Annotated in this window: 109 protein-coding genes (2 of these 109 running past the window's edge); 43 read left to right on the plus strand and 66 right to left on the minus strand. The window is 66.5% G+C overall.

Annotated elements, in window-relative coordinates:
- The 5 genes from ACJJVR_RS09975 to gltX form a co-directional block, all read right to left on the minus strand.
- A protein-coding gene (locus tag ACJJVR_RS09975) for a ferritin-like protein (RefSeq protein WP_405404187.1) crosses the window boundary here: on the minus strand, positions 1-76 show its 5' end (the start). Its footprint begins 1001 nt before the window's first position; 76 of the gene's 1077 nt are visible here — the first part of the coding sequence; its start codon is at positions 74-76; its stop codon lies off the left edge, out of view.
- Positions 73-1962 carry a GMC family oxidoreductase gene (locus ACJJVR_RS09980; RefSeq protein WP_405404189.1) on the minus strand — a complete coding sequence of 630 codons (1890 nt, stop codon included), beginning with the start codon at positions 1960-1962 and terminating at the stop codon, positions 73-75. The genes ACJJVR_RS09975 and ACJJVR_RS09980 overlap by 4 nt, the downstream gene beginning before the upstream one ends.
- An 82-nt stretch (positions 1963-2044) precedes the next feature.
- A complete protein-coding gene (locus ACJJVR_RS09985; RefSeq protein WP_405404191.1) occupies positions 2045-4747 on the minus strand; it encodes an MGH1-like glycoside hydrolase domain-containing protein in 2703 nt (900 codons plus the stop codon).
- Positions 4744-6774: an amylo-alpha-1,6-glucosidase gene (locus tag ACJJVR_RS09990; protein WP_405404193.1), complete on the minus strand. Its 2031-nt coding sequence runs from the start codon at positions 6772-6774 to the stop codon at positions 4744-4746. The genes ACJJVR_RS09985 and ACJJVR_RS09990 overlap by 4 nt, the downstream gene beginning before the upstream one ends.
- A 1385-nt stretch (positions 6775-8159) precedes the next feature.
- Entirely contained in the window at positions 8160-9482 is a 1323-nt protein-coding gene (gene gltX, locus ACJJVR_RS09995) for a glutamate--tRNA ligase (RefSeq protein WP_405404194.1), read from the minus strand.
- Between the two features lie 80 nt (positions 9483-9562).
- Between gltX and ACJJVR_RS10000 the strand changes: the two genes are divergently transcribed.
- Positions 9563-9970 (plus strand): metallopeptidase family protein, encoded by a 408-nt coding sequence (locus ACJJVR_RS10000; protein ID WP_405404196.1) that lies wholly within the window; start codon positions 9563-9565, stop codon positions 9968-9970.
- A 1-nt stretch (position 9971) separates the two neighbouring features.
- Complete coding sequence (locus ACJJVR_RS10005) at positions 9972-10925, plus strand: 1-phosphofructokinase family hexose kinase (RefSeq protein ID WP_405404197.1); 954 nt, start codon at positions 9972-9974, stop codon at positions 10923-10925.
- Between the two features lie 52 nt (positions 10926-10977).
- On the opposite strand, the gene ACJJVR_RS10010 is transcribed toward ACJJVR_RS10005, so the two are convergent.
- Positions 10978-11304 carry a DUF6280 family protein gene (locus ACJJVR_RS10010; RefSeq protein ID WP_042251710.1) on the minus strand — a complete coding sequence of 109 codons (327 nt, stop codon included), beginning with the start codon at positions 11302-11304 and terminating at the stop codon, positions 10978-10980.
- 374 nt (positions 11305-11678) lie between these two features.
- On the opposite strand from ACJJVR_RS10010, the gene efp reads away from it, so the two are divergent.
- The gene (efp, locus tag ACJJVR_RS10015) at positions 11679-12242 is read left to right on the plus strand and encodes an elongation factor P (RefSeq protein ID WP_405404200.1); all 564 of its coding nucleotides are present in this window, start codon (positions 11679-11681) and stop codon (positions 12240-12242) included.
- Positions 12243-12272: 30 nt separating this feature from the next.
- Here efp and ACJJVR_RS10020 read toward each other — a convergent pair whose 3' ends face one another.
- Positions 12273-13283: a hypothetical protein gene (locus tag ACJJVR_RS10020; RefSeq protein WP_405404201.1), complete on the minus strand. Its 1011-nt coding sequence runs from the start codon at positions 13281-13283 to the stop codon at positions 12273-12275.
- A 201-nt stretch (positions 13284-13484) separates the two neighbouring features.
- On the opposite strand from ACJJVR_RS10020, the gene ACJJVR_RS10025 reads away from it, so the two are divergent.
- Complete coding sequence (locus ACJJVR_RS10025; protein ID WP_405404203.1) at positions 13485-13850, plus strand: DoxX family protein; 366 nt, start codon at positions 13485-13487, stop codon at positions 13848-13850.
- On the opposite strand, the gene dinB is transcribed toward ACJJVR_RS10025, so the two are convergent.
- Genes dinB through ACJJVR_RS10040 form a run of 3 tightly spaced genes read right to left on the minus strand, consistent with a single transcriptional unit; the run spans position 13847 to position 17303 of the window.
- Entirely contained in the window at positions 13847-14926 is a 1080-nt protein-coding gene (dinB, locus tag ACJJVR_RS10030; RefSeq protein ID WP_405404205.1) for a DNA polymerase IV, read from the minus strand. The genes ACJJVR_RS10025 and dinB overlap by 4 nt on opposite strands.
- The gene (locus tag ACJJVR_RS10035) at positions 14923-15642 is read right to left on the minus strand and encodes a YgfZ/GcvT domain-containing protein (protein WP_405404207.1); all 720 of its coding nucleotides are present in this window, start codon (positions 15640-15642) and stop codon (positions 14923-14925) included. The genes dinB and ACJJVR_RS10035 overlap by 4 nt, the downstream gene beginning before the upstream one ends.
- On the minus strand, positions 15639-17303 hold the full coding sequence (locus tag ACJJVR_RS10040) for an ABC transporter ATP-binding protein (protein WP_405404450.1): 1665 nt from the start codon (positions 17301-17303) through the stop codon (positions 15639-15641). The genes ACJJVR_RS10035 and ACJJVR_RS10040 overlap by 4 nt, the downstream gene beginning before the upstream one ends.
- A gap of 297 nt (positions 17304-17600) precedes the next feature.
- Here ACJJVR_RS10040 and ACJJVR_RS10045 point away from each other — a divergent pair, with 297 nt between their 5' ends.
- Positions 17601-18770 (plus strand): pyridoxal-phosphate-dependent aminotransferase family protein, encoded by a 1170-nt coding sequence (locus ACJJVR_RS10045; RefSeq protein WP_405404208.1) that lies wholly within the window; start codon positions 17601-17603, stop codon positions 18768-18770.
- Between the two features lie 249 nt (positions 18771-19019).
- Here the strand turns inward: ACJJVR_RS10045 and rsmD are convergent, their stop codons facing one another.
- Both rsmD and ACJJVR_RS10055 read right to left on the minus strand, forming a co-directional pair.
- On the minus strand, positions 19020-19586 hold the full coding sequence (gene rsmD, locus ACJJVR_RS10050; protein WP_405404210.1) for a 16S rRNA (guanine(966)-N(2))-methyltransferase RsmD: 567 nt from the start codon (positions 19584-19586) through the stop codon (positions 19020-19022).
- Between the two features lie 76 nt (positions 19587-19662).
- Positions 19663-20865: an NAD(P)/FAD-dependent oxidoreductase gene (locus ACJJVR_RS10055; RefSeq protein WP_405404453.1), complete on the minus strand. Its 1203-nt coding sequence runs from the start codon at positions 20863-20865 to the stop codon at positions 19663-19665.
- A gap of 74 nt (positions 20866-20939) precedes the next feature.
- Between ACJJVR_RS10055 and ACJJVR_RS10060 the strand changes: the two genes are divergently transcribed.
- Positions 20940-21425 (plus strand): peroxiredoxin, encoded by a 486-nt coding sequence (locus ACJJVR_RS10060; protein ID WP_405404211.1) that lies wholly within the window; start codon positions 20940-20942, stop codon positions 21423-21425.
- A 75-nt stretch (positions 21426-21500) separates the two neighbouring features.
- On the opposite strand, the gene ACJJVR_RS10065 is transcribed toward ACJJVR_RS10060, so the two are convergent.
- The 4 genes from ACJJVR_RS10065 to ACJJVR_RS10080 all read right to left on the minus strand — a co-directional run bounded on the left by ACJJVR_RS10065 (position 21501) and on the right by ACJJVR_RS10080 (position 27441).
- Positions 21501-22643: a GNAT family N-acetyltransferase gene (locus ACJJVR_RS10065; protein WP_405404212.1), complete on the minus strand. Its 1143-nt coding sequence runs from the start codon at positions 22641-22643 to the stop codon at positions 21501-21503.
- Between the two features lie 100 nt (positions 22644-22743).
- Positions 22744-23493: a glycerophosphodiester phosphodiesterase family protein gene (locus ACJJVR_RS10070; RefSeq protein WP_405404213.1), complete on the minus strand. Its 750-nt coding sequence runs from the start codon at positions 23491-23493 to the stop codon at positions 22744-22746.
- The gene (locus ACJJVR_RS10075; RefSeq protein ID WP_405404215.1) at positions 23493-23948 is read right to left on the minus strand and encodes a RidA family protein; all 456 of its coding nucleotides are present in this window, start codon (positions 23946-23948) and stop codon (positions 23493-23495) included. Before ACJJVR_RS10075 ends, ACJJVR_RS10070 begins: the two co-directional genes overlap by 1 nt.
- 43 nt (positions 23949-23991) lie before the next feature.
- Positions 23992-27441, minus strand: coding sequence for a chromosome segregation SMC family protein (locus ACJJVR_RS10080; RefSeq protein ID WP_405404217.1), 3450 nt, complete (start codon positions 27439-27441; stop codon positions 23992-23994).
- Between the two features lie 156 nt (positions 27442-27597).
- Between ACJJVR_RS10080 and ACJJVR_RS10085 the strand changes: the two genes are divergently transcribed.
- Positions 27598-27978 (plus strand): CidA/LrgA family protein, encoded by a 381-nt coding sequence (locus tag ACJJVR_RS10085; RefSeq protein WP_405404219.1) that lies wholly within the window; start codon positions 27598-27600, stop codon positions 27976-27978.
- Positions 27971-28690, plus strand: a complete 720-nt coding sequence (locus tag ACJJVR_RS10090; RefSeq protein WP_405404221.1) for an LrgB family protein — start codon at positions 27971-27973, stop codon at positions 28688-28690. The genes ACJJVR_RS10085 and ACJJVR_RS10090 overlap by 8 nt, the downstream gene beginning before the upstream one ends.
- 55 nt (positions 28691-28745) lie before the next feature.
- On the opposite strand, the gene mog is transcribed toward ACJJVR_RS10090, so the two are convergent.
- Together mog and ACJJVR_RS10100 are read right to left on the minus strand one after the other, a co-directional pair.
- On the minus strand, positions 28746-29282 hold the full coding sequence (mog, locus tag ACJJVR_RS10095; RefSeq protein ID WP_405404223.1) for a molybdopterin adenylyltransferase: 537 nt from the start codon (positions 29280-29282) through the stop codon (positions 28746-28748).
- Positions 29279-30508 (minus strand): argininosuccinate synthase, encoded by a 1230-nt coding sequence (locus ACJJVR_RS10100; RefSeq protein WP_405404224.1) that lies wholly within the window; start codon positions 30506-30508, stop codon positions 29279-29281. Before ACJJVR_RS10100 ends, mog begins: the two co-directional genes overlap by 4 nt.
- 21 nt (positions 30509-30529) lie before the next feature.
- Here ACJJVR_RS10100 and ACJJVR_RS10105 point away from each other — a divergent pair, with 21 nt between their 5' ends.
- Both ACJJVR_RS10105 and ilvA read left to right on the plus strand, forming a co-directional pair.
- Positions 30530-31396, plus strand: coding sequence for a hypothetical protein (locus ACJJVR_RS10105; protein WP_405404226.1), 867 nt, complete (start codon positions 30530-30532; stop codon positions 31394-31396).
- A gap of 64 nt (positions 31397-31460) precedes the next feature.
- Complete coding sequence (gene ilvA, locus ACJJVR_RS10110; RefSeq protein WP_405404229.1) at positions 31461-32702, plus strand: threonine ammonia-lyase IlvA; 1242 nt, start codon at positions 31461-31463, stop codon at positions 32700-32702.
- Here ilvA and ACJJVR_RS10115 read toward each other — a convergent pair whose 3' ends face one another.
- Entirely contained in the window at positions 32703-33062 is a 360-nt protein-coding gene (locus ACJJVR_RS10115) for an Hpt domain-containing protein (protein WP_405404230.1), read from the minus strand. It lies immediately after the preceding gene.
- 122 nt (positions 33063-33184) lie between these two features.
- Between ACJJVR_RS10115 and ACJJVR_RS10120 the strand changes: the two genes are divergently transcribed.
- Positions 33185-34471, plus strand: coding sequence for a PP2C family protein-serine/threonine phosphatase (locus ACJJVR_RS10120; RefSeq protein WP_405404231.1), 1287 nt, complete (start codon positions 33185-33187; stop codon positions 34469-34471).
- Here the strand turns inward: ACJJVR_RS10120 and ACJJVR_RS10125 are convergent.
- Positions 34468-34911, minus strand: a complete 444-nt coding sequence (locus tag ACJJVR_RS10125) for an NUDIX domain-containing protein (protein WP_405404233.1) — start codon at positions 34909-34911, stop codon at positions 34468-34470. The two genes, ACJJVR_RS10120 and ACJJVR_RS10125, sit on opposite strands and share 4 nt — an antisense overlap.
- A gap of 153 nt (positions 34912-35064) precedes the next feature.
- Here ACJJVR_RS10125 and ACJJVR_RS10130 point away from each other — a divergent pair, with 153 nt between their 5' ends.
- From ACJJVR_RS10130 to ACJJVR_RS10155, 6 genes are all read left to right on the plus strand, one after another.
- On the plus strand, positions 35065-36093 hold the full coding sequence (locus tag ACJJVR_RS10130) for an Hsp33 family molecular chaperone HslO (RefSeq protein ID WP_405404235.1): 1029 nt from the start codon (positions 35065-35067) through the stop codon (positions 36091-36093).
- The gene (locus ACJJVR_RS10135; RefSeq protein WP_405404236.1) at positions 36090-36674 is read left to right on the plus strand and encodes an NUDIX hydrolase; all 585 of its coding nucleotides are present in this window, start codon (positions 36090-36092) and stop codon (positions 36672-36674) included. The genes ACJJVR_RS10130 and ACJJVR_RS10135 overlap by 4 nt, the downstream gene beginning before the upstream one ends.
- Entirely contained in the window at positions 36671-37816 is a 1146-nt protein-coding gene (locus tag ACJJVR_RS10140) for a CCA tRNA nucleotidyltransferase (protein WP_405404238.1), read from the plus strand. The genes ACJJVR_RS10135 and ACJJVR_RS10140 overlap by 4 nt, the downstream gene beginning before the upstream one ends.
- On the plus strand, positions 37813-39657 hold the full coding sequence (locus ACJJVR_RS10145) for an ABC transporter ATP-binding protein (protein ID WP_405404240.1): 1845 nt from the start codon (positions 37813-37815) through the stop codon (positions 39655-39657). The genes ACJJVR_RS10140 and ACJJVR_RS10145 overlap by 4 nt, the downstream gene beginning before the upstream one ends.
- Complete coding sequence (locus tag ACJJVR_RS10150; protein ID WP_405404242.1) at positions 39654-40877, plus strand: class I SAM-dependent RNA methyltransferase; 1224 nt, start codon at positions 39654-39656, stop codon at positions 40875-40877. Before ACJJVR_RS10145 ends, ACJJVR_RS10150 begins: the two co-directional genes overlap by 4 nt.
- Positions 40878-40941: 64 nt before the next feature.
- Positions 40942-41463, plus strand: coding sequence for a murein L,D-transpeptidase family protein (locus tag ACJJVR_RS10155; protein WP_405404244.1), 522 nt, complete (start codon positions 40942-40944; stop codon positions 41461-41463).
- A 42-nt stretch (positions 41464-41505) separates the two neighbouring features.
- Here the strand turns inward: ACJJVR_RS10155 and ACJJVR_RS10160 are convergent, their stop codons facing one another.
- The 3 genes from ACJJVR_RS10160 to ACJJVR_RS10170 all read right to left on the minus strand — a co-directional run bounded on the left by ACJJVR_RS10160 (position 41506) and on the right by ACJJVR_RS10170 (position 43972).
- Complete coding sequence (locus ACJJVR_RS10160) at positions 41506-42021, minus strand: CAP domain-containing protein (protein ID WP_405404246.1); 516 nt, start codon at positions 42019-42021, stop codon at positions 41506-41508.
- Positions 42022-42110: 89 nt separating this feature from the next.
- A complete protein-coding gene (hemH, locus tag ACJJVR_RS10165; RefSeq protein WP_405404248.1) occupies positions 42111-43151 on the minus strand; it encodes a ferrochelatase in 1041 nt (346 codons plus the stop codon).
- Positions 43148-43972, minus strand: coding sequence for an SAM-dependent methyltransferase (locus ACJJVR_RS10170; protein ID WP_405404250.1), 825 nt, complete (start codon positions 43970-43972; stop codon positions 43148-43150). Before ACJJVR_RS10170 ends, hemH begins: the two co-directional genes overlap by 4 nt.
- A 31-nt stretch (positions 43973-44003) precedes the next feature.
- Here ACJJVR_RS10170 and ACJJVR_RS10175 point away from each other — a divergent pair, with 31 nt between their 5' ends.
- The 4 genes from ACJJVR_RS10175 to ACJJVR_RS10190 are packed head-to-tail and all read left to right on the plus strand — an operon-like array spanning position 44004 to position 46366.
- A complete protein-coding gene (locus ACJJVR_RS10175) occupies positions 44004-44738 on the plus strand; it encodes a ComF family protein (protein WP_405404251.1) in 735 nt (244 codons plus the stop codon).
- A gap of 29 nt (positions 44739-44767) precedes the next feature.
- Positions 44768-45025, plus strand: a complete 258-nt coding sequence (gene grxC, locus ACJJVR_RS10180) for a glutaredoxin 3 (RefSeq protein WP_405404252.1) — start codon at positions 44768-44770, stop codon at positions 45023-45025.
- Between the two features lie 8 nt (positions 45026-45033).
- Positions 45034-45903, plus strand: coding sequence for a carbon-nitrogen hydrolase family protein (locus ACJJVR_RS10185; RefSeq protein WP_405404454.1), 870 nt, complete (start codon positions 45034-45036; stop codon positions 45901-45903).
- A complete protein-coding gene (locus ACJJVR_RS10190; protein ID WP_405404255.1) occupies positions 45878-46366 on the plus strand; it encodes a MarR family winged helix-turn-helix transcriptional regulator in 489 nt (162 codons plus the stop codon). Before ACJJVR_RS10185 ends, ACJJVR_RS10190 begins: the two co-directional genes overlap by 26 nt.
- On the opposite strand, the gene ubiG is transcribed toward ACJJVR_RS10190, so the two are convergent.
- The gene (gene ubiG, locus ACJJVR_RS10195) at positions 46363-47103 is read right to left on the minus strand and encodes a bifunctional 2-polyprenyl-6-hydroxyphenol methylase/3-demethylubiquinol 3-O-methyltransferase UbiG (protein WP_405404257.1); all 741 of its coding nucleotides are present in this window, start codon (positions 47101-47103) and stop codon (positions 46363-46365) included. The genes ACJJVR_RS10190 and ubiG overlap by 4 nt on opposite strands.
- 50 nt (positions 47104-47153) lie before the next feature.
- Here ubiG and pip point away from each other — a divergent pair, with 50 nt between their 5' ends.
- From pip to infB, 6 genes are all read left to right on the plus strand, one after another.
- Positions 47154-48146 (plus strand): prolyl aminopeptidase, encoded by a 993-nt coding sequence (gene pip / locus ACJJVR_RS10200; RefSeq protein ID WP_405404259.1) that lies wholly within the window; start codon positions 47154-47156, stop codon positions 48144-48146.
- Positions 48143-48598: a TspO/MBR family protein gene (locus ACJJVR_RS10205; protein ID WP_405404261.1), complete on the plus strand. Its 456-nt coding sequence runs from the start codon at positions 48143-48145 to the stop codon at positions 48596-48598. The genes pip and ACJJVR_RS10205 overlap by 4 nt, the downstream gene beginning before the upstream one ends.
- 130 nt (positions 48599-48728) lie before the next feature.
- Positions 48729-49361 (plus strand): ribosome maturation factor RimP, encoded by a 633-nt coding sequence (gene rimP / locus ACJJVR_RS10210; RefSeq protein WP_405404263.1) that lies wholly within the window; start codon positions 48729-48731, stop codon positions 49359-49361.
- Positions 49362-49364: 3 nt separating this feature from the next.
- Positions 49365-50990, plus strand: a complete 1626-nt coding sequence (gene nusA / locus ACJJVR_RS10215; protein WP_405404264.1) for a transcription termination factor NusA — start codon at positions 49365-49367, stop codon at positions 50988-50990.
- A 22-nt stretch (positions 50991-51012) separates the two neighbouring features.
- Positions 51013-51636 (plus strand): RNA-binding protein, encoded by a 624-nt coding sequence (locus ACJJVR_RS10220; RefSeq protein WP_405404265.1) that lies wholly within the window; start codon positions 51013-51015, stop codon positions 51634-51636.
- Between the two features lie 8 nt (positions 51637-51644).
- Complete coding sequence (gene infB, locus ACJJVR_RS10225) at positions 51645-54200, plus strand: translation initiation factor IF-2 (RefSeq protein ID WP_405404267.1); 2556 nt, start codon at positions 51645-51647, stop codon at positions 54198-54200.
- Positions 54201-54367: 167 nt separating this feature from the next.
- Here infB and ACJJVR_RS10230 read toward each other — a convergent pair whose 3' ends face one another.
- The 4 genes from ACJJVR_RS10230 to ACJJVR_RS10245 all read right to left on the minus strand — a co-directional run bounded on the left by ACJJVR_RS10230 (position 54368) and on the right by ACJJVR_RS10245 (position 57087).
- On the minus strand, positions 54368-54496 hold the full coding sequence (locus ACJJVR_RS10230) for a hypothetical protein (RefSeq protein ID WP_405404269.1): 129 nt from the start codon (positions 54494-54496) through the stop codon (positions 54368-54370).
- A gap of 121 nt (positions 54497-54617) precedes the next feature.
- Positions 54618-55016 carry a (deoxy)nucleoside triphosphate pyrophosphohydrolase gene (locus ACJJVR_RS10235; RefSeq protein WP_405404271.1) on the minus strand — a complete coding sequence of 133 codons (399 nt, stop codon included), beginning with the start codon at positions 55014-55016 and terminating at the stop codon, positions 54618-54620.
- Entirely contained in the window at positions 55013-56257 is a 1245-nt protein-coding gene (argJ, locus tag ACJJVR_RS10240) for a bifunctional glutamate N-acetyltransferase/amino-acid acetyltransferase ArgJ (protein WP_405404272.1), read from the minus strand. The genes ACJJVR_RS10235 and argJ overlap by 4 nt, the downstream gene beginning before the upstream one ends.
- Positions 56257-57087 carry a peptidylprolyl isomerase gene (locus tag ACJJVR_RS10245; protein ID WP_405404274.1) on the minus strand — a complete coding sequence of 277 codons (831 nt, stop codon included), beginning with the start codon at positions 57085-57087 and terminating at the stop codon, positions 56257-56259. Before ACJJVR_RS10245 ends, argJ begins: the two co-directional genes overlap by 1 nt.
- A gap of 205 nt (positions 57088-57292) precedes the next feature.
- Between ACJJVR_RS10245 and secA the strand changes: the two genes are divergently transcribed.
- Positions 57293-59989 carry a preprotein translocase subunit SecA gene (gene secA / locus ACJJVR_RS10250; protein ID WP_405404275.1) on the plus strand — a complete coding sequence of 899 codons (2697 nt, stop codon included), beginning with the start codon at positions 57293-57295 and terminating at the stop codon, positions 59987-59989.
- 99 nt (positions 59990-60088) lie between these two features.
- Here the strand turns inward: secA and fmt are convergent, their stop codons facing one another.
- Genes fmt through ACJJVR_RS10290 form a run of 8 tightly spaced genes read right to left on the minus strand, consistent with a single transcriptional unit; the run spans position 60089 to position 69334 of the window.
- Positions 60089-60982 (minus strand): methionyl-tRNA formyltransferase, encoded by an 894-nt coding sequence (gene fmt, locus ACJJVR_RS10255; RefSeq protein WP_405404276.1) that lies wholly within the window; start codon positions 60980-60982, stop codon positions 60089-60091.
- Positions 60983-61035: 53 nt separating this feature from the next.
- The gene (locus tag ACJJVR_RS10260) at positions 61036-62436 is read right to left on the minus strand and encodes an NAD(P)H-dependent oxidoreductase (protein WP_405404278.1); all 1401 of its coding nucleotides are present in this window, start codon (positions 62434-62436) and stop codon (positions 61036-61038) included.
- Positions 62433-63941 (minus strand): tripartite tricarboxylate transporter permease, encoded by a 1509-nt coding sequence (locus ACJJVR_RS10265; protein WP_405404279.1) that lies wholly within the window; start codon positions 63939-63941, stop codon positions 62433-62435. The genes ACJJVR_RS10260 and ACJJVR_RS10265 overlap by 4 nt, the downstream gene beginning before the upstream one ends.
- 12 nt (positions 63942-63953) lie before the next feature.
- Positions 63954-64469 carry a tripartite tricarboxylate transporter TctB family protein gene (locus tag ACJJVR_RS10270; protein ID WP_405404280.1) on the minus strand — a complete coding sequence of 172 codons (516 nt, stop codon included), beginning with the start codon at positions 64467-64469 and terminating at the stop codon, positions 63954-63956.
- A 60-nt stretch (positions 64470-64529) separates the two neighbouring features.
- Positions 64530-65528 (minus strand): Bug family tripartite tricarboxylate transporter substrate binding protein, encoded by a 999-nt coding sequence (locus ACJJVR_RS10275; RefSeq protein WP_405404281.1) that lies wholly within the window; start codon positions 65526-65528, stop codon positions 64530-64532.
- 60 nt (positions 65529-65588) lie between these two features.
- Entirely contained in the window at positions 65589-66647 is a 1059-nt protein-coding gene (locus tag ACJJVR_RS10280) for a 4-hydroxythreonine-4-phosphate dehydrogenase PdxA (RefSeq protein WP_405404283.1), read from the minus strand.
- A gap of 57 nt (positions 66648-66704) precedes the next feature.
- Positions 66705-68411, minus strand: coding sequence for a dihydroxyacetone kinase family protein (locus ACJJVR_RS10285; RefSeq protein ID WP_405404284.1), 1707 nt, complete (start codon positions 68409-68411; stop codon positions 66705-66707).
- Positions 68408-69334 (minus strand): sugar phosphate isomerase/epimerase family protein, encoded by a 927-nt coding sequence (locus tag ACJJVR_RS10290; RefSeq protein ID WP_405404285.1) that lies wholly within the window; start codon positions 69332-69334, stop codon positions 68408-68410. The genes ACJJVR_RS10285 and ACJJVR_RS10290 overlap by 4 nt, the downstream gene beginning before the upstream one ends.
- A 146-nt stretch (positions 69335-69480) precedes the next feature.
- On the opposite strand from ACJJVR_RS10290, the gene ACJJVR_RS10295 reads away from it, so the two are divergent.
- Positions 69481-70149, plus strand: a complete 669-nt coding sequence (locus ACJJVR_RS10295; protein WP_405404286.1) for a GntR family transcriptional regulator — start codon at positions 69481-69483, stop codon at positions 70147-70149.
- 48 nt (positions 70150-70197) lie between these two features.
- Here ACJJVR_RS10295 and ACJJVR_RS10300 read toward each other — a convergent pair whose 3' ends face one another.
- The 4 genes from ACJJVR_RS10300 to def (ACJJVR_RS10315) all read right to left on the minus strand — a co-directional run bounded on the left by ACJJVR_RS10300 (position 70198) and on the right by def (ACJJVR_RS10315) (position 72611).
- Positions 70198-70935: a calcium-binding protein gene (locus tag ACJJVR_RS10300; protein WP_405404288.1), complete on the minus strand. Its 738-nt coding sequence runs from the start codon at positions 70933-70935 to the stop codon at positions 70198-70200.
- 143 nt (positions 70936-71078) lie between these two features.
- Positions 71079-71579: a peptide deformylase gene (def, locus tag ACJJVR_RS10305; protein WP_405404289.1), complete on the minus strand. Its 501-nt coding sequence runs from the start codon at positions 71577-71579 to the stop codon at positions 71079-71081.
- Between the two features lie 2 nt (positions 71580-71581).
- Positions 71582-72097, minus strand: coding sequence for a peptide deformylase (gene def / locus ACJJVR_RS10310; protein ID WP_405404290.1), 516 nt, complete (start codon positions 72095-72097; stop codon positions 71582-71584).
- Positions 72090-72611: a peptide deformylase gene (gene def / locus ACJJVR_RS10315; protein ID WP_405404292.1), complete on the minus strand. Its 522-nt coding sequence runs from the start codon at positions 72609-72611 to the stop codon at positions 72090-72092. Before def (ACJJVR_RS10315) ends, def (ACJJVR_RS10310) begins: the two co-directional genes overlap by 8 nt.
- Positions 72612-72689: 78 nt before the next feature.
- On the opposite strand from def (ACJJVR_RS10315), the gene ACJJVR_RS10320 reads away from it, so the two are divergent.
- The 3 genes from ACJJVR_RS10320 to ACJJVR_RS10330 all read left to right on the plus strand — a co-directional run bounded on the left by ACJJVR_RS10320 (position 72690) and on the right by ACJJVR_RS10330 (position 75551).
- Entirely contained in the window at positions 72690-73874 is a 1185-nt protein-coding gene (locus tag ACJJVR_RS10320) for a MalY/PatB family protein (RefSeq protein ID WP_405404294.1), read from the plus strand.
- 127 nt (positions 73875-74001) lie between these two features.
- Complete coding sequence (locus tag ACJJVR_RS10325) at positions 74002-74964, plus strand: acetyl-CoA carboxylase carboxyltransferase subunit alpha (protein WP_405404456.1); 963 nt, start codon at positions 74002-74004, stop codon at positions 74962-74964.
- A gap of 326 nt (positions 74965-75290) precedes the next feature.
- Positions 75291-75551 carry a hypothetical protein gene (locus ACJJVR_RS10330; protein ID WP_405404296.1) on the plus strand — a complete coding sequence of 87 codons (261 nt, stop codon included), beginning with the start codon at positions 75291-75293 and terminating at the stop codon, positions 75549-75551.
- Here the strand turns inward: ACJJVR_RS10330 and ACJJVR_RS10335 are convergent.
- From ACJJVR_RS10335 to ACJJVR_RS10345, 3 genes are read right to left on the minus strand one after another with little or no spacing between them, the layout of a single operon-like run.
- Positions 75536-76348 carry a lysophospholipid acyltransferase family protein gene (locus ACJJVR_RS10335; RefSeq protein WP_405404297.1) on the minus strand — a complete coding sequence of 271 codons (813 nt, stop codon included), beginning with the start codon at positions 76346-76348 and terminating at the stop codon, positions 75536-75538. The genes ACJJVR_RS10330 and ACJJVR_RS10335 overlap by 16 nt on opposite strands.
- Positions 76345-77256: a cell division protein FtsX gene (locus ACJJVR_RS10340; RefSeq protein ID WP_405404299.1), complete on the minus strand. Its 912-nt coding sequence runs from the start codon at positions 77254-77256 to the stop codon at positions 76345-76347. The genes ACJJVR_RS10335 and ACJJVR_RS10340 overlap by 4 nt, the downstream gene beginning before the upstream one ends.
- A complete protein-coding gene (locus ACJJVR_RS10345; RefSeq protein ID WP_405404300.1) occupies positions 77256-77930 on the minus strand; it encodes a cell division ATP-binding protein FtsE in 675 nt (224 codons plus the stop codon). The genes ACJJVR_RS10340 and ACJJVR_RS10345 overlap by 1 nt, the downstream gene beginning before the upstream one ends.
- Positions 77931-78043: 113 nt before the next feature.
- Here ACJJVR_RS10345 and ACJJVR_RS10350 point away from each other — a divergent pair, with 113 nt between their 5' ends.
- Complete coding sequence (locus ACJJVR_RS10350; RefSeq protein ID WP_405404301.1) at positions 78044-78817, plus strand: zinc-ribbon domain-containing protein; 774 nt, start codon at positions 78044-78046, stop codon at positions 78815-78817.
- Between the two features lie 4 nt (positions 78818-78821).
- On the opposite strand, the gene ACJJVR_RS10355 is transcribed toward ACJJVR_RS10350, so the two are convergent.
- The 4 genes from ACJJVR_RS10355 to argH are packed head-to-tail and all read right to left on the minus strand — an operon-like array spanning position 78822 to position 84180.
- Positions 78822-81359 carry a DUF4175 domain-containing protein gene (locus tag ACJJVR_RS10355; protein WP_405404302.1) on the minus strand — a complete coding sequence of 846 codons (2538 nt, stop codon included), beginning with the start codon at positions 81357-81359 and terminating at the stop codon, positions 78822-78824.
- Positions 81350-82615: a diaminopimelate decarboxylase gene (gene lysA / locus ACJJVR_RS10360; protein WP_405404303.1), complete on the minus strand. Its 1266-nt coding sequence runs from the start codon at positions 82613-82615 to the stop codon at positions 81350-81352. Before lysA ends, ACJJVR_RS10355 begins: the two co-directional genes overlap by 10 nt.
- Positions 82616-82783 carry a hypothetical protein gene (locus tag ACJJVR_RS10365; protein ID WP_164871393.1) on the minus strand — a complete coding sequence of 56 codons (168 nt, stop codon included), beginning with the start codon at positions 82781-82783 and terminating at the stop codon, positions 82616-82618. It lies immediately after the preceding gene.
- A complete protein-coding gene (gene argH, locus ACJJVR_RS10370; protein WP_405404305.1) occupies positions 82780-84180 on the minus strand; it encodes an argininosuccinate lyase in 1401 nt (466 codons plus the stop codon). The genes ACJJVR_RS10365 and argH overlap by 4 nt, the downstream gene beginning before the upstream one ends.
- Before the next feature lie 23 nt (positions 84181-84203).
- Between argH and ACJJVR_RS10375 the strand changes: the two genes are divergently transcribed.
- The gene (locus ACJJVR_RS10375; RefSeq protein WP_405404307.1) at positions 84204-84752 is read left to right on the plus strand and encodes a TlpA disulfide reductase family protein; all 549 of its coding nucleotides are present in this window, start codon (positions 84204-84206) and stop codon (positions 84750-84752) included.
- Here the strand turns inward: ACJJVR_RS10375 and ACJJVR_RS10380 are convergent.
- Positions 84730-85305 (minus strand): DNA-3-methyladenine glycosylase I, encoded by a 576-nt coding sequence (locus tag ACJJVR_RS10380; RefSeq protein ID WP_405404308.1) that lies wholly within the window; start codon positions 85303-85305, stop codon positions 84730-84732. The two genes, ACJJVR_RS10375 and ACJJVR_RS10380, sit on opposite strands and share 23 nt — an antisense overlap.
- A 111-nt stretch (positions 85306-85416) precedes the next feature.
- Here ACJJVR_RS10380 and ACJJVR_RS10385 point away from each other — a divergent pair, with 111 nt between their 5' ends.
- From ACJJVR_RS10385 to phbB, 3 genes are all read left to right on the plus strand, one after another.
- Positions 85417-86217 carry an EAL domain-containing protein gene (locus ACJJVR_RS10385; RefSeq protein WP_405404458.1) on the plus strand — a complete coding sequence of 267 codons (801 nt, stop codon included), beginning with the start codon at positions 85417-85419 and terminating at the stop codon, positions 86215-86217.
- A 127-nt stretch (positions 86218-86344) separates the two neighbouring features.
- Entirely contained in the window at positions 86345-87517 is a 1173-nt protein-coding gene (locus ACJJVR_RS10390; protein WP_405404310.1) for an acetyl-CoA C-acetyltransferase, read from the plus strand.
- An 84-nt stretch (positions 87518-87601) separates the two neighbouring features.
- On the plus strand, positions 87602-88327 hold the full coding sequence (gene phbB / locus ACJJVR_RS10395) for an acetoacetyl-CoA reductase (protein ID WP_405404311.1): 726 nt from the start codon (positions 87602-87604) through the stop codon (positions 88325-88327).
- Positions 88328-88409: 82 nt separating this feature from the next.
- Here phbB and ACJJVR_RS10400 read toward each other — a convergent pair whose 3' ends face one another.
- From ACJJVR_RS10400 to ACJJVR_RS10410, 3 genes are read right to left on the minus strand one after another with little or no spacing between them, the layout of a single operon-like run.
- Positions 88410-88574, minus strand: coding sequence for a YdcH family protein (locus tag ACJJVR_RS10400; protein ID WP_405404312.1), 165 nt, complete (start codon positions 88572-88574; stop codon positions 88410-88412).
- A 59-nt stretch (positions 88575-88633) separates the two neighbouring features.
- A complete protein-coding gene (locus tag ACJJVR_RS10405; protein WP_405404313.1) occupies positions 88634-89392 on the minus strand; it encodes a tRNA1(Val) (adenine(37)-N6)-methyltransferase in 759 nt (252 codons plus the stop codon).
- A complete protein-coding gene (locus ACJJVR_RS10410) occupies positions 89385-89594 on the minus strand; it encodes a DUF2007 domain-containing protein (RefSeq protein WP_405404314.1) in 210 nt (69 codons plus the stop codon). Before ACJJVR_RS10410 ends, ACJJVR_RS10405 begins: the two co-directional genes overlap by 8 nt.
- 74 nt (positions 89595-89668) lie before the next feature.
- Between ACJJVR_RS10410 and ACJJVR_RS10415 the strand changes: the two genes are divergently transcribed.
- Positions 89669-90670, plus strand: coding sequence for a polyprenyl synthetase family protein (locus tag ACJJVR_RS10415; protein ID WP_405404316.1), 1002 nt, complete (start codon positions 89669-89671; stop codon positions 90668-90670).
- A gap of 102 nt (positions 90671-90772) precedes the next feature.
- Here ACJJVR_RS10415 and ACJJVR_RS10420 read toward each other — a convergent pair whose 3' ends face one another.
- On the minus strand, positions 90773-92104 hold the full coding sequence (locus ACJJVR_RS10420) for an ammonium transporter (protein WP_405404318.1): 1332 nt from the start codon (positions 92102-92104) through the stop codon (positions 90773-90775).
- Positions 92105-92468: 364 nt separating this feature from the next.
- Here ACJJVR_RS10420 and ACJJVR_RS10425 point away from each other — a divergent pair, with 364 nt between their 5' ends.
- Positions 92469-94748, plus strand: coding sequence for a transglycosylase domain-containing protein (locus tag ACJJVR_RS10425; RefSeq protein WP_405404320.1), 2280 nt, complete (start codon positions 92469-92471; stop codon positions 94746-94748).
- 63 nt (positions 94749-94811) lie between these two features.
- Here ACJJVR_RS10425 and ACJJVR_RS10430 read toward each other — a convergent pair whose 3' ends face one another.
- Positions 94812-95441 (minus strand): phospholipid-binding protein MlaC, encoded by a 630-nt coding sequence (locus ACJJVR_RS10430; RefSeq protein WP_405404321.1) that lies wholly within the window; start codon positions 95439-95441, stop codon positions 94812-94814.
- Positions 95404-96192: a VacJ family lipoprotein gene (locus tag ACJJVR_RS10435; protein WP_405404322.1), complete on the minus strand. Its 789-nt coding sequence runs from the start codon at positions 96190-96192 to the stop codon at positions 95404-95406. The genes ACJJVR_RS10430 and ACJJVR_RS10435 overlap by 38 nt, the downstream gene beginning before the upstream one ends.
- A 123-nt stretch (positions 96193-96315) precedes the next feature.
- Between ACJJVR_RS10435 and ACJJVR_RS10440 the strand changes: the two genes are divergently transcribed.
- Both ACJJVR_RS10440 and ACJJVR_RS10445 read left to right on the plus strand, forming a co-directional pair.
- Entirely contained in the window at positions 96316-98067 is a 1752-nt protein-coding gene (locus ACJJVR_RS10440) for a type I secretion system permease/ATPase (RefSeq protein WP_405404324.1), read from the plus strand.
- Positions 98064-99389 carry an HlyD family type I secretion periplasmic adaptor subunit gene (locus tag ACJJVR_RS10445; RefSeq protein ID WP_405404325.1) on the plus strand — a complete coding sequence of 442 codons (1326 nt, stop codon included), beginning with the start codon at positions 98064-98066 and terminating at the stop codon, positions 99387-99389. The genes ACJJVR_RS10440 and ACJJVR_RS10445 overlap by 4 nt, the downstream gene beginning before the upstream one ends.
- Here the strand turns inward: ACJJVR_RS10445 and rnr are convergent, their stop codons facing one another.
- Genes rnr through ACJJVR_RS10465 form a run of 4 tightly spaced genes read right to left on the minus strand, consistent with a single transcriptional unit; the run spans position 99390 to position 103966 of the window.
- Positions 99390-101639, minus strand: a complete 2250-nt coding sequence (gene rnr / locus ACJJVR_RS10450) for a ribonuclease R (RefSeq protein WP_405404326.1) — start codon at positions 101637-101639, stop codon at positions 99390-99392.
- 4 nt (positions 101640-101643) lie between these two features.
- The gene (locus ACJJVR_RS10455) at positions 101644-102063 is read right to left on the minus strand and encodes a GNAT family N-acetyltransferase (protein ID WP_405404328.1); all 420 of its coding nucleotides are present in this window, start codon (positions 102061-102063) and stop codon (positions 101644-101646) included.
- Entirely contained in the window at positions 102060-103199 is a 1140-nt protein-coding gene (gene dapE / locus ACJJVR_RS10460; protein WP_405404329.1) for a succinyl-diaminopimelate desuccinylase, read from the minus strand. The genes ACJJVR_RS10455 and dapE overlap by 4 nt, the downstream gene beginning before the upstream one ends.
- Positions 103199-103966, minus strand: coding sequence for a sulfite exporter TauE/SafE family protein (locus ACJJVR_RS10465; RefSeq protein ID WP_405404330.1), 768 nt, complete (start codon positions 103964-103966; stop codon positions 103199-103201). The genes dapE and ACJJVR_RS10465 overlap by 1 nt, the downstream gene beginning before the upstream one ends.
- Before the next feature lie 179 nt (positions 103967-104145).
- Here ACJJVR_RS10465 and ACJJVR_RS10470 point away from each other — a divergent pair, with 179 nt between their 5' ends.
- Both ACJJVR_RS10470 and ACJJVR_RS10475 read left to right on the plus strand, forming a co-directional pair.
- A complete protein-coding gene (locus tag ACJJVR_RS10470) occupies positions 104146-105783 on the plus strand; it encodes an acyl-CoA dehydrogenase family protein (protein WP_405404460.1) in 1638 nt (545 codons plus the stop codon).
- Between the two features lie 43 nt (positions 105784-105826).
- Positions 105827-106282 carry an META domain-containing protein gene (locus tag ACJJVR_RS10475; RefSeq protein ID WP_405404331.1) on the plus strand — a complete coding sequence of 152 codons (456 nt, stop codon included), beginning with the start codon at positions 105827-105829 and terminating at the stop codon, positions 106280-106282.
- Positions 106283-106285: 3 nt separating this feature from the next.
- On the opposite strand, the gene recO is transcribed toward ACJJVR_RS10475, so the two are convergent.
- From recO to ACJJVR_RS10515, 8 genes are all read right to left on the minus strand, one after another.
- A complete protein-coding gene (gene recO / locus ACJJVR_RS10480) occupies positions 106286-107032 on the minus strand; it encodes a DNA repair protein RecO (protein ID WP_405404333.1) in 747 nt (248 codons plus the stop codon).
- A gap of 130 nt (positions 107033-107162) precedes the next feature.
- Positions 107163-108095: an EamA family transporter RarD gene (rarD, locus tag ACJJVR_RS10485; RefSeq protein WP_405404335.1), complete on the minus strand. Its 933-nt coding sequence runs from the start codon at positions 108093-108095 to the stop codon at positions 107163-107165.
- Between the two features lie 40 nt (positions 108096-108135).
- Positions 108136-108471: a DUF1491 family protein gene (locus ACJJVR_RS10490; RefSeq protein ID WP_405404336.1), complete on the minus strand. Its 336-nt coding sequence runs from the start codon at positions 108469-108471 to the stop codon at positions 108136-108138.
- Positions 108464-109426, minus strand: a complete 963-nt coding sequence (gene era, locus ACJJVR_RS10495; protein ID WP_405404337.1) for a GTPase Era — start codon at positions 109424-109426, stop codon at positions 108464-108466. The genes ACJJVR_RS10490 and era overlap by 8 nt, the downstream gene beginning before the upstream one ends.
- Positions 109423-110112, minus strand: coding sequence for a ribonuclease III (gene rnc / locus ACJJVR_RS10500; RefSeq protein WP_405404339.1), 690 nt, complete (start codon positions 110110-110112; stop codon positions 109423-109425). The genes era and rnc overlap by 4 nt, the downstream gene beginning before the upstream one ends.
- Positions 110109-110900: a signal peptidase I gene (gene lepB / locus ACJJVR_RS10505; RefSeq protein WP_405404340.1), complete on the minus strand. Its 792-nt coding sequence runs from the start codon at positions 110898-110900 to the stop codon at positions 110109-110111. The genes rnc and lepB overlap by 4 nt, the downstream gene beginning before the upstream one ends.
- A 72-nt stretch (positions 110901-110972) precedes the next feature.
- On the minus strand, positions 110973-111383 hold the full coding sequence (gene acpS, locus ACJJVR_RS10510) for a holo-ACP synthase (RefSeq protein ID WP_405404341.1): 411 nt from the start codon (positions 111381-111383) through the stop codon (positions 110973-110975).
- 37 nt (positions 111384-111420) lie between these two features.
- A protein-coding gene (locus ACJJVR_RS10515; protein WP_405404342.1) for a pyridoxine 5'-phosphate synthase crosses the window boundary here: on the minus strand, positions 111421-111796 show its 3' portion. Its footprint extends 359 nt past the window's final position; the window shows 376 of its 735 coding nt (coding positions 360-735); its start codon lies beyond the right edge, outside the window; the stop codon is at positions 111421-111423.

The raw sequence follows: 111796 nt of genomic DNA on the forward strand, positions 1-111796 counted from the left end.
TCGCATGCTCAAGCTGCATGGCGGCGTGCAGATGGCGGTGCAGACCTTCGATATCTGTGATGCGGTGCAAACTCATGCCGGAACCTCCTGGCGGTTGTGACCTGACTTGCCAGCTTGCGGGCCAAGCTCGCTGGCGATGGCGTCGGCGGTGCGCAGACACAGCGCAGCCAGCGTCAGGGTGGTGTTCGCGGTCCCGATGCTGGGCATCGAGCCAGCGCCCGCAAGATAAAGGTTGGGGTGATCCCAGGACCGTTGCGTCCTGTCGACGACCGACGTTTTCGCATCGGTCCCCATGATATGCGTGCCGGCCCAGTGATTGCCGCCCCGCACGGTGAAACCCTCACCATCATAAGTGACCCAGCCCGGTGCCGCAGGATCATATTGCGAATGATCCTCGGCCCCCAGACGCTGATAGATCTGCCTTGTCAGCCGCCGCGAAAAGGCAACCGTTTCCAGTGTGTAATCGGGAATAGCGAATGACACGACCGGGCGCGGGTTGCCCATCTGGTCAAGGTGGCGCGGATCGACCGATATGCGGTTGCCTTCGTGGGGCAGCACTTCGATCATGCAATCCAGCAGCAACTGCCGCCCGACCCGGTCCAGCAGCCCTTGGCGCAGGGCTGCGCCTGTCAGATTGCTTTTGTCCACCAGATCATCCAAATCGGTATAGGGGGCACCGGTCGCCCAGCCCCACCCATCGTTGTGAATGCTGAACCGCACAGCCGCATGCCGACTGCGATAGGCCCCGGTTCGAATATCCTCGATTCCCGACGTGCAAAGCGGCCCGCGCCCCGTGCCGACCAGCTGCGGCATCAGGCCCCAGGTCAGCAGATAGGCGTGATCCATCAGGTTGCGCCCCATCAACTTGCTGCTGCCGTGCAGATCTGACGCCAGCATCAGCCTTGCGTTCTCGACAGCATTTGCCGCCAGGACATAGGTCTTCGCCGTAACTTGCCCGGTCAGATGACCCGGCGCATCCTTGTCGGTATACGTCTTGCAGGTCAGGCCCGTGACCCTGCCCGAAGTGCTGTCGATCTCGACCTTCGCCGCCACTGTCCGCGCAAGAAGGTGAATGTTGCCTGATCCGATCGCCGCAAGCAGCGTGCGGCGTGCGTCGTATTTCGCCTGCACCGGACAGATCGGCACGCAATTGGTGTTGCCTTGGCAACGCCCCCCCATTTCCGCCTGATCGCGGCTGACGGCCCCAGTCGGCGTGAACCCCTTGCCACCATCATAGGCCGGGTTCGGGATGCCGTTTCGGGCCTGCGGCGTGCTGCGCACGTTCAGCGTAAATGTCTCGTCGCCCACGTCGACCTTGAAGCCGTCCAGCGATTTCGCGACGGTCTGATCAAGAAATGACGGCGGCATCCGCTTCATCGGATAGACATATCCGGTGTGAAAAGTCAGCCCGCCGTAATTCTGATCCTCGACATCGGCCGACACGCCAAGCTCGCGTTCGGCACGGATGTAATCGGGGGCCAAATCGTCATAGGAAATCGGCCAATCGCGCCCCTTGCCAAAGGTACTGGCCATGCGGAAATCGTCAGGCAACATCCGCAGGGCCTTGGCCTCCCAGTGGCGGGTGGTGCCACCAAGCACGCGCGAATAGGTGCTGTCGATTTCGAACGGACCATTTTGGACCAGATAGCCACGATCATTCGGCACGCCGTTATGCAACTTGACCGCATCGTAATCGCGCGGCATCGGCGCGTTCAGGCTTTTGGCATAGGGGGCGTTGTTGTCCTTGGACACTGCCGAATAGAACCGCTGAACGCTTTTGTTGTAGTCCCTGATATCGACGTCCTCGCCGGGGCCGGCTTCGATCACCAGAACCTTCATGCCCCGTGCGCCCAGGGTCTTGGCGATCAGTGCACCGCTGACGCCCGAACCGACGATCGCGACGTCATAGGACGTCGCGTAAGCCACCTCTGCAGGGACAGAAAAAGTCGCGGGTCCACTCATCTGCAATTCTTCCTTTTCCGAACGTTCCAGCACAATTTTGGTGATCTCACGTTTCCCACCTCCGGTGCGCGCCGAGGCTGACTCAGCACGGATCCGTGGCAGCCGCCGTGGCTCTCTTTCGGGATTTCAACTTGGCTGGGGCGATTTGTAGGGCAGGCGGAGCCGAAGCCAGCATCTCGATCAGGACGGCGACTAGGCCGGTCCAGCCGGTCTGATGCGATGCCCCTATGCCCGCCCCGACGTCACCGTGAAAATACTCGTAGAACAAGATATTATCACGCCACTGCGGGTCATCCTGCATGACAGTCGTGCCACCGTAGACTGGCCTTTGCCCTTTGGCGTCCCGCTCGAATATCGCGGTCAGGCGGCGCGCAATTTCGTCGGCTACCTGGTCCAGCGTCATCATGACGTCGGATCCGGTTGGGCATTCTACTTTGAACCTGTCGCCATAGTGCGCGTGGTGCTTGCGCAAGGCGTCGATCAGAATGAAATTCATCGGCATCCAGACCGGCCCACGCCAGTTCGAATTGCCGCCGAACATGCCGGAATGTGACTCGGCAGGCTCATACCCCGCGCCAAAGACCGCACCGTCGATTGTGACATGGAAAGGGTCTTGCAGATGCCGCCGGGACAGGGATCTGACGCCGTACGGCGACAGAAACTCGGCCTCGTCGAGCATCGGGCCAAGCATGCGCTTCAACCGCTCTTCGTTCACGAAGGACAACAGCAGACTATCCTTGTCCGCTTGCGTGGCCTTGCCCAGCAGTTCCGGTTGCTGACGGCGAAACCAGTCTAGCCGCTTTGTGAAAATCGGGTCATCGTCCTCGTTCACCGACGCGGGGTCGAGAGCGGCAACGGCAATGATCGGAATCAGACTGACCAACGACCGCGCCTTGAGCGGAATGAAGCTGTCACCGACGCGCAGCACGTCGAAGTACAGGCCGTCCTCCTCGCTCCACAATGCCGCGCGGCCCTCGGATTCGCGCCCAAGATGATCAAGGCTGTCAGCGATGAAGACAAAGTGCTGAAAGTACTTCGACGCCATTTCGGCATAGCTCGGGTCCGTTTTCTGCAGCTTTTGCGCCATCTGCATCATCTGCAGGGCAAAAAACCCGACCCAGGTAGTGCCATCTGACTGATACAGCCGACCGCCGCCCGGAAGATTGCCCGATGACCGATCAAAAACCGAGATGTTGTCGAGCCCGAGAAAGCCGCCCTGAAACAGGTTGTTGCTTTCGGCATCCTTCCGGTTCACCCACCACGTGAAATACAGCAGCCCATGCTCGAACATCCGCCGCAAGAACGCACTGTCCGTGGTACCCCGCGTCTGCAGCTCGTATTCCGCAATCTTCAGCGCGGCCCAGACCTGCAACGGCGGGTTCACGTCGTCAAAGGCCCATTCATACGCAGGCACCTGGCCGTCTGGTTTCATGAACCATTCGCGGCATAACAGCATGATCTGTTCCTTGGCGAAGGTCAGGTCGGTGCGGGCAAGCGCGATGGTGTGGAAACACAGGTCCCAACTTGCAAACCAGGGATACTCCCAGGTGTCGGGCATCGAGATGATGTCTTCTGAATAGAAGTGCCGCCACTGCGCATTGCGCCCCGCGTGACGCGCGGCAGGGGGCGGAACATCGTCGCCGTCAAGCCAGTCGGCGACGACAAAGTGAAAGAACTGTTTGGACCACAGCATCCCTGCATGCGCCTGTCGTGCGATGTTTGCACGGTCCGGCGTCAGGTCGCCTGGCAGCCGGGCCGCGTAGAAAGCGTCCGCCTCGGCGATGCGCGCGTCGAACACCGCATCCGCATCCGCGCCAAGGTCCGTCGCGCCACCTTCTGCCGTCAGGCGCAGCACGATGCTGACAGCTTGCCCCGGCGCAACGTCACGACGGTAAACGGCCGATGCCTTGGTGCCGGTCAGGGCCGGGTTGACCGTCGCGGCCCCCTGCAACAGATGATCGTTGATCCCGTCCTTGGGGAACGCCTGGCCATCCGTGCCGTACAGACGTCTGCTATTGGTCTCATTTTCAACAAACAGCAGGCGGTCGGCGTCCGGGCATACCAGGCGAACGGTGCCAAGCTCGGCGTGACGGGCCTCGATCGTGCCGTCCTCGGCCGACATTTCGGGGCGCACGGACCCAGCGCGCCAGCTCCATGTGTTGCGAAAAAGCAAGGTTGGCAAAAGCCAGACGGGATGCGAATCCGGCCCATGGTTGATCACTGTGATCCGCACCAACGTGTCATCGACCGTCCGCTTGGCATATTCGACGGACACGTCGAAATACCGGTCCTCGTCGAATGCGCCGGTATCCAGCAGCTCGTATTCAAGCGCTGATCCATCCGTGGCCTTGCGATGCGCATTTTCCGCAAGCAGCTTTTCGTACGGAAACGCGCAATGAGGATATTTATACAGCATTTTCATATAGCTGTGGGTCGGCGTGCTATCTTGGTAAAAATAGTACTCCTTGACGTCCTCGCCGTGATTGCCCTGGTCGTTGGTCAACCCGAACATCCGTTCCTTCAGGATCGGGTCGTTCCCGTTCCACAGGGCAAGACTCAGGCAAAGACGCTGCCGGTCGTCGGACAGGCCGGCAATCCCGTCCTCGCCCCAGCGGTAGGCCTGGCTCCGGGCATTGTCATGGGGCAGGTGATCCCAGGCGGTGCCGCCTTCGGAATAATCCTCGCGCACCGTGCCCCACTGCCGCTCGCTCAGATACGGACCCCAGCGCAACCATCTGGCACGGTCCGGGCCGTTCAGGCGTGTCTCTTCGGCAAGATTAGTCATTGAACGCTCCGGTTCATTTCACATGTTCGATCGCTTGCACGGGCAATCAGGTGCCAAGCACGAATGCACTCGGCGACGCTCCAGGCCTGTGCGACGCAACCGCGTGGCGCATGGGGCGCATCGGCCTCGAAGATTTCGTTGATCGTGCCGATGCCTTCGATGCCCAGCTGATCGGCCATCGGTGCAAGGACTTCACGGGCGCGCACCGGGTCGTTGTAGCTGTCCAGATGCGCCTCGATGAATGGCCCGATCAGCCATGCCCAGACCGTGCCCTGGTGATAAGCGCCATCGCGTGACACCTGATCTCCACCATAGTGGGGCCGATAAGCGGGGTCAGACTGCGCAAGCGAGCGCAGCCCGACGGGCGTCAGCAGCGCCTCTTCACAGCGTCGCACGATCTGCCGGCAGCGGTCCGCGTCAAAGATACCAGTGGCCGCGCGTGCGGCAAAGATCTGGTTCGGGCGCAGCGCGACCTCGTGGCCCTGCGGCCCGTCCAGAACGTCATAACAATAACCGACATCGGGGTTCCAGAACCGCGCGAACCCTGTACTGGCCTTTGCCAGCAGCAGTTTGTAGGGCGCAGGATCGCGACCAAGAACACCCGCTGCGCGCACCATGAACCGGAGGCCCGAAACCCACAGGGCATTCACCTCGACCGGTTTGCCGATGCGCGGCGTCACCACCCAGTCGCCAACCTTGGCGTCCATCCACGTCAGTTGGACCCCCGGCTCGCCCGCAGTGATCAGCCCGTCGGCCGGGTCGACGCGAATGCCATAACGGGTGCCATGCTGCATGTGGGACACGATGTCTTCGAGCACGCCGAAAAGATCGGTCAGCACACTCAGATCGCCCGTCGCATCATGATGCGCAGCGACAGCCTCAATGAACCAGAACGTGGCATCGACTGTGTTGTATTCGGGCGCTGTTCCCGCGTCGGGAAAGCGGTTGGGGATCATTCCGCGATCGACTGTCTCGGCAAAGCCGCGCAGGATCGACGCGGCGATATCCGTACGCCCGGTCTCGATCGCCAGACCGGGCAGCGAGATCATGGTGTCGCGTCCCCAGTCGGCAAACCAGTGGTATCCAGCGATGACCGTGTGTCCGCTTGATCCGTCATTCAGTTTTCTGCGGACGATGAACTGATCGGCGGCCAGAACCAGACGCTCGATCCAAGGCGTGGAGGGGCCGGCAGGCCGCACTGCCTGCCAGGCCGCAAGCAACATTTCCTGTCGGGCCGTTTCGGCGCCAAGACTGTCGGCCATTGTTTCGGGTGCCAATGGCAGCGCGCCGACACTCGCCGCGAACTCAACGGTTTCTCCAAGCATCAGCTCTGCCTTGAACAGGCCGGCCTGAACGTGATCCTCGCGGTCCGTCAGGCCGCGCAGCCGTTCCTGTGCCAGGTCAAAGCCGCGATACCATGACACCTGACCCTCGACGCCTGCCCCCGGCATCTGCATGTGCAGCCTGTGGTCCGCGCTGCCCCAGTCGACGGAAATGCGATCAACATGCGCTGTCACCGTCGGCATCCAGTCGCTGGCCGACGAGCGGCCATGATAATCTCGACAATCGACAACCGGCCGCAGGGTCATGGTAACCGGCGCCACGGCGCGCAGCAGGGTGTATTGCAGGCGGGTGACATTTGCGCCGTGATCCATGATCACGCGTTTTTCGAGGCTGAACAACGGGGTAACATATCGCCAGATCGGCAATGTTCCTTCGAAGCGGACCTCTTCAAGATAGTTTGCGCCCTGCGGGGCCATGACTCCGCCCGCCCAGCGAACCGAACCAAGCTCGAAGCTTTGTCCGTTCACCGTCACGGCTTCCAGCACGGTCACAAGCATGAGCGTCCTGCCGACCGGAGGGTCAAGCGCCGCCACGAGAAGGCCGTGATAGGCGCGCGTCGGCAAGCCTGCCAACGTCCCCGCTGCGTAGCCGCCGATCCCATTCGTCACCAGCCATTCCGCTGCCTCTGCAGCGGCGGGATTTGCACAAGTCTGCCGACCTAGGCGAAGAACCGATAAGCTCACGTGTTTAGTTTCCCGCCCGATTTTTCCCAGTGTCCTTTGGGTACGTATGACGAACTGGCCCAAGGAATTCTGATCGTTTTAAGTCATGTCAGAGTCATGCCGAACCTGCTCCGGATCCGACCGTTGTTCCCCGAGCCTATGTTTTGAGGGTTAATAAATTATAAAAATTTGTCTTTTTTTGTCTCTCTGGGCATGTTCCAAGACGCGCAAATGCACATTAAGATGCAGCCGACATGGTCGTGAAAAAGGTGCCGGAACGCCGGATTCGCCTTGGGAAAAGACGATGACCACCAAGGCTGCATGCCATTTTCGGTCAACAGGGCGGACCACCCCACCTTTTCGTCACCGCATGGCAGGTCAGCGACGACATCGCGAAGGGGACAATTTTCAGCAGCCTGTCAGATATGCCCGATCCCACGGTTCGACACTGCGATTCCGTAGCCGGCCGGAACACGGCATTCTGCGCCAATCACATCACGGGAGGGCGGCCACCACACACGCCGCCATGGCAGCGATAACGACGTTTGGCCAGCCGTCCGTCCTCAACTGCCCGAATGATCGCAAGCTCCGTTCAGGCAGCTGAGGACGGGGCCGGGCATCGCGCCCGATAGGGTCCCGAATTGGCGCAAGCGTCCAACGGCCGAGGATTTGAAGAATGGACTGAAGGAGCCGCGCTCTACCGTCCTCAACAAAGCAGAGGACGCGGTGATCGTCGCATTTCTGGCGAACGCGCCGCCGCCGGATGCGTATCTGCGTGCCCGTCCGCCATCGCAGCGGCATCGGACGCGGTCGGCAGTAGAAACAGCACCCTTACCGGCATGGAATTTCTCGCCGTCCCATTGGAGATACGCCACAGCCGCAGCAGTTAAAGCGCAACAGCACGGAATTCTTTCGTGTCGACTGTGTTTAAGATCGGACTGCGCGGGGCGGGCCCTGTCTCTGTGTAACCCGGAGACGAACCAGAAAGTTCACACCATACAACCTGTGAACCAAGCGGATCGCGATGCCGTCCCCGGACGCAGTCATACCCCTCCCGGCTGACGGCACGGACTGTGCTGACACGTGTTGAAACCGGACGACAGTGCAGTCACACCAGACGCGTTGTGACATGATCGGTGCGGCCCATGGAACGGTGTGTCGCCTGGCCTCACAGACCAGAGACGTGCGGTATTTATCGGCCATCCACCGTCAACCAAAGACGCCGCAACCCCGGCAGGACCATTGTCACTGTCGGGGTTGCGGCCTTTTGCGATGTTGTGGCACCAACTGTGGCAGCTTTTGGGCGTCAGCCCGATCAGACGGCCCGGTACCGCTGTCGTGTTAACATAAGAGCGTGGCCGCGCTGCGGCCATTCCGGCACGCGCGACCGCCAGTGTGGCTTGGCCTCAGGCGCGTGCCTTGACCACCTGCAACAGGGGCATCACGTCGGACATGTCGGGACCGTGGGCCTGACCCGTCACCGCCTTGCGCAGCGGCATGAACAGACCTTTGCCCTTGCGGCCCGTGGCGTTCTTGACCGCCGTGGTCCATTCGCCCCAAGTCGCGTCGGTGAACGGACCCGCAGGCAGCAGGGTCATGGCCTGGGCGATGAAATCGGCGTCCTCGGGGTCGATCTGCGGCTCGGCGCCTTCGCTGAAGATGCGCCACCAGTCGTCCAGATCATCCAGGCGGGTGATGTTCTGGGACGCCACGCGCCAAAACCGTTCGGCCTGATCGTCAGGCACGCCCAGGGCCGCGATGCGGTCGGCGACGGCGGCAAGGGGCAGCGCCTGGTTGCGCTCGCGCGTCAGCGGCCACAGGTCCTCGGCATCGAACTTGGTGGGCGATGCCCCGAACTGGCCCAGGTCGAACGCCTGCGCCAGATCGTCTAGAGAGGCCAGCGAGACGGGCACGCCCGATCCCAACCGCGCCATCAGCGCGATCAGCGCCTCGGGGGCGACTCCGGCCTCGCGCAGATCCTTGAGCGACAGGGCGCCGATGCGCTTGGACAGTTCCTCGCCCTTGGCGCCGGTCAGCAGGCTGTGATGCGCGAATGCCGGGGACGTGCCGCCGATGGCCTGAATGATCTGGATCTGGGTCGCGGTGTTGGTGACGTGGTCGGACCCGCGCACGATATGGGTCACGCCCATGTCGGTGTCGTCCACGCTGCTGGCAAAGGTGTACAGCACCTGACCGTCGGCGCGGATCAGCACCGGGTCGCTGACCGATGCCGCGTCGATCGAGATGTCGCCCAAAATGCCGTCGGTCCATTCGATCCGGTTCTGGTCCAGCAGAAAGCGCCAGTATCCCTCGCGCCCCTCGGCGCGCAGGCAGTCGCGGTCGGCATCCGACAGCGACAGGCCGGTGCGGTCATAGACCGGCGGCTTGCCCATGTTCAGCAGCTTCTTGCGCTTCAGGTCCAGCTCGACCGGGGTCTCGAACACCTCGTACAGACGGCCCGACGCCTTCAGCGCCTCGGCCTCGGCACGATAGCGGTCCATGCGCAGCGACTGACGCTCCACCCGGTCCCAGTGCAGGCCCAGCCATTCCAGATCGCGCTGGATGCCGTCGACATACTCCTGCTTGCTGCGTTCCTGGTCGGTGTCGTCCAGACGCAGGATGAAGGTGCCGCCGGCCTTGCGGGCGATCAGATAGTTGAACAGCGCGGTGCGCAGGTTGCCCACATGGATGTGGCCGGTGGGCGAGGGTGCGAAACGGGTGATGGTCATGGGGCGTCTCCTGTTGCTGTTGCTCTTTCACAGCCGGGCATTTTTGTCCATATCGGGGGGACCATGCAGGAGGCGCTGGAATGAGTGACTGGAACGGCCGCACGGCCCCCGACACAGCCGAGATCGAGGCCATGGCCCGGCATGCCATGACTACCCTGCCCCCCGAATTCCGCGAAGCTGCGGCCCAGGTCGCCATTCGCGTCGCCGAATTCGCGCCCGAGGACGTGCTGGACGAATTGCAGATCGATGACCCGTTCGACCTGACCGGCATCTATGACGGTATCCCCGTGACCGAAAAATCGATCAGCGACCAGCCGGGCGGCCCGGACATCATCTGGCTGTACCGCCGTCCGATCATGGACGAATGGGTCACACGGGGCGACGTGTCGCTGGGCGATCTGGTCGTTCACATCGTCACCCACGAGATGGCGCATCATTTTGGCTGGTCCGACGACGACATCGCCACCATCGACCAGTGGTGGGAATGAGATGAGCGGTCAGGCCCCTATCCTGACCGTCACGCTGAACCCGGCGCTGGACCTGTCGACCGCCGCCGACAGTGTGGCGCCCGACCTCAAGCTGCGCTGCGACAAGCCGGTGGCCGATCCTGGCGGCGGCGGCATCAATGTCAGCCGGGCGATCAAGATCATCGGCGGCCAGTCGACCGCGATGGTGGCCCTGGGCGGCGCGACCGGACAACGCATGGCCGAGTTGCTGAAATCGGCGGGGCTCCAGGTGCTGCGCCTGACCGCACCCGGCGAGACGCGACAGTCACTGGCCGTGACAGACCGCGCGACGGGCGCGCAATACCGTTTCGTGATGCCAGGCCCCGAATGGCACATGACCCAGTTGGCAGGCACCATCGCCGCGATCGCCGAGGCGGCATTGGCCGGGGGTTGGGTGGTCATGTCAGGGTCGAACCCGCCCGGCATCGCGCCAGGGTTCGAACAGATGCTGACCGTGCGCCTCAAGGACGGGCGCGCGCGGCTGCTGGTCGACGCGTCGGGGGATGCGTTGCAGGCGCTGGCGGGGTCGTCCATTCCGGTCGACGTGCTGCGCATGGACAGCCACGAGGCCGAAGAACTGGCGGGCCGCCCCCTGCCCCTGCGCAGCGACAGCGCGGATTTCGCGGCGGGGCTGGTGCGCAACGGCGCCGCGAAATCGGTGATCGTGGCGCGGGGCGCGGACGGGTCGGTCATTGCCGGACCCGATGGCGCCTGGCACGCCGCGGCGGCACCCGTGCGCGTGGTCAGTGCCGTGGGCGCGGGCGACAGTTTTGTGGCGGGCTTTGTTCTGGCCGCCGCGCGCGGCTGGCCCATGCAGGAGGCGCTGGCCCTGGGCGCCGCTGCCGCATCGGCGGCGGTCATGACGCCCGCGACGGATCTGTGCAATGCCGCCGATGTGCGCCATTTCTATTCGCAGCGCGTGGTGACGCGACTGTAACAAAAGAGGCCGCCCGAAAAGGGGCGGCCCTGATCGTCGATGCGCGTAGGCTTCAGGCGGCTTCGGCTTCCTCGGCCTCAGCGGCCATCCGGCGCTCGCTCTCTTCGCGCGACAGCGCGACAGAGGTGCGCACACCTTTGGACACGAATTCCATCAGGCCTTTGACCACACGTTCGTTCGGGTCGATCCCGGCACAGGACAGTACCTCGCGCCCATCGCGCGACCGTGCCCACCGGGCAATCTGTTCGGGGCCGTTGCCATATTTCTTGTCGTCTGCAATGGCGTCATCCAAGGCCGCCAGCACCACCGCTGCAAACAGCTTGCGGGCACGCTGGCCTTGTTCAAAATTGAAGGCCGAGCCGTCGACAAAATCGCGCATCTTGTTTTCGTCCATTCTCTTGCGGCCCCGATCGGGAGTCAGGGCCTTATGGGGAAAACTTGACGTTTCCCCTGTTTCTTGAATCCGTTTCTCTGACGGTGCCTGCTGCCTTAGCCCTTCGGCCCGCCGATTCGGTATCCCTTCACTTGCATGCCTGCCATGTCCTTAGCGCATGCCGCCCAAATTGCGGGGAAAATTGTGCCCCCGGCGCGCCAGTGACGTGGCTTTGATCCCGTTGGCACCTTGACAACGCCGCAGTTGCGATCTGGTTGCCTGATACCGCAGCCCTCGATATAGGGGGCCAAGATTGTCGTTCAACGGCTGGCCATGCCAGGACGGCCCAAAATTTCCGCAAACGCAACGAGACCCATCCCATGCCCAAGATCAACGGCAATGAAATCCGCCCCGGCAACATTCTGGAACATGACGGGGGCCTGTGGGGCGCCGTCAAGGTGAACCACGTCAAGCCCGGCAAGGGCGGCGCCTTTGCCCAGGTCGAACTCAAGAACCTGCGCGACGGGCGCAAACTGAACGAGCGGTTCCGCTCGGAGGACAAGGTCGAGCGTGTCCGTCTGGACCAGAAGGACCAGCAATTCCTGTACGAAACCGACGGCAAGCTGGTCTTCATGGACAGCGAGACCTTTGAGCAGACCGAACTGGACGCCGACCTGCTGGGCGACCGTCGCCCGTTCCTGCAGGACGGCATGACCGCCACCATCGAATATTACGGCGAAGAGGCCCTGTCGGTGTCGATCCCGCAAAAGGTGACCTGCACCGTCGCCGAGACCGAGCCGGTCGTGAAGGGCCAGACGGCCGCCAACAGCTACAAGCCCGCGATTCTGGACAACGGCGTGCGCATCATGATCCCGCCCTTCGTCGGCGAGGGCGAGGCGATCATCGTCAACACCGAGATGTTCGAATACAGCGAACGCGCATAAACGATCACTCCGCCGCCACAGCGGCGGAGTTCAACTCTGGGTTTCGATCAGCAAACCGATGATCGCCTCAACCGGACCAAGGGTATTAGATGCATGCCATGAGAACTGATTTTGAACGATCGGCCTGACCCGCTGGTCAGTCAAGCACATCCGAACCGACCCAACCACAGCCTGTCTGTCATTGGGATTCTGCCATAATACTAAATGCTTCAACAGACGCGATGGCTGTTTTGCACCCTCCGGCGATTGCGTCGAATAGATGCCAATTTGTACGTCGTCGACCATGATCGACACAGATCGCCCAGATGTAGCAGCCATCAGAAAACATCCCAGCAGCTGCCCCGATATTTCCCAGACCAAGGGCTGATCAAGATTGAAGGTCTCCGTTCGAACAACACTGTTCTCGTATGTTCTGGACACGGCTCCATTCGGTCTCGCCATACCCAGGTCCCTTCCGGCCAGCGCCAGTGACCGTTGTGGAACGCGAGCACCTTCGAGCAACTGGACAACACGTGAGGCAATCCAGAATGGAAAGCCGGTACCCAGCCGATAATGCGCTTCATCTGCATAAAACTCCGCGACGGGCTTGCCCTCTCTCGAGCAGCGAAGCTTCAAAGGTGTCTCAAGGTCAAATGCGGTTAGTCCACGTTCGGTCAGCATTTCACCCAGCGCGTGTCGCCATTGCGTTGGCGACCCCACCGCCATTTCAGACAGGTTCCTGAACAATACAGGTAGAACACGAATACCCCGCCGCGCGCAAAGTTCAAGGAACCATTCGCAATGATAAATGAGGCTCTTGACCGATTGCCCATGACGGAAATGGTTCTGCTCGTTCAGCGAATACTCCCATATAATTGTAGCATTGCTGGGTATGTCTTCGGTCATCAATCTGTAAATACCCATCAATGACGTTGCAGCACCGACTGACTTGTTTACAACCTTGTATTTTAGCGTGACCATACTGGTAAGGTGATGGACCCAACCGCCCCGCATCAAACTGTTTGACCCCCCGATGACATACAGTTCGGGCAAATCAGACATGCCACGCCCCCGGCATTTTATACGCTGTACACAGTAACGTGATACACCGGCCACGACGCACGATAATAGCAACGTGGCAGCGATTGATCGCGGACATGCGACCATTTGGGAAACTATTTATCGATAAACTTTCAATTTACATTTCCTCATGATTAATTCAACCAATCGAAATTGAAAAGTGGACCGGGGGACGAACGCGCCGTGAACAACGCCCTGAACCTGACCGGTCGCGTTCTGATCGCATTGCTGTTCATCGGCGGCGCGGTCCAGAAGGTCGGCGACCCCACACAGGTCACCCGCATGATCGAAGGCCTGGGCTTGCCCGGCGTGCTGGTCTGGCCGGTCGCGGCCTTTAACCTGGTCGCGGGGATCTGCCTGATCCTTGGGCCGCGCGTGCGAACCTGGGCGCTGCTGCTGGCGATCTATTGCATCGGGACCAGCTGGTTTCACTGGCAGCTGCGCGCCGATCCGTGGCAGGTCACCATCGTGGTCAAGAACTGGGCCGTGGCTGGGGGTCTGCTGATCCTGGCGGCGCAAGGTCCGGGCCGATGGGTGCGCCGGCGTTAATCGAACAGCGACAGCTGGGCGGGGCCGTCACCCGCGCCCTCGAACCCTGACAGCGTGACGCCCAACAGGCGCGCGCCGCGCGGATCGGGCAGCACCCCCGCCGCAAGGTCGCGGGCGATGCACAGCAGCTCGTTTTGTGACGCAACCGCCTGCCCCAGACTGCGCGCCCGCGTGATCTGTTGGAAATCCGCGAACTTGACCTTGAGCGTCACGGTCCGCCCGCGCAGGTCGTGGCGCGCGACGGCGGCCCAGACCTTGGCGGCCAGCGGCTCCAGCGCCTCCAGCGCGGGGTCCAGCGCCATGATGTCGGCGGAGTAGGTGTTCTCGGCGCCGACCGACTTGCGGATGCGGTCGGGGCTGACGCGCCGGTGGTCGATACCGCGCGCGATGTTCCAATAGTACCGCCCGGCCTTGCCGAACCGGCGCAGCAGGAAATCCAGATCCTGCGCATGCAGGTCGGCCCCGGTGGCGATGCCCATCGCCTGCATCTTGGCGGCGGTGGCGGGGCCCACGCCGTGAAACTTGCCCACCGGCAATGACAGCACAAAATCCGGCCCCCGGTCCGGCGTGATGACGCACAAACCGTCGGGCTTGTTCTGATCGGATGCCAGCTTGGCCAGAAACTTGTTATAGCTGACGCCGGCGCTGGCGGTCAGACCTGTCGTTTCCTGAATACGGGCGCGGATCTGGGCCGCTATCTTGGTTGCGGTGCGGCCCTTCAGATGTTCGGTCACGTCCAGATAGGCCTCGTCCAGCGACAGCGGCTCGACCAGGGGGGTATGGTCCAGAAAGATGTCGCGGATCTGCTGGCTGACCTGTTTGTAGACGTCGAACCGGTGCCGCACAAAGATCAGGTCCGGGCACAGCCGCGCCGCGGTGACCGATGGCATGGCCGACCGCACCCCGAACACCCGCGCCTCATAGCTGGCGGCGGCCACGACGCCGCGCGCGGCCGACCCGCCCACCGCGACCGGCTTGCCACGCAGTTCCGGGAAATCGCGCTGCTCGACCGAGGCAAAGAAGGCATCCATGTCGATATGGATGATCTTGCGCAGGGGCGGGCCCGGATCGGTCACAGTGGCTGCAGCCGCGCCTCGCCGGCCTGCATGTCGGGGGCGACCCGGTCGTGGCGCACATGGGCGATGGCCTGCCCGCCGGATTGGGTAAAGACGGTGCCCACTTCGCGCCCGTCCGCGGTGATGGGCGTGCCCGGGGAAACCGCGCCGTCGATGCGCAGCGTGGTCAGACCCTTGCGCAGTTCGGTCTTGTGCTTCATCCGCGCGGTGACCTCCTGACCCACATAGCACCCCTTGCGGAAATCGACGCCGTGCAGACGCTCGAACCCGGCCTCCAGGATATAGGTGTCGTTGGGGATCAGCTCGACTAGGGTTTCGGGGATGCAATGCGCCACGCGGATAGCGTCCCAATCGGTGCCGTCATCGCCCGCCGCGCCATAGTGCCGCCAGCCAAGCGCGGTGTGACGCGGGTCGGCCACAGCCCCGTCCGGCGCGGGGCCGGTGCCGCGCGCCACGGGCATGTCCACGGGTTCCAGCACGACCTTGCTGCGCAGCTTGTACATCGACAGGCGGCGGATCAGGTCGTCCGACAGACGCGCATCCACATCGATCAACAGCGCGTCGCCATCGGGCACGATCAGGAAATCGGCCAGATACTTGCCCTGCGGCGTCAGCATCGCGGCCCAGATAGGGGCGCGGGCCACATCGTTGGTCACCAGCCCCTGCAGAAACGATACGCGGTCCTCGCCGGTCAGGCGGATGATCTGGCGGGTCATTCATTGTCTCCGAATTGCAGCGCGACAAGGCGGGCATAGGCGCCGCCCTTGGCCATCAACTGGTCATGACTGCCCTGTTCCACAACCCGCCCCGATTCCATCACCACGATCTTGTCGGCATTGCGGATGGTCGACAGGCGGTGCGCGATGACCAACGTGGTGCGCCCCGCCGACAGGTGGTCCAGCGCATCCTGGACCAGCCGTTCGCTGGCGGTGTCCAGTGCGCTGGTCGCCTCGTCCAAGAGCAGCACGGGCGCGTCCCGCAACAGCGCGCGGGCGATCGCCACACGCTGGCGCTGGCCGCCCGACAGGGCCGATCCGCGCGGCCCCACGCGGCTGTCCAGCGTGCGCTGATCGTCCAGAAAATTGCTGACATTCGCGGCCTTCAGCGCGGCCTGCATGTCGGCGTCCGACGCATCGGGCCGCCCCATCAGGATGTTGTCGCGCAGGCTTTCGTCGAACAGCGCCGATTCCTGCGCCACGGTCGAATACTGGTCGCGCAGCACGCCCAGGTCGTATTCCGTGACCGGCGCACCGCCCAGACTGACCAGTCCCCGGTCCGGGTCGACCATACGCGTCAGCATGTTGAACACCGTCGATTTCCCCGCCCCCGACGGGCCGACCAACGCGGTGGTGCGCCCGGCTTCGGCGGTGAAGGACAGCCCGTGCAGGACGACCTGACCGTCATAGGAGAGCCACACGTCGTCCAGCACGATCTGGGTCGTGTCGGGCGGCGTGGTGCGCGGGCCGGACACTACGGTCGGGCGCGTGTCAAAGACGTGATAGATGCGTTCCAGGCTGGCGGCGGCGGTCTGCCAGACGCCCGCGATGCCGCCAAGGCGGCGCATCGGCTGAAACGCCAGCGCCAGCGCGGTAAAGAACGCCATGAAGTCGCCCACGCTGCGGTCGCCATCCATCACCTGATTGCCGCCCAGTGCCAGCACCGCGACAAAGCCGATGCCCGTCACCACGTCGGTCAGCGCCGGGATCACGCTGGAGGTCGCGGCGACCTTGGTTTCCGACGCCCGGATGCGGGCCACGATGGCCGCAAAGCGGGCGGTCTGGTCGGCCTCGGCCCGGTTCAGCCGGATCGAGGCGATGCCGTGCAGCACCTCGTCCAGCCGGGTGGCGCGCAGGCTGGCGTTCACGCGGTTCTGGCGCACCTTGCGGCGGATGTATTTCTGCACCAACGCCGCGGGCATGATCAGGATCGGCGCCCCCACCAGCGCCCCCAGAGTCCAGACCGGATCGATGGTCAGCGCCACCCCGAACAGCATGGCCAGGCTGATTGCGTCGCGTGTGGCCCCGGTGATCAGCGTCGCCCAGACCCCCTGGACGGCCATGGTATCGCCCTGGATCCGTTCGATCATGGCGCCGGGCGAATTGTCGCGGAAAAAGCGGCTGTCCAGCGTCAGGATATGCGCCAGCAGCTGTGTCTGCATCGTCGTCGACACCGCCAGCGAGATCGTCGTCAGCAACGCCCGGCTGGCCACCAGCGTGACCGCGCGCAGCAGGAAGATCCCGAAGATCGCCGCCCCCACCCACCAGATCGCGCCCGGCTGCTTGCCGATGAAGACCAGGTCGAACAGCGGCTTCAGCATCCAGCTGATCAGGGCCAGCGTCGATCCCTCCAGCGTCATCAGGACGAACGCCAGTCCCATCCTGCCCCGGTGCGGACGCAGGTAGTCATCCCACAACCGCCGCAGCAGCCCGGGCACCTTTGCGGCATCCTGGGCCGGCGGCACGGTCGTCCCGCGCGTCGCGGCGGCAATCAGTCGGGAGGGGCTGTCCTGGCGGGGGTCCACGGGTCTGTCGGGCCTTTCGGTCGCGGGCGCGGGCGCCCTTTTCGATCACGCCCAGCCATACCCCTTTCCGGCCTTGCGCCACAAGACCACGCCCCGTTGACGCCGCGGGGGTGTGGCCCTACCGATCCTGCATGATGTGAAGGAACGCATGTGATGGACTTTGCCCCCGGACCCGACCTGATCGCAATTCCCGGCCCCTCTCCGGTGCCGGCGCGCGTGCTGAACGCGGCGCATCGGGCGTCGCCCGACATCTATGCCAATGATCTGGCGCAGGTGAACCTGCAGGTGATGGCCCAGTTGAAGCGGCTGGCGGGCACACAGGCGCATCTGGCCCCCTATATCGGCAACGGTCATGCAGGGTGGGAGGCGGCATCCGCCAACATGTTCGCCCCCGGCGATCTGGCGCTGGTGCTGACCAGCGGCCATTTCGGCCGGTCCTGGGCCGACATGACCGAGGGTCTGGGCGTTCAGGTCGAGCGGATGGATTTCGGCGCACTGGCCCCCGATCCGGGGCGTCTGGCCGCGCGTCTGGCCCAGGACCCGCAAGGACGAATCCGCGCCGTGATGGTGTGTCAGACCGACACGGCCAGCGCGACCCTGGCCGATATTCGCGCAATCCGGGCGGCGATGGGCGATCACCCGGCGCTGCTGGTGGTCGATGCCATCGCGTCACTGGGCTGTGCGCCGATGCGGATGGACGACTGGGGCGTCGACGTGCTGATCGCCGCCAGCCAAAAAGGGCTGATGTGCCCGCCCGGTACGGTCTTCGTGTGGTTTTCGGACAAGGCGGCGGCGCGGGGGCGGACGTCGCTGACCTCTCCGTGGTGGGACTGGCACCTGCGGGCCGGGTCGGACGCGCTGTGGCGCTGGTGGGGCGGCACTCCGCCCGTCCAACAGATCTTCGCCCTGTCCGAGGCGCTGACGATGATTCTCGACGAAGAGGGGCTAGAGGCCACCTGGGCGCGACACAACAGGCTGGCGCGCGCCACATGGGCCGCGGTCGACGCCTGGTCGGTCGGCAGCGGCATCCGCGTCTCGGTGGCCGATCCCAGCGCCCGCGCCTGTTCGGTAACGGCGGTGACCCTGCCCGGCGCGGACGCGCTGCGGGCATGGGTCACGCGCGCATGCGGGGTGACGCTGGGCGTTGGTCTGGGCGCGCCTGACCCTGCGGCTGCGTTGCGGATCGCCCATATGGGCCACACCAACGCCGGGGTCCTTCTGGGCACGCTGGGCGCAATCGAGGCGGGTCTGACTGCCCTGTCCATCCCGCATGGCCCCGGCGCATTGGAGGCCGCAGCGGCCAGCATCGCCCATTCGGCCTGATCCGCGGGCGGCGGCAGGCACTGACGCGCCGGGCCGCCGAAGGCAGGCCTGGCGCCACCGGACGGCTCCGCACCGTCAGGTGCACCCTGCGGGGTGTAGAACGGATCGCGTCATCGACCGGCAGCGTCAGGTGCCGATATTCCGCTGGCCGGGACCGCCTGCGCGGACGTGGTTTATCAGGCGGTGAGCGCGGTGACCGATTTCGTGTGTGTTCGACCGTGGTGACGCGCCCTGCGCCTTTACCCGCCGTCAGTTGGGTGCGACGCGCGCCAGCGTCACGACGGTATCGCCATAGCTGCGCCGATCCAGCAGCGTCATGGCAGCGGGCAGCAAGGGCGCGCGCGACTCCTCCCAGACGATCCACGCGCCCGCGCCGATCCAACCGCCCTGCAATGCAGAGGTCAGCGCGACCTCTCCGCTTCCCTGGCCATAGGGTGGATCCATGAACACGACATCAAAGGCAGCCCCCGTATTGCGTCCAAGCTTGGTCGCGTCACGGCGCAAAAGCACGGTCGTCGGCTGCACCCGAGCCTTGGCGATGTTCTGACGCATCAGGGCATGCGCGCGGGAGCCGTCATCGACCAAGGTGGCGTGTGACGCGCCGCGCGACAGCGCCTCCAGCCCCAGGGCGCCGGTCCCCGCGAACAGATCCAGCACGCGCGCACCGGGCAGCGGATTGCCATGCGTGCCGTTGATCAGCAGATTGAAGATCGCCTCGCGGACGCGGTCGGTCGTCGGACGAAGATGCGCGGCCGGATCGCCCTCGCCCAGATCGGCCAGCTTCAGGCCGCGCAGCGTGCCGCCGACGATCCTCATGATTGCGTCCCGCGGTGGCGGCGGGGGGCATCCTGCCCCCCGCACCCCCCTGGGCCGCCCTGCGAATCGAACCCGGTCATGCCAGCAGCGCCCTAAGGTCGGGCACCGTCGCAAGCGTCGCCGGATCGGGGCTGATCCCGCCCTCGATCAGGCGTTTGCCGATCATGTAGGCGCGAACGTCATTCAGCGCGTCGACGGCAATCAGCGCACCTTGTCGATAATACCAGACCGATGCGGCATGATCGCCCTGCCCCGCCCGTTCCACGACCTGATCGTGACCCGTGTTCAGACCCGCGATCTGCAGTTTTGCATCGAACTGGTCCGACCAGAACCAAGCCTTGGGTACATAGTCGCGGGCATACCCAAGCATATTGTCGGCCACGCATTCCGCCATGTCGATGGCCCCGCCCACGCTCTCCAGCCGCAACCGCCCGCCCTGCCATGGCGTGCTGGCGCAATCGCCCGCGGCCCAGATCGACGGATCGGATGTGCGCCCATGCAGATCGGTCGCGATTCCGTTGTCCAGATGCAGCCCCGCCGTGGCCGCCAGCCCCGTTTCAGGCAGCACACCGATACCCATGATTACCAGATCCGCATCAATCTGCTGTCCGTCGGTCAGCGCCACACCATCGACCCGGTCTTCCCCCGTGATGCGGCTGATCCCCGTTCCCTCCAGGATCGTGACGCCATGCGCCTGATGCAGCGCGCGGATCAGGTCCGCGGTCTGGGCCGCCGCGACCCGGCCCAGGATGCGGGGTGCCGCCTCGATCAGCGTGACCTTGAGGCCCGACTTGCGCGCAACTGCCGCCGCCTCCAGACCGATATAGCCGCCGCCGATCACGACCAGACGCCGCCCCTCGTGCAACTGCGGGGCCAGCGCATCGACATCGGCCAGATTGCGGATCACATGCGTGCCGGGCAGATCGCCGCCCATCGACGCGGGCAGGCGGCGCGGAGACGCGCCGGTGGTCAACGCCAGCGCGTCATAACCATGGGTACCCCGGTCGGTGGTCACCACCCTCCCGACTGCATCGATCGACAACGCCGTTTCGGACAGGTGCAGCGCAATTTCCTGATCACGCCACCACTCCGGCGCGCGCAGCGTCAGGCGGTCGATATCCATCCGGCCAAGCAGATAGGCCTTGGACAAGGGCGGGCGCTGATAGGGGGCGGCGGGTTCATCACCGATCACGGTCAGCGGGCCTGCGTGCCCCTTTGCCCGCAACCGCGCCGCCATCGAGGCCGCCGCCTGCCCCCCACCCACGATCACGATGCGCATCCGCCGCCTCTCTGGTCTGTTCACCGGGGGCACCCTATAGTCGCCGCGAATCCGTTGCAATTCAGGAGAATGCGATGACCATCACCGCCGGAGACACGATGCCCCAGGGCCAATTGCTGCGCGTAGGCGAGGCCGGCCCAGAGACCGTCGACCTTGCCGACCTGATGCAGGGCAAGGTCGCCCTGTTCGGCCTGCCGGGGGCCTTTACCGGCACCTGCACGAACGCGCATATGCCCAGCTTTGTGCGCCATGCGGACATGTTCCGCACCAAGGGTGTTCTGCGTATCGTCTGCATCACCGTGAACGATCCCTTCGTGGCCAAGGCCTGGGCGGACCAGACCGGCGCGACCGAAGCCGGGATCGAGGTCATGGCCGATGCAGACGGCAGCGTGACCAAGGCTCTGGGCCTCGACTTCACCGCCCCGCCCGCAGGTCTTTTCGACCGCTGCAAGCGTTTCGCCGCGCTGGTCGAGGATGGCGTGGTCAAGGCAATCGACGTCGAGGACAGCCCCGGCGCCTGTACCGTCAGTGCCGGAGAGGCCCTGCTGGAAAAGGTCTGACACCAGACCGGCAGCACGACACCGGGGGGTCCGGGGGGCTGGCCCCCCGGCGCCTCGCGGGACGCAAAAGCCCGGTCACGGCGACAGGTCACCCTTTCGGAACGGGGTGAAATCGGCCAGTGCCTCGATCTCGGCGCCCATCGCGTCACGTTCCTGACCCAGATAGTTCTCCAGCGCGCGCAGAAAACCCGGATCGCGAACCCAGTGCAACGAATGGATCGGCACCGGCTCGTATCCGCGGGCCAGCTTGTGGTCGCCCTGCGCCCCCGCCTCGACCCGTGCCAATCCATGCGCGATCGCGTGATCGATGGCCTGATGATAGCACAGCTCGAAATGCAGAAACGCGTGGTCGGCCACGCAGCCCCAGTACCGACCGTAAACCGCGTCGGGCCCCAGGAAATTCAGCGCCCCCGCGATTGGCTGGCCGTCGGTTTCCGCCAGCACCAGCAGGATATCGTCGCGCATCGTGTCCTGAATGCGGTCAAAGAACGCACGCGTCAGATAGGGCTGGCCCCATTTCCGCGCGCCGGTGTCCTGATAGAACTCCCAGAATGCGTCCCAATGGTGGGGCTTCAGATCGTCTCCGGTCAGGTGGCGTATCGTGCCTCCGAACCCTTGGGCGCGAGCGCGTTCCTTGCGCAGGTCCTTGCGCTTGCGCGAGGACAGCGCGGCCAGAAAATCGTCATAGCTGCCATAGCCGCGGTTCAGCCAGTGATACTGCTGCGTCACGCGCGGCAGAAAACCCGCAGCCTCGCCCAGGTCGGCCTCGGGTTCGGTGCAAAAGGTGACATGCGCGCCCGATACGTCCAACCGCTCGGCCACCTGCATCAGACCCGCCAACAGACCCGCCCGCGCCTCGTCGTCGCGGGCCAACAGGCGTGCACCGGTGGCGGGGGTAAACGGCACCGCGCATTGCAGCTTGGGGTAATAGCGTCCGCCCGCCCGCGTATAGGCCTGTGCCCAGGCATGGTCGAAGATGTATTCGCCCTGACTGTGCGATTTCGCATAAAGGGGGGCGCAGGCCACCACCTGACCGTCGCGTTCCAGCGTCAGGTGCAGCGGCTGCCAACCCGATCCGGTTCCGACGGATCGGGACTGTTCCAGCGCGGACAAAAAGCGGTGCGTGGTAAAGGGATTGCCGTCGCCCAGACCGTCCCACACCTGCGGGTCGATGGCGGCGATCGAGGGATGGGTGGTCAGGGTCATCATGTCGGTCATGCGCCGTAAGATAGGGTGCGGGACGCCGCTTGTCAGGCCCCGCCGGTGTCGCGGGGCGCCGCAGGCCGGCGCCCCGTGGTATTTGCGCAAAGAAAAAGCGTCAGGTCGCCGCCCGATAGCCTTCGAACGTGATGTTCGTGGCGGCGCGACGGGCCGTGGCCTCCTCGCTCGGGCTGCGGATCGTCCAGGTCAGGACGGGAATGCCCTGCGCGCGCAGGGCATCGACGCGCGGATTGTCCAGATCGTTCTTGTCATGCGAGATAAAGGACGCCCCCACCGCGTCGAAATCGCGGATCTGCGCCAGTTCCTCGCGGCGGTCCGGGGCGATTCGGCTCCAGTCCGCCTCGGCAAAGGCGCAGGTGGTCAGACCCACCGGCACGTCCGGGGCCTCGGCGCGAAACGCCGCGATCATGTGCGGGTTGAAGGACATCACCGCCACCGGGCCGTCATAACCCGACAGCGCCCGCGCCACGTTGACCGACAGGGTGCCGACATCGGGCCCGCAGGCGCCGTCCTGATCCTTGATCTCGATCAGCAGGGGCACCTGTCCTGCGACCAGGTCCAGGAACTGTGCCAGCGTCGGCACGGGCTCATCCGTGCCCAGCAGGCGCAGGCCCGACAGGGTCGTCGCATCGGTTGCCGCAATCAAACCCTGTGCCCCGGTCAGTCGGTCCAGCCGGTCGTCATGAAACACCAGCGGCACCCCGTCCGGGCCGGGCTGGATGTCGCATTCGATGCCATAGCCCGCGTCGATCGCCGCCTGCGCGGCGGCGATGCTGTTTTCCGGCACTCCTGTCCCGTGCAACCCGCGATGGGTGATGGGCACCGTCAGGAAACGCGGGTCCAGCATCAACGGACCTCGAAGACGGCTTCGATCTCGACCGCGACGCCAAAGGGCAGAGAGGGCGCGGAAACGGCGGCACGGGAATGGCGGCCCGCATCGCCAAAGACCTCGACCATCAGGTCGGAACAGCCGTTGATGACCTTGGGCTGATCGGTGAAATCGGGGGTCGAATTGACGAAACCGGTCAGCTTGACGACCCGCGTCACGCGATCCAGGTCGCCCACCGCGGCCTTGAGCTGCGCGATCAGGGCCAGACCACAGCGGCGGGCGGCGGCGGCGCCGTCCTCCAGGCTGGTCGTATCGCCCAGCTTGCCGGTGATCAGACCGTTATCATCCGCGCTGATCTGGCCAGAGATGAAGACCAGGTTGCCGGTCTGCACGAAGGGGACATAATTCGCCGCCGGCGTGGGTGCTGCGGGAAGGGTGATGCCTTTGTCGGCCAGGGTCTGTTCAACAGTCATTGGATCCTCGCTTGGTTCGACCCGGACCCTAACGCGGGTCGCGTCACGCGACCAGAGCCTCGGCGCGTTTCAGGTCCACACTGACCAGTTGGCTGACGCCCTGTTCGACCATCGTGACGCCGAACAGCCGGTCCATCCGGGCCATCGTCACCGCGTGGTGGGTGATGATCAGAAACCGCGTGTCGGTGCGGCGCGTCATCTCGTCCAACAGGTCGCAAAACCGGCTGACATTGGCATCGTCCAGCGGCGCGTCCACCTCGTCCAGCACGCAGATGGGTGCGGGATTGGCCAGAAACACCGCAAAGATCAGCGCCATCGCCGTCAGCGTTTGTTCGCCCCCCGACAACAGCGACAGCGTCGACAGACGCTTGCCCGGCGGCTGGCACATGATTTCCAGACCCGCGTCCAGCGGATCGTCCGATTCGACCAGAACCAGCCGCGCCTCCCCTCCGCCGAACAGCGTGGTGAACAGGGTCGCGAAATTGGCGTTGACCGTCTCGAACGCCGCCAGCAGGCGTTCGCGCCCCTCGCGGTTCAGGCTGCCGATACCGGCGCGCAGCTTGCGGATTGCCTCCTCCAGGTCGGTCTTTTCCGCGGCCAGCGCGTCGCGCTCTTCCTCCAGCGCGCGTTTGTCCTCGTCGGCGCGCAGGTTGACGGCGCCAAGCGCGTCCCGGGCGGTGCGCAGGCGGGCGATCTGATCCTCCAGCGCGTCGGCGGGGGCGGTGTCGTCGATCTGGCCTAGGGTGGCACGCAACTGTTCGGGGGTCTGGTCGGTCTCCTCCGCGATGCGGGCGCGGGCGGCGGCTTCGGCGTCGCGGGCGGCCTCGGCACGGGCCTCGCGCGCGGCACGGCCTTCGCGCGCGTCCGATGCCAGGCGTTCGGCGTCGCGTTCGGCCAAGGCGGCGGTTCGCGCGGCGTCCTCAGCGACCTGCAGGGCATCGCGGGCGGCGGACAGGCGGTCCTGAGCCTCGGTCTCGCGGACTGCCAGGACGGCGCGTTGATCGTCCAGCTGCGCAGGTTGGGCCTGGGCCTGGGCCAGATCGACCCCGGCGCCGTCGCGGCGCGCGGCCAGTTCTGCGGCGCGGGTGCCGGCCTGATCCAACCGCAGGCGCCAGCCGGATTGCTCCTTGGTGATCTCCTGCTGACGGCGAATGCGCGCGTTGGCGTCGCGCCGCAATTCGTCCAGGGCGGCCCGGCGGGTCATTGTGGCGATGCGGGCGGCCTCGACCCCGGTGCGGGCATGTTCCAGGGCGGCGGCGGCGTCGCCCCGGTTCGGCAGGGCGGCCAGCTGTGCCTCGGCATCGGTCAGGCGGGTGCGCGCGTCGGCCGCATCAGCACGGTGACGCGCCAGTTCGGCCCCGGCGCTGTCGGCACGGCTGGCGGCCATTGCCAGATCCGATTCGGCGCGTGTCGCGGCGCGTGCGGCGTCCGACAGCAGGCGCTCGGCCTCGCGCCGCGCATCGCGGGCCAATTTTTCGGCCTGGGCGGCGTCAGCAAAGGCCGCGCGGGCATCCTCATGCGCGTCGCGGGCCACTGCGGCGCGGTCGCGGGCCTCGTCGGATTGGTCGGCGATCCGCGCCAGCGCGTTCACGTTCTGCAGGTGCAGCGCGGCCGAGGACGCGGCCTGACCCGCCATGACCCGCAACCCGTCCCACCGGAACAGATCACCCGCAGGGGTGACCAGCGACTGTCCCGGCAACAGCGCGGATTGCAGCGCCGCGCCCTGCCCCGCGTCCAGCACCAGACCGGTCTGTGACAGCCGCCGCGCCAACAGGTCGGGGCCACGCACATGCGGCGTCATGGGCTGCGCGCCGTCCGGCAAATCCTGCGCCGTGTCCCAGACCGGCAGGTCGTGCCAGCCGGTCCCGTCCTGCGTCACGCCGGCGCGCAGGTCGTCGCCCAGGGCCGCACCGAACGCGGCCTCGTATCCGCGCGCGACCTGCACCCGGTCCAACAGCGTGGCGCCCCCGGCCTGCCCACGCTCGACCAGCCGCTGCAGGGCGGTGCGTTCGGCGGCAAGGGCGGCGGCCTCTCCCTCGGCCTCGGCGCGGGCGGCGCGGGCGGCGGCCTCAACCGTCTCCAGATCGGCGCGCGCGCCTTCGGCCTGTGCCAGCGCGTCTTCGGCGCCATGGGCGCGATCACGGGCCTGATCCTGCGCGGTATCGGCCCGGTCCAGTGCGGCGGTGGCCGCCTCTCCGGCAGCGTTGGCACGGGACACGGCCTCCGCCGCCTCGGTGGCGGATCGGTCGGCGCGGTCGAACATCGCGCGCAGATCGCCCGCCAGACGTTCGGCGGACTGATGGCGCGCGGCCAACCGCGCGGATTCGTCGGTCAGCTCGGCCAGCCGCGCCTCGATCTCGCGCAGCGCCTCGGCTGCGGCATCGGCGGTTTCGGTTGCGGCCTCAAGGCGGTCGTCATGGCCAAGCGCGGCGCGGTCCAGCTCGGCCTTTTCCCACGCCAGACGCTCTATGACCTCGGTTGCGTCACGGTTCAGCGCCTGTTCGCGGTCGATGTCGCGGTCCAGCTGGGCGATGCGGGCCGTCAGCGCGGCGATCGCCTCGGCGGCGCGGGCCTGCGCATTGTCCAGCGCCTCGCGGTCGACGGCCACGCGGCTGACCAGGGCTGCGGCGATCTGCTCCTCCTCGCGCAGCGTCGGCAGCGCCTCTTCGGCCTCCGCGCGGCGCGCCTGTGCGACCTCGGACGCGGCACCCGCGTCGGATGCCGCGCGGATCGCCTGTGTCAGCGACTGCGCGGCGGCCAGGCGCGCGGCCTCGGCCTCGGCCCAACGACGGTACAGCAGCACCCCCTCGGCCATGCGCAGGGCGGCGCCGATCTCGCGGTACTTGCCCGCGGCCCGCGCCTGTCGGGACAAGGTCGCGGCCTGGGCGGTCAGCTGGTCCAGCGTATCGTCGACGCGCAGCAGGTTGCTCTCTGCCCCGTTCAGCTTCAGTTCGGCCTCGTGGCGGCGCGCATAAAGCCCCGAGATGCCGGCAGCCTCCTCCAGGATGCGGCGGCGGGACTTGGGCTTGGCGCTGATCAGCTCGCTGATCTGGCCCTGACGGACCAGCGCCGGGCTGTGCGCGCCGGTCGAGGCATCGGCGAACAGCATCTGCACGTCGCGTGCGCGCACGTCCTTGCCGGCGATCTTGTAGGCGCTGCCCGCGTCGCGGGTGATGCGGCGGGTGATGTCGAACTGGTCGTCCTCGTTGAAACCCGCAGGGGCCAGGCGGTCGTGGTTGTCGACGCTCAGCGAGACCTCGGCATGGGCGCGCGCGCTGCGCCGCGTGGTGCCGGCAAAGATCACATCCTCCATCCCGTCGCCGCGCATCGCCGTCGGACGGTTTTCACCCATGACCCAACGCAGCGCCTCCAGCAAGTTGGACTTGCCACAGCCGTTGGGACCGACCACGCCCGTCAGACCCTCGCGGATGACCAGATCGGTCGGGTCCACAAAGCTCTTGAAGCCGTTCAGTCGCAGGCGGTCAAAGCGCAAGGTGTCGGATCCAGATTCGAAAAGGCTGCCGGATTGTCCATCCGCAGGGGGCACAAGTCAACCAGACCGCAAGATGTCGCCATACGCCCCCGGTTATCCACAAGATGCGCGCCGACAGCTCTGGCGCGATGGGGGGCGGCGCGGTAATCTTGCCGGATGATCCGCAGCCTTGCCATCATCCTGACGTTCCAGCTGGTCGGCGAAATCACTTCGCGCGGCCTTGGCCTGTCCTTGCCCGGTCCGGTGGTGGGGCTGATGGCGCTTGTCGCGGCCTTCATCATCCGCCCTGATCTGGCACAGGCGATCCGCCCCACGGCGACCGGTCTGCTGTCGCACCTGTCGCTGTTCTTCGTGCCCGCGGGCGTGGGCATCGTCGCGCACTGGGACCTGCTGCGTGAACAGGGGCTGGGCCTGGCTGCGGCCCTGACGGGATCGACGGTATTGGCCATCGCGGCGGGGGCCTGGGCGTTTACCGCCGTGGCCCGCCTGACCGGATCCGAGGAACGAGCCGCCCTGAGGGACCAGGGGCGTGAGTGATCCGGTCCTGATCTGGTCCTATCTGGCGCAGGAGCCGCTGTTGTGGCTGACCGCCACGCTGGTCGCGTATCTGGCGGGCGACGCGCTGTCGCGCAGGCTGGGTCGCGCCAGCTGGGCCAACCCGGTGCTGATCGCGGTGATCCTGCTGGCGGTGCTGCTGGGGATCACGGGGACCGATTACGCGACCTATTTCGACGGCGCGCAGTTCGTGCATTTCATGCTGGGTCCGGCCACGGTCGCGCTGGCGCTGCCTTTGTACGACAATCTGCCGCGCGTGCGCCGCGCCGCCTGGCCGATGCTGGCCGGGCTGCTGGCGGGGTCCGGCGTGGCGGTCGTCTCAGCCCTGCTGATCGCCCGCGCGTTTGGGATCGAGGGGTCGGTGCTGGCGTCGCTGGCGCCCAAATCCACCACCGCCCCCGTGGCGATCGGCATCGCCGAACAACTGGGCGGCCAACCTACATTGACCGCCGCGCTGGTGCTGCTGACGGGCATCTTTGGCGCGATCGTGGTGACGCCCCTGCTGAACGCGATGAAGATCCGCGACTGGCGCGCGCGCGGCTTTGCGGTTGGCGTCGCGGCGCATGGCATCGGGACCGCGCGGGCGTTTCAGGTGAATGCCACGGCGGGCGCATTTTCGGGCATCGGCATGGGGCTGAACGCCGTGCTGACGGCGATCATCGCCCCGCTGGCCCTGCGCCTGTTCGGCGGATAGCCGATCTGGGGTCCCCAAGCCACGCAGAGGCCGTTGCACCAAAGCGTCCGTGCCCTCAGCCAGATTTCGGGCGGAACGCCTTGATCCGTGCGGGGTCGGTCTCGATGCGCGCGGCACCCATCAAATCCAGGCAATAGGGTACGGCGGCAAAGACCGCATCCAGACAGGTCGCGATGGCCGAAGGCTTGCCGGGAATCGTGATGATCAGCGTCTTGCCCCGAATCGCTGCGGTCTGGCGGGACAGAATGGCGGTCGGCACCTCGCGCAATGACGCGCGGCGCATTTCCTCTCCGAAACCGGGCAGTTCCTTATCCATGATGTCGGCAACGGCTTCGGGGGTCAGGTCGCGCGGCGCCGGGCCGGTGCCGCCGGTGACCAGGATCAGGTCCGCGCCGCCATCGGCCAGGTCGCGCAGCGTGGTGGCCACGATATCCCGACCGTCCGGGATGATGTGCCGGTCAATGGTCATTGCCGAAGTCACGACCCCGCGCAACCAATCCTCGGCACCGGGGCCGCCCTTGTCCTCGTACTCGCCGCGCGACGCGCGGTCGCTGACGGTGACGATGGCGATCTGGGCGGCCCCTTCACTCATTTCGCGACGCGGGCGTTGCGGTTGGCGATCAGCTTCAGGCGCAGCGCGTTCAGGCGGATGAACCCCGCCGCGTCCTTCTGGTCATAGGCCCCGGCGTCGTCCTCGAACGTCACATGCGCCTCGCTGTACAGCGAATGGTCCGACCACCGGCCCACGCAGGTCGCCATGCCCTTGTACAGCTTCAGCCGGACGGTGCCGGTGACATGTTCCTGCGACTTGTCGATCAGCGCCTGCAGCATCTCGCGCTCGGGGCTGAACCAGAACCCGTTATAGATCAGCTCCGCATACCGCGGCATGATCGAATCCTTCAGGTGGCCCGCGCCGCTGTCCAGGGTGATCTGTTCGATGCCGCGATGCGCCTCCAGCAGGACCGTGCCGCCGGGGGTCTCATAGATGCCGCGCGACTTCATGCCGACGAAACGGTTCTCGACGAAATCCAGCCGGCCAATGCCGTGCCTGCCGCCCAGCTCGTTCAGCTTTGTCAGAATCGTGGCGGGCGACATGGCCTCGCCGTTGATCGCCACGGCGTCGCCCTTCTCAAACGTCATCTCGATGAATTCGGGGGTGTCGGGCGCGTCCTCGGGGTTCACGGTGCGCTGATAGACATAGTCGGGCGCCGCCACGGCCGGATCCTCCAGCGCCTTGCCCTCACTGGAGGTGTGCAGCAGGTTCGCGTCCACGCTGAACGGCGCCTCGCCGCGCTTGTCCTTGGCGATGGGGATCTGGTTCTTTTCCGCGAACTCGATCAGCTTGGTGCGGCTGGTCAGATCCCACTCCCGCCAGGGCGCGATCACCTTGATCGACGGGTCCAGCGCATAGGCCGACAGCTCGAACCGGACCTGGTCGTTGCCCTTGCCGGTCGCGCCATGCGCCACCGCATCTGCGCCGTTTTCCTGTGCGATCCGCACCAGATACTGCGAAATCAGGGGTCGTGCGATTGACGTGCCCAGCAGGTACAGCCCCTCGTACAGCGCATTGGCGCGGAACATCGGGAAGACGAAATCGCGCACAAATTCCTCGCGCACGTCGATGATGTGGATGTTCTCGGGGGCGATGCCCAGCATCAGCGCCTTTTCACGCGCGGGCTCCAGCTCTTCGCCCTGCCCCAGATCGGCGGTAAAGGTGATCACTTCGCAGCCATATTCGGTCTGCAGCCATTTCAGGATGATCGAGGTATCAAGCCCACCGGAATAGGCAAGAACCACTTTCTTCGGCGCGTCGGACATGCGGTAATCCCTTCGAAGTTTGTGCGGGAATACGGCGATTTGCACGTTGTCACAAGGGTTCAAGGTCGAGATAGTCCCTGTCTGATCATGATCAGAGAGATTTCGATGGCCACCCCTTCCCGTCATTGCGCCGACAACCAGAGACCGGGGGCTGTGTCCGACGGCATCATGGCACGAATCGCACGGGAGGGCGCAACCATCCTTCGGCGCGTCCGCCGCGACTGCTGGTGGTTGAGCGCAATCATCGCGGTGACCCTGTTTGCGCCGGAGATGCTGGTCGACACCATGCCCGCATGGTGGGAACCTGCTGCGCTGTTGACCCTGACAGCCGTCATGGGCGTTGCGATATCGGGGTGGGCATTGGTGATTGCCCACAGTCTTCGGCATTGGCCGGGCCTGCTGTTGGCGCTGGTCGTGACCGTGCCGCTTTTGACGACATTGGGTGCGCGCCGTGACTCCCGACTGACGCTTTCGCAGACATTTGGCGTCGATCCGGGTGTTTTTCCCGTCACGCTGGACGTCCTAACCGCATTGCATACGCTGTGGCTGATATTCGCGTTTGTCGCGCTGCTGCTTCTGGCGGTCTTCATTGCCACCTTGCTGCTGCAGATCTTCAATGGCGGTTGGCGTCATACGATGGCGACCGCACTTCCTCTGGCCTTGCCGCTTGCAGCAACCATCGCGGCACCCCTGGCCGGAGGGCTGACGCTGCACACGCATGTGGAGCGATTGGCCCGGATGGTCGATGCCTTTCCCGCATCGCGATGCACCTATCCCGATCAGACGGTGGCCCCGGACAGGATCGTCTTCCTCTCGGACGATCAGGTTCTGGCATGGCGCATTGATCGCGCACGTCCCGTCGTCCTTGAATGTCGGCTCGGCGACTGACGATAACGGGACGCGCTGCGCTGACGGCTTGCCAAATCAGGCGTTTCGCGGCATGGGGCGAGGCATGGAAAACTTTGTCGCCTCCGTCCGTCTGGCCGAGGCCGCGCTTCGCGACCTGTTCGAGCCTACGCCCCTGCAACGCAATGACCACCTGTCGGCGAAATACGGCGCCGACATCTGGCTCAAGCGCGAGGATCTGACCCCCGTGCGCAGCTACAAGCTGCGCGGGGCGTTCAACGCGATGCGCAAGCAGGTCACGCCCGGCGCGCCCGGCCATTTCGTCTGCGCCAGCGCCGGGAACCATGCCCAGGGCGTTGCCTATGCCTGTCGGCATTTCGGTGCGCGCGGCACGATCTTCATGCCGATCACCACGCCGGGGCAAAAGATCGACAAGACGCGCATGTTTGGCGGCGACGCGATCACGATCGTGCTCAAGGGCGACTATTTCGACCAGACGTTGGCCGCCGCTCAGGCGTTCTGCGCCGAACAGGGCGCACAGTTTCTGTCCCCGTTTGACGCGCCAGACGTGATCGAGGGTCAGGCGACCGTCGCGCTTGAAATGCTGGCCCAGCTGGGGCGTGCGCCCGATCTGGTCGTGCTGCCGGTGGGCGGGGGCGGACTGTCTGCGGGCGTCACCACGTTCATGCGGACCCAGGCACCGGACACCCGCTTTGCCTTTGCCGAACCCCTGGGCGGCGCCAGCCTCAAGGCCGCGCTGCAGGCGGGCGCCCCCGTGGCGCTTCCGGCGGTGGACAGCTTTGTCGATGGCGCGGCGGTCGCGCGCATCGGCGCCCTGCCCTTTGAGGCGCTGCAGCGGTTCACCCCCGAAGACGTCTATCTTGCACCCGAGGATCGGATCTGTCGTACGATGCTGGAGATGCTGAACACCGAGGGCGTGGTGCTGGAACCCGCTGGCGCGCTGGCGCTGGACGTGCTGGGCGATCTGGGCGATCTGACAGGCAAGACCGTCGTCGCAGTCTGTTCGGGCGGTAATTTCGATTTCGAACGTCTGCCCGAGGTCAAGGAGCGCGCGCAGCGGTTCCAGGGCGTGAAAAAGTATTTCGTCCTGCGCATGCCGCAGCGCCCCGGCGCGTTGCGTGATTTCCTGGACCTGCTGGGACCGAACGACGACATCGCGCGGTTCGAATACCTCAAGAAATCCGCCCGGAACTTCGGATCGGTCTTGATCGGGATCGAAACATCCGACCCTGCGAACCTGATCACGCTGATGGGGCGGTTGGACCAATCGGGATTTGCCTATCGCGACATCACGAATGACGGCATCTTGTCGGAACTGTTGGTCTGATCACGACGCCTGTGCGGTCGTACGGCCCCCATGGTCGCCGTTCATGACATGGGGCAGATCGCGCAGGAACAGCTGTTTGGTATGACCGAAACTGGCGCGCAGGGCCGCCGACCTCAACGAGCTTTGACTGCCCTGCGCCAACTGCTGTTCAGCACGAAGGCATTGGGCGCAAAACTCGGTAAAGCCGATGTTGAGGGCCAGACCGCGCAGCAAGTGCAGGTCTTCGGCAAGGTGCTGGGTGCGGGTGTCCAGCGCAAAAAGATGCGCCTGGATCTCTGCCAGGATCATGTCGATGGTCGGCAGCAGGTCATCAGGGTCCAGCGCATCACGCAGTTCGATCACTCTGTTCCAATCGATCATTTCCAACCCCTTTCGAATCGCCGCCGTGCCCCTGTCTAGCCCAGGCCGGTTGCGAAACATTTAATCGCGGAGAACAAAGCGGTTTACTCGAAATTTACGACCGGCGCCGTAAGCATGGTCGTATGAAAGCCGCGAATCGCCCCTCATCCCTACCTGACATCAGCCCGCCCTCACAAAAGCGGCTGGTGCTGCTGGTCGACGACAGCGCGGCACAGCGCAGTCTGCTGGCCTGCCTCCTGAAACGAGGCGGCTATGAGGTGATCGAGGCTGCCAGCGGGGTGGAGGCCCTGCAATTGTGTGAGCGGTTGGTCCCGGACCTGGTCCTGTCCGACTGGATGATGCCCGAAATGACCGGGCTGGAATTTTGCGCGGCCTTTCGTCGGCTGTCTCGGCCCAACTATGGTTATTTCGTGCTGTTGACGTCGAACCCCGACGCCCGTGCGATCACCGAAGGGTTGCAGGCCGGGGCTGACGATTTCCTGACCAAACCCGTGGCGCCCCAGGAATTGCTGGCGCGTCTGGCCGCCGGCGAACGCATCCTGCGCATCGAGGAAGAGCTACGGGCCAGCAACACCCAGTTGCGCCTGGCCCTGTCGCAGCTGTCGGAGACCCAAGCCGCGATGGAGCGCGACCTGCGCGAGGCACGCAAGCTGCAACAGGGTCTGGTGCGGGAACGTTCGGGGAAGTTCGGCCAGATAGAGATAAGTCTGCTGCTGCGTCCGGCGGGCCATATCGGCGGTGATCTGGTGGGCTTTTTCCCGATCGGGGACGATCGGATCGGCCTGTATGCGCTGGACGTTTCAGGTCACGGGGTGACGGCGGCGCTGCTGACGGCGCAATTGTCCGTGCACCTGTCGGGATCGTCCGACCAGAACATCGCGCTGCGCGGCGCGCTTGGCGGGGCCGATGCGGCTGGCCCGGTGGCACTGGCGCATTTTTTCAACACGATGATGCTGGAGGAGATGAATACCGACACCTACTTCACCATGATCTATGCAGAGCTGAATCATCTGACCGGACATGTCCGCATGGTTCAGGCCGGGCACCCCCACCCTGCGCTGCAACGGGTTGATGGCACGGTCACGCACCTGGGTGCGGGCGGCATGCCGATCGGCGTGTTCGAACGACCGCTCTTTGATGAGATCGACGTCACCCTGGGCCCCGGCGACCGCCTGCTGATCGCATCGGATGGCATTACCGAGGCGACGACCCCGAATGGCCGTCAGCTTGGCAATGACGGTCTCAAGGCCGTCATGCGGACCAACGCCTTTCTCAACGGACATGCCTTTCTGGAATCGATGGCCTGGTCGGTGTCGGAATACTGTCGCGGCGAACGCCAGGACGACATGTCCGCGGTGCTGGTCGAATTTCGCGCCAGCGCCACGGTCATCCCGCTGGACGACGGCTAGCGTCCAGCAAGCCACCCCGACAGGGCCGCCCGCGACCCCGGATCGACCAACGCGTTCAGCGCCTGCGCCGGGGTCATCCAATGCGCGCTGTGACCCGGTTCTGTAGGGGGGGACAGTCGGCTGATGGGGCGGGCAACCCAGATCTGGCATCGTTTCTCGGCGTGCATGTCGTAATCGGGCATGAAACAGAACCGCGTATAGCTGCCCAGGTACCGGGCGGCGCCGATGGTCCAGCCGGTTTCCTCTGCCACTTCGCGATGCAGGGCGGCCAAGGCGTGCTCTCCGGGGTCTATTCCACCGCCGGGCAGCTGGAATTCGGGTTCGGGTGCCTGCTGGTGCGTCAGCAGGATACGCCCGTCCCGCCACAGGATCGCATAGGCGCCGGGCCTGCGGCGATAGCGGGGCCCGGTCAGGGGCGGTTGTCCGAAACGCGGGATCATGGGGCACCTGTCTGGTTGCCCGCCCCTGATAGCCCGCCCCGCGCGCAACGGAAAGCGGTGTGCCGCTGCCCTCTTGGGATCGGCGGGAAATGCCTTATATTGGGCGCAACCGGGCGCACGATGTCGGCGCCGACGCCACCTCAAGGATCAATCATGAGCAAGATGAACCAGATCGCCTGGGACGACACCGTCCTGCCCTTTCAGCTGGATCGCAGTTCCATCCGGGGGCGCGTCGTGCGGCTGGACGGTGTGCTGGACCATATTCTGTCGCGTCACGACTATCCGCCCGCCGTCAGCGCCATGGTCGCGGAAATCGCCCTGCTGACCGCGCTGATCGGCCCGACCGTCAAACTGCGCTGGAAGCTGAGCCTGCAGGTCCGCGGCAATGGCGCGATCCGCACGCTGGCCGCCGACTATTTCGCCCCCGAAGGCGAGGACAAGCCCGCGCGCATTCGTGCATGGGCCAGCTTTGACGCCGACCGCCTGGACGCCCGCACCCCGTTCGAGCAGATCGGGGAGGGTTATTTCGCCATCCTGATCGACCAGGGCCCCGGCAGCACACCCTATCAGGGCATCACGCCGCTGACGGGCGGATCGTTGTCGGCCTGCGCGCAGACCTATTTCGCGCAGTCCGAACAGCTGCCGACGCGGTTCCAGCTGGCATCGGGCAATTCGCGCCTGTCGGGGCAGGACGCGCAGTGGCGCGCTGGCGGCATGATGCTGCAGACGCTGCCCGGCGACCCGTCGCAGCCCACGGATGGCGGCAGTGGCGAAGGTGGCCTGATCGAGGCGGCTGACATCCTGCAGGGTGCGGAATCCGAGAACTGGAACCGCGCCAACATTCTGCTGGACACGGTCGAGACGCTGGAGCTGATCGGCCCCACTGTCGGCCCGACGGACCTGTTGCTGCGCCTGTTCCATGAGGAAACCCCGCGGGTCTTTGATGCGCACCGGGTGGAGTTCGGCTGTTCGTGCAATGGCGACCGGGTGCGGAACACGTTGTCGATCTATTCGGCCAAGGACATCGCGCACATGACCACCCCTGAAGGGAACGTGACCGCCGATTGCCAGTTCTGCGGCGCGCATTACACCTTTGATCCGCACAGCCTGGGGTTCGAGGCGACGGTGGACGCCGACGGCAACCCCCTGCCCGACAGCGACAGCGACAAGGCGGCCGAGTGACGGACTGGTCCGAATCCCGCCTGCGCGACGCCCTGTGCCGCGCGGCGGAACCCAGTTCCGACTATGACCTGAACCCCGATGCCGCGCCGCCGGACGCGCCCCTGCGCCCGGCGGGTGTGTTGGCGGCGTTTCGCGCAGGTGACGGGCGGCTGGTTCTGACCAAGCGCGCATCGGGTCTGCGCCACCATCCCGGCCAGATCGCCCTGCCGGGCGGCAAGGTCGATCCGGGCGACGCCGACGCCACCGCCACCGCCCTGCGCGAGGCGCGCGAAGAGATCGGCCTGGACCCTGCCCAGGTGCGCGTGCTGGGCCACCTGCCGCCGCACCGCACCGTCACCGGCTTTTCCGTGACCCCTGTCCTGGCGGTGATCGACGGCCCCTTTTCCGCCATCCCCGAGGCCGGAGAGGTCCAGGAGGCATTCGACCTGCCCTTTGCCCATGTCACCGATCCCGCCCGCTATCGGATCGAACAGCGGCGCTGGCGCGGCGGGTGGCGCAGCTATCACGCGGCGCCGTTCGGACCCTATTACCTGTGGGGTGCGACCGCGCGCATCCTGCTGGGTCTGGCGCTGCGCCTATGACCCGGCTGCCGGCGCATGTGTTGAATGATGCGGCCCTGATCCGCGTGCTGGACGCGCTGCAGGCGCGGGGCGACCACGCGTATCTGGTGGGTGGCGCGGTGCGCAACGCGCTGCTGGGCCAGCCTATCGACGACATCGACATCGCCACCGACGCCCTGCCCGACCGCGTGACCCGGCTGGCGCAGGACGCGGGTCTGCGCGCGGTGCCCACGGGTATCGACCACGGCACCGTGACGCTGGTTGCCGACGGGCGCGGGTTCGAGGTGACGACCTTTCGCCGCGACGTGGATACCGACGGGCGCCATGCGGTGGTCGCGTTTTCGACCGACCTGGCACAGGACGCGGCGCGGCGCGATTTTACCATGAACGCGCTGTATGCAGGCCGCGACGGCGTGGTGATCGACCCGATAGGCGGGCTGCCCGATCTGGCCGCCCGCCGCCTGCGCTTTGTCGGCGACCCCGATGCGCGGATCACCGAGGATTACCTCCGCATCCTGCGGTTCTTTCGCTTTCTGGCCCGCTATGGGCAGCATGCCGACCCGGCCGCCGTCGCCGCCTGCGGGGCGCATCGCCTTGGCCTGTCGCGCATTGCCCGCGAACGCATCGGAACTGAGCTGAAAAAGCTGCTGGGTGCGCCCGATCCGGGCCCGGCGGTCGCGCTGATGGACCAGACCGGGGTGCTGGAACAGCTGCTGCCCGGTGCCGATCCCGCGCGTCTGCAGGCGCTGCTGGACGCGGAGCCCGCGCCCGGCGGCTGGCTGCGCCGGCTGGCGGCGCTTGGGCCCGCCCAGCCCGACCTGCGCCTGTCGCGCGCCGATCAGCGGGCGTTGACGGCCCTGCACCGGGCGCGCGGCTGGTCGCTGGACCGTGCGGCATGGCATCTGGGCGCAGATGCCGCGACCGACCACGCGGCGCTGATGGCTGCCGACGGCCACCCCCTGCCCCCCGACTGGCAGGCCCGCATCGCACGTGCGACCGCGGCCCCCTTGCCCATTGCCGCCGCCGACCTGGCCCCGCTGCAGGGGCCGGCCCTGGGTCGGGCGCTGACGGCCGCACAGGATGCGTGGATCGCGTCGGCATTCACGCTGCCCGCCCCTGCCCTGATCGATGCGGCCCACATGGCCGGGAAGGACCAAGAATGAGCCTGCACACCCGCTTTGGCCGGATGGTCGACGCCTTTCGCCCGGCCACGGGCGCTCCGCCCGCCACGCTGATGGCCTTTTTCCGCTGGTGCCTGTCAGGCGCATGGCCAGGACTGGGTTTTGCGGCGGTCACCTCGGCCTTGGGCGGGGTGGCGGATGTCGTCTCGGCGCTACTGCTGGGGATGGTGGTCGACGCGGTCACCACCAGCACGCCGGGCCTGTTCTGGGACCAGAACTGGGGGCTGGTGGCGCTGTTTGCCGGGTTCTTTCTGGTGGTGCGCCCGGCGATCTATGGCCTGTCCACGGCCAGTTCCAACGTGATCATCGGACCCAACATCCTGCCTCTGGTGCTGTCGCGGCTGCACCGCTGGACGATGGGGCATGCGGTCACGTTCTTTGACAACGACTTTGCCGGACGGCTGGCGCAGAAACAGATGCAGACCGCCCGCGCCGTCACCGATGTCGCGTCGGAAATGGTCAACGTCGTGTCATTCGCGCTGGCATCGGTGCTGGGTTCGGCGGCCTTTCTGCTGGCGGTCGATGGCTGGGGCGCGGTCGCGCTGCTGGTCTGGCTGGCGGCCTATTTCGCGCTGATCCGGTTCTTTCTGCCGCGCATCCGCGCGAAATCGGGGGCGCGCGCATCGGCGCGTGCCAATGTCACGGGCCAGGTCGTCGACACGATCACCAACATCAAGACGGTCAAGCTGTTCGCCCACAATGACCATGAAGATCAGGCCGCCCTGGGCGCGATGGCCGGCTTTCGCGAACGCGCGCTGGATTTCGGCGTCGTCTCGACCTGGTTCCGGCTGTCGCTGATGGTCGTGGCGGGGGTTCTGCCGGTGATCCTGGTCGGCGGCGCGATCCTGCTGTGGCGCGACGGTACCGCCTCCGTGGGCGATGTCGCCGCCAGCGGTGCGATCGCCATGCGGCTGTCGCAGATGACCGGATGGGTCAGCATGGCCTTGATGGGCATGTGGGGCAGCATCGGAGAGGTCGAGGACGGCATGAAGACCCTGTCGCCGCCCCATGCCCTGACCGACCGCCCCGGTGCCCGCACCCTGTCCCGCGTGCAGGGCCGGATCGAGTTCGACCATGTCGAGTTCGCCTATGGCCGCGACGCGGGGGGCATCCGCGACCTGACCCTGACCATCGCGGCGGGAGAAAAGATCGGCATCGTGGGCGCATCGGGGGCGGGCAAGACCACGCTGGTGGGCCTGCTGTTGCGGCTCTACGATGTCGAACGGGGCACCATCCGCATCGACGGCCACGACCTGCGCGACGTGACCCAGGAAAGCCTGCGCCGCCAGGTGGGGATGGTCACCCAGGACACCGCGATGTTCAACCGGTCCGCCCGCGACAACATTCTGTACGGCCGCCCCGATGCCACCCAGGACGATATCGTGGCCGCCGCAAAGGCCGCCGAGGCGCATGATTTCATTCTGACTTTGGAGGATTACGCGGGCCGCACGGGGTACGACGCCTATCTGGGCGAACGCGGCGTTAAGTTGTCGGGCGGCCAGCGCCAGCGCATCGCCCTCGCCCGCGCGTTTCTGAAGGACGCCCCGATCCTGGTGCTGGACGAGGCCACCAGTGCGCTGGACAGCGAGGTCGAGGCCCAGGTCCAGGACGCCCTGACCCGCGCGATGCACGGCAAGACCGTGCTGGCCATCGCCCACCGCCTGTCCACCATCGCCGAACTGGACCGGATTCTGGTGATCGAGGACGGGCGCATCGTCGAACAGGGCGGCCATGACGAGTTGCTGGCCCGCGACGGCCGTTACGCGCGTTACTGGAACCGCCAGTCGGGCGGGTTTCTGGGCACCGAAGAGGCCGCCGAATGATGCAATGGACGATCGAGCGGCTTGGCCGCAAAGGTGACGGCGTCGCCCTGTCCGACGGCGCCCGCGCGCTGGCCCCGTTGGTCCTGCCCGGAGAGGTGATTGAGGGAGAGGCCCATGACGGCCGCGTCGCCGCGCCCCGCATCGTCACCCCGTCCCCGGACCGCATCCGCCCCATCTGTGGCCATTACCGCGCCTGCGGCGGCTGTTCGCTGATGCACGCAACCGATGCGTTTACCACCGCGTGGAAGACCAACGTTGTGATGACCGCGTTGTCGGCCCACGCAATCGCGGCCCCGGACCCACAGGTCCACGTCTCTCCGCTTAACAGTCGCCGCCGGGCGGTGTTATCGGGGAGGCGTACGAAAAAAGGTGCGACGGTCGGGTTTCACGCCCGCGCATCGGACGTGATCGTCGATCTGGCGGAATGCCACGTGCTGCGTCCGCAGATCATGGCCGCCCTGCCCCTGCTGCGGCGGATCGTGGCCACCGGGGCGTCGCGCGCGGCGGAACTGTCGCTGGTGGTGATCCACGGGCCCGGCGGACTGGACGTTGCCGTGCGCGGCGGCAAGCCGATGGAGCCCACGCTGTTCCAGGCGCTTGCCGCGCTTGCAGATGAGGGCGATCTGGCACGGCTGGACTGGGACGGCCAGTCGATCACCCGCCGCGCCCCCGCCCTGCCCATGGGGCGCGGCCATGTCGTCCCCCCGCCCGGCGCCTTTCTGCAGGCCACCGAACAGGGAGAGGCGGCGTTGCTGAATGCCGTGCGCACCACACTGGACGGCGCATTGCGCGTGGCCGACCTGTTCGCGGGTTGCGGCACCTTTACGCTGCCCTTGGCGGAACAGGCGAGCGTCCATGCGGTCGAAGGTCTGGCGGCGCCTTTGTCTGCACTTGATTCGGCATGGCGGGCCGCGCCGGGGCTGAACCGGGTCACAACCGAGGTCCGCGATCTGGCCCGGCGCCCGTTGATGCCGGACGAACTGGTTCGATTTGACGCGATCGTGATCGACCCGCCACGGACCGGGGCCGACGCTCAGATGCGTCAGATCGCCGCGGCGCGGGTGCCTGTGCTGGCCGCCGTATCCTGCGACCCGGTCAGTTTTGCCAAGGATGCGCGGAATTTGGCCGATGCCGGATATACCATCGACCGTCTTTGGGTCGTGGACCAGTTCCGCTTCTCGCCCCATGTGGAACTGGTGGCGGCGTTAACGCTCCGCTAGGCAGAGCCGGTGTATCCGTGGTATTCCGGGCGCACAAAAAATCAAAAACGCTTCAGAGGCAGTGATGATCAGAACCACCCGTCGGACATTCACGATTTCGATGCTGGCGTTGCTGGCTGCCTGTGGCAAGCAGCAGCAACCGACCAAGTTCGAACGCTATTCCGGACCGCCGATCACCCAGGTCCAGATCAACAAGGGACAGCGGCGCATGCATCTGTTCAGCGGCAGCACGCCGGTGCGGTCCTATGACATCAGCCTGGGCAACCAACCGTTGGGGCACAAACAGTTCTCCGGCGACGGCAAGACGCCCGAAGGCGTCTATTACATCGACCGGTTCAACCCGCGCAGCGCGTTCCACCTGTCGGTCGGCATTTCGTATCCCGACCCCACGGACCGGGCGTTCGCCGAACAGTACGGCATGGATCCGGGGGGCGACATCTTCATCCACGGGCGCGGCCCACAGGGCAACAACCTGTTCCCGCTGCAGCGCGACTGGACGGCGGGCTGCATTGCCGTGACCGATGAGGAAATTCAGGAAATCTATGCGATGCTGATGCCCGGCACGCCCGTCGTCATCTATCCCTGACGTCCGACACCGATGCGGCCCCGCAATGGGGCCGCCTGACACCTATCGTCCGGTCAGCAGTGTCCACCAGACTTTTCCCGAAGGCTCGGTGAACCAGGCAAAGCCCAGCTGCGTCGCGGTCGGGTCCATGATCACATCGCGCGTGTCACGCGTGGACATCCACGCAGCCAGCGTCTCGATCTCGTTTTCATAGGTCTCCGAGATGTTCTCGCCGACGATTTCGCCGCTGAAGCCCTGGCGCTGCGCCCGGTCCGAAGGCGACGATCCGTCGGACCCCCAATGCCAGGCGCGGTTCTGGGCCGCCATGTCCCGCGAATGAACCAGTGCCGCCGCCTCCAGCGCGGGGCTGGGCTGCAGGGGGGTCTGACCGATATTGCCGCGCAGCGTGTTGATCTGCTGCGCGACGCGCCCCGCGATCGCGGCATTGTCGTCGACCGGCGGGGCCACCGCCACGGCCGGGTCCATCGGCATGGCCATGGGCGCGGGGGCCAGGTTGCGCGGCCCGCAAGCCCCCAGAACCACCATGCCCAGAATCGCAAGCGCGTTGATCTTTTTCATGTTGCGGCCACTCTCCTCGCGCGTATGGCCCAGTCCTATCCAATGCCTCGCACCGGATCAAACCCAACTTGGCGTGATCGCGCCGACGGTCAGCGCGGCTGGACCCACCCGCCGATGTTTTCGCGGACCACCTCCAGCATGACACGGATATGGGCCGGATCGTCGTTCAGGCAGGGAATGTACTGGAATTCGTGGCCGCCAGCCTCCTCAAAGGCCTCCTTGATCTCGCCGTTGATCTCTTCCAGCGTCTCGATGCAGTCCGACGAGAACGCCGGAGAGATCACCGCAATGTCGGTGTGCCCCTGCTTTGCCAGTTCGGCGACATGTTCGACCGTATAGGGCTTCAGCCACTCTTCGCGGCCAAAGACCGACTGGAACGTGGTGTCGATGATGCCCTCGGGCCAGCCCAGTTCCTCGCGCAGCAGGCGCGACGTCTTCTGGCACTGACAGTGATAGGGGTCGCCCTGCATCAGATAGCGTTTCGGCATGCCGTGATAGCTGGCGACCAGCTTGCCCGGCACCTTGTCGCCCAACGCGCGGCGCACGCTGTCGGCCAGCGCCTTGATATAGTCCGGGCGGTTGACATAGGGCTCGACCGTGCGCACGGCGGGCTGCCATGTCTCCTTCATCAGCACGCGGAACAGCTGGTCATTGGCCGTGGCCGAGGTCGGCCCCGCATATTGCGGATAGAGCGGCAGGAACACGATCCGCCGACAGCCCGCATCGACCATCCGCCGCACCACGTCGCCGGTCGACGGGTTGCCATAGCGCATGCAGAAATCGACCATCACCTGATCGCCCCATTCGTCCTGCGCCAGTTGCGCCAGCGCCTTGGTCTGGGCCTTGGTGATCGTCAGCAGCGGGCTTTCGTTCGCCTCGTGGTTCCAGATCAGCTTGTAGTTCTTGCCGGAACTGAATGGGCGCTTGGTCAGGATCACCCCCTGCAACAGCGGCTGCCAGATCAGGCGGTTCACATCGACGACGCGGCGGTCAGACAGGAATTCGTTCAGATAGCGGCGCATCGACCAGTAGTCATAGCCGTCCGGCGTGCCCAGGTTGGCGATCAGGATGCCGGTCTTGGCGGGCTTGATCGCGGGATGGTCGGCAGGCGCGTGGGTGGGTCTCATCATGACTTCCTGAGTTTTGTCAGCGCATCGGCCAGCGATGTGGTGGCGGATCCGGGGCGCAGGGGCTTTGGCTGGCTGTCCGAGGGCGCCCAGCCCGTCAGAAAGACCAGATCGAAGGTGACGGCGACACGGGACGGATCGTCGCGGTCGGGGCTGTGCTGGGACAGCAGTTCGGCGGCGCGCGTCATCACGGTGCGGGGCGTCGGACGGCGCAGGCGCGCGGCCATCGCATTACCCTCGCCCATGGCACGCAGGTCGCGGCCCAGATGGAACAGGTCGCGATAGCTGGCGCGCTGCGGCAGCAGGTCGGCCACCGGCAGGGCCAGGCCGGCGCGGCCCAGCAGCCCGCCCAGATCGCGGATCTCTCCCATAGGCAGGATGCGGGGCGACAGGCCGCCGGTGATCTCGGTCTCGGCCTGTGCCAGGGCGGCGCGGGGCTCGGACAGGGTCTGGCCGCCGAACATCACACCGATGAACAGCCCGTCCTCGCGCAGGGCGCGGCGGCATTGCACCATCTGCCCCACCGGATCGTCCGCCCAGTGCAGCGACAGCCCGTGGATCACCAGATCATGCGCCCCCGGCTCCAGGTCCAGCACCGCGTCGTCCGCCACCACCCGCGCATCGGGAAAGCGTGGCCCCCAGATCGCCGGAAATCCGGTCACCAGGGCGGGGGCCGTAAAGGTTCTGTTAACCTCGGCCAGCCTATCATGGATCTCGTCGGCGGCGATCTGGTGGAACAGGTCGACCATGCCGTGTCGCGCGGCGCGGTGGCGCTGGCGGGTCAGGGCGGTGCGGTCGGTCAGGGCGGGTCTGGGATCACTCATGGGACGGGAACATAAGGTGCTTTCGGGGGCGATGAAAGCCGCGCTGCGGCTGTTCTATCCGCCCCAATGCTTATCCTGCGGGGCAGGCGTGGCCGATGGGGGCGCGGGGGCCGTGCATCTGTGCGCCGATTGCTGGCCCGAGGCCGCCTTCATCACCGGCGCCTGCTGCGATTGCTGCGGGGCGCCGCTGCCCGATGACGGGTCGGGCGCAAACGACGTGCTGGTCTGCGACGAATGCCTGGGCGCGGTGCGGCCCTGGACGCGGGGACGCGCGGCGATGGTCTATGGCGGCACGGCACGCAGGCTGATCCTGGCGCTGAAACATGGCGATCGGCTGGACCTTGCGCCGCCAATGGCCGCCTGGCTGGCGCGGGCGGCGGCGCCGCTGGCGATGCCCGGCATGATCGTGGCCCCGGTGCCCCTGCACCTGCGCCGGCTGGCAAAGCGCAAGTACAACCAGTCCGCGCAGGTGTCGGGCCGCGTGGCGCGCGCCCTGGGGCTTGATCATCAGGCCGACCTGCTGGTGCGGGTGCGCCACACGCCCGCGCAGGATCATCGTGGCATGGTCGACCGCTTTGCCAACCAGCAGGACGCGCTGGCCGTGCATCCGCGTCGCGCGGCGGGGCTGGCGGGGCGGCCGGTGATGCTGGTCGATGACGTGATGGCGTCGGGGGCCACGATCCATGCGGCGGCGCTGGCGCTGCTGGCAGCGGGATCGGGGCCGGTTTCGGTGGCGGTGCTGGCACGCGCGGTCAAGGATCACTAGATAGGGGGCAGCCACCAAAAAGGACCACCATGAGCATCGAGATCTATACCACCCGCACCTGCCCCTTCTGCATCCGCGCCAAGCAGCTTCTGGACCAGAAGGGCGCGTCCTATCAGGAAATCGACGTCGGTGCCGACCCGGCGCTGCGCGACAAGATGACGAAACGCGCGGGCAAGCGCAGCGTGCCGCAGATCTTTGTGGGCACCACGCATGTCGGCGGCTGCGACGACCTGTATGCGCTGGAGCGTTCGGGCAAGCTGGACCCGCTGTTGAAGGGCGCCGCCTGATGGGCGCGCTGACCGTCGGGCTGATCCAGCTGACGGTCGGCGACGACCCGGCCGCAAATCTTGGCCCCACGATCGCCCTGATCCGCCAGGCGGCGGGCCGGGGCGCGCGGCTGGTCCTGACCCCCGAGGCGACGAACCTGCTGTCGCCCGACCGCGCGGGCCAAAAGGCCCTGCTGCGCCCCGAAGATCAGGACGCGACCCTTGCCGCCCTGCGGGCCGAGGCCAAAGCGTTGGACATCTGGCTGCTGGTCGGATCACTGGCGCTGGCCAGCGGCGACGCGGACGGGCGGTTCGCGAACCGCAGCCTGCTGATCGCGCCCGACGGGACGGTCGCGGCCCGGTACGACAAGCTGCACATGTTCGACGTGACCATCAGCGATACCGAATCCTATCGTGAAAGCGCCGCCTATCGTCCCGGCGACCGGGCCGTTATCGCCCCTGCGGCCGGCGCGATGCTGGGCATGACGGTCTGTTACGACCTGCGTTTTCCGCACCTGTACCGGACGCTGGCGCAGGCGGGGGCGCGCATCCTGACGGTGCCATCGGCCTTCAACCCCGTGACGGGGGCCGCCCATTGGGAACCCCTGCTGCGCGCCCGCGCGATAGAGACCGGGTGTTTCGTGCTGGCACCCGCGCAATGCGGCACCCATCCTGCACCCCACAGTCCGGATCAACCGCCACGACGCAGCCACGGTCATTCGCTAGTCGTCGACCCCTGGGGCCGGGTACTGGCCGATGGCGGGGATGATCCGGGCATTACCATTGTATCTCTTGACCTTTCGGCGGTGGATGAGGCACGGTCCCGCATTCCCTCGCTGTATCACGACAGGCCCTTTGCGGCCCCGGAAGGCCATGACGACATCTGTGCCCAGCCCTGACAAGACCACCGAAGCCCGGTCAACCGACCGGTTGGCCGCCAGCCTGTTCGCCGAGGTGCTGATCGCCGACCAGCTGTCGCGCAACCTGATCGGCAAGGCGCTGCCCAAGGGCATGCAGATCTCTCACTTTTCGGTGCTGAACCTGCTGGCCCATGTGAACGAGGAACGCACCCCTGCACAGCTGGCGGCGGCGTTCCACATCACGCGCGGTGCGATGACCAACACGCTGGCGCGGCTGGAATGGGCGGGCCACATTCACATTCGCCCCGATTGGGACGATGCGCGGCGCAAGTTCGTGTCGATCAGCACCGCGGGCCGGGCCGCACGCGATCAGGCGATTGCCGGGTTCATGCCGCTGATTGCGGGGGTGGTGCGCGACATCGGCGCCGAACGGGTGCGCGGCGCCCTGCCCGTCCTGCGCGAACTGCGCCTGCGGCTGGAGGCCGACCCGCCGAAGCCTTAGGTCCGTCGGGCCGTCATGATATAATTCACCGCCAGATCACGGTCCGACATCGACCAGCCAAAGGTGATCGGGTTGAACACCATTCCCTTGCGGTCCGCGACCATCAGCCCCGCCGCCTGCGCCTGTGCGGCCAGTTCGTCCGGCGTGATAAAGCGCGCCCAGTCATGCGTGCCGCGCGGCAGCCAGCGCATGATCCATTCCGCCCCGATGATCGCCGCGCCGAAACTGCGCGCAGTCCGGTTCAGCGTCGACAGGATCAGCAGCCCACCGGGACGCAACAGATCATGGCAGGTCGCGACGAATGCCGCCGGGTCGGCGACATGCTCCACGATCTCCAGCGCCAGCACCGCGTCGAACCGTTCACCGTCGGCCACCAGCGCCTCGGCCGTGGCCGCGCGGTAATCGATCTCCAGCCCCTGTTGATCGGCATGGGCCTGTGCCACGGCGATGTTCACCTGGGTCGCATCCGCGCCGACCACATCGGCGCCCAACCGCGCCATCGGTTCGCTGGCCAGCCCGCCGCCGCAGCCGATGTCCAGCACCCGCAGCCCCTGGAACGGTCGCAGGCTGCGCCGGTCGCGTCCGTATTCGGTCGCGATCTGGTCCGCAATATAGTCCAGCCGCAGCGGGTTCATCAGGTGCAGGGGGCGGAACTTGCCGTTGGGGTCCCACCATTCGGCGGCCATCGCCTCGAACTTAGCGATCTCGGCTTGGTCGATGCTGCTGGGGGTGGTCATCGGGGGCGGTCCTTCTGGCGGGCGGCGTCGTCTGTGCTTATAGTGGCAGGATGGACCGATTGGCAGGACAAATCATTGCGTCACATGGCCGCCTTCACCCGGCGGTCGAACCCTTTGCCCGCCACGAGATCGACGTGGGCGATGGCCACATCCTGTACGCCGAGGAATGCGGGAACCCGCAGGGACGGCCTGTCGTGGTGCTGCACGGCGGCCCGGGCGGGGGGTGCAGCCCGTACATGCGGCGCTTTTTCGACCCCGATCATTACCGCGTCGTGCTGTTCGACCAACGCGGCTGCGGGCGGTCGCGGCCCACAGCGGCGGTGCAGGCGAACACCACCGCGCATCTGATCGACGACATCGCCCTGATCCGCGATCGCCTGAACATCGACCGCTGGCTGCTGTTCGGGGGCAGCTGGGGGGCGACGCTGGCCCTGGCCTATGCGCAGGCGCATCCGGACCATGTCACCGGGCTGGTGCTGCGCGGGGTGTTTCTGGGGATGCGGTCCGAACTGGACTGGTTCTATGGCGGCGGCGCGGCGCGGTTCTTTCCCGACCTGTGGGAGCGGTTTCAGGAACCCATCCCGGAATCGGAACGCCACGACATGATCGCGGCCTATCACAGGCGGCTGTTCGACGACGACCTGGGTCGCCAGGCACGATTCGCGCAGCCCTGGCTGATGTGGGAAAACGCGCTGGCCGGGCTGCAGTCGCAGGCCGCGGGCCATGCCCCCGCCGATTACGCCCGCGCATTCGCCCGGCTGGAGAATCATTATTTCAGCAACGGCTGTTTCCTGGACGAGGGACAGTTGTTGCGCGACCGCGCGCGGATCGAACACCTGCCCGCGATCATCGTTCAGGGCCGCTATGACATGGTCTGCCCGCCCGCCAGCGCGCATCGGCTGGCCCAGGGGTGGGACCGGGCCGAATTGCGGCTGGTCCCGGCATCGGGCCACGCCCTGTCCGAACCCCGCATCACCGCCGAGCTGGCCGCCGTCATGGACGGCATCCGCGACGAGGACCGCAGCCGCAAGGGTACCCGATGATCCTGTTTCCGATCTTTCTGCTAGCCAGCGTCGCCGCCGCCGCGACAGGCGTGATCTTCAAGCCCGGCGCATGGTACGACGGGCTGGCCAAGCCGGGATTCACCCCGCCGAAATGGGCCTTTCCCGTCGCTTGGACGATCATCTATCTGCTGTCAGCCGTTGCCGCGACGCGGGTAGCCGGCCTACCGGGCGCGGGGCCAGCGTTGGCGCTGTGGGCGGCGCAGATCGCCCTGAATACCCTGTGGACGCCGGTCTTTTTCGGGGCGCGGCGGGTGGCGTTGGGCATGGCGGTCATCGCCACGCTGCTGGTCACGGTCGCGGCCATGACGGTGACGTTCTGGTCGCTGGACGGGTGGGCGGGCGCGATGCTGCTGCCCTATCTGGCGTGGCTGGGGGTTGCTGCGGGGCTGAACTGGCGCATCTGGCGCGACAACCCGCGGTCCGTTGCCTAAGATCGCTTGCGTTTGCGTCCGCACCCGGCTATAGGAACCATTAACAGCGGTGCAGGCGTCCAAACCCTGCCCACCGGAACTTCCGCATGGGGCCCGCTGACGGCCCCTTTTTCCTGTCCAAGAGGATCTGATGTCCGACGATCTGCCCGCCACGAACGACCTGATCGCCAAGACCGCGATCGACCGCCGCTTGGCCGAGATCATCACCCCGGTGATCGAGGATCTGGGATATGAGCTGGTGCGCGTCCGCCTGCAGGGCGGCAAGACCGCCACGCTGCAGATCATGGCCGACCGCCCCGAGGGCGGCATCAACGTCGACGACTGCGGACAGATCTCGACCGCGGTCAGCGCCACGCTGGATGTCGAGGACCCGATCGAGGACAACTATCACCTCGAGGTGTCCAGCCCCGGCATCGACCGCCCCCTGACCCGCCTAAAGGATTTCGTATCCTTTGAGGGTTACGAGGCGCGGCTGGACCTGAACCAGGCCATTGATGGCCGCAAGAAATTCAAGGGCGTTCTGGCCGGTGTCGAGGGCACCGAGGTGCTGATCAACATCGAGGACCAGGGCCAGACCCACACGATCGGGCTGGATTTCGACCTGTTGTCGGATGCCAAGCTGGTCCTGACGGACGAGCTGATCAAGGAAATGCTGCGTCAGAAAAAGGAAGCCGGGGTCGAGATCGACAATCTGGACGAAACCGCCTTTGACGAGATCGAAACCGACATCGACGGCCAAGACGCCGCCCAAACCAAGGAGTGAGTGATGGCCATCACCTCTGCCAACCAGCTTGAACTGCTGCAGACTGCCGAAGCCGTCGCCCGCGAAAAGATGATCGAGCCCGAGCTGGTCATCGAAGCGATGGAAGACAGCCTGGCCCGCGCCGCCAAGTCGCGTTACGGCGCCGAGATGGACATCCGCGTCAAGATCGACCGCAAGACCGGCAATGCCAGCTTTACCCGTGTGCGCACGGTCGTGGCCGACGACGCCGTCGAGAACTATCAGGCCGAAGTCACGGTCGAACAGGCCAAGCCCTATCTGGACAACCCCCAGATCGGCGACGAGATCATCGACCAGGTTCCGCCCGTCGAACTGGGCCGCATCGCCGCGCAATCGGCAAAGCAGGTGATCCTGCAGCGTGTCCGCGAGGCCGAGCGCGACCGCCAGTACGAGGAATTCAAGGACCGCGCGGGCACCATCATCAACGGTGTCGTCAAGCGCGAGGAATACGGCAACATCATCGTCGATGTCGGCCGCGGAGAGGCGATCCTGCGCCGCAACGAAAAGATCGGTCGCGAAAGCTATCGCCCGAACGACCGGATCCGCGCCTTTATCAAGGACGTGCGCCGCGAGGCCCGCGGGCCGCAAATCTTCCTGTCGCGTACTGACCCGCAGTTCATGGCCGAACTGTTCAAGATGGAAGTGCCCGAGATCTATGACGGCATCATTCAGATCAAGGCCGTGGCCCGCGACCCCGGTTCGCGCGCCAAGATCGCCGTGATCAGCCATGACAGCAGCATCGACCCGGTCGGTGCCTGTGTCGGTATGCGCGGCAGCCGCGTGCAGGCCGTCGTCGGCGAGCTGCAGGGCGAAAAGATCGACATCATCCCTTGGAACGAGGATCAGGCGACCTTCCTGGTCAACGCGTTGCAGCCTGCCGAGGTCAGCAAGGTCGTGTTCGACGAGGAAGCGGGCAAGATCGAGGTCGTCGTTCCCGACGAGCAACTGTCGCTGGCCATTGGCCGTCGCGGCCAGAACGTGCGTCTGGCCAGCCAGCTGACCGGCCTGGACATCGACATCCTGACGGATGAAGAGGAATCCAAGCGTCGTCAGGCCGAGTTCAACACCCGCACCGCGCTGTTCATGGAACAGCTGGACCTGGACGAGTTCTTTGCCCAGCTGCTGGTGGCCGAAGGGTTCACCAACCTGGAAGAGGTCGCCTATGTCGACACGGACGAGCTGCTGACGATCGACGGGGTCGACGCCGACACCGCATCCGAGCTGCAGGCGCGTGCCCGCGACGTGCTGGAAGCCAAGAACAAGGCCGCCCTGGACGCCGCACGTGCTCTGGGCGCCGAGGACAGCCTCATTGAATTCGAGGGCCTTACTCCCCAGATGGTGGAGGCGCTGGCCAAGGACGACGTCAAGACGCTGGAAGATTTCGCGACCTGCGCGGACTGGGAACTGGCCGGTGGCTGGACCACCGTCAACGGCGCCCGCGTCAAGGACGAAGGTCTGCTGGAGCCCTATGGCGTGACGTTGGAAGATGCGCAGACGATGGTCATGACCGCGCGCGTGATGCTGGGCTGGGTCGATCCGACCGAGCTGGGTGGCACGGATGCGGAAGACGACCTGCAGGACGATGACGACAACGAGGAGGCCGGGGCCTGATCGCCCCGGATCGGAACACAGATTGAGCCGTGGTGGACGTGACAAGGACCGGGACGACGACCCGGAACGCCGGTGCATCGCCACCGGCGAGGTGCAACCCAAAAGGGGGCTGATCCGTTTCGTGATCGGCCCTGACGGGCAGGTCGTGCCGGATCTGGCGGAAAAGCTGCCCGGTCGTGGCATCTGGGTCGCTGCTGACAAGGCGGCACTGAACAAGGCGGTGACCAAGGGGCTGTTTTCCCGCGCCGCCAAGGCCCCCGTTCAGGCAGCCCCCGACCTGGCCGACCTGGTCGAGGCGGGCGTGGCCCGCAGGCTGGTCGATCTGGTATCGCTGACCCGCAAATCGGGTCGTGCGGTGGCGGGGTTCGAAAAGGTCAAGGGCTGGCTGGCCGAAGGGCGCGCAAAGGTGCTGCTGCAGGCCAGCGACGGATCGGAACGCGGCAAGGGCAAACTGTGGACGCCGACCGGCGGACGCTGGTTCGGTTGCCTGACCGCATCAGAATTGGGTTTGTCCTTTGGGCGCAGTCATGTCATACACGGCGCGCTTGCGAAGGGTGGCCTGACGGACAAGGTGATCTTGGAAGCCGGCAGACTAACGGGTCTGCGCGGGCATGACGACGGCAATACGGCTGTCGGGAAGGAATGAAGACGCAGATGAGCGACAAAGACGGAAAAACCCCCCTGGGCCTTGGTGGCGGCAATCGCCCCGGCGCAGTCAAGCAAAGCTTCAGCCACGGTCGCACCAAAAGCGTCGTCGTCGAAACCAAGCGCAAGCGCGTCGTGGTGCCCAAGGCAGCCGCGCCGATGACGGATGCCCAAAAAGAAAAGAACCCGCTGACCGCCCGCATGGCAGGCGACAGTTCAAAGCGCCCCGCAGGCATTTCCGATGCCGAGATGGAGCGCCGTCTCAAGGCGCTTGCCGCCGCCAAGGCACGCGAGGCCGATGACGCCGCCAAGCGCCTTGCGGATGAAAAGGCCCGCGAGGAAGAGCGCGACCGCCGTCGTGCCGAGATCGAGGCCAAAGCCCGCGAAGAGCGCGAGCGCGAGGAAGCGCTGAAGGCCAAGGCTCTGGCCGAAGCCCTGGCGGTCCAGGACGCGGCCGACGAGGCCCGCCGCAAGGCCGAGCCGCGCCAGGAACGTCCCAAGCCCTCGGCCGGTCAGACCAAACCCGATGCCCCCGATCAGGCCGCGATTGAGGCTGCAGCCTCGCGTGCCGAGACGAAGGGCGTCACCACCGGCGTTGCCCGCAAGACCGACCGCGTCGAGCGTACGGATCGTGACAAGACTGCCAAGGCCAAGACCACCGACGACAACCGTCGCGGCGGCAAGCTGTCACTGAACCAGGCGCTGAACGGCGAAGGTGGCCGCCAGCGCAGCATGGCCGCGATGAAGCGCAAGCAGGAGCGGACCCGCCAGAAGGCGATGGGCCAGTCGGCACGTCCCGAAAAGCAGTTCCGCGAAGTTCGCCTGCCCGAGACCATCGTGGTCCAGGAACTGGCTAACCGCATGACCGAACGCGCCGCTGACGTGGTCAAGTCGCTGATGAAGATGGGCATGATGGTCACGGCCAACCAGCCGATCGACGCAGACACCGCGGAACTGGTGATCGAGGAATTCGGCCACAAGGTGCTGCGCGTCAGCGACAGCGACGTGGAACAGGTCATCGCTTCGGTCGCGGATCGCGACGAGGACATGGTCACGCGTCCGCCGATCATCACGATCATGGGGCACGTCGACCACGGCAAGACGTCGCTGCTGGACGCGCTGCGCAAGGCGAACGTCGTATCGGGTGAAGCCGGTGGCATCACCCAGCATATCGGTGCCTATCAGGTGACGACCGAAAGCGGCGCCGTGCTGTCCTTCCTGGACACGCCGGGCCACGCGGCCTTCACGTCGATGCGGGCGCGTGGCGCGCAGGTGACCGACATCGTCGTGCTGGTTGTGGCTGCGGACGACGCGGTCATGCCGCAGACAATCGAGGCGATCAACCACGCCAAGGCGGCGGGCGTCCCGATGATCGTGGCGATCAACAAGATCGACAAACATTCGGCCGATCCGCAAAAGGTCCGCACGGACCTGCTGCAGCATGAGGTGGTCGTCGAGGCCATGTCCGGTGACGTGCAGGACGTCGAGGTTTCGGCCAAGACCGGCCTGGGCCTGGACAACCTGCTGGAAGCCATTGCCCTGCAGGCCGAGTTCCTGGAGCTCAAGGCCAACCCCAAGCGCGCTGCACAGGGCGCGGTGATCGAAGCACAGCTGGATGTCGGCCGCGGCCCCGTCGCAACCGTTCTGGTTCAGCATGGCACCCTGCGTCGTGGCGACATCTTTGTCGTCGGCGAGCAGTGGGGCAAGGTTCGCGCCCTGATCAACGACAAGGGCGAGCGCGTCGACGAGGCCGGTCCGTCCGTCCCGGTCGAGGTTCTGGGCCTGAACGGCACCCCGGAGGCCGGTGACGTGCTGAACGTGGTCGAGACCGAGGCCCAGGCCCGCGAGATCGCCGAGTTCCGCGCTCAGCAAACCAAGGACAAGCGCGCCGCTGCCGGTGCCGCGACCACGCTGGAACAGATGATGGCCAAGGCCAAGGCGGACGTGAACGTGTCCGAACTGGCGGTCGTCCTCAAGGCCGACGTGCAAGGCTCGGCCGAGGCCATCGTGCAGGCGCTGGAAAAGGTCGGCAACGACGAGGTTCGTGTCCGAGTGCTGCATTACGGCGTGGGTGCAATCACCGAATCCGACATCGGCTTGGCCGAAGCGTCGGGTGCACCGGTCATCGGCTTCAACGTCCGCGCCAATGCGCCTGCCCGCAATGCCGCCAACCAGAAGGGTGTCGAGATCCGCTATTACTCGATCATCTATAACCTGGTCGACGACATCAAGGCGGCCGCATCGGGCATGCTGTCCAACGAGATCCGCGAGAACTTCATCGGTTATGCGACCATCAAGGAAGTGTTCCGGGTCACGGGCGTCGGCAACGTCGCCGGCTGTCTGGTGACAGAGGGCGTGGCCCGTCGTTCGGCCGGCGTGCGTCTGCTGCGCGACAACGTGGTGATCCACGAAGGGACGCTGAAGACGCTCAAGCGTTTCAAGGACGAGGTCAAGGAAGCCCAGTCCGGTCAGGAATGCGGTATGGCGTTCGAGAACTATGACGACATCCGCCCGGGCGATGTCATCGAGATCTTTGAACGTGAAGAGGTCGAACGCTCGCTTTAGGCGACCGAACAAAACATTTGAAAGCCGGGCGATCCGATCGCCCGGCTTTTTTCATTCCCGATACTGTCACCGCACTGACAGAATACAAAAGGGGGGCGATCCTGTCGGATCACCCCCCGGTGTTCATTCGGCGTCTCGGCGCAGCGCTCCCCCCTGCGCCGGAACTGTCAGTGACCGATCGGTTTGCCCTCAAACGTGCGGTTGCCGACGCGGACAAGGATATTCCCGTCCGGGGTCGAACCCTCGAACAGTCCCTGGATCGAAATGTAGCTACCGATGGAAATAGTGCGAATCATGTCAAGCCTCCTCTGTGTCGTAACCAAAGTTAGTCATGAAATGGTTAAAAAAGCGTTCGCAACTTGATCATCTACGACTTTTTTCAGCAACAATACAACCGTATCGCTAAAATCTGCGACACTATAGCCACATCTGCAGGGCGGGAATCAGGGGAATGTCGGCTGCAGGCATAGGGTAATTGCGCAAATCCTGTGCCTTGACCCAGGCCAGCTGCTGCCCTTCGCGCGGTTGCACGATTCCCTGCCAGCGGCGGCAGGCGAACAGCGGCATCAGCAGATGGAACGCGTCATAGGAATGGCTGGCAAAGGTCAGCGGCGCCAGGCAGCTGTTCCATGTCAGGATGCCCAGCTCCTCCTCCAGCTCCCGGATCAGGGCCGCCTCGGGGGTCTCTCCCGGTTCGACCTTGCCGCCCGGAAACTCCCACAGGCCCGCCATGGACTTGCCCGGCGGGCGCTGTGCCAGAAGCACGCGCCCGTCGGGATCGATCAGTGCCACGGCAGACACCAGGACGGTCTTCACGACCGGTAGTCCGCGTTGATGTCGATGTAGCCATGCGTCAGATCACAGGTCCACACGGTCCGCGCGCCGTCACCCAGGCCCAGATCGACACCGATCCGCAGATCCTGTCCCTGCATGTAGGCGCTGGCCGCAGCCTCGTCATAATCAGGGTCGCGCCAGCCGTCGCGGGCCACGACCATGTCGCCAAACGCGATCCACAAGCGGTCCCGGTCGGCCCGCGCGCCGGATTTGCCCACTGCGGCCACGATGCGGCCCCAGTTGGCGTCCTGTCCGGCGATGGCGGTCTTGACCAGCGGTGAATTGGCGATGGCCATGGCCACGCGATGCGCATCTGCCGTGTCCATGGCACCGGTCACGGCGACCTCGACGAACTTGGTCGCACCCTCGCCGTCGCGGACGACCTGATGGGCCAGATCGCGCATGACATCGTGCAGGGCGGTCACGAACGCGCGCCCCGCGTCGCTGTCCAGATCGGTGATGGGTGCGCCAGCGCCCTGCCCCGTCGCCGCCAGGATCAGCGCGTCCGATGTGGACGTGTCGCTGTCCACGGTAATCGCGTTGAAGGTCGCATCCAGCCCGGATGACAACGCCTGCTGCAACAGGTTCGCGGGCACGGTCGCGTCGGTGAACAGATAGACCAGCATCGTCGCCATGTCGGGCGCGATCATCCCGGACCCCTTGGCGATGCCTACCAAACGGTTGCCATCCGGCATGGTCGCGAACGCGCCTTTTGGAAACGTGTCCGTGGTCATGATAGCGCGCGCCGCATCCGCCACCCCGCCCGCGTCCAGGCCGCGCGCCAGATCGTCCACGATCGCCACGATCCGGTCATGCGGCAGCGGTTCCCCGATGACGCCGGTGGACGACGTAAAGACCCGCCCCACGGTCAGATCCAACGCGCCCGCGACAGCCGCGCAGACGGCATCGACCGACTGCTGGCCCCGCGCCCCGGTAAAGGCGTTCGCGTTGCCCGAATTGATCAGGATCGCCGCGCCGTCGGGCGAATCGCCCCCCTGTGCCAGCTTGGCCTGATTGTCCAGGATGCAGGCGGCGCGGGTCGACGACCGGGTAAAGGCCCCGGCGACCGTGCTGCCCGGCGCGATGCGGATCAGCGTGACGTCGTTGCGGCCCTGATACTTGATCCCGGCGGCGCCGCTGGCGAAATCGACGCCCGCGATCACCGGCAGGTCGGGAAACCGCGCAGGCGCCAGCGGCGAGACGGCAAGACCCGCCTTGCCCATCACTGGGCCTCCAGCAGGTCGGTGGCGTTCAACCGGGCAGGATCGACGCCTTCGGTCTTTTGCACGTCCGCGGCGGTGACGAGGCTTTGGATCTGGGCCTCGACCTTTTCGCGCAGCACCATCTGGCTGATCTGGTCGCGGACCTCTGCCAGGGGCGGTGCCTCGCGCAGGCGGGTCTCGTTCAGCTTGATGACGTGCCAGCCAAACTCGGTTTCCACCGGCTCGCTGATCTGACCCGGTTCCAGGGCCGCGACGGCCTCGGCAAAGGGCGGCACCATCTGGTCGGCAGCGAACCAGCCCAGGTCGCCCTTGTTCGGGCCCGATGGCCCGGTCGAGTTCGTCTCGGCCACGGTCCCGAAATCGGCGCCGCCATCGACCTCGGCCTTCAATTCGGTCGCCTTCTCCTGGGTTTCGACCAGAATGTGGGCGGCGTTGTATTCGGTCACGCTGCCGGCCTCGGCGAACAGCCGGTCATAGCTGGCCTGCAGCTCTGCGTCGGTGGGCTCTGCCTGGGCGATCTGGCTGACGGCGGCCGAGGCCAGGGTGTTGCGCCGCTGCAGCTCCAGCTGGGCGCGAACGCCCGCGGTATCTTCGGCGGATTCTGCCACGGCGGTCTGGCGGATCAGCTGATCCAACATCATGTCCCACAGTGCCTGGTCGGGCATTTCCGCCATGGCGGGGTCCTGGATCGACTGCTTCATCACGATCATCTGGCCCAGGGTGATTTCCTGGCCGTTCACGGTGGCGACCACCTGGTCGGCATCCTGCGCAACGGCGGGGACGGAAAAGACGGCCAGCACGGCGGCTGCCAGCAAGGTCGATCGGGTCATGGGAATGGGTCCTTTCACGGCGCGTACCCCCCGCAGGGGCCGGGCCAACATTGACAGTCAGGTGGGCTGCGCCTACATCCAAGCCAACTCCGTGGAAGGCGCCGCCGCCGCGTTCGTTCGACGCCCCTGATACGGCAATGCGACCGGCGCGGGCAAGTGGGCCGCAGGTGACGTCCCTTCCCGACAACGTGATGGCGAAGGTAACATGATCGGTAATCTGGCGAAGATGGTCTTTGGCACGCCCAACGACCGCAAGGTCAAGGGCACGCGCGCGCTGGTCGCCCGCATCACCGCCCTTGAGGACGGCTTCAAGGCGTTGTCCGATCAGGGGCTGGTCGACAAGACCGCCGAGTTCAAGACCCGCGTGGCGGCAGGCGAGGCGCTGGACGACATCCTGCCCGAAGCCTTTGCCAATTGCCGCGAGGGCGCGCGCCGCGCGCTTGGCCTGCGGGCGTTCGACGTGCAGCTGATGGGCGGGATCTTCCTGCACCAGGGCAATATCGCCGAGATGAAGACTGGCGAGGGCAAGACCCTGGTCGCCACCTTTCCCGCCTATCTGAACGCGCTGTCGGGCAAGGGCGTGCATGTCGTCACCGTCAACGACTATCTGGCGAAACGCGACGCCGAGTGGATGTCCAAGGTCTATGCCCAGTTGGGCATGTCCTGCGGCGTGGTCGTCCCGTTCCAGCCCGAGGGCGAAAAGCGCGACGCCTATGCCTGCGACGTGACCTATGCCACCAACAACGAGCTGGGCTTCGACTATCTGCGCGACAACATGAAGGGGTCCGTGGCCGAGATGGTCCAGCGCGGCCACAACTTTGCGATCGTGGACGAGGTCGACAGCATCCTGATCGACGAGGCCCGCACGCCGCTGATCATCAGCGGGCCAAGCCAGGACCGCAGCGAACTATATCGCATCCTGGACGCCTATGTGCCGCTGCTGACCGAGGAACACTACAAGCTGGACGAGAAGGCCCGCAATGCGACCTTTACCGAGGACGGCAACGAGTTTCTGGAAACCCGCCTGCAGGCCGATGGCGTCCTGCCCGAGGGGCAGACGCTGTACGATCCGGAATCGACCACCATCGTTCACCATGTCAGCCAGGCCCTGCGCGCGCACAAGCTGTTCCTGAAGGATCAGCACTATATGGTGCGCGACGGCGAGGTAATGCTGATCGACGAGTTCACTGGTCGCATGATGAAGGGCCGCCGCCTGTCGGACGGCCTGCACCAGGCGATCGAGGCCAAGGAAGGCGTCGAGATCCAGCCCGAGAACGTGACCCTGGCCTCGGTCACGTTCCAGAACTATTTCCGCCTGTACGACCGGCTGTCGGGCATGACCGGCACCGCATCGACCGAGGCCGAGGAATTTGCCGAGATCTACAAGCTGGGCGTGGTCGAGGTTCCGACCAACCGGGGCATCGCGCGGGTCGACGACCATGACCGCGTCTATCGCACCGCCGCCGAAAAGAACGCCGCCGTTGTCGAGGCCATCAAGGAGGCCCATGCAAAGGGGCAGCCGACGCTGGTCGGCACCACCAGCATCGAGAAATCGGAACTGCTGTCAGAAATGCTGAAGAGGGACGGCGTGCCCCACAACGTCCTGAACGCCCGTCAGCACGAGGCCGAGGCGCAGATCGTGGCCGACGCCGGCAAGCTGGGCGCGGTGACCATCGCCACCAACATGGCCGGTCGCGGCACCGACATCCAGCTGGGCGGCAATGTCGAGATGAAGGTGATGGAGGCCCTAACGGCCGACCCCGATGCCAACCCCGACGACATGCGCGCCCGGATCGAGGCGCAGCACACCGGCGAAAAGGAAAAGGTTCTGGCCGCCGGCGGGTTGTTCGTGCTGGGCACCGAACGCCACGAGAGCCGCCGGATCGACAACCAGCTGCGAGGCCGTTCGGGTCGTCAGGGCGATCCGGGGCGGTCGCTGTTCTTTCTGTCGCTGGACGACGATCTGATGCGGATCTTTGGCTCGGAACGTCTGGACAAGGTCCTGTCCACGCTTGGCATGAAGGAGGGCGAGGCGATCATCCACCCGTGGGTGAACAAGTCGCTGGAACGCGCCCAGGCCAAGGTCGAGGGACGCAACTTTGACATCCGCAAGCAGCTGCTGAAATTCGACGACGTGATGAACGATCAGCGCAAGGCGATCTTTGGCCAGCGCCGCGAGATCATGGACAGCGACGAGGTCGGAGAGATCACCGCCGACATGCGTCATCAGGTGATCGACGACCTGATCGACGAGCACATGCCGCCCCGCAGCTATCCCGAACAGTGGGACACCGAGGGGCTGAAGACATCGGTCCGCGAGCGTCTGAACCTGAACCTGCCGGTGGCGGATTGGGCGGCAGAGGATGGCGTGGACCATGACGCGATGCGCGAACGGATCACCGCGGCCAGCGACACCTATATGGCGGACAAGGCCACGGCCTTTGGTCCCGAGACGATGGTGCAGATCGAGAAGCAGGTCCTGTTGCAGCAGATCGACCAGAAATGGCGCGAGCATCTGATGACGCTGGACCACCTGCGGTCGGTCGTGGGGTTCCGGGGCTATGCGCAGCGCGACCCGTTGTCGGAATACAAGACCGAGGGGTTCCAGCTGTTCGAGACGCTGTTGGACGGACTGCGGTTCGACGTGACGCAGCGGCTGGCGCAGATCCGGCCCCTGACGCAGGCCGAGCGGGACGAGATGGCCGCCCAGATGACCCGCCAGCAGCAGCAGGTCCAGGAGGAAGCGGCGGAGGAGCCCGAGGCTGCCCCCGCCGTTGTCCAGGTGGCACCGCGTCCGGGATTCGACGAGGCCGATCCCTCCACCTGGGGGATGCCTGCGCGCAACGACATGTGCCCCTGCGGATCGGGCAAGAAGTTCAAGCACTGCCACGGCGCGATCTGAGCCGTCGGGGGCGCCATGTGCGTCCCGCTACAGCGGTCGCGCCCGCCGGGTGGGGACAAGCCCCACCGCGACCGGGCGCGACGGGGCGCTGATGCGCCCCTAGCCCAACCGCGGGGGCAGCGCCCACCCGCGAAGCAGGTCCGCAGGGGCCATCGGTTTCTTGCCCGCCCGCTGTGCCAGCGTGATGCGGACGGCGCCCGTGCCACAGGCGATGGTGAAGTCGGACAGCACCGTGCCCGGTTCGCCCCGCCCGGGCGCCAGCGTGCTGGACAGCAGCTTGACCCGTTCATCGCCGACCATGCACCAGGCCCCAGGAAAGGGCGACAGGCCACGGATCTGGCGGTCGACCTGTTCGGCGGGCAGGGTCCAATCGATCCGCGCCTCGGACTTGTCGATCTTGGTGGCATAGGTCACGCCGTCAGCGGGTTGCGGAACTGCGGGCAAAGGCAGGCGGTCCAGCACATCCGTGATCAGGTCGGCCCCCATCGTCGACAAGCGGTCGTGCAGGCTGGCGGTCGTGTCGTCCGCCGCGATCGGCGTACGGGTCAAGGCCAGCACCGGGCCGGTATCCAGCCCTGCCTCCATCTGCATGATCGCGACGCCTGTCTCGGCGTCGCCGGCCAGAATCGCGCGGTGGATCGGTGCCGCCCCCCGCCAGCGCGGCAGGATCGAGGCGTGGATGTTCAGGCAGCCAAGGCGCGGCGCGTCCAGCACCGGCCGTGGCAGGATCAGGCCATAGGCCACGACGACAACCACATCCGCCTGCAACGCCGCGAAATCGGCTTGGTCCTGCGCATCGCGCAGGCGGGCGGGGGTGCGGACAGGGATGCCCAATGCGTCTGCCGCCATGGCCACCGGAGAAGGGCGCGGCTTTTGCCCCCGCCCGGCCGCGCGCGCCGGTTGAGAATAGACCGCGACCACATCATGGGACGCGGCAATGGCCCGCAGGGCGGGGACCGAGAAATCGGGTGTTCCCATGAAGATCACGCGCATCGGGCAGGCCTCCGGTTGGTGCCTGCCCTAGATGCCCGCGCGGGGGGCGGGCTTCAAGCCCCGGAACCCATGCCCCAATCGGTGACGGCGTCCTGTTGGCGGCGCAGGCGCAGCAGCGTCGAACCTTCGTCCAGCGCCACATCGGCACACAGGATCGGCCGCCCCGCTGCCACGTCGCGGCACAGCGTGCGTCCGGCGGCCAGATAATAGGGCACCGGCGCATCGTCCGCGATCCGCGCCGCGGGCGTCATCCGACCCGAGACATGGGCGATGGTGTGGTGGTGCCCCTTTGCCTGCAGGACGGTGCCCGCGGGCAGGTTGGCATCGGCGAACGCGGTCAGGTCCACGACCGGACGCGGGCTGCGCGCGCCCGACGACACGCCGTTCAGGGCGGCCTCGAGCACGGTGGTCGCGGCCTCGAGGCCCAGCAGGTGGCGCGGCAGGCCGATCATCGCGGTGCGTCCGTCACGGGACACCACGTGGCCCTTGTCATGCAGCATCTGCCATGTGTCGGCATCGTCGCAGGCCACGGTGACAAAGACGCCGCCCGCGAAACTGACCTCTCCGGGCAGGCGCAGGCAGTGGAACACATCCAGCCGTCCCCGCCCCGACAACAGCCCGCCCTGATCGGTCATCAGGTCCGCAACCTCGGGGATCCGCGCGATGGGGGCATGCAGATCGGCGCGGTCGGGCACCAGCCCCAGGGCATTCGCGACCAGCGTCAGTTCGCAAAGGTCGGGCACCGCGCGCTGTGGCAGTGCGCACAATGCGTCGGCGCGGCCCGCCGCGACCGTGGCCCAGGGACGGTCCGCCGGGTCCAGCCAGGCGGCCAGATCGGGGGCGGTGATCGTATCGCCGTTGCTGGTCACGTGCCCCGTGGCGGGGTCGAATATGAAATCGTATTCGCTGGACTTGCCCGCCGCGATGATGCGCAGACCGATGACCTGCGCCCAGGTGGCCAGCCCGATCAGCAGGCTAGGCTGATCACCGTCGACCGGCGCCACCACCCGACCCCGTTCGCGGGCCATCCGCGACAGGATCGGGCCGATGACGCTGTCGGTTTCTTTGGTGACCATGACGACGTGATGCCCGGCCTCGATGGCCAGATGCGCGTGGCGGGCACCGGCCTCGGGGTCGCCGGTGGCCTCCAGCACGACGTCCAGCGGCAGGTCCGCCACCGCGGCCAGATCGCCGGTGGCGATCCAATGGCCCGCGTCCCACGCCGCCCGCGCCGCGGTCGCATCATTGCACGAGGCGATGCGCACGGGATCAACGCCGACCGATGCCAGCGCCGCGGCCGCAGTCTCCGCGTCGCGGTCCACCGCGACCCGGCAGGCCAGCCCGCGGACCAGCCGCGCCTGCGCCAGATAGCTGCGCCCGAACCCGCCGGTCCCAACGATGGCAGTCTGGACGGTGCGACCCTCGCGGCCCGCGAAATGCCCGATCAGGTTCATGCGACCACCTTGCGGTTGCGGCGCAGGCTGAGTGCCAGGCCAAGCGTCTTGGGCAGGATCAGCATGGCCAGCGCCACGATCATGATCCCAGTGACCAGCGGATTGGCAAAGAAGATGCCAAGCGATCCGTCCGACAGCAGCATCGATTGGTGAAACGCGTTCTCGGCCTTGTGGCCCAGCACCATCGCCAGGATCATCGGTGCCAGCGGATAGTCCAGTTTCGTGAACAGGAAACCCACCACGCCAAAGACCAGCACCAGCCACAGATCGAACGTCGCCCCCGACACCGTATAGGCGCCGACAAAGCAGATCGCGACGATCATCGGCCCGATGATGGTGAACGGAATGCGCAGCAGTGCCGCGAACATCGGCACGGTCGCCAGCACCAGGATCACCCCCAGCAGGTTCGACACGTACATGCTGGCGATCAGGCCCCAGACGAAATCGGGCTGGGTCGCAAACAGCATCGGTCCCGGCGTCAGCCCCCAGATCATCAGCCCGCCCATCATCACCGCAGCCGTGGCCGAGGACGGCACGCCAAGCGCCAGCATCGGCAGCATCGCGCAGGTGCCCGCGCTGTGGTCGGCCGTTTCGGGGGCCACGATCCCTTCGGGGCGGCCCGATCCGAACGCCGCGCCCTTGCGCGAGGCCTGACGGGCGACGCCATAAGACATGAAGCTGGCAGCCGTAGGCCCGCCGGGCGTGATGCCCATCCAGATGCCGATCAGGCCCGACCGCAGGGTCGTGGCCCAGTATTTCGGCAGCTCGGCCAGCGTCTTCAGCACATCGCGCAGGTCGATCTTGGACGATACGCCGCGGAACCGCAGCCCCTCCTGCACTGTGGCCAGCAGCTCTCCGATGCCGAACAGGCCGATCACCACGACCAGAAAGCTGACCCCGCCCAACAGGTCGGAAAACCCATAGGTCAGGCGGATCGAGCCGGTGACCGTGTCCATGCCCACCGACGCCAGGACCAGGCCGGTGGTCAGCGACACCAGCGTCTTCATGGGGGCGGCGCTGCCCATGCCGATGAAGGCGGCAAAGGCCAGGAAATAGACCGCGAAATATTCCGGCGCGCCAAAGCGCAGCGCGAATTGCGACGCCCAGCCCGCCAGCAGCGTGATGACCAGGATGCCCATCAGCGCGCCCACCCCCGCCGACACGAACGCCAGCGTCAGCGCCCGCGTCGATTCGCCGTTCCGCGCCATCGGATAGCCGTCAAAAGTGGTGGCGACCGATGACGGTTCTCCGGGAATGTTGAACAGGATCGACGTGGTCGACCCCCCGAACAGCGCGCCCCAGTACATCGATGTCAGCAGGATGATGGCCGATGTCGGGTCCAGCGCAAAGGTCAGCGGGATCAGCAGCGACACCCCGTTGGGCGCGCCCAGCCCCGGCAGCACCCCCACCACCAGCCCCATCAGCACGCCCGCGATCATCAGCATCAGGTGCATCGGGGTGACGGCCACGGAAAACCCGTGCATCAGCAGATCGAAATTGCCCATTGTCGCGGCCCCCTAGTAGATGCCCAGAAGCGGCTCCAACGGCCCCTTCAACAGCGGAATCTGAAAGATCGTCTCGAAGATCAGGTACAGGCTGATGGCAAAGCCCGCGCCGATGGCCAGCCCCACCCACAGGCGGAACCCGCCCTGACGCCAGGCGGTCAGCCCGATATAAAAGGTCGCGGCGACATAAAAGCCCATCGTCAGCATGCCGATGACGAACGCGGTGATCGCCCCCAGAAACACCGCGATGCGGACCGCGTTTTCGCGTGGCAGGAACGGATCCTCGGGGTCGTCCAGGGGGTCGGGGGGCGTGTGCCGGGCGCGGTTGTGCGCGACCAGCGCGCCGCCCAGGTTCCACAGGCTGGCCGTGATCAGCACGATCGCCACCCAGAATGGGAAATAGCCCGGCTGCGGGCCGTGATCGCTCCACCCTGTGCCCAGTTCGGCGGCGCCCACGATGGCCGCGACGCCCAGTGCGCCGGTGGTGATTGCCGTGCCGATTTCGGCATGAAAACGTCTGACGGTCATGACCCTCCCTTTCCCAATGGCAAAAGGGGCACCCGGACGATTCCGGATGCCCCGATGCGCTTATTGCGCGGCGGCGGTCCAGCCCTCGGCCTGGAAGACGGCCACGGTCGCAGCCTCGTTCTCGTCGATGAAGGCGGTCAGTTCGTCGCCCGTCAGCGTCGCGGCGGTCTGAGAGGTCTTGGCCAGATAGTCCTGCCATTCCTGGGTCTGGGCCACGCGGGTCAGGGCGTCCTGATAGTATGCCACCACCTCGGGGTCGGTGCCTGCGGGCAGCCAGACGGTGCGCGGCATCTGATAGCGTTCGATGTCCAGCCCCTGTTCGGCGCAGGTCGGGATGTCGTGCCAGCCCATGTCACCGCTGACCGGTTCGGATTCCGCCATCCGCTGCGGAGAGAACACGCACAGCGGACGGATCGCGCCGGCCTGCCACTGACCGATGTTCTCGTTCGGGTTGTTGACGTTCGCGGCGACATGGCCGCCCGCCAGCTGCACGCCAACCTCTCCGCCGCCGTTGAAGGGGATGTACTTGAAATCGGCCCCGGTGGTCTGTTCGATCAGCGCGACCAGCGTCTCGTCGGTGTCCTTGGACTGGCTGCCGCCAAAGACGATGCTGCCCGGTTCGGCCTTTGCGGCCTCGACCATCTCCATCGACGTCTGCCAGGGGGCGTCGGCCTTGACCCAGATCAGGAACTCGTCCAGCGCCAGCGCCGCGACCGGCTGCAGGTCCTCGGTCGAATAGGCCAGCTTGGCGACATGGGGCAGCAGATAGACGTTGTTGGTGCCAAAGATCAGCTTGTGCGGATCGGCGGCGTTCTGGCGGGCGTACAGAAACGCCTCGGCACCCGAACCGCCGCCCTTGTTCAGCACGACCATGTTCTGATCCAGGATCTCGCCCCGCGTCAGCGCGGCCTGGATGGTGCGGGCGAAATTGTCGGTCCCGCCGCCGGCACCCGATGCCACGATGAATTCGACCGGGCGCTGTGGTGCCCATTCTGCCAGTGCCGGGACGGTGGTGGCCAGCATGGCGGTGCCTGCGATCAGTGCGGTCTTGATGGTCATTGTCTCTCTCCTCCCAAAGATGATGTGACCCGCTTGGCGCGCGGGAAAAAGACTGGCCGCCTACTCGGCGACCAGCAATGTCGGTGCGACAGTGGCCTGCGCCCAACCCGCGGGCAACGCGCGCGGCGTGCGGGCAGGGTTCAGCGCGGCCAGATCGCGACCAAGGCGCGCGGCAGTCAGCGTCGCGCCCAGATCGGCCCGCCCCTGCCCGGCGATGTCAAAGGCGGTGCCATGTGCAGGCGTCACGATCGGAAAGCCATAGCCCGCAATCAGCGTCACGCCGCGGTCAAAGCCCATCAGCTTCATCGCGATCTGGCCTTGGTCGTGATACATGGTCAGCACCGCGTCGAACTCACCGCGAACCGCGCGCACAAAGACGGTGTCGGACGGGATCGGCCCCTTGGCGTCGATGCCCATGGCGACGGCCTGCGCCACGGCGGGAGCCAGGATCTCGTCGTCCTCGTGGCCGAAATTGCCGCCGTCGCCCGCATGGGGGTTCAGGGCCGCGACGCCGATCCGCGCGCCGGGCTTGCCCGCACCCGCCATCACCTCGGCCGTCAGGCGCAGGCTGTCCAGAATGCGTTCGGTGGTCAGCGCGTCGGCCACCTTGCGCAGCGGGATGTGACTGGTGACGCGGGCGTTCCAGACCTCTTCCAGGACGTTGAACTCGCGCCCGCTGCGGTCGGCATGCAGCACCGCGTCGATGAACCCGATCTCGTCGACATAGCTGGGGCGCGCGAGCCGCATCGAATGCTTGTTAAAGGGCGTGAACATCGCCGCGTCGGTAATGCCCGCCCCCGCCAGTTGCAGCACGCAACCAAAATTCTGCAGGCAGGCCGCCCCGGCATGGGCGCTGGACTGGCCCAGGGTCATGCCATCGACCGCGCAATTCGCCAGATCCAGCAGCGCGTGGCCCGGCGCCATGTCAGGGCCAACCTGATCCGCATCGATCCGGGCCAGGTCCAGCGTGACGCCCGCATGACGCGCGCCCGTCTCCAGCACCCGCGCATCGCCGACAACGATCACGTCCAGGGCCTTCATGTCGTCATGGGCCAGCAGTTTCGCCGCCAGTTCCGGGCCGACGCCCCCGGCATCCCCCAAGGCCAAAGCAATGCGCATGTCTCTCTCCGTCTGGAATGATTTTTCGTGAATGGCGCGACGCCGCGCCGTCCGGTTTCAGCGGGCCAGCGCCCCGGCGATGACCCGCGCGCACAGCGCCAGCGAGATCGCACCCGCATCCGGATGCCCGATGCTGCGTTCCGCCAGCGGGCGCGCCCGACCCAGCCGCGGCGTCAGGGCAGCGGTGGCATCGGCGGCAGCGGTCGCCGCATCGGCGGCGGCATGCCACGCATCGGCCAGTGCCGCCCCCTGCGCCACCTGCGCGGCAAGCGTGTCGGCAAAGGGGACAAAGGCATCGACCAGCGTCTTGTCGCCCGGTCGCGCGCCGCCCAGCCGGGTGACCGCGTCCAGCCCCGCCCGCGCGCCTGCCGCCACGCGGCCCGCGTCGGGTGCATCCGTGTCGCCCAGTGCCTGCCCCCAGGCACGCAGGGCCACGCCCCACAGCGCACCCGACGTGCCGCCCGCGCGATCCGCCCAGGCATCGCCCGCCAGCGACAGGACGGTGCCTGCGCCTGCACCCTGTGTCGCGGCATCCTGTGCGGCGGCGGCGGCGGCGGCCGATCCGCGTGCCATGCCTTGGCCGTGATCGCCGTCGCCTGCGATGGCGTCGATGCGGCCCAGTTCCGATTCCGCGTCGGCCAGCGCATCGGCCAGCCGCGCCACGATGTCGGCCACGCAACCCGCCTGCGCCACGCTGGCGGGTGCGCCTTGCGGGACCGCAACCGCTGTCGCCCCGGCGCGGGCCACCTGACGCGCGCCCTGTCGGGTCACCGTTCCCTTGCGAAAGGCGGGCGTGTCGGCGGGCGCGCGCCACAGATCGGCAAGCTGATCGTCCAGCCACAGGATCGACAGCGAACAGCCCTCCATGTCCAGGCTGGTCACGAACTCTCCGATCTCTGGCTCGATCACGGTCAGGCCGGCGTCGGTGATCATGCTGGACAGGTGGTGCCACAGGACGAACAGTTCCTCGTATTTCGTGCGGCCAAGGCCGTTCAGGACCACCGCCACGCGGCCGTCATGCCCGTCCGGGCGTTCGGCAAGCAGCGGGTCCAGCAGCATCCGCGCAAGATCGGCGCCAGGCACCAGACCCTGCGCCGCGATGCCCGGCTCTCCGTGGATGCCCAGGCCCAGGGCGACCTGTCCCTCCGGGACGGTGAACAGGGGCGCGGTCTGGCCCGGCAGGGTGCAGCCGTCAAAGGCCAGCCCAAAGGAGACCGTCCGGCGGTTCGCCCGTCCGGCGACATCCATGACCGCATCCAGATCCAGCCCCGCCTCGGCCGCCGCCCCGGCGATCTTGAAGACCAGCAGGTCGCCCGCCACGCCGCGACGCCGCGCGGCATCCGTCGCGGGTGCGCTGGCCACGTCGTCAGTCACCGCCAGAATGCGCGCGTCGATCCCCTCGGCCCGCAGGCGTTCGGCGGCGGCGCCGAAATTCAGCACGTCGCCCGCGTAATTCCCGAACCCCAGGATCAGGCCCCCGCCCAGATCGGCCGCCCGCGCCACCCCGGCCACGGCACTGGTCGAGGGCGAGGCAAAGACGTCCCCCGCCACCGCCCCGTCCGCCAGACCCGCACCGACATAGCCCAGAAACGCCGGGTAATGCCCCGACCCGCCACCGACGACCAGCGCCACCTTGCCCGGCGCCCCGGCATGGGCGCGCAACGCGCCATGCGGCACGGGAACGACGCGGTCGGCATGGGCGGCACAGAACCCCGACAGCGCGGTCGCGGCGAAATCTTCGGGGCGGTCCACGATCTTGGTCATAACAGGGTCCTTCTCTGAGCCAGAATGCGGCGGATATAGTCGCGGTTCTCGGCGCAGACCCCCAGGCCGTCGCCGCCGTAATGTTCGACCAGGAACGGACTGGCGAACCCATGGTCCAGCGCGGTGTTGATCGCCGCGCGCCAGTTGATCGTGCCCCCCATCATCGGCGCGGGATGGGACAGGATGACCCCCGACGGGTCGGTCATCCGGTAGTAGTTCTTGACGTGCCAGTAGCCCGCGAACGGCGCACACAGCGCGATCATGTCCGCCCATGGCTGCACCGGGCGGTGCAGGCGGATCAGGTTGCCGATGTCGATATTCAGCCGCACGGACGGGTGGTCCACGTCGGTCACGAACGCGACCGCATCAGGGGCAGTGCCCAGATAGGTGTCCTCGTACATCTCCAGCGCGACCTGGATGCCGCGATCGGCGGCGTGGCGGCCAAGGTCGCGGATGCGGGATACGGCCAGCGCGCGGGTGGCAGGATCGTCGGGGTTGGTCACGCCCGGCTCGGTCCAGAACCACAGGGCGGCGCGCTGCGCATCGCTCAGCGGGCCGAACAGGCCGAAACTGACATGCCCCGCGCCGATATCGGCGGCACAATCGATGACGCGGTGGCAATAGGCCAGATGGTCGTCGCCGTAGACCGGGTCGATGACACTGCGCCGCGCGGTCGAAATGGCCGGCACCGACAAACCCAGGTCGCGGCATATCGTCATGAACCGCGCCCGCCCGGCATCGTCCAGATCGGCCAGCCGCAGCCAGCTGTCGGTCGGATCGACAGTATCAAACCCCGCCGCCGCCACCTGTCCCAGATCGCGCGCCCAGGCCGCAGGCCCGGCATCCTGGACCGTGGCAAACGGGATCATCGCACAGGCGATGGGCCAGTCCTGCGGCGTCCAGTACAGCGTGTTCCCCGACATCGATCCCCTCCCGAATCACGTCCCGGTTTCTTGCTAGCATGGTCGCCACCCCGTATCAATAATTCTGTATACAGCACACAGAACGCAATCTTGACTTGCCTGCGCCCCCGTCATAGCCAGAGAAAGACGCGCCAACGGAGACGCCGGTGACAGACACAGACGCCCGCATCGAACGCCTGCCCCTGCTGGACGCAATCCTGTCGCGGCTGCGTGACATGATCATCGAGGGGCAACTGCCCCCGGGCACCCGCCTGAACGAAGGCCAGATCGGCCTGCAACTGGGCGTGTCCCGCACGCCGCTGCGCGAGGCGATCAAGTACCTGGCATCCGAAGGGTTGGTGGAACTGATCCCGTCACGCGGCGCGGTGGTGAAACAGTTCGGCGCCCGCGAGGTCCGCGACATGCTGGAGGTGATCCGCATCCTGGAACAGCAGGCGGGCATCATCGCCTGCGCGCAGGCAACCGATGCCGGCATCGCAGAGGTGCGTGCGTTGCATGACCGGATGCTGGACTGTTATGCCCGGCGCGACCGCATGGCGTATTACAAGCTGAACCAGGCGATCCACACCGCCATCGTGGCCCTTGCCGGGAATGGCGCCTTGTCCGAGGTGCACTCCCGGTTGCAGACGCGGCTGAAACGTGTTCGCTTCATCGGCCACGAGGGTGCGGAAAAATGGGCCGGCGCTGTCTCTGAGCACGAACAGATGATTGTGGCGCTGGAATCGCGCGACGCGGACCGATTGTCGGAAACCCTGGGCCGCCACCTGACGCAGGCATGGGAACGGGTGCGCGACGACCTACCTGCGCAGACGTAAAAACCCCCGCGCAGGACGACCCTGCGCGGGGGGAACTGGCGAAACATCCTACCAGGTAAAATCGTCGCTGCTCATCTGGTTCAGGCGGAAATCCTGGATGATCAGCTGATTGGGGCCGAAATTCAGCGCCACGTCCGACCCGTTCTGCACGGCGGCCCCGCGGATCTGGGCATAGCTGTCGACATTGGCCAGTGCGCGCAGGTCGATCTGATCGTCACCGTTCTCGAAATCGGTGATCCGGTCACGACCGCCGTTGAAGACGAACACGTCCGCCCCCTCGCCGCCGGTCATCGTGTCATTGCCCAGGCCGCCGTTCAGCGTGTCGTTGCCCTCGCCGGCGATCAGGCGGTCGGCACCAAAGCCCGCGACCATCAGGTCGTCGCCCTCGCCCGCGGTCAGCATGTCGTTGCCCGCCCCCGAGAACATGCGGTCGTTGCCCTCGCCGCCATCCATCGTGTCGCGGCCATTACCGGCGTACAGAACGTCATCGCCCTCGCCGCCCCAGACGCGGTTGTTGCCATTGCCGGCGGCAACGACGTCGTTGCCCTCGCCGGCGGCGATCACGTCGTTGCCGCTGCTTGACCAGATACGGTCGTTGCCCGACCCGCCAAAGACGCGGTTCGCGCCCTCTCCGGCCCAGATGCGGTCATTGCCCTCGCCGCCATCGACGATGTCGTTGCCGCCAAACCCGTACAGCAGGTCGTCGCCTGACCGACCATAGATCAGGTCGGCCAGATTGGTGCCGGTCAGGCGGTTGTCGTCGTCATTTCCGATGAGTCGTGCCATGGGGTCATCCCTGTGAAAATCCAGGCGTCGCGGTGATCTTGCGACGGGGTGCGACGCCAGTCCCCGCGGCACGAACAGCCGTCCGGGCCATTCGACAGCAGAACGGACCACCACGCCGTCTTATTCCATGGCAATATGAAAATTCAGCGACGGTCCAGTTTGGCCGACCGCGCGACCAGCATCTTGCGGCGCAGCGGGGTCAGGTGATCGACATACAGCCGCCCGGCCAGATGATCGATCTGGTGCTGAACGCTGGTGGCCCACAGGCCCACGAAATCGCGGTCCTCCTCGACGCCGTCCTGGTTCAGGTACCGCACCGTGACGGCGCGCGGGCGGCTGATCGGGGCGGACACGCCGGGCAGGTTGGGGCTGGCCTCCTCGTGCTCGCGCAACTTGACGCTGGCATGCAGGATCTGCGGGTTGGCCATGCGCACCGCCTGCCCCCGGGGGCCGGATGCGTCCACGACGGCCAGCGCCATCATGATGCCGATCTGGGGCGCGGCCAGGCCCACGCCGGGCATCGCCTCCATCGTGTCGACCATGTCATCCCAGATCATGCGGACGGTTTCGGTGATCTCGGCCACCGGCGCGGCGGCGCGGTGCAGGCGGGGGTCGGCATAGGGCAGGAACGCGCGCACGGCCATGGTCAGTCCTTTATGATCAACAGGCCGTCCAGGTGATCGACCTCGTGCTGGGCGATCCGGGCGGCGGGGCCCCGCATGTCGCGCAACTGATGGCGGCCGTCCAGATCGTACCAGCCGATTCCGATGGCGTGGGACCGCTGGACATCGACAGGGCGGCCGGGGATGGACAGGCACCCCTCGGTGGCGATCTCGGTCTCCTGGGACCGGACCAGGATCTCGGGGTCGATCAGGACCAGCGGCTCGGGGGTGCCGTCCTTCCAGCCCGCATCCATGACGAAAATCCGGCGCAGCACGCCGATCTGCGGGGCGGCCAGGCCGCGCCCCTGGGCGTGATACATCGTGGCCAGCATGTCGGCGGCCAGCACGCGCAGTTCCGGGCCGGTCATGTACCCGGCCGGTTCCGCGCGCAGGCGCAGGCGCGGGTCAGGCCACAGGACGATGTCGCGCAGGGTGCCAAGGCCAAGGTCCCCCGGCAGGTCGGGGCGTCTCCAGCCACTGGCACCCGTGCGCTCAGGCACGGGCCATGTCCCGCTTCAGCTTGACCATCTTGCGGGTGATCATCTGGCGCTTGATCGCGGACAGGTGGTCGATGAACAGCACCCCGTCCAGGTGATCCAGCTCGTGCTGGGCGCAGGTGGCCCACAGCTCGTCGAACTCGCGTTCGTGGGTCTTGCCGTCCAGTCCCAGCCAGCGCATGCGGATCTGGGCGGGGCGCGTGACCTCTCCGTATTGTTCGGGAATGGACAGGCAGCCCTCCTCATAGGTGTTGGGCGTGTCGGACGCCCAGCTTACCTCGGGGTTGACCAGCACCAGCGGCGCGCGCGGCGCCTCGGGGTCGCGGTTGGCATCCATCGTGAACACGCGCAGGCCCACGCCGATCTGCGGCGCGGCCAGACCGATGCCGGGCGCCTCGTACATGGTGGCCAGCATGTCGGCGGCCAGCGTCTCGATCTCGGGCGTGATGCGGGCCACGGGCTGGGCCACCTTTTTCAGGCGCGGATCAGGATGGATCAGGATGGGTCTCAGGCTCATGGCAAGGGATTTAGGGCAAGCCTTCACCATAAGCAACAACCCCGCTATGGATGGGGCACGCAGCCCGCAGGAGCCCCCATGACCCAGCCCGATTTCGACCGCATCATCGACCGCCGCGGCACGCATTGCAGCAAGTGGGACGACATGCAGGCCGCCTATGGCGTGTGCGCCGACGACGGGCTGGCCATGTGGGTGGCGGACATGGATTTCGCGCCCCCCGCGGCGGTGCAGGCGGCGGTGGACCGCGCGGCGGCGCATGGCGTCTATGGCTATCCCGGCGCGAACCCGCCCTATCTGGCGGCGATCGGCTGGTGGATGGAAAACCGCCATGGCTGGCAGATCCGACCCGAATGGGTGCTGACCTGCGCGGGGCTGGTCAATGCGGTGGCGATGGCGCTGAACGCCTATACGCAGCCCGGTGACGGGGTGATCGTGATGGCCCCGGTCTATCACGCATTTGGCCGGGTGATCCGCGCCGCCGGGCGCGATCTGGTCGAACTGCCGCTGGCGCTGACGGACGGGCAATACACCATGGACTGGCCCGCGTGGGAGGGCATGCTGACCGGGCGCGAACGCCTGATGATCCTGTGTTCGCCGCACAATCCCGGTGGCCGCGTCTGGTCGGATGCCGAACTGCGCCAGGTCGCCGATTTCTGCGAACGTCATGACCTGATCCTGATTTCGGACGACATCCATGCCGACCTGGTCCTGCCGGGCGGCCCGCGGCACCGGATGATGGCGACGGTCGCCCCCGACATCGCCGGACGGCTGGTGACGCTGACCGCAGCCACCAAGACCTTCAACATCGCGGGCGCCCATATCGGCAATGCGATCATCGCCGATGCCGATTTGCGGGCACGGTTTCAGGGCGCGCTGGCCGCGGCGGGGATCTCTCCGGCGATGCTGGGACAGGACATGGTCGCCGCCGCCTATTCGCCAGAGGGCGCGGCCTGGGTCGATGCGCTGGTCGCATATCTGGACGGCAATCGGCGCATCTTTGACGACGCGGTGAACGCGATCCCGGGCCTGCGGTCGATGCCGCTGCAGGCGACCTATCTGTCCTGGGTCGATTTCCGCGACACCGGCATGACGGACACGGAAATCACCCGCCGCATCCAGGGCGACGCCCGCATCGCCGCCAATCACGGCGTGACCTTCGGGCTGGGCGGCGAGGGGTTCATGCGCTTCAACATCGCGACGCCCCGCGCGCGGGTGATAGAGGCCGCAGACCGGCTGCGCGCGGCATTCGCCGACCTTCAGTGACGCGACAGGACCTTGCATCGCCGTGCAGGCCGGGTGGCGCGGGCCGTGCGCCCGCGTTGCAACCCGTACCGCACCGCCCTATATAGCGCCAAACCCGAACCCCGCCCGAACCGTGAAGGTACCCCGCATGGTCTATCTGGATTTCGAAAAACCGCTTGCCGATATCGAGGGCAAGGCCGAGGAACTTCGCGCCATGGCCCGCAAGGGCGAGGGGGCCGTCGACGTCGAGAAAGAGGCCGCAGCGCTGGACCGCAAGTCGTCAGACCTGCTGCGCGACCTGTACAAGACCCTTGATCCCTGGCGAAAGACCCAGGTCGCCCGCCATCCCGACCGCCCCCATTGCAGCGACTATATCGCAGCGCTTTTCAGCGAATACACGCCGCTGGCGGGTGACCGCGCCTTTGGCGACGACCATGCGGTGATGGGCGGCCTTGCACGGTTCAACGACGCCCCCTGCGTGGTGATCGGGCATGAAAAGGGCAACGACACCAAATCGCGCATCCACCACAATTTCGGCATGGCCCGCCCCGAGGGGTACCGCAAGGCGATCCGCCTGATGGACATGGCGCATCGCTTCGGCCTGCCGGTGATCACGCTGGTCGACACACCCGGCGCCTATCCCGGCAAGGGTGCCGAGGAACGCGGCCAATCCGAGGCCATCGCCCGCTGCACTATGAAATGCCTGGAGATCGGCGTGCCGCTGGTCAGCGTCATCATCGGCGAGGGCGGGTCGGGCGGGGCCGTGGCATTCGCCACCGCGAACCGCATCGCCATGCTGGAACATTCGATCTATTCGGTGATCTCTCCAGAGGGCTGCGCGTCGATCCTGTGGAAGGACGCGGAAAAGATGCGCGACGCCGCCGAGGCGCTGCGCCTGACCGCGCAGGACCTGAAAAAGCTGGCTGTGATCGACGGCATCATCCCCGAACCGTTGGGTGGCGCGCAGCGCGCGCCCACGCAGGCCATCGCCGCGGTCGGAGACGAAATCACCGCCATGCTGGCAGAGATGGCGGACCTGAAACCCGCCCAGCTGATCAAGGACCGCCGCGCCAAGTTCCTGGCCATGGGGTCCAAGGGCCTGGCGGCCTGACGCACACGCCACTGTGACCGACCTGCAACAGCCGTCCCGTCTTGGGGCGGCTGGCGCGTTTTGCCGTCTTGCGCGATCTGCAAGGCTGGGCCAGCGTGCAATTCTGCCCACACGCATGCGCGAAAGGAGGGGTCCATGACATCATATGCCAATGCCCCCGCCCTGACCCGCACCGGTCCGGCCCAGCCTTCGTCGGTCCGACAAGGCGCCTGACCGCCGCAAGGCAGACCCCGCCGACATCATGACCTGACACGACCGCAGTCCGCGGGCCTGTCCGCATGGCGTCATCCCATCCCTGAACCCCGTCGACCGCACACGGCCCTGCCATGTCCGGTCCCCATCCCTGGAGACTGATGATGATTGCCGATCTTCACCCGCAAAGCGCCCGCCTGCGTCCCGCGATGCACCGCCTGATCGCCCGGCACGGCGCGACGGCGGTGTTATGGGCCGCGATCCGCGCGGCACTGCTGCCACGGCGCAGGCGGCCCCGGCCGCCCGACCCATACCTGATGTCCCCGCACATGCGGCGCGACATCGGGCTGCCCCCACTGGGGCCGCATGTTCCGCGCTATTATGATCTGAGGTGAGTGTTGTTCCGGGCGGCGTCATCCGCGTCGCCCGGTTCAGCCAGGAGCAGCCCGGCCTCGGCCATCAGGCGGTCGGAATGGGTCTCGATCTCGGCGCGCAGGCGGGGCAGGAAACCCTCGGTCGGGATGGCGGGATCGATGGCGGGCAGGAACTCGACCACCGCGCGGCCGGGACGGATGCCCCACCCGCTGCGCGGCCAGAACATGCCGGTGTTTACGGCGACGGGCACGACCGGCAGACCGGTCCCCTCGCGGATCGTGGCCACGCCCTGCTTATAGGGCTTGCGCTGTCCCGGCAGGGTACGCGTGCCTTCGGGATAGATGATCAGCTGACCCAACCCCTCGGCGGACATACGCTGGTTGATGGTGGTGCTGATCGCGGCCATCGCATCGCGCCCGCGCGACCGGTCGATGGGGATGCAGCCGGTCTTCCATGCGTACCAGCCCATGACGGGCACGCGCATCACCTCGCGCTTCATGATGAAGGCGCGGCGGGGCACGGCATGGGCAATGATCATGATGTCCCAGAACGACTGATGCTTGGCCGCGACGATGCAGTCGTGGGTCGGCGGCGTGCCGCGGATCTCGCAGGTCAGGCCCAGATGGATACGCGCGGCCCAGACCATATACGCGATCCAGCGCGTGGCGATACGGTTCGCGCCCGCACGTCCGTGGCGCAGCGCAGGCAGGCCCAGCAGTCCGATGATCAGCGTGGCACAGCCGACATGGACATAGAACAGCACGTTCTGAACGTACTGCCATGGCGTCAGCGCGCCGGGGCGCGCGCCGTCGGTCATCGCACGGCCTCCAGCATTTTCAGCGCCGCCCACCGCGTCGCGACAAAGGCCACGCCCGCCGCGACCAGCGGGATCGCCAGCGGCATCAGCCAGTCGGCACCCTGAAAGCCCAGCCCGGTCAGGAACCCGCCCGCGGCACTGGCATCGGGCAGGATCGCGATCGCGCCGATGCCCAGCACCGTTCCCACGGCGGACCCCATCGCGGCGCGGCGGGTGAACCGGCGCACAAAGGCCGTGGCGATGGTCAGGTCGCGCGCCCCGATCAGGCGCAGCACGCGGATCACCTGCACGTTCGCGGCCAGCGCGGCCTTGGCCGCCAGCGTGATCATCGCGGCAGACGCCGCCCCGATCAGGATCAGCGACACGATGCCCAGCATCCGCAGCCGTTTGGCCGCCGAGACCAGCGGCCTGCGCCATTCGGTGTGATCGTCCAGCACCGCGCCCGGCACCTCGGCCTCAAGACGCAGGCTCAGGCCCTCGGCGTCGAACGTGTCCTCGACCGGCAGGTCGATCAACGCGGGCACGGGCAGCGCATCCACCGGCATGTCGGGGCCGAACCATGGCTCCAGCAACTGGGCCAACTCGTCCTGCGGCAGCAGGCGTGGCGTGCCCGCGCCCGGTGTGGTCTGCAGGATCGCCAGCGCGGATTGCACCAGCGCGTCCTGTTCAGCGACCGGCGCACTGACACGCACCGTCACGCTGCCGGCCAGTTCGGACGACCAGCGATCCGCCAACCGCCCCGTCGCCAGTGCCAGCGCCAGCGCGAACACCGCCAGAAACGCCATCGCGCCCGCCGAAAACAGCGTCAGCTGCGCCGTGAACCCGGTCGGCGGCACGATGCGGTCGCCCGCGCCGTCCCTGTCGCCCGTCAGACCCTGCCACAGGCTTCCGATATTCAGCCGTCCCATCAGAGATCCGCCCCCGCCAGATGCAGGCTGCCGCCGGTGATCCGCAGGACGCGCGCCGTCACCTGCGCCTTGGTGGCGCGGATCAGGTTCAGGTCATGGGTCGCCACCAGCACGGTCTTGCCCGACTTGTTCAGCTCGATCAGCAATTGCATCAGCCGCATGGACATGTCCCAGTCCAGGTTGCCCGTGGGTTCGTCCGCCAGCACCAGGTCCGGCGACAGGATCACCGCGCGGGCCAGCGCCGCGCGCTGGCGTTCGCCACCCGACAGCGATGGCGGCAAAACGCGCGCGTGCTGCGACAGCTGAACCCAGCCCAGCAGATCGCGCAGCGCGTCCATGTCCACCTCCTCTCCGGCGATGGACAAAGGCAGGGCAATGTTCTCGGCCAGCGGCAGGTGGTCCAGGAATTGCGGGTCCTGATGGACCACGCCCACGCGACGGCGCAGATCGGCGATGCCGTCACGCGACAGCGCACGCATGTCCTGGCCAAAGGCGGTCATCTGGCCCGAACTGGGCAGCAGATCCGCAAAGCACAGCCGCAGCAGCGTGGTCTTGCCCGACCCGGACGGCCCGGTCAGGAAATGGAACATGCCCGGCTGCAGGGTCAGCGTCATGCCCGACAACAGCTCGTCCTGGCCATGATAGCCAAAGCCGACATCCCGCATCTCGATCAAGCGCCACCTCTTTTCCGCTGCGACCCGTCTGGTGCGGGCCGTTGGCGCCCGGCGCGACTTGGAAGCCGGACCCGCGCTTGATAGAACAGCCGCACGATGATTGCGAGGGTGGCATGGCTGAATTCAAGTTGATCTGTCCAGGGTGCCGCGCCGAATATGCGCTGCCCTCGGATGCCATCCCGCAGGGCGGCCGCGAGGTCGAGTGTCCAGCCTGCGGTCATGTCTGGCAGGCTCATCCCCCGGCTGCCGCCGGACGGCTGGATCTGGGCAGCTTTTCGCGCCCGCTGCCCGATGACGACGAAACGCCCCGCCCCCTGCCCCCGGCCCGGGCGCGTCTGTCCCCGGATATCCTGGACATGCTGAAAAGCGAGGTCGACCACGAACGCCGCCTGCGCGACGCCGAACAGCAGGACGACGTGCGCGCCACCACCGACGAGATCGACTGGCCCGCGACCACCGTGACCCAGACTGCGCGCCCCACCGCCCCGCCGACGGTCGCCGCGCCACAGGTACAGCCTCAGCCTCAGCCTCAGCCTCAGCCTCAGCCTCAGCCTCAGCCTCAGCCTCAGCCTCAGCCTCAGCCTCAGGTCGTCGCGCCTCTTGCCGCAAAGGCAACCCCGGACAGCCGCCCCCCCGAACTGCGCCAGCAGGCCGAAACCGCGGTGCATCGACGGTCAGCCCCCACGCCCATCCGGGTGGTACGTCACGGCGCAGGATTTGGCACGGGCATGACGCTGGCGCTGCTGGTGATGGCGGCGGTGCCCGCGATCTATCTGCTGGCCCCAGTCGCAGAGGCACGCGACTGGCCACTGGTCGGCACGCTGACGGCGGCACGCGACGGGCTGGACGCCTTGCGGCAATGGTTGGCCATCCGCGTCGGGGCCTGAGCCGTCAGAACCGGTCCAGCAACCGGCCCAGATAATCGCGTTCGTCCTGCGGACGGTCCGTCTGGCCGCTGCGGCGGCGGATCTCGTCCAGCAGGTCGCGGGCACGGCGCGCAGGGTCCAGCCCCTCGGCCAGCGGATCGCCATTGGTGATGACATTGCCGCCGCCATTACTCTCGCGGCCCAACGGGTCCAGCTGCGGCTGTCCCTGATAGGGCTGCCCCTGCCCGCCCTGCGCCGACTGGCCCGGTTGCTGGCCGGGCTGCTCTCCCTCGCCGCCCGGCTGGCCATCATGACCGTCCTGACCCTCCTGGGCCATCATGTCGCCCAAGGCTCGCATGCCCTCGCGCATGGACTGGATCGCGTCGGCCTGACGCTGCATCGCACCCGCCATGTCGCCGTCGCGCAGCGCCTGCTCGGCATCCTCCATCGCACGGCCCGCATCGTCCAGTTGGCGGCGCGCGGCATCGCCTTCGGGCGACCCCTGCCCCGGCATCAACCCCTGCTGCTGGCCCAGTTCCTCGCGCAGCGCGCGCTGGCGGTCTGCCATGCTGTCGCCGTCCTGACCCTCGGGCCCGGGCTGCTGGCCTTGGCCGAACTGGCGCTGCATGTCGCGGAACGCCTCGTCCGACAGCTCCTGCTGATCGCGCAGCGTATCGGCCAGGCGGTTCATCGGCTGGCTGCCCTGTTGGCCCTCTCCGTCGCCCTGACCCTGGCTCTGTTGAACCTGCAGGTTCTCCATCATCCGGTTGAACTGTTCCAACAGCGCCTCGGCCTCGGCCATGCGACCCTCGTTCATCAGGCGCTGGATCTCGTCCATCATCTCCTGGATCTGGTCGCCGGTGATCTGCTGGCCCTGGCTGTCGCCGCGGTCGGGGCTGTCGGTCTGGTCCTGCGGCTGGCTCTGCTGGGCCAGCATGTCGGTATAGGCGTCGGTCGCCTCGCGCAGCTCGTCCATCAGCCGCTGGACCTCGTCGGGGCTGGCACCGTTGCGGATCGCCTCGGACAGGCGCTCCTGCGCCGCGCGCATCCGCTCCAACGCGTCGGACAGGCCGCCATCCTCCAGCTGAACCGCAGCCTCCCACAGCGCTTCGGCCAGACGGTCGCGGGCTTCGACGCTCAGATCGTCCCCGTCCAACAGCTGCACGGCGGCGCGCAGCTCTGCATACAGGTCGTCCTCGACGAACCCCTCGGGCTGCCAGGTGACGGCGCGCATGATTTCGGCACTGCGACCGGCATTTCTGCGCGACCACAACAGATCGCGGCGCAGTTCGATCAGCGTGGCCGCGAACGGGTCAAAGAACCGCCGCCCCGGCAGGGGCAGCGCCATCGGATCGGACTGGCCCGCCTGATCGATCCCGTCCACCGCGCGCAGCGTGACGGTCACGGGCAGGTTGGCCCAGGGGTGGCGGGACAGATCCTCGGCCAGCTGCCCCTGAACCTCGCGGCGGTCGCCACGCGGCAAAGGCAGGTCCAGCGCCACCGGGTCGCGCGGCTCGGGCGCCACGGTCAGGCCAAAGCGGCGATCGACCGCGTCCAGATCCAGCGCGATGACTGCCTGTGCGGACATGACGCCGTGATCGTCCCCGGCCTGATAGTCCTGGATCATCCGCCCGTCGGCGCGTCGCGTGGGCGCCGCCCCCGCCCGGATCACCGGCACGGCGTCGGGCAGGACGGTCACGGCGAAACGACGCCCCTGAATGTCGATGCTGCCGGACCGGTCAGCCCGGAATGCAGGCGCGGTCGGATCGTCCGATGTGACGGGCCCAATGTCCTGCACAAGGTCGGCGCCCTGGGCATACAGGCGAAAACTGACGGTGCTGCCCTTGGGCAGGTCCAGCGCCTGCCCCTCGGCCAGGGCGTTCAGATACAGCGTTGGTCGGCGGGTATAGGCGGGCGGTTCGGCCCAGCCCTCCCAGACCGGGCCCTGCGGCGGGGCGGCACCGGGCTGCGGCGGGGTCATCGTCGCGGCCAGAGCGCGCACGCCCAGCCCCATCTGGCCCACCCCGCCAAAGATCAGCGCCATGACCAGCGCCACCAGCCCCGCCAAGCGCAACGCAAAAGGGTCGCGCCGCGCCAGGTCCGCATCGGGACGCACCGCACGTGCGGCCAGCGCGGCGTCGCGCATCTGCGCCAGATGTGCCTGCCACAGCGGTCCCTCGCCGCCGATCGCGGCACGGTCCGACAGCGCGGTCAGCGGACGTCCGGGCAGGGTCCGGTCCAGCCGGGCCACCGCCTCGGCCCGGCGCACGCGACGAAAGCGCCATCCGCCCCGAACCGCCGCAACCACGACCGCCAGCAGCCACAGCCCCGCCAGCCATGGCAGCACCGCGCCCGGCACCGCAGTCACTGCGCCAAGCGCCAGCGCAGCGATGCCAAAGCACAACAGCGTCGCCAGCGGCCAAAAGACCCGCGCCGCCCGTTCCCATGCCATTCCGGCACCGGTCAGGCGCAACGCGCGGGCTACCGGCCCCATTCGGATCGTGGACATACCCTCGGGGGTCCGGGGGCTGTCGGTGTCGTTCTGTCGCCCGATCAAAGCCATGCCGGGATGCTATCCCGTGCCAGCATTTCCTCAAACGTGGGCCGTGCCCGGATGACGGCGAAGTGATCGCCCTGCACCAGAACCTCGGGGACCAGCGGGCGCGAATTGTATTCCGACGCCATCACAGCGCCATACGCCCCGGCGGAGCGGAACGCGACCAATCCCCCTGCCGCCAGTTCGGGCAGTTCGGCCCCCTTTTGAAAGGTATCCCCCGATTCGCAGACCGGACCGACCACGTCATAGGGCCGCACCATCGCGCCCACCGCCGGTTCGATCAACGGGACGATGTCGTGATGCGCACCGTACATGGCCGGGCGCAGCAGGTCGTTCATCGCCGCATCAACGATCAGGAAATCGCGATCCTCGCCGTTCTTTACATAGATCACGCGGGACAGCAGCACGCCGGCATTGCCGACGATGTTGCGGCCCGGCTCAATCTCGATCTCGCAGCCCAGATCACCGACCGTCTCGCGGATCACCTGGCCATATTCGATGGGCAGGGGCGGCGCACTGTTGTCGCGGCGATAGGGGATGCCCAGCCCGCCGCCCAGATCCAGCCGGGTGATGTCGTGACCCTCGGCGCGCAGGGCGCGGGTCAGTTCGGCCACCTTCAGATAGGCGGTGCGGAACGGCGCCAGGTCGGTCAGCTGGCTGCCGATATGCACGTCCACGCCCACGACGCGCAGCCCCGGCAGGGACGCGGCCTCGGCATAGACGGCCATGGCGCGCGAAATCGGAATGCCGAACTTGTTGTCGGACTTGCCGGTCGCGATCTTCTCATGCGTCTTGGCGTCCACGTCGGGGTTCACGCGGATGGCCACCGGCACCGTCACGCCCATGCTGACGCACAGCGCGGACAGGGCGCGCATCTCGGGCTCGCTCTCGATGTTGAACTGGCGGATGCCGCCCTCGATCGCCATGCGCATTTCCGGAACGGTCTTGCCGACGCCGGAAAACACGATCCGGTCGCCCGGCACGCCGGCGGCCTTGGCGCGGGCGTATTCACCCCCCGACACGACGTCCATGCCGGCCCCCAGATCGCCCATCAGCTTCAGCACGGCCAGATTGCTGTTCGATTTGACCGCAAAACACACCAGATGGTCGGTCCAGTCCAGCGCCTGACGGAACAGGCCGAAATGGCGCGTCAGGGTCGCCGCGGAATAGACATAGACGGGCGTACCCACCTGTTGCGCGATGCACGACAGGGGCACGTCCTCGGCAAACAATTCGCCATTGCGATAGAGAAAATGGTCCATCTACAGCTCGGCCGACACGCCGAACCGGGCATCGCCGCTGACGGTGACGCCCATCTGCTGCTGCAACGGCTTTTCCACCGGGCGCTGCGGGGCGCCGTCGACGCCGCAGCTGGCCAGGACGGCGACGACCACGACCAGAACGACGACGATGATGACCGTGTTTCTCATGCCAGTTTCTCCTTCCAGCGGGCGATCTGCGCGCGCACCTGCGCGGGGGCCGTCCCGCCATAGCTCTGTCGCGAGGCGACGGAATTGTGCACGCCCAGCACATTGAACACATCGTCGGTGATCTGACCATGCACCGATTGCATCTGCGCCAGCGTCAGGTCGGGCAGATCGACGCGCCCCTGTTCGGCCAGCGCCACCAACGACCCGGTCACGTGATGGGCGTCGCGGAACGGCAGGCCCAGTTCGCGCACCAACCAGTCTGCCAGGTCCGTCGCGGTCGAGAACCCCGTGGATGCCGCAGCCTCCAGCCGGTCGCGATTCGCGGTCAGGTCCGACAGCATGCCGGTCATCGCCGCCAGTGCCAGCATCAGCGTGTCGGCGGCGTCGAACACCTGTTCCTTGTCCTCCTGCATGTCCTTGGAATAGGCCAAGGGCAGGCCCTTCATCACGGTGAACAGCGCGACGGTCGCGCCCAGGATGCGACCGATCTTGGCGCGGATCAGCTCGGCGGCGTCAGGGTTGCGCTTTTGCGGCATGATGCTGGACCCGGTCGACCACTTGTCCGACATCGACACGAAGCGGAACTGCGCCGACGACCAGATCACCAGTTCCTCGGCCAGACGCGACAGGTGGACGGCGCAGATGCTGCTGGCCGCCAGGAACTCCAGCGCGAAATCCCGGTCGCTGACCGCGTCCAGGCTGTTGGCCATGGGACGGTCGAAATCCAGTTCCCGCGCGGTCATGTCGCGGTCGATGGGATAGCCGGTGCCCGCCAGCGCCGCGGCCCCCAGGGGCGATTCGTTCATGCGTTTGCGTGCATCCTGGAACCGCGACAGGTCGCGGCCGAACATCTCGACATAGGCCATCATGTGATGGCCCCAGGTCACCGGCTGCGCCGTCTGCAGGTGTGTGAATCCCGGCATGACCCAATCGGCCCCGGCCTCGGCCTGCGACAAAGCCGCACAGATCAGCGCGGTCAGTCCGTCGATGGCCGCGTCGCACTGGTCGCGCACCCAAAGGCGGAAATCGGTCGCAACCTGGTCATTTCTGGACCGGCCCGTGTGCAGGCGGCCCGCGGGTTCGCCGATAACCTCCTTCAGGCGGGCCTCCACATTCATGTGGATGTCCTCCAGGTCGGTCCTGAACGTGAATTGACCGCCCTCGATTTCTGACAAGACGGTGAGCAGGCCTTTCCCGATCGCCTCGGCATCGCTATCGCTGATGATGCCCGTGGCGGCCAGCATTGCCGCGTGGGCCCGGCTGCCCCGGATATCCTGGGCGTAGAGCCGCCGGTCGAACCCGATCGAGGCGTTGATCGCCTCCATGATCGCGTCGGGACCGGCGGCAAAGCGCCCGCCCCACATGCTGTTGGCGGTGGTCTGGGGCCGGTCGGTCATCAAGTACGTCCTTCGGAGGTCACATGCTGCGTTCCGCCCTGCTTTATACGGCCCTTGTTTTCGGTGCAAACACCGCCTTTGCCGCGGACCCCGACTGGCAGGCGGCCCGCGACGGGGGCCTGGTCAAGATGGTCGTCGCCGAAACCCCCGTCCCCGTGGCCACCGCCGAGTTCACCGACCGCGACGGCGGCACCCACACCCTGGCCGATTGGCAGGGCAAGGTCGTTCTGCTGAACTTCTGGGCGACCTGGTGCGCGCCCTGCCGCGAGGAGATGCCCGCCCTGGACCGGTTGCAGACCGAACTGGGCGGCGACGATTTCGAGGTGGTGACCATTGCGACGGGCCGCAACGCGGTCGAGCGCATCGACGATTTCTTTGCCGAGGTGGGCGTAGAGACGCTGCCGATCCTGCTGGACCCCCGCCAGCAGGTCGCGCGCGAGATGGGCGTGGTGGGCCTGCCCGTGACCGTCCTGATCGACCGCGACGGGAACGAGGTTGCGCGCTATCTGGGTGATGCCGAATGGGATTCGGACGCGGCCAAGACGCTGATCACCCAGCTGACAGCGCCCTGACGGGCGCATGCCTGTGGCAGGTCACGACATGGTCGTTGACCATGCCCGTGGCCTGCATGAAGGCATAGGTGGTCACCGGTCCGCAGAAGCCAAAACTGCGCGATTTCAGCGCCTTGGACATCGCGCGCGATTGGGGTGTTTCCGCAGGCACATGGGCAAGGTCGGGCCAGTCGTTCTGGATCGGGGCACCGCCCACAAAGGACCACAGCCAGTGGGCAAAGCCGTCCCCGGCCTCGGCGTCCAGAAAGGCGCGCGCACCACGCACGGTCGCCTCTATCTTGCTACGGTGGCGGATGATGCCGGGATTCGTCAGCGCGCGATCGATCCGCGCCGCGTCCCAGCACGCCACCCGTTCGGGGTCGAACCCGTCGAATTCGGCGCGAAAAGCATCGCGTTTCTTGAGGATGGTGATCCAGGACAGACCGGCCTGAAACCCCTCCAGAACCAACTGTTGCCACAGCCTGCGCGGGTCGTGTTCGGGCGCGCCCCATTCCCGGTCATGATAGGTCACATAGACCGGCAGGTCACCGCACCATCCGCAACGGTCCATCATCTGTTAACCCAAACTCGAGAAAGAGATCACGCTTCACGGCAGGTTAAGCCAATATGTGCAGACTGCAAGCAGACCCGACTCGGTAAGAGGCCGCCCGTGAGCGACAGAACAATGGACAACAGTTCGCCCCTTGAGGATGCGATCCGCCATCAGGACCGCATCACCCTGGCGGCCGTTTCAGCGGCGGTCGAAAAAGGCAGCGCAACGCTGGCTTTTCAGCCGATCGTACAGGCGCAGCGCACAAAGACGCCCGCCTTCTACGAAGGGTTGATCCGCATCATAGACGACAGCGGACGGCTGGTGCCACTGCGCGATTTCATGCCCCAGGCCGAGGTGACGGAACTGGGTCGCAAGATCGATTGCCTGTCGCTGTCATTGGGTCTGCAGACCCTGGCCGAGGATCCCGGCCTGCGCCTGTCGATCAACATGTCCGCACGCTCGATCCTGTACCCGGAATGGATCAACACGCTGCGGCGTGGTGTCTCCGACGACACGACACTGGGCGAACGCCTGATCCTGGAGATCACCGAGAGCAGCGCGATGGGCATGCCCAACGAGGTGCAGACCTTCATGGCCGAGGTGCAGGGATACGGCATCAGCCTGGCGCTGGACGATTTCGGCGCGGGCTACACGTCGTTCCGCTATCTGCGGGATTTCTGTTTCGACATGATCAAGATCGATGGCCAGTTCATCCGCGAGATCGCAACGAAACCCGACAATCAGGTCCTGACGCGCGCGCTGCAATCCATCGCGCATCATTTCGACATGTTCACGGTGGCCGAATCCGTCGAAACGGCCGATGAGGCCGCGTTCCTGATCGATATCGGCATCGATTGCCTGCAGGGCTACTATTTCGGCGCCCCAACCATCGCACCGCCGTGGAAAAAGCCCCCCTCGCTGGCCAGCCGCTAAGGGACACCACGCGGGCCGCCACATGGTTCGGCATCGAAATGCCCCAGGCTTCGACTTGACGTAGCGTCCTGAAACAGCATCCTGACAACAGGCCGGTTCGTCCGGCACTGATGCGAAGGAGTCTGTCGTGACCAAAGCCGTGATCGTTTCCGCCGCCCGCACGCCGGTCGGAAGTTTTCTGGGGGCCTTTGCGAATGTCCCCGCCCATGACTTGGGCGCCGCTGTTCTGGCCGAAGTCGTCGCCCGCGCCGGCATTGACGCAGGTGACGTCGACGAGACGATCCTGGGTCAGGTGCTGACCGCCGCACAGGGCCAGAACCCCGCCCGTCAGGCGCATATCAAGGCGGGCCTGCCACAGGAATCCTCGGCCTGGGGCATCAATCAGGTCTGTGGTTCGGGCCTTCGCGCCGTGGCACTGGCCGCCCAGCACGTGATCCTGGGCGATGCCCGGGTCGTTCTGGCGGGTGGTCAGGAAAGCATGTCCATGTCGACGCACGCCGCCTATCTGCGCGCCGGGCAGAAAATGGGCGACATGCAGTTCATCGACACGATGGTCCGCGACGGGCTGTGGGACGCGTTCAACAACTATCACATGGGCCAGACCGCTGAGAACGTCGCCGAGAAATGGCAGATCAGCCGTGACCAGCAGGACGAATTCGCGCTGGCCTCCCAGAACAAGGCAGAGGCCGCCCAGAAAGGGGGGCGCTTTGACGAAGAGATCGTCGGCTATACCGTCAAGTCACGCAAAGGCGATACGGTCGTGGACAAGGATGAATACATCCGCCACGGCGCGACGATCGAGGCGATGCAAAAGCTGCGCCCAGCCTTTGCCAAGGACGGGTCCGTGACCGCGGCCAACGCATCCGGCCTGAACGATGGCGCGGCCGCAGTGATGGTGATGTCCGAGGACGAGGCCGCGCGTCGCGGGCTGACGCCGTTGGCGCGCATCGCCAGCTATGCCACCGCTGGCCTTGACCCTGCGATCATGGGCACGGGTCCCATTCCGTCCAGTCGGCGCGCGCTGGAGAAGGCCGGTTGGACCGTCGGCGACCTGGATCTGGTCGAGGCGAACGAGGCTTTTGCCGCCCAGGCCTGTGCGGTGAACCGGGATATGGGCTGGGATCCGTCGATCGTGAACGTGAACGGCGGAGCCATTGCGATCGGCCACCCGATCGGTGCCTCGGGGGCACGGGTGCTGAACACACTGCTGTTCGAGATGCGTCGCCGTGACGCGAAAAAGGGTCTGGCAACGCTGTGTATCGGTGGCGGCATGGGCGTTGCGATGTGCCTTGAACGCTGAGTGTATTTTCCTGTGCAACTATGTTGCGCAGGAAAATAATATTGACTAATAATATTTCACGGCGAAAGAAAGGGAGGGGGCACCATGTCTAAAGTTGCACTTGTCACAGGGGGATCGCGGGGGATCGGCGCTGCTATTTCAAAGGCGTTGAAGGACGCAGGCTATAGCGTCGCGGCCAACTATGCCGGCAATGACGACGCGGCGCAGGCCTTTACCAAGGAAACCGGCATCAAGACCTACAAATGGTCGGTCGCCGACTACGACGCCTGCGCCGAGGGCATCAGGCAGGTCGAGGCAGATCTGGGCCCGGTTGCCGTGCTGGTCAACAATGCCGGGATCACCCGCGATGCGATGTTCCACAAAATGACCCCGCAACAGTGGAAAGAGGTCATCGACACCAACCTGACCGGCGTCTTCAACATGACCCACGGCGTCTGGAACGGCATGCGCAATGCCAGGTTCGGGCGCGTGATCACCATCAGTTCGATCAACGGACAAAAGGGCCAGGCAGGGCAGGCGAACTATTCCGCGGCCAAGGCAGGCGATCTGGGCTTTACCAAGGCGCTGGCACAGGAAGGCGCGCGCGCAGGCATCACCGTCAACGCCATCTGCCCCGGCTATATCGGGACCGAAATGGTGCGCGCCATCGACGAAAAGGTCCTGAACGAGCGCATCATCCCCCAGATCCCCGTCGGCCGCCTTGGCGAACCCGACGAAATCGCGCGCGCCGTGGTGTTTCTGGCGGCGGACGATGCGGGCTTTATTACAGGGTCGACGATCACCGCGAACGGCGGACAATACTCTGCCTGACGCAGGCCTCCGCGTCTGAATGATCAAGGCCCGCGCAATCTGCGCGGGCCTTTTTCCGTGAGGGTATCGTGCTATCGACGGGTCAGTGACCAAGTCGGCCGATCTGTTCCTTGAGACGCAGTTTCTCGCGCTTCATTGCGGTGATTTCGTGGTCGCTGGCACTTGGGCTCCTCTGGGCCCGTTCCACGGCAACTGAAAGGTTCTGATGCTTCTTGCGAAGCTCTTCGACATGGGAAGCAACCGTCATTACGTACTCCTCTATAGTTGTCTCGAACCCTTTCATTTCACCACAGCTTATTGATTCTGTCACGCAGCTTTCGCAATTCCCATCATGATCGGCGCCCCCTCGCGCAAGACTTGGGCAGCCATCGGGCTCAGGTCGTCGGTTCCCTGGTCATGGCGGGCCGCGGCGTGGGTGATCAACGGGGCCAACAGGCGCAGCGGGCCGCGGGCACCCTTGCGCGCCGTCACCAGAATGCGCCCTGCCGGGCTGCCGGTCCGGGCAGCGATCGGCATGATCGCGATGGACCCGGCGCGGGCGGCCAGTGCGGCCATGACCCCGTCCAGACGGTCGGCGCGCTGGATCACGGTCAGCCAGCCCCCCGGCCGCAACCGCCGCAGGCCCGTGTCGATCCACAGCGCCAGTGGCGTCTCCTCGCGCCGGGCCAGCGCACGACCCGCATCAGGCGCTGGCGTCCCGCCCAGAAAATAGGGCGGGTTCATGATCACCTGATCGAACGTCACGTCCCGCAAACCCTGCGGCGGGTCCGCCAGGTCGCCGATCAGGACCGTCAGCGTGATGCCGTTCGCGGCCGCATTGTCGCGCGCCAGATCGGCATAAGCCTGCTGGCGTTCCAACCCGGTGATCGCCAAATCCGGCACCCGCCACCCCAGGCACAGGCTGGCCACCCCCGCCCCGCAGCCCAATTCCAGCACCGCCTGCCCCGGCTGTGCCGGGCAGGCGGCCGCCAGCATCACCGCATCGGCCCCCGCGCGATAGCCGCGCACAGGCTGTGCCACGCGCAGCCGGCCGTCCAGAAACCCGTCGATGCGCGTGTCAGTCATTCAGCCCATTGTCGCGCAAGATGGCGCGGGCCATGAATTCATCGCGATCCGCGACCATCAGCCGCGCGGGCAGCACGCCGATCGATCCCTCCAGAACGCTCATGTGCTGATCCATCGGAAACGTGACAATCCCCTCTGATTCCAGCAGGCTGGTGGCGGCGGACATGCGGACGGGATCATTGCTGCGAAAAAGCTCTTTCATGGGCGCGACGTTAAGCGGCGGTTGCGCATTTGTCGATGCCGTGGCAATGCGTTGGCGCAGACACGGGGTATGGCATGACTGTGCAGGACAACGTCCGCAAACCGCTTGATCGGCTGACCGAAGCCCTCACCGCCGAGATGGAGGCGGTCAACGCGCTGATCCGCGACCGCATGGCCAGCCGCCATGCCCCCCGCATCCCCGAGGTGACGGCCCATCTGATCGATGCCGGCGGCAAACGCCTGCGCCCGATGCTGACGCTGGCTGCCGCCAAGCTGCTGGGCTATCCGGGGCCGTGGCACATCCATCTGGCCGCGACGGTCGAATTCATCCACACCGCCACGCTGCTGCATGACGACGTGGTCGACGAAAGCGGCCAGCGCCGCGGACGGCCAACGGCGAACCTGTTGTGGGACAACAAGTCCAGCGTGCTGGTCGGCGATTATCTGTTCGCCCGCAGCTTTCAGTTGATGGTCGAACCCGGCAACCTGCGCACGCTGGAGATCCTGGCCAATGCCAGCGCCACCATCGCCGAGGGCGAGGTTCTGCAACTGACGGCCGCCCAGGACCTGGCAACCGACGAATCGGTCTATCTGCAGGTGGTACGCGGCAAGACGGCGGCCCTGTTTTCGGCCGCGACCGAGGTGGGCGGCGTCATTGCCGGCGCGCCCGACAATCAGGTGCAGGCGCTGTTCGATTACGGCGATGCCCTGGGCATCAGCTTTCAGATCGTGGACGACCTGCTGGATTACGGCGGCACGACGGAAACGATCGGCAAGAACACCGGCGACGATTTCCGCGAACGCAAGCTGACCCTGCCGGTCATCAAGGCCATCGCCAAGGCCACCCCCGAGGAACGTGCCTTTTGGGCGCGCACCATCGAGGCCGGCGACCAGCGCGACGGCGATCTGGATCATGCGCAAAGCCTGCTGGCACGCCACGGCGCGATGCAGGCCGCGCGCCAGGACGCGCTGGACCATGCAGCCCGCGCGCGCACCGCGCTGCTGGTGCTGCCTCCCCATCCCATCCGCGACATGCTGGCGGACCTGGCCGATTTCGTGGTCAGTCGCGTTGCCTGATACCTGAACGGCGGGGCCAGCCCTGCCATTCTGTCGCGTCCATGCGAAAGGGGCGGGCCGCATCAGCGGCCCGCCCCTTTTTCCTGCGCCCTGCGTCGGGCCTTATTTTGCCTGGACGAAGTCGGGATAGGCCTCCATGCCCATCTCCGAGATGTCCAGCCCGCTGATCTCTGCTTCCTTGCTGACGCGGATGCCCATGGTGACCTTGAGGATCGTCCACACGACAAAGCTGATCACGAACACGAATGCACCGATCGCCAGCACGCCCATCGCCTGCGTCGCAAAGCTGGTGTCGGGGTTGGTGACCGGGACGATCATGGTGCCCCAGACGCCCGCGACCAGGTGGACGGGAATGGCGCCGACGACGTCGTCGATCTTCATCTTGTCCAGCATCGGGACGACCAGCACCGCAATCGCACCGCCTGCGCCACCGATCAGGATCGAGGCAAAGATCGACGGCATCAGCGGTTCTGCCGTGATCGACACCAGACCGGCCAGCGCGCCGTTCAGCACCATGGTCAGATCGATCTTGCCGTACAGCAGCTGCGTGACGATGATCGCCGCGACCGCGCCGCCCGATGCGGCCATGTTGGTGTTCACAAAGATCCGGCTGACATCAGCGGCGTCGTTGATCGACCCGATGGCCAGTTGCGATGCGCCGTTGAACCCGAACCAGCCCAGCCACAGGATGAACGTACCCAGCGTGGCCAACGCCAGGTTCGAACCCGGCATCGGCTGTTGGCGACCGTCGGGGCGGTATTTGCCCGTCCGTGCGCCCAGCACGATGGCACCCGCCAGCGCAGCGAAACCACCGGCAGCATGGACCAGCGTCGAGCCCGCGAAATCCGAGAACCCAGCCTCGGACAGCCAGCCGCCGCCCCACTGCCAGCTGGCCTCGATCGGATAGATCAGGCCGGTCAGCACGACGGTAAAGATCAGGAACGGCCACAGCTTGACGCGTTCGGCCAGGGTGCCCGACACGATGGACGCGGTGGTGGCGCAGAACATCAGCTGGAAAAAGAAATCCGATCCCGCCGAATAGCCGTCTTCGGCGGTCGCACCTGCGACGGGGTCGATGCCCTTGGGGCTGAAGATCTCTCCGATCCAGCCGGCCACGGTCCAGTCGCCCGGATACATCAGATTGTACCCGATCAGCCAGTACATGATGCCCGCGATGGCAAACAGCGCGATGTTCTTGAACAGCTGCGTCGTCACGTTCTTGGAGCGGACTAGGCCCGCCTCCAGCATCGCAAAGCCCGCAGCCATCCACATGACCAGAAAGCCGCCGATCAGGAACAGCAGCGTGTTGAAGATATAGGCGACATCCGCGCTGACGGCGACCGCCGCCTCCACGGGCGCCGCGGCCTCTTGCGCGGCGGCGGGGAAAGCCGCCATCACGCCAAGGCTCGCGATGAGCGGGAGGGTCTTGTTCATGTGATTAAACCTCGCTTGGTGCCACAGCCGCCGGACCGGCTGTCATCGCCCCTTTCATCTGCAATTCCACCGCCTCGGCAAAGATGCGCCGGGCCAGGGACAGGCCGGAAACCTGAACTGCCCTCCAAACGTGCGGAAAAACGCGGCATAGCCCGATTTTTATGCACATATTATCTGGTCGGACGATTGAGTTGCCCGCACGCTGTGCAACCTGCCCGTACGCCAGCCATTCGTAACGCGACGGCGTCCGCCGCGCCTGTATCACGGATTGGTCACCCCAATTCCCCTTTGCATCGTCTTGTTGTAGTCTGTCGTCCAATCCGGCCGGACCAACCGGCTTCGCAGTCACGCAGGCACCCGACGCATGAAACGACCCACCGGTACCCCGCCCCGCTCGGGCAAAAGCCCTGTTGCCGACAGGCGCAGCCAGCCCGCGCCGGCCAAAACGACGCCCCGCAAGGTCAAACGTCACCGCAAACCGCGGCGCGGCGGCATCCTGGGGTGGATCGCCGGGCTGGTGACGCTGGCTTGGCGCATCGTCTGGGGGTCGATCTGGCGGCTGGCCATGACGGTCGCGTTGATCATCGGTGCGGCCAGCGCCTATTTCTATGTCAGCCTGCCCGAGGCGCAGGATCTGTTCGACGGCCGCGCCCGCGGCAGCGTCACCATGCTGGACCGCGACGGTCGCGTCTTTGCCTGGCGCGGAGAGACCTATGGCGCGGTCACCAGCGACCAGATCCCGCCTGTGCTGCAACAGGCCGTGCTGTCGTCCGAGGACCGGCGCTTTTTCCGCCATTTCGGCGTCAGTCCGCGCGGCATCGCCAGCGCCATCCGGATCAACATGGCCGAGGGTCGCGGCCCGCTAGAGGGGAACGGCGGTTCCACCATCACCCAGCAGGTCGCCAAGCTGCTGTGCCTGGGCGACACGTTCGATCCCACGCGTTTCGCCAACGAGGCCGAGTTCGAGGCCGAATGCCGGTCCGGCGGCGTGTGGCGCAAGATCAAGGAGATCCCCTATGCCTTCGCCATGGAGGCGAAGTACAGCAAGGAAGAGATCCTCAGCATCTACATGAACCGGTCCTATCTGGGCGGCGGCGCCCGGGGCTTCGAGGCCGCAAGCCAGGTCTATTTCAACAAGCCTGCGACCGACCTGAACGTGTCCGAGGCCGCGATGCTGGCGGGCCTCTTGCCCGCGCCAAGCCGCTATGCCCCCACCGCCAGCCTGGAGCGCGCGCAGAATCGCGCCAGTGTGGTGATGGGGTTGATGCATCAGGAAGGCTATCTGGACGACCAGCAGCTGACACAGGCCCGCGCCAATCCCGCGACCCTGTCGCAGGCTGCGACCGCGCGGGCGGGCGGTTATTTTGCGGACTGGCTGATGGAATCGGGTCCCGGTTTCCTGACCAGCGAGACGACCGAGGACGTGACCATCACCACCACGCTGGACCAGCGCATCCAGCGGGCCGCCGAACGTGCCCTGCAGAAGGTGTTCGACGAAAAGGTCAAGGACGGCTCGACCGCCGAGGCGGCGGTCGTCGTGATGTCCGCGGACGGCGCGGTGCGCGCGATCATCGGCGGGCGCGACACAAAGGTGAACGGCGTGTTCAACCGTGCCACCCAGGCCAAGCGCCAGACCGGGTCCAGCTTCAAGCCGTTTGTCTACGCCGCGGCGTTGGAGGCCGGCTATTCGCCCGGCGACCGGATCGAGGACGGCCCCCTGACCATCCGCATTCCGGGCGGGCGCAACTGGTCGCCTCAGAACTATTCCCGCAACTATCGCGGCATGGTCACGCTGACCACGTCGCTGGCACAGTCGCTGAACACCTCGACCATCCGCCTGCAGGAGGTCGTGGGCCGTGATCAGGTGATCCGCGTGGCGCGCGATTTCGGCATCGTCAGCAACCTGACCACCAGCCCGTCCCTGGGTCTGGGCGCGTCCGAGGCGACGCTGCTGGAACTAACCGGGGCCTATGCGGGCATCCGCAACGGCGGCACTTCGGTGGCGCCCTATGGCGTGGTCGAGGTCGCGATGCAGGGCGACGACCGCCCGCTGATGGGGCAGACCGGCGGTTTCGGCGAACGCGTCATCAGCCAGCGCGCTGCGGGCCAGCTGATCTACATGATGCAGCAGGTCATCACGAACGGCACCGGCGGGCGCGCGCAACTGGGCAGCCGGCCCGTGGCGGGCAAGACCGGCACCACCAGCAGCTATCGCGACGCGTGGTTCGTGGGGTTCACCGAACAGTACGTGACCGGCGTCTGGATGGGCAACGACGACAACACGCCCCTGACCGGCGTCACCGGCGGCGGTCTGCCTGCGGAAATCTGGCAGGCCGTGATGCAGGAAATCCATGACGGCCTGCCCGAACTGGCCCTGTCGACCGTGTCGCCCGACGGCAGCGGGATCATCATGTCCAGCGGCGGCACCACTCCGCAGGTGGTGACCAGCGGTTCGCCCGACGATCCGCTGGCCGCAGCGCTGGCCGGGGTGATGAACGGCATCGAGGCGCAGAACAGCGGTCGTGTGATCCCGAACCCCGGCACCGTGCAGGGCGGCCCCCCCGTCACGCCGGGCAACAGCGTCGGGTCCGATTCGGACGACGCGCTGTCCCGTGCCCTGAACGGCATTCTGGGCGGGAACTGATCCCCGGATATGAAAAAGCCGCCCGGTCGCAGGACCGGGCGGCTTTTTCATGGGCTCACGATGTCAGCCTGCCTGGCGCAGATCCGCGGCCAGACCTGCCACGTCGCCCTGACGGCGGGCAAGCATGGCGCCGATCTCGGCGCGTTCGCTGGCCAGCATGTTCACACCCTCGATGATGATGTTGAAATACAGGTCCTGCCCCGACCGGTCCGATACGTGCCACTCCACCTCCAGCGGCGCGCGACCGTTCAGATAGGCCACAGACGTCACCGCATAAAAGCTTTTGAGCTGCCGCGAATCTGTCACCTCGATGCGGGACCCGATGAACTCGCGGAACCGCGCCCCGTACTTGCGCCCGATATAGCCCTGGAACGACTGCCGGTAATCGGCGAACACAACGGGGTCGGTCTGGCGCGCCGCGGGGCCCAGGGCGGACCGCGCAATGACGTCGACATCGGCATAGCGGGCAAAGATCGCCTCGAACTGCTGATACATCTGCGGGGTGGGCTGACCCGAATTGATGACCTGATAGACCTCGGCCAGCGACCGGTCGATCAGCGCCCGCGCCCCGTCCGCGTCCAGCGCATGGGCGGGACGCCAAGGCAGCACCGCCGTCAGCGACGCACATCCGATCAGGCCCAACAGGCCCCGACGATCAGTCCGAATAAGGGTCGATGACGTCCGCATCGTCATAGGGGTCATAATCGTCACCGGTTTCTCCCAAATCAAAGCGGCGGTTCATCAGCCAGATCAGCCGCGTCTGGGCATAGCTATCCGCACTGCCCTGCAGAATGCCATCCACCGTGTCGCCAAAGCGCGCCCGATCACCGGCTTTTGACGCGACGCGCAGGCCAAAGACCGCGCCCGCGTCGCGACCGTCCAGCAGATGGTACAACGGATCGATCATCAGATCGACCACCTGCCCCACCGCATCGCGCCGGGTCGACGGACCCAGCACCGGCAGTTCCAGATACGGCCCTTCGGCAACGCCCCAGACGGCCAGCGTCTGGCCGAAATCGGTGTCGCGTTCGGTCACGCCGAAACTGTCGGCGGCCGGGTCAAAGACGCCGCCCAGACCCACCGTCGAATTGACCGCGAACCGGGTCAGGTTCGCGCCCGCATCGCCCGGCCTGCCCTGCAGCAGGCCGTTCACGGCCTTGACCGGCAGCGACAGGTTGCGCCCGGCGTTGATGACCATCTGCAGCGGTCCGATCGGCGCGTCGGGGTCGCGCGGCGCGTCGTCGTCCTCGCCCTTCAGCCGGTTCGCGACGGGGCCGATCACCCGCGCGTCCAACCCCTTGTTAAAGGCGTGGACGCGGCGGTTCTGCGCCTCGTACGGGTCGTTGATGGTGATGCCGTCCTGTTGGACGGGCGCCTGCGCGCAACCGGCGGCGACAAGGGCCATCAGCAGCAGGGCCATGACGGGAGGGATGTTGTGGCGCACGGGAAATCATAACCTTTCGATACACGGGCCGCTGCAGGCTGGCATAAGCCCTGCGTGGTGATATGGTCGCCGCCGGAACGAGGCAAGCCCCGCCAGAGGCGCGGCGATTTCAAGGCGTGACGAATGGCCAAGGCTGCGAACCTGCCCGACGGGGCCCGGGAACTGCGCAAGGCGCGCGCCACGGGCTGGCCGCTGTTTCTGGCGGTGGGCGTGTTTTCGGCCGTCGTCAACCTGCTGATGTTGACCGGCCCGCTGTTCATGCTTCAGGTCTATGACCGCGTGCTGGCCTCGCGCAGCGTGGAAACCCTGACCGCACTGTTCGTGCTGGTGATCTTTCTGTTCGCGCTGATGGGCGTCATCGACCTTATCCGCAACCGCGTGATGCAGCGGATCGCCGCCCGGTTTCAGGACCGGATGGAGGGGCGCGTGTTTGACGCGGCTTTGCGCGAAGGCGCATTGCGCGGCGACGAATCGGCCGCGGCGGCAGGCGGCATGCGCGATCTGGACGCGGTGCAGCGGCTGATCGGGTCGCCCGTGATGCTGGCCTTTTTCGATCTGCCATGGGCGCCGCTGTTTCTGGCGGCGATCTTTGTCTTTCACCCGGTTCTGGGAATCGTGGCCACGGTCGGCGGCATTATTCTGGTCTGCACCACTATCCTGAACCGCGTGCTGACTCGCGCGCCCCTTCAGGGATCGGCCCAGGCCGGTGCACAGGCACAGCGCATGGCCGACCTGTACCGCGACGAGGGCGAAGTGATCGGGGCGTTGGGCATGCGCGGCGCGACATTCACCCGCTGGCGGCTGGCCCGGTCGGAATCACAAGACAACTCGGTCCGTGCGGGGGATCTGTCGGCGGGGTTCAGCGTCTTTTCACGTACCTTTCGGCTGTTTCTGCAAAGCGCGATGCTGGCTGCCGGCGCATGGCTGGTGCTGCGCCAGGAGCTGACACCAGGCGCGATGATCGCCAGTTCGATCATGATGGGCCGCGCGTTGGCGCCGGTCGACCAGTTGGTCGGGGGCTGGCCAGCCGTCCAGGCGGCCCAGGACGGATGGGGCCGCATGTCGGGTCTGCTGTCGCGCCAGCCCGCCGACCCGGCCCGCACGCCCCTGCCCCGCCCCGAGGCCCGGCTGGAGGTTCGCAACCTGTCCGTCGCCCCCCCCGGAGAGGGGCAGGCCACCCTGCGTTCGGTCAGCTTCGGCGTGGCGCCGGGCACGGCCCTGGGGGTGATCGGGCCGTCGGGTGCGGGCAAATCGACGCTGGCACGCGCGCTGATCGGTGCATGGCGTGTCGGCGGGGGCAGCATCCGGCTTGGCGGCGCGACGCTGGACCAGTACCACCCGGACGTGCTGGGCGGCCTGATCGGATACCTGCCCCAGCAGGTGACCCTTTTTGACGGCACCATCGCCGAAAATATCGCCCGCCTGTCCGACCGCCCCGACCCTGACCGGGTAGTGCGCGCTGCGCAGGCGGCTGCTGCGCACCAGATGATCCTGGACCTGCCGCAGGGCTATGACACGCGCATCAGCCAGACGGCGGGGCGTCTGTCCGGCGGACAGATCCAACGCATCGGGCTGGCGCGCGCGCTGTATCCCGACCCCGTGCTGCTGGTTCTGGACGAGCCGAACTCGAACCTGGACAATCTGGGGTCCGATGCGCTGAATGCCGCGATCCGGAGGATGAAATCGCAGGGTGGCGCGGTCATCATCATGGCCCACCGCCCCGCAGCGATCAACGAATGCGAAAACCTGCTGGTGCTGGAGGGCGGCGTGCGTCGCGCCTTTGGGCCGCGCGACAAGGTCCTGGAACAGATGGTTCAGAATTCAGCCCAGATCCGTCATGCGCAGACCATCGGCCAGGGCGGGGGCGTCGCATGAACGGCGGGGCGACACGCGCACTATCGGGCGACCGCCGCTGGCCCGTACGCGGCCCGATCATCGCCGGACTGCTGATGGTTCTGGTGCTGGTGGGTGGTTTTACGGCCTGGGCGATGTCCACGCTCATTTCCGGCGCGGTGGTCGCAGGAGGACAGGTCGAGGTCGAACAGCAACGCCAGATCGTCCAGCATCCCGATGGCGGCGTGGTTCAGGACATCACCGTCTCCGAAGGAAACACCGTCGCTGCGGGCGACCTGCTGTTGACGCTGGACGGCACGCTGCTGCGCACCGAGCACACGATCGTCGAGGGCCAGTATTTCGAGCTGATGGCACGTCGCGGCCGGTTGGAGGCCGAGCGCGCCGACGCCGACACGATCACCTTTCCCGACGAACTGGTGCAGACCGCGACCGAATCGCAGGCATTGCAGGACCTGATCGCGGGTCAGACCAGCCTGTTCCGCACCCGCGTGGACACGATGCACCAGTCGCTGGACCAGTTGGCCAAGCAATCCGACCAGATCGACTCCGAGGTTGACGGTATCGATGCCCAGATCGCTGCCCTGGACACCCAACGTCGGCTGATCGGACGAGAGCTGGCCGATCAGCAGAGCCTGCTGGACCGGGGTCTGGCGCAGGCCAGCCGCGTTCTGGCGCTGGAACGCGAGGCTGCGCGCATCGACGGCGAACTGGGCTCTTTGCAGGCCAGCCGCGCATCCGCCGCGATCCGCCAGACCGAACTGCAGATCCAGAGCCTGCGGCTGGCCGCCGAACGCCGCGAAGAGGCCGAGACCGAACTGGGCGATCTGGGGTATCGGGAACTGGAACTGGCCGAACGCCGTCGCAGCCTGACCGAACAGATGGAACGCCTGGACATCCGCGCGCCCGTGTCTGGCGTCGTCTATAACATGCAGGTCACTACACCCCGGTCGGTCATCCGGGCGGCCGATCCTCTGTTGTACATCATTCCACAGGACCGCCCCCTGGTGATCGGTGCCCGCGTGGCCACCATCAACATCGACGAAATCCAGTTGGGCCAGCCCGTGGTGCTGCGGTTTTCCGCATTCTCGTCACGCACCACGCCCGAAATCGACGGCCGGCTGGACCGCATCTCGGCCGACGCGCTGCTGGATGAGGCGACCCAGACGCCTTATTACCGGGCCGAGGTGTCGATCCCGCCTGACCAGCTGGAAAAGCTGGGCGGGCTGGCGCTGGTCCCCGGCATGCCGGTCGAGGTCTATATCCAGACCGGCGACCGTAGCCCGATGGCCTATCTGATGAAACCGCTGACCGACTATTTCAACCGGGCGTTCCGCGAAAGCTGATCAGCGCTTGCGCCGCCGTTTGGTCGCGCGCTTGATCTCGGCCAGGCGGGACTTGACCGCGGTGCGACCGGGGCCACCTCCGCGCCGGCCCTTGGACGGGCCGCGCGGCAGGGTCGCCCCCTCCAGTTCCAGCAGGTCCAGCAGCAGACCGCCCGTCAGGGGCAGCGCCTCGGCCAGGCGGACCGTCACCCGTTGCCCGATGCCGATCTCCAGCCCCGTGTCGCTGCCGATCAGCATCTGGCGGTCGGGGTCAAAGTGGAAATATTCCTGACCGATGGCGCGGATGGGCAGCAGCCCGTCGGCCCCGGTTTCGTCCAGCTTGATAAAGGCGCCGAATCTCTGGATGCCGCTGATGCGACCGGTCATTTCCGTGCCCACGCGTTCGGCCAGGAACGCCGCCAGATAGCGGTCGGTGGTGTCGCGTTCGGCTGCCATGCTGCGCCGTTCGGTCTCGCTGATATGGATGGCCGTTTCGGGCAGGCGTTCGACCTGGTCCTCGGACAACCCGTCCTTGCCCCAGCCATGCGCGCTGATCAGCGCCCGGTGCACCACCAGATCGGCATAGCGCCGGATGGGCGAGGTGAAATGCGCATAGCTTTTCAGCGACAGGCCGAAATGGCCAAGATTGTCGGGGTGGTAATAGGCCTGCGTCATGGACCGCAGCGTGCTGATGTTGATCAGCTCATCGAAATCGCTGCCCTCGGCCTGGGCCAGCAGGCGGTTCAGATGGCTGGTGTGCAGCACCTGCCCCTTGGCCAGCGTGAACCCCGATGCCTGCGCCACCTCGCGCAGGGCATCCATCTTGGCCAGGCTGGGCTCTTCGTGGACGCGGAACAGCAAAGGGCGCTTGCGGCGGGTCAGCTCCTCGGATGCGGCCACGTTGGCCAGCACCATGAACTCCTCGATCAGCTTGTGCGCGTCCAGACGTTCACGGAACGCCACGGCCTTGACGCGCCCCTCTGGCGACAGCTCGATCCGGCGCTCGGGCAGGTCCAATTCCAGCGGCTGGCGGCGTTCGCGCGCGCCCTTGAGCAGGCCGTACGCATGCCACAATGGGCGGATCACCTCGTCGATCAGCGGTTCGGTCTGTGCGTCGGGCACCCCGTCCGCCCCCGCCTGCGCCTGTTCGTAGGACAGGCTGGCGCGGCTGCTCATCATCGCGCGGTGGAACCGGTGGCCGGTCTTGTTGCCCTGTGCATCCAGACGCATTTCCACAGCAATAACCGGCCGGTCCACGCCCTCATGCAGCGAACACAGGTCTGCCGAAAGCGCCTCGGGCAGCATCGGCACCACGCGGTCGGGGAAATAGGTGGAATTGCCGCGCCCCCAGGCCTCGCGGTCCAGTGCGGATCCGGGGCGGACGTAATGGGCGACATCGGCGATGGCGACCCAGATCGTCGCGCCGCCATCCTCCTCGACGAATCCCGCGACGGCGTCGTCGTGATCGCGCGCATCCGAGGGGTCGATGGTGACCAGCGGCAGGTGACGCAGGTCGTCGCGACCCTTCAGCGGCGCAGGCTTGGCGGCCTCGGCCTCGTCGATGGCTTTTTGCGGGAATTCGTCGGGAATGCCGTGTTGATGGATCGCGATCAGGCTGACCGCACGGGGGGCCGACGGATCGCCCAGCCGTTCGATGATGCGCGCAATGGGCAGCCCCATGCGGGCGCGCGGGCCGATCTGTTCGGCCTGTACCAACTCGCCGTTCTCGGCGTCCAGCGTGGCATCGGCGCGGATCCGCCATTCCTTGTCCTGACCCTTGTCGATGGGCAGGATGCGGCCACCCTCGCTGTCCTTGCGGAAGATGCCGGTGATGCGGTTCGCGCTGGCGGTGATGCGCCGGATCAGGCGGGCCTGATACTGGTACTCCTCTCCGACCACGGGCATCAGGCGGCCCAGGAACCGGTCGCCGCGACCCAATGCCGGGTCGGCCTTCAGCGGCGCGTACAGGATGCGCGGCATCGGCCCGGTCCCCGACCATTCCAGCGGACGTGCGAACAGATCGCCCGACCCGTCCGGGGCCAGCAGTTCCAGGACCGTTACCGGTGGCAGGGTCTCGGCGTCCAGGTAATGGCGGCGGCGGCGTTCCAGATGGCCCTCGGCCTCCAGCTCCTTGAGCAGGCGCTTCAGCTCGATCCGCGCGGCGCCCTTGATGCCAAAGGCCTTGGCGATATCGCGCTTGGAGTTGGCGTCCGGATTGTCGGACACCCATTCCATGATCTGCGCCTTGCTGGGGATCTGGGTCTCGGTCATCGGCTCACTTCAGGTTCAGGGCCATGTCGCGATGCGGGATGCCCGCGTCGTCATAGACGGGCCCCTCGGCGACAAAGCCCAGCTTTTCATAGAAACCCATCGCATGGGTCTGCGATCCCAGCCGCACCTGACGCACGCCGCGCGCGGCCAGCGCGTCGATGGCGGCCCGCATCAGTGCCGCCCCCATGCCGGTGCCGCGATGATCGGCCAGCACGCAGACGCGGCCGATCTTGCCGATGTCATCCTTCAGCAGCAGGCGTGCGGTCGCGACCGGGTGGCCGGCATCGTCGCTGGCCAGCAGATGCACGGCATCGTCGTCCAGGTCGTCCATCTCGTCGGCCTCGGGGACGTTCTGCTCTTCGATGAAGACGGTGCGGCGCAGCGCATGACAGGTGGCCAAGTCGGTCGTCTCGACGATGGTCATGCAAAGAACCTTTCCAGGATGCGATGATAGATCACCTGCAGCTGGCGGACCTGCTGGGCGGGGACACGTTCGTCCACTTGGTGCATGTGGGCACCCACCAGCCCGAATTCCACCACCGGGCAGTGATCCTTGACGAAACGCGCGTCCGACGTGCCCCCTGTCGTGGACAGCACCGGCTGGCGGTTGGTCTCCTGCTGGACCACGCCGCGGACCATGTCGACAAAGGGGCCGGGCGCCGTCAGGAACGCTTCGCCCGAGATCTGGGCCTCGACGGTCAGCGTCACGCCGGTCTGGTCTTGCACCAACGCCGCGCGGTCGCGCAGGTGATCCAGCAGACCCGCCCCGGTATGGATGTCGTTAAAACGGATGTTGACCACCGCCACCGCCCTTTCGGGGATCACGTTGGACGCGGGGTTGCCGCAGTCGATCGTGGTGATCTGCAACCCCGACGGGTCGAAATGGTCCGTCCCCTGGTCCAGCGGTTCGGCCGTCAGGTCGGCCAGATAGCGGGTCAGCGCGTGCAGGGGGTTCAGCGCCTTGTGCGGATAGGCGGCGTGACCCTGACGGCCCTTGGCGGTGATGGTATAGGTGGCCGATCCGCGGCGGCCGATCTTCATCATCTCACCCATGACCTCGGGGTTGGACGGTTCGCCGACGATGCAGGCCTCCATGCGTTCGTCGTTGGCCGCCATCCAGTCCAGAATGGCGATGGTCCCGTCGCGGGACGGGCCTTCCTCGTCGCCGGTGATGGTCAGGATCACCGCCCCGTCGGGGGGCGTCTGGCGGACGAATTCGATCGCGGCGCAGACAAAGGCCGCAACGCACGATTTCATGTCGGTCGCGCCCCGGCCCCAGATCACGTCGTCGGCGTCCCAATGCCCCGAAAACGGCGGATGCATCCACGACGCAGGATCGCCCGGCGGCACCACGTCGGTATGGCCGTTGAAACCGATGGTCCGCGCGCCCTTGGCACCCCATCGCGCGAACAGGTTCGGCGTGCCGTTGCGGTCGACGCGGTGGCATTCGAAACCCGCCTCCTCCAGCATCTCCTGCAGCAGGACCAGTGCGCCGCCCTCATGTGGTGTCACGGATGGACAGCGGATCAGGCGGGCGGTCAGGTCGGCGGCGTCAGGCATCACAGGCTCCAGAGTTCAAAGGCGCGGCGGATCAGGTTCAGCCCGGTCAGGATCAGCAGCAACAGCGTCCAGCGGCGGAACTGATCCACGTCCAGCCGGTCCTGCAGCGCGAACCCCGCCATCATCCCCGCAAACGCCGGAATGCACAGGATCGCGGACAGCGGCAGGGTCGATGCGTTCAGCAGGCCCGAGAACAGGTGCGCCACGGTCAGCACGGTCGCGCCGATCAGGAACACGACGCCCTGCACCCGCACCTGTTCACGCTTTTCCGTGCCGATCGACAGCAGATAGACGATCAGCGGCGGCCCCCAGATGCCCGAAATGCCGCCATACAGTCCACCGATGACACCCGACCACCCTTCGGCACGCCTGCGGTGGCGAAGGTTCAGGACCAGCGGGCGGCCCGACAGCTGCCACAGCGCGAACAGCGTGATGGGCACCCCCAGCAGCGCGTACATCACCCATTGCGGGATCAAGACCGCGAACCCGGCGGATACGCAGATGAAGATGCCGACCATCACGATGTGCAGCCGGAACTTGACCGCGGATGCCACGGCGGCGGGCCGCCCATCGCGCACAGCCTGTTGGATGTTCGTGAACAGCGTCGGCAGGATCATCGCGGCCAGGGCCACCGGTGCCGGCATGATCGACCCAAAGGCCGAGATCATGATCATCGGCATCGCAAAACCCAACGCCCCCTTCACGAAGCCCGCGAAGGCGGTGACCCCAAAGGCCGCCACGAATTGCCAAAGTTCCAGTCCAAACATGGCCGCACGCTAGCGGCGTCGCACGAAAAGGAAAAGGCCGCTTCGACCGCTCACCGGCTCGCAAATCGCGTGCGACACATTAGGTCTTATAACGGATTATTTTCGCATATTTGTTGCGCAGAGACATCGACTGCGCTATTCATGCTGCAACGCGGCAAAGGGACGTACCGATGAAAGACATGCAGCATCAGTCGCAGGCCGCCCTGTCCGAACTGGACGATCTGCTGGCCCGGGCCAAGGACGCCCTCAGCATCCGCGTGACGGTGGACGGCCGTATCGATGCCGATGCGCTGGAGGTCCACCAGCACGCGGCACACGCGCTGTCCTGGCTGGCGACCTATGTGCTGTCCCTGCGCCAGCTGGCCGATTGGTCGGCCCGCGTGGACGGTCCCATCGAGGCGCTGATCACCCGTATCGGCATGGCCGAGTACCTGGCCCAGGTCCTGGGCGGCATCCCGATGAGCCAGACCGAATTCGCCCGCCTGTCTGATCTGGGCGTGACGTGGGACCCGTCCGATCAGGCGCGCGCGCTGATGGCGGGCAACACGCCCGAGGCGCGGGCCGAACTGGCCGCATTGATGGCACGCGACGCGGGTGCGGCCACCTTTGGCGCCAGTGGCCTGGACGAGGATCTGGAGATGATCCGCGACCAGTTCCGCCGGTGGAGCGCCGACAAGGTCGCCCCCCACGCCCACCACTGGCACCTGCAGGACCAGCTGATCCCGATGGCGATCATCGACGAGCTGGCCGAACTGGGCGTGTTCGGCCTGACCATCCCCGAGGAATTCGGCGGCCTGGGCCTGTCCAAGGCCGCGATGGTCGTCGTGTCCGAGGAACTGTCGCGCGGCTATATCGGCGTGGGGTCACTGGGCACCCGCAGCGAGATCGCGGCAGAGCTGATCCTGTGCGGCGGCACGGACGCGCAAAAGGCCCATTGGCTGCCCCGGCTGGCCAGCGGAGAGACGTTGCCGACGGCGGTCTTTACCGAACCCAACACCGGCAGCGACCTGGGGTCGCTGCGGACCCGCGCGGTGCGCGACGGCGACGACTGGCTGGTGACCGGCAACAAGACCTGGATCACCCATGCGGCCCGCACCCATGTCATGACCCTGCTGGCGCGCACCGACACTGCGACCGACGGCTATCGCGGGCTGTCGATGTTCATCGCCGAAAAGACGCCCGGCACCGATGCCGACCCCTTTCCCACCCCCGGCATGACCGGAGGAGAGATCGCGGTTCTGGGTTACCGCGGCATGAAGGAATACGAACTGGCCTTTGACGGCTTTCGCATCGACGGCGCGAACCTGTTGGGCGGAGAAACGGGCCGCGGCTTCAAGCAGCTGATGGAGACGTTCGAATCCGCCCGCATCCAGACAGCCGCGCGGGCCATCGGGGTGGCGCAGAATGCGCTGGATCTGGGGCTGCGATACGCGCTGGACCGCAAGCAATTCGGCAAACCGCTGCTCGATTTTCCCCGCGTGGCGGACAAATTGGCCATGATGGCGGTCGAAATCACGATCGCGCGGCAGCTGACTTATTTCAGCGCGTGGGAAAAAGATCACGGTCACCGCTGTGATGTCGAGGCCGGGATGGCCAAGCTGCTGGGGGCCCGCGTGGCCTGGTCGGCGGCCGACAATGCCCTGCAAATCCACGGTGGCAACGGTTTCGCGCTGGAATATCCGATCAGCCGGGTGTTGTGCGACGCCCGGATCCTGAACATCTTTGAGGGTGCTGCGGAAATTCAGGCCCAGGTGATCGCGCGCAGGTTGCTGGGCAGATGCGCGGACGGGCTGGATCGGGGCGGCAAATGGCGCTAGACCACGTCAGTTCCGCCTGTCCGCGCCCATAGGAGCCTGCCCCATGTCCCTGACGATCCGACCCGCCCTTGCATTGGCTGCCATCGCCACGCTGACCCTGTCCGCCTGTTCGGAACCGGCAGGCGATCCGATGGGCGGCATCCCGGCCAACGACTATGTGCTGGTCGGCATCGGCAACGGCACCGTGCCGCTGCGCAACATCACCCTGACGACCCGCCCCGAAGGCGTGTCGGGCCTGGGGCCGTGCAACGGTTATGCCGCAACGAACACCGTCCCGCTGCCCGCCATCGCGTTCGAGCCGCTGCAGACCACCGGCGTCACCGACTGTGCGGATCTGGCCGTCGAACAGCGCTTTTTCGAGGCTCTGCAGCAGGCCACCTCGATGGAGTTCTATGGCGGCGTGCTGCGCATCAAGGGCCCGACCTGGCTGATCTTTGAAAGCGGTCGCCCCGCTGGCCAGACGACGGACGCCCTGTCGGCCGCGCGCGGCAACCAATAGGCTTCAACCGTCCTGCGGCCCCACCCCCGGGGCGGGCCGCAGCAGACGACGGACCAGCCGCCCCCGCGCGGCGGGCAGTGGCCGCCCGACCAGATCGGGCGCCAGCCGCCGTTCCAGGAAATGCCCGGTGATCGCCAGCCCCTGGGCCAGGTCGTGACCGCGATTGTCGCCCGCCCCGCCCATAACCGCCGGCAATGGCAGCAGACGATCGGCCCAATCCCCCGCCCCCTGCCGGCTGACCGCGCGGCCCGACCGCGGGCTGACATAGGCCAACCCCTCGGTCGCGCCCGTCACCGCGCAGCTGGCAAGGTCCAGACCAAACCCCATTTCATCCAGCAGCAGCATCTCCCATGCCAGATAGGCGGGCGGCCAGTCCGCCCCGGCCTCGATCTGGTCCAGCAGCGCCTCGGTCCGTTGGACCAGCATCGGGTGCGGGTCGCGTTCCGGCAGCGCAAAGACCAACAGCGCACAGACCGCGTTCAGCCCGGCCAGTGCGGTCGCATCGGCCATCAGCCCCGCGCGCATCCGCAGCGGTTCGGCCGCAAAGCTGCCCAACTGGTCAGACTGGCGCGCGCGCCAGCGCAGGGTCAGACGCGCGCCGGGTTGCAACATTGCGGCGCGTTTCTGCGACGCGCCACCGGGCACGATACCGGCATGGCGGCCGTGTTCCAGCGTCAGCACGTCGATGATGACCGCCGTCTCTCCGTGCGGACGGCGACCGATCACCGTGCCCTCTGCCTGCCATTCCATAAAGGCCTCCGCATTCGTCGCGCCCAGCTTGCGCGATCACGCGCGCGGGGGCCAGATGCCGCACATCCTGTCGATGCACGATCGTCCCAGGACCCGCGGCCGTCGGACAGCGATCCGGGGTCGCGTCCGTCTATTGCATGCGGCGGGCGGCCAGATCGCGGCGGTCACGACGGCGCTGGCCCGCCTGGCGGACCAGGGTCACCGAATAGATCACCAGCGCCGCCCAAATCATCGGAAACGCGATCAGGCGCGCGCCGTCAAAGGGTTCGCCGAACAGCACCACTGCGCACAGAAAGATCATCGTAGGCGCGATATATTGCAGGATGCCGATGGTCGACAGGCGAATCAGCTTGGCCCCGTTGGCATAGAACAGCAGCGGGATCGCCGTGACCGGCCCGCAGCCCAGCAACAGCAACGTCTGTCCCCAGCCCGCGGCGGTGAAATGTGCCTGGCCCTGTAGGGCCTGCCAGATCAGGAAACCCACGGCAAAGGGCGTCAACAGCAGCACCTCCAGCGTGAAACCCTGGTTGGGACCAAGCGGCAGGCTTTTCTTGCAATAGGCGTAAAGGCCCCAGGACAGCGTCAGCCCGATCGCCACCAGCGGCAGGCTGCCCGCCTGGACGGTCAACACGATCACCGCCGTGGCCGCCAGCGCGATGGCCGCCACCTGCCCGCGCGTCAGTCGTTCGCCCAAAAGCGTCGCGCCCAGAAACACGCTGAACAGCGGGTTGATGTAATAGCCAAGCGCCGCGTCCAATGCGTGATCGTTCGCGATCGCCCAGACATAGATCAGCCAGTTGACCGAGATCAGCACCGCCGTCAGCGCCGCCATCGCCAGCAGGCGCGGCTGGCGCAGGGCCAGTTTCACCTCGGCGGCGCGGCCCTGCCACAGCAGGACGGCTGCCGCGATGGGCAGCGACCAGATGATGCGATGGGCGATGATCTCTGCCGCAGGCAGGTGCGACAGCGCCTTCATGTAGATCGGCAGCACCCCCCACAGCACATAGGCGGCGATGGCATAGGCAAGGCCCTTGGGCGAATCGGTCTGCGGGATGCTGGTCATGCGCGGATGCATATTCTGCAATCACCGACCCCGCCAGAGGTCAGAACAACCCGTCCTGATCCAAGAGCGTGGTCCCGTCGCGCGATTCGATCTCGATCACCCACAGGTCGCGGTCGCGGGACCGCTGGCGGGCGATGGCGGCGTCGATGTCGCGTTCGGTACCCGTGTTGGTCGCGACCCAGGGGCGGGTGTCGCTGTCCATGTCCCATTCGCGCATCCACAGTGCGGCGGTACCGTCAAGACGCGCGCATTTAACGGAGATGGACCCCGCCGTGTCGTCGCCGCGCGCCAGGACATAGGCGGGGATATTGGCCTGCGCCAGCCGCGCCAGATAGGCCGCGACCCACAGGGACGCCGCCAGCCGGATGTCAGCCATCGCCGTCGCGGAAGTTCAGGCCGATCTCGTCATAGCGTTCGGCCTCGTTCTCCCAGTTTTCGCGGACGCGGACCTGCAGGAACAGGTGGACGCGGCGGCCCATGAATTCCTCCAGCTCGACGCGCGCGGCCTGGCCCACGGCCTTGATCGTCTCTCCGCCCTTGCCCAGGACAATGCCCTTGTGGCCCTGGCGGGCGACATAGACAACCTGTTCGACGCGGGCGCTGCCGTCGTCCTTTTCTTCCCACGCCTCGGTTTCCACCGTCAGCTGATAGGGGATCTCCTCGTGCAGGCGCAGGGTCAGCTTTTCGCGGGTGATCTCGGCGGCGATCATGCGCATGGGCAGGTCGGCGATCTGATCCTCGGGGTACAGCCACGGACTTTCTGGCAGGGTGCGGGCCAGCCAGCCGCGCAACTGCTGGCATCCGTGCCCGCGCATGGCCGAGATCATGAACGTTTCGGCAAAGGGATAGGCCTCGTTCAGCTGCTGGGACAGGGCCAGCAGGGCCTCGGCCTTGACGCGGTCGATCTTGTTGATGATCAGCGCGACGGGCGTGCCCTTGCCCAGGTTGACCAACTGATCCAGGATCGCCTGCGTGCCGTCGGTCAGGCCACGATGCGCCTCGATCAGGACCAGCACGATGTCGGCATCCGACGCCCCACCCCAGGCCGCGGCGACCATGCTGCGGTCCAGACGGCGACGCGGGCGGAAAATGCCCGGCGTATCCACGAACACGATCTGCGCTGGCCCGTGCATGGCGATGCCGCGGATGCGGGCGCGCGTGGTCTGGACCTTGTGGGTCACGATGCTGACCTTGGCGCCGACCATCTGGTTCAGCAGCGTGGATTTGCCCGCGTTCGGCTCTCCGATCAGGGCGACAAAACCGGCGCGGGTGGGACCGTCGTCGGGTTGGGCCACGGCGGGCTGATCGGGGGTGATGTCGTCGTCGGTCATGTCAGTCCTTCCAGCCGGTCCAGCAGCGATTGCGCGGCGGCCTGTTCGATGCTGCGCTTGGTACCCGTGCCACGGGCCTGCGCGTCGCGGCCGTCTTCCAGCCGCACGGTGATCAGAAAGACCGGCGCATGGTCGGGGCCGCTGCGTTCGGTCTGTTCATAAACAGGGGGCGGCATGCCCTGGGCCTGCGCCCATTCCTGCAAGGCGGTCTTGGCGTCGCGGCTGTCGGCATCGACCCGCGCCAGACGCGGCGCCCAGTGGCGCAGCACGACCCGGCGCGCGGCGTCGAACCCCGCATCCAGATAGACGGCGGCCAGCACGGCCTCCATCGCGTCGGCCAGCAGGGCCTCTTTGCGGCGCCCGCCCGACAGCATTTCCGAGCGGCCCAGTTTCAGCACATCGCCCAGGGCCAGGTCGCGGGCGACGGCGGCGCAGGTTTCGCCCCGCACCAGCGCGTTGTATCGCGGCGCAAGCTGCCCCTCGCTGGCGGTGGTGTCGGCGGTGAACAGCGCCTCGGCTATGACCAGTCCCAGGACGCGGTCGCCCAGAAACTCCAGCCGCTGGTTGTCGGGCCGCGTGACGCTGGCGATCGAGCCATGCGTCAGCGCGCGGATCAGCAGTTCGGGCCGCGCAAACTCGTGTCCCAAGCGGACCATGAAGGCCCGGATGTCGGCCGAGGGCGTCAATTCACCGCCTTGAAGAAGCGGTCGGACCGCCACGTCCAGAAATACAGCAATGACCGCCCCGCGGACGAGAACATGATCCGGTCGGCACGGCCGATCAGGTATTCGGCGGGCACAAAGCCCAGGCCGCCGATTTCCGCCGGAAAGCGGCTGTCTTCGGAATTGTCGCGGTTGTCACCCATGAAGAAGTACTGGCCTTCGGGGACGGTAAACGTCGGCGTGTCGTCGGCCACCCAGCCATCGACGATGTTGAGGACATCATGGCTGTTGCCGCCGGGCAGCGTCTCGGTCATGCGCTCGCTGATGCAGTCGCCGCCCTCGGCGACCGGGTCGTTCACGCAGCGCGGGATCAGCCCCTGCGGGCCCTGCTGTTCCTTGACCTCGATGAATTCACCGGCTGGGGTGATCTGGACCGGTTCCCCGTTGAGCCACAAACGGCCGCCGCGCATCTGCACGGTGTCGCCCGGAAGGCCGATCACGCGTTTGATGAAATCGACGTTGCGGGTCGGGTGGCGGAACACGGCCACGTCGCCGCGCGCCGGTTCGCGTTCCAGGATACGGCCGCTGATGGGGCAGGCCGAGAACGGACAGCTGTGTGCGGAATAACCGTAGGCCATCTTGTTCACGAACAAGAAATCACCGATCAGCAGCGTGTCCTTCATGCTGCCCGATGGGATCCAGAAGGGCTGAAAGAACAGCGTGCGAAAGATGCCTGCGATCACCAGCGCCCAGAAGATCGTCTTGATCGTCTCCCAGATGCCGTCCTTTTTCTCGGGCGCTGCCGTTGCCATTCCGCGTGGTCCTCTTGTCCGTCGGGCCGGGGCCCTGCATCGCGCGTTCATGGGCCGGTCAGCAGGTCAAAGTCAAGCAGGCGCAGGGCCGGGGCGCGCCTCGATCACGACGAAGGCCTGTGCCCACGGGTGGTCGTCGGTCAGGGTCACATGCACGACCGCGTGATGGCCCGCAGGCGTCATCCCGTCCAGCCGGTCGGCGGCCCAGCCTGTCAACGCCATGACCGGCTGTCCCGACCGCAGGTTCGTCACCGCCATGTCGCGCCAGCTGATGCCCATGGCAAGGCCCGTGCCCAAGGCCTTGGAGCACGCCTCCTTGGCGGCCCACCGCTTGGCAAGGGTTCCCGCCTCGTCGGCGCGGCGGGCGGCCTTGGCCAGTTCGGTCGGGGTAAAGACGCGGTTGCGGAACCGGTCGCCGAACCGGTCCAGCGTGCCCTGGATACGGTCGATATTGGCCAGGTCCGCGCCGATGCCCAGGATCATGCCGCAGGTCCGGACAGGTATCTGAACAACGCGGACATCACGCCCGCGCCGCGTCCATGCGCGCGCGCATTTCCCGGATCGCGCCATCCAGCCCCAGAAACACCGATTCCGAGATCAGGAAATGTCCGATGTTCAGTTCAGCCACCTGGGGGATGGCCGCGATTGGGGCGACCGTGTCAAAGGTCAGGCCGTGGCCCGCATGAACCTCCAGCCCCAGGTCGTGGGCCAGCGCGGCCCCCTCGCACAGCGCGGCCAGTTCGGCGTCGCGTTCGGCATGGCGGCCTTCGGTGTCCAGATCGCAATAGGCGCCCGTGTGCAGTTCGACCACCGCCGCGCCGATCCGGGCGGCGGCGCGGATCTGGGTGGGTTCATGGCCGATGAACAGCGACACCCGGCAGCCCGCCTCGCGCAGC

Origin of the sequence: Paracoccus sp. Ld10 (assembly GCF_045064235.1) — a bacterium.
Taxonomy (GTDB): Bacteria; Pseudomonadota; Alphaproteobacteria; order Rhodobacterales; family Rhodobacteraceae; genus Paracoccus.

What these genes read in the sequence shown, in the direction of transcription:
- ACJJVR_RS10445 (WP_405404325.1), top strand. Translation starts at nt 98,064, where the DNA reads ATGAACGGCGGGGCGACACGCGCACTATCGGGCGACCGCCGCTGGCCC.
- ACJJVR_RS10035 (WP_405404207.1), bottom strand. Translation starts at nt 15,642, where the DNA reads ATGACCCGCCAGATCATCCGCCTGACCGGCGAGGACCGCGTATCGTTT.
- acpS (WP_405404341.1), bottom strand. Translation starts at nt 111,383, where the DNA reads ATGATCCTGGGCATCGGCGCGGACCTGGCCAATATCGACCGTATCCAG.
- dapE (WP_405404329.1), bottom strand. Translation starts at nt 103,199, where the DNA reads ATGCCTGACGCCGCCGACCTGACCGCCCGCCTGATCCGCTGTCCATCC.
- ACJJVR_RS10475 (WP_405404331.1), top strand. Translation starts at nt 105,827, where the DNA reads ATGTCCCTGACGATCCGACCCGCCCTTGCATTGGCTGCCATCGCCACG.
- efp (WP_405404200.1), top strand. Translation starts at nt 11,679, where the DNA reads ATGCCCAAGATCAACGGCAATGAAATCCGCCCCGGCAACATTCTGGAA.
- ACJJVR_RS10065 (WP_405404212.1), bottom strand. Translation starts at nt 22,643, where the DNA reads ATGACCGACATGATGACCCTGACCACCCATCCCTCGATCGCCGCCATC.
- rimP (WP_405404263.1), top strand. Translation starts at nt 48,729, where the DNA reads ATGTCCGACGATCTGCCCGCCACGAACGACCTGATCGCCAAGACCGCG.
- ACJJVR_RS10075 (WP_405404215.1), bottom strand. Translation starts at nt 23,948, where the DNA reads ATGACTGTTGAACAGACCCTGGCCGACAAAGGCATCACCCTTCCCGCA.
- ACJJVR_RS10350 (WP_405404301.1), top strand. Translation starts at nt 78,044, where the DNA reads ATGGCTGAATTCAAGTTGATCTGTCCAGGGTGCCGCGCCGAATATGCG.
- ACJJVR_RS10430 (WP_405404321.1), bottom strand. Translation starts at nt 95,441, where the DNA reads ATGACGATGCGGACGTCATCGACCCTTATTCGGACTGATCGTCGGGGC.
- infB (WP_405404267.1), top strand. Translation starts at nt 51,645, where the DNA reads ATGAGCGACAAAGACGGAAAAACCCCCCTGGGCCTTGGTGGCGGCAAT.
- ACJJVR_RS10270 (WP_405404280.1), bottom strand. Translation starts at nt 64,469, where the DNA reads ATGACCGTCAGACGTTTTCATGCCGAAATCGGCACGGCAATCACCACC.
- ACJJVR_RS10380 (WP_405404308.1), bottom strand. Translation starts at nt 85,305, where the DNA reads ATGATGGACCGTTGCGGATGGTGCGGTGACCTGCCGGTCTATGTGACC.
- ACJJVR_RS10070 (WP_405404213.1), bottom strand. Translation starts at nt 23,493, where the DNA reads ATGCTGGACCCGCGTTTCCTGACGGTGCCCATCACCCATCGCGGGTTG.
- ACJJVR_RS10355 (WP_405404302.1), bottom strand. Translation starts at nt 81,359, where the DNA reads ATGGCTTTGATCGGGCGACAGAACGACACCGACAGCCCCCGGACCCCC.
- era (WP_405404337.1), bottom strand. Translation starts at nt 109,426, where the DNA reads ATGACCGACGACGACATCACCCCCGATCAGCCCGCCGTGGCCCAACCC.
- ACJJVR_RS10385 (WP_405404458.1), top strand. Translation starts at nt 85,417, where the DNA reads ATGGACAACAGTTCGCCCCTTGAGGATGCGATCCGCCATCAGGACCGC.
- def (WP_405404289.1), bottom strand. Translation starts at nt 71,579, where the DNA reads ATGGCCGTGCGCGCGTTCCTGCCCTATGCCGACCCCCGCCTGCACCGC.
- rarD (WP_405404335.1), bottom strand. Translation starts at nt 108,095, where the DNA reads ATGACCAGCATCCCGCAGACCGATTCGCCCAAGGGCCTTGCCTATGCC.
- ubiG (WP_405404257.1), bottom strand. Translation starts at nt 47,103, where the DNA reads ATGACCACCCCCAGCAGCATCGACCAAGCCGAGATCGCTAAGTTCGAG.
- phbB (WP_405404311.1), top strand. Translation starts at nt 87,602, where the DNA reads ATGTCTAAAGTTGCACTTGTCACAGGGGGATCGCGGGGGATCGGCGCT.
- ACJJVR_RS10375 (WP_405404307.1), top strand. Translation starts at nt 84,204, where the DNA reads ATGCTGCGTTCCGCCCTGCTTTATACGGCCCTTGTTTTCGGTGCAAAC.
- ACJJVR_RS10465 (WP_405404330.1), bottom strand. Translation starts at nt 103,966, where the DNA reads ATGTTTGGACTGGAACTTTGGCAATTCGTGGCGGCCTTTGGGGTCACC.
- ACJJVR_RS10005 (WP_405404197.1), top strand. Translation starts at nt 9,972, where the DNA reads ATGAGCGGTCAGGCCCCTATCCTGACCGTCACGCTGAACCCGGCGCTG.
- ACJJVR_RS10405 (WP_405404313.1), bottom strand. Translation starts at nt 89,392, where the DNA reads ATGACTGACACGCGCATCGACGGGTTTCTGGACGGCCGGCTGCGCGTG.
- ACJJVR_RS10410 (WP_405404314.1), bottom strand. Translation starts at nt 89,594, where the DNA reads ATGAAAGAGCTTTTTCGCAGCAATGATCCCGTCCGCATGTCCGCCGCC.
- ACJJVR_RS10040 (WP_405404450.1), bottom strand. Translation starts at nt 17,303, where the DNA reads ATGGGACTGGCGTTCGTCCTGATGACGCTGGAGGGATCGACGCTGGCC.
- ACJJVR_RS10000 (WP_405404196.1), top strand. Translation starts at nt 9,563, where the DNA reads ATGAGTGACTGGAACGGCCGCACGGCCCCCGACACAGCCGAGATCGAG.
- lysA (WP_405404303.1), bottom strand. Translation starts at nt 82,615, where the DNA reads ATGGACCATTTTCTCTATCGCAATGGCGAATTGTTTGCCGAGGACGTG.
- ACJJVR_RS10340 (WP_405404299.1), bottom strand. Translation starts at nt 77,256, where the DNA reads ATGGGACGGCTGAATATCGGAAGCCTGTGGCAGGGTCTGACGGGCGAC.
- ACJJVR_RS10420 (WP_405404318.1), bottom strand. Translation starts at nt 92,104, where the DNA reads ATGAACAAGACCCTCCCGCTCATCGCGAGCCTTGGCGTGATGGCGGCT.
- recO (WP_405404333.1), bottom strand. Translation starts at nt 107,032, where the DNA reads ATGGAATGGCAGGCAGAGGGCACGGTGATCGGTCGCCGTCCGCACGGA.
- ACJJVR_RS10045 (WP_405404208.1), top strand. Translation starts at nt 17,601, where the DNA reads ATGGACTTTGCCCCCGGACCCGACCTGATCGCAATTCCCGGCCCCTCT.
- ACJJVR_RS10300 (WP_405404288.1), bottom strand. Translation starts at nt 70,935, where the DNA reads ATGGCACGACTCATCGGAAATGACGACGACAACCGCCTGACCGGCACC.
- ACJJVR_RS10020 (WP_405404201.1), bottom strand. Translation starts at nt 13,283, where the DNA reads ATGTCTGATTTGCCCGAACTGTATGTCATCGGGGGGTCAAACAGTTTG.
- ilvA (WP_405404229.1), top strand. Translation starts at nt 31,461, where the DNA reads ATGGAAAACTTTGTCGCCTCCGTCCGTCTGGCCGAGGCCGCGCTTCGC.
- ACJJVR_RS10285 (WP_405404284.1), bottom strand. Translation starts at nt 68,411, where the DNA reads ATGACCAAGATCGTGGACCGCCCCGAAGATTTCGCCGCGACCGCGCTG.
- ACJJVR_RS10440 (WP_405404324.1), top strand. Translation starts at nt 96,316, where the DNA reads ATGGCCAAGGCTGCGAACCTGCCCGACGGGGCCCGGGAACTGCGCAAG.
- fmt (WP_405404276.1), bottom strand. Translation starts at nt 60,982, where the DNA reads ATGCGCGTGATCTTCATGGGAACACCCGATTTCTCGGTCCCCGCCCTG.
- ACJJVR_RS10265 (WP_405404279.1), bottom strand. Translation starts at nt 63,941, where the DNA reads ATGGGCAATTTCGATCTGCTGATGCACGGGTTTTCCGTGGCCGTCACC.
- rsmD (WP_405404210.1), bottom strand. Translation starts at nt 19,586, where the DNA reads ATGAGGATCGTCGGCGGCACGCTGCGCGGCCTGAAGCTGGCCGATCTG.
- gltX (WP_405404194.1), bottom strand. Translation starts at nt 9,482, where the DNA reads ATGACCATCACCCGTTTCGCACCCTCGCCCACCGGCCACATCCATGTG.
- ACJJVR_RS10205 (WP_405404261.1), top strand. Translation starts at nt 48,143, where the DNA reads ATGATCCTGTTTCCGATCTTTCTGCTAGCCAGCGTCGCCGCCGCCGCG.
- ACJJVR_RS10115 (WP_405404230.1), bottom strand. Translation starts at nt 33,062, where the DNA reads ATGATCGATTGGAACAGAGTGATCGAACTGCGTGATGCGCTGGACCCT.
- ACJJVR_RS10055 (WP_405404453.1), bottom strand. Translation starts at nt 20,865, where the DNA reads ATGCGCATCGTGATCGTGGGTGGGGGGCAGGCGGCGGCCTCGATGGCG.
- ACJJVR_RS10145 (WP_405404240.1), top strand. Translation starts at nt 37,813, where the DNA reads ATGAGCCTGCACACCCGCTTTGGCCGGATGGTCGACGCCTTTCGCCCG.
- ACJJVR_RS10120 (WP_405404231.1), top strand. Translation starts at nt 33,185, where the DNA reads ATGAAAGCCGCGAATCGCCCCTCATCCCTACCTGACATCAGCCCGCCC.
- ACJJVR_RS10400 (WP_405404312.1), bottom strand. Translation starts at nt 88,574, where the DNA reads ATGACGGTTGCTTCCCATGTCGAAGAGCTTCGCAAGAAGCATCAGAAC.
- rnr (WP_405404326.1), bottom strand. Translation starts at nt 101,639, where the DNA reads ATGACCGAGACCCAGATCCCCAGCAAGGCGCAGATCATGGAATGGGTG.
- nusA (WP_405404264.1), top strand. Translation starts at nt 49,365, where the DNA reads ATGGCCATCACCTCTGCCAACCAGCTTGAACTGCTGCAGACTGCCGAA.
- ACJJVR_RS10470 (WP_405404460.1), top strand. Translation starts at nt 104,146, where the DNA reads ATGCAGCATCAGTCGCAGGCCGCCCTGTCCGAACTGGACGATCTGCTG.
- ACJJVR_RS10010 (WP_042251710.1), bottom strand. Translation starts at nt 11,304, where the DNA reads ATGCGCGATTTTGTCGACGGCTCGGCCTTCAATTTTGAACAAGGCCAG.
- ACJJVR_RS10170 (WP_405404250.1), bottom strand. Translation starts at nt 43,972, where the DNA reads ATGAGTGATCCCAGACCCGCCCTGACCGACCGCACCGCCCTGACCCGC.
- ACJJVR_RS09980 (WP_405404189.1), bottom strand. Translation starts at nt 1,962, where the DNA reads ATGAGTGGACCCGCGACTTTTTCTGTCCCTGCAGAGGTGGCTTACGCG.
- ACJJVR_RS10140 (WP_405404238.1), top strand. Translation starts at nt 36,671, where the DNA reads ATGACCCGGCTGCCGGCGCATGTGTTGAATGATGCGGCCCTGATCCGC.
- secA (WP_405404275.1), top strand. Translation starts at nt 57,293, where the DNA reads ATGATCGGTAATCTGGCGAAGATGGTCTTTGGCACGCCCAACGACCGC.
- def (WP_405404292.1), bottom strand. Translation starts at nt 72,611, where the DNA reads ATGAGCCTGAGACCCATCCTGATCCATCCTGATCCGCGCCTGAAAAAG.
- ACJJVR_RS10190 (WP_405404255.1), top strand. Translation starts at nt 45,878, where the DNA reads ATGACGACATCTGTGCCCAGCCCTGACAAGACCACCGAAGCCCGGTCA.
- argJ (WP_405404272.1), bottom strand. Translation starts at nt 56,257, where the DNA reads ATGGGCAAGGCGGGTCTTGCCGTCTCGCCGCTGGCGCCTGCGCGGTTT.
- ACJJVR_RS10160 (WP_405404246.1), bottom strand. Translation starts at nt 42,021, where the DNA reads ATGAAAAAGATCAACGCGCTTGCGATTCTGGGCATGGTGGTTCTGGGG.
- mog (WP_405404223.1), bottom strand. Translation starts at nt 29,282, where the DNA reads ATGAGTGAAGGGGCCGCCCAGATCGCCATCGTCACCGTCAGCGACCGC.
- ACJJVR_RS10290 (WP_405404285.1), bottom strand. Translation starts at nt 69,334, where the DNA reads ATGTCGGGGAACACGCTGTACTGGACGCCGCAGGACTGGCCCATCGCC.
- ACJJVR_RS10425 (WP_405404320.1), top strand. Translation starts at nt 92,469, where the DNA reads ATGAAACGACCCACCGGTACCCCGCCCCGCTCGGGCAAAAGCCCTGTT.
- ACJJVR_RS10335 (WP_405404297.1), bottom strand. Translation starts at nt 76,348, where the DNA reads ATGACCGACGGCGCGCGCCCCGGCGCGCTGACGCCATGGCAGTACGTT.
- ACJJVR_RS10330 (WP_405404296.1), top strand. Translation starts at nt 75,291, where the DNA reads ATGTCCGGTCCCCATCCCTGGAGACTGATGATGATTGCCGATCTTCAC.
- ACJJVR_RS09985 (WP_405404191.1), bottom strand. Translation starts at nt 4,747, where the DNA reads ATGACTAATCTTGCCGAAGAGACACGCCTGAACGGCCCGGACCGTGCC.
- ACJJVR_RS10365 (WP_164871393.1), bottom strand. Translation starts at nt 82,783, where the DNA reads ATGAGAAACACGGTCATCATCGTCGTCGTTCTGGTCGTGGTCGTCGCC.
- ACJJVR_RS10490 (WP_405404336.1), bottom strand. Translation starts at nt 108,471, where the DNA reads ATGGCTGACATCCGGCTGGCGGCGTCCCTGTGGGTCGCGGCCTATCTG.
- ACJJVR_RS10325 (WP_405404456.1), top strand. Translation starts at nt 74,002, where the DNA reads ATGGTCTATCTGGATTTCGAAAAACCGCTTGCCGATATCGAGGGCAAG.
- ACJJVR_RS10230 (WP_405404269.1), bottom strand. Translation starts at nt 54,496, where the DNA reads ATGATTCGCACTATTTCCATCGGTAGCTACATTTCGATCCAGGGACTG.
- ACJJVR_RS10100 (WP_405404224.1), bottom strand. Translation starts at nt 30,508, where the DNA reads ATGTCCGACGCGCCGAAGAAAGTGGTTCTTGCCTATTCCGGTGGGCTT.
- ACJJVR_RS10060 (WP_405404211.1), top strand. Translation starts at nt 20,940, where the DNA reads ATGACCATCACCGCCGGAGACACGATGCCCCAGGGCCAATTGCTGCGC.
- pip (WP_405404259.1), top strand. Translation starts at nt 47,154, where the DNA reads ATGGACCGATTGGCAGGACAAATCATTGCGTCACATGGCCGCCTTCAC.
- argH (WP_405404305.1), bottom strand. Translation starts at nt 84,180, where the DNA reads ATGACCGACCGGCCCCAGACCACCGCCAACAGCATGTGGGGCGGGCGC.
- grxC (WP_405404252.1), top strand. Translation starts at nt 44,768, where the DNA reads ATGAGCATCGAGATCTATACCACCCGCACCTGCCCCTTCTGCATCCGC.
- ACJJVR_RS10280 (WP_405404283.1), bottom strand. Translation starts at nt 66,647, where the DNA reads ATGCGCATTGCTTTGGCCTTGGGGGATGCCGGGGGCGTCGGCCCGGAA.
- ACJJVR_RS10455 (WP_405404328.1), bottom strand. Translation starts at nt 102,063, where the DNA reads ATGACCATCGTCGAGACGACCGACTTGGCCACCTGTCATGCGCTGCGC.
- ACJJVR_RS10275 (WP_405404281.1), bottom strand. Translation starts at nt 65,528, where the DNA reads ATGACCATCAAGACCGCACTGATCGCAGGCACCGCCATGCTGGCCACC.
- ACJJVR_RS10125 (WP_405404233.1), bottom strand. Translation starts at nt 34,911, where the DNA reads ATGATCCCGCGTTTCGGACAACCGCCCCTGACCGGGCCCCGCTATCGC.
- ACJJVR_RS10150 (WP_405404242.1), top strand. Translation starts at nt 39,654, where the DNA reads ATGATGCAATGGACGATCGAGCGGCTTGGCCGCAAAGGTGACGGCGTC.
- ACJJVR_RS10085 (WP_405404219.1), top strand. Translation starts at nt 27,598, where the DNA reads ATGATCCGCAGCCTTGCCATCATCCTGACGTTCCAGCTGGTCGGCGAA.
- ACJJVR_RS10320 (WP_405404294.1), top strand. Translation starts at nt 72,690, where the DNA reads ATGACCCAGCCCGATTTCGACCGCATCATCGACCGCCGCGGCACGCAT.
- lepB (WP_405404340.1), bottom strand. Translation starts at nt 110,900, where the DNA reads ATGGCAACGGCAGCGCCCGAGAAAAAGGACGGCATCTGGGAGACGATC.
- ACJJVR_RS10415 (WP_405404316.1), top strand. Translation starts at nt 89,669, where the DNA reads ATGACTGTGCAGGACAACGTCCGCAAACCGCTTGATCGGCTGACCGAA.
- hemH (WP_405404248.1), bottom strand. Translation starts at nt 43,151, where the DNA reads ATGATGAGACCCACCCACGCGCCTGCCGACCATCCCGCGATCAAGCCC.
- ACJJVR_RS10245 (WP_405404274.1), bottom strand. Translation starts at nt 57,087, where the DNA reads ATGACCCGATCGACCTTGCTGGCAGCCGCCGTGCTGGCCGTCTTTTCC.
- ACJJVR_RS10175 (WP_405404251.1), top strand. Translation starts at nt 44,004, where the DNA reads ATGAAAGCCGCGCTGCGGCTGTTCTATCCGCCCCAATGCTTATCCTGC.
- ACJJVR_RS10155 (WP_405404244.1), top strand. Translation starts at nt 40,942, where the DNA reads ATGATCAGAACCACCCGTCGGACATTCACGATTTCGATGCTGGCGTTG.
- ACJJVR_RS10130 (WP_405404235.1), top strand. Translation starts at nt 35,065, where the DNA reads ATGAGCAAGATGAACCAGATCGCCTGGGACGACACCGTCCTGCCCTTT.
- ACJJVR_RS10260 (WP_405404278.1), bottom strand. Translation starts at nt 62,436, where the DNA reads ATGAACCTGATCGGGCATTTCGCGGGCCGCGAGGGTCGCACCGTCCAG.